The organism is Pseudoalteromonas sp. BZB3 (assembly GCF_040104455.1).
Taxonomy (GTDB): Bacteria; Pseudomonadota; Gammaproteobacteria; order Enterobacterales; family Alteromonadaceae; genus Pseudoalteromonas.
In genome coordinates this window covers 115,344-230,686 of record NZ_JBECOS010000011.1, presented here as the reverse complement: position 1 = coordinate 230,686, position 115,343 = coordinate 115,344, and the positions used below count along the sequence as shown (strand labels likewise).

93 protein-coding genes (2 of these 93 cut by a window edge) are annotated in these 115,343 nt (G+C 39.0%); 34 read left to right on the top strand and 59 right to left on the bottom strand.

Going from position 1 to position 115,343, the window contains the following annotated elements; genetic code table 11:
* Positions 1-461 carry the 3' portion of a glycosyltransferase family A protein gene (locus ABMY35_RS13330; protein ID WP_349286633.1) on the top strand. Its footprint begins 481 nt before the window's first position, so 461 of the gene's 942 nt are visible here — the last part of the coding sequence; the start codon falls outside the window, past its left edge; it ends in the stop codon at positions 459-461.
* A gap of 57 nt (positions 462-518) precedes the next feature.
* Positions 519-935 (top strand): response regulator, encoded by a 417-nt coding sequence (locus tag ABMY35_RS13325; RefSeq protein WP_349286632.1) that lies wholly within the window; start codon positions 519-521, stop codon positions 933-935.
* 72 nt (positions 936-1,007) lie between these two features.
* Here ABMY35_RS13325 and ABMY35_RS13320 read toward each other — a convergent pair whose 3' ends face one another.
* From ABMY35_RS13320 to ABMY35_RS13290, 7 genes are all read right to left on the bottom strand, one after another.
* A complete protein-coding gene (locus ABMY35_RS13320; protein ID WP_349286631.1) occupies positions 1,008-4,094 on the bottom strand; it encodes an efflux RND transporter permease subunit in 3,087 nt (1,028 codons plus the stop codon).
* On the bottom strand, positions 4,091-5,335 hold the full coding sequence (locus ABMY35_RS13315) for an efflux RND transporter periplasmic adaptor subunit (RefSeq protein ID WP_349286630.1): 1,245 nt from the start codon (positions 5,333-5,335) through the stop codon (positions 4,091-4,093). Before ABMY35_RS13315 ends, ABMY35_RS13320 begins: the two co-directional genes overlap by 4 nt.
* Complete coding sequence (locus ABMY35_RS13310) at positions 5,335-6,711, bottom strand: TolC family protein (protein ID WP_349286629.1); 1,377 nt, start codon at positions 6,709-6,711, stop codon at positions 5,335-5,337. Before ABMY35_RS13310 ends, ABMY35_RS13315 begins: the two co-directional genes overlap by 1 nt.
* Positions 6,712-6,908: 197 nt before the next feature.
* Positions 6,909-7,289, bottom strand: a complete 381-nt coding sequence (locus tag ABMY35_RS13305; RefSeq protein WP_349286628.1) for an MAPEG family protein — start codon at positions 7,287-7,289, stop codon at positions 6,909-6,911.
* Positions 7,286-7,480 (bottom strand): DUF1289 domain-containing protein, encoded by a 195-nt coding sequence (locus ABMY35_RS13300; RefSeq protein WP_349286627.1) that lies wholly within the window; start codon positions 7,478-7,480, stop codon positions 7,286-7,288. Before ABMY35_RS13300 ends, ABMY35_RS13305 begins: the two co-directional genes overlap by 4 nt.
* Positions 7,481-7,524: 44 nt before the next feature.
* On the bottom strand, positions 7,525-10,836 hold the full coding sequence (locus ABMY35_RS13295; protein WP_349286626.1) for an efflux RND transporter permease subunit: 3,312 nt from the start codon (positions 10,834-10,836) through the stop codon (positions 7,525-7,527).
* An 11-nt stretch (positions 10,837-10,847) separates the two neighbouring features.
* Complete coding sequence (locus ABMY35_RS13290) at positions 10,848-11,990, bottom strand: efflux RND transporter periplasmic adaptor subunit (RefSeq protein ID WP_349286625.1); 1,143 nt, start codon at positions 11,988-11,990, stop codon at positions 10,848-10,850.
* A gap of 280 nt (positions 11,991-12,270) precedes the next feature.
* On the opposite strand from ABMY35_RS13290, the gene ABMY35_RS13285 reads away from it, so the two are divergent.
* Together ABMY35_RS13285 and ABMY35_RS13280 are read left to right on the top strand one after the other, a co-directional pair.
* A complete protein-coding gene (locus ABMY35_RS13285) occupies positions 12,271-13,041 on the top strand; it encodes a class I SAM-dependent methyltransferase (protein ID WP_349286624.1) in 771 nt (256 codons plus the stop codon).
* 8 nt (positions 13,042-13,049) lie between these two features.
* Entirely contained in the window at positions 13,050-14,270 is a 1,221-nt protein-coding gene (locus tag ABMY35_RS13280; RefSeq protein ID WP_349286623.1) for a divalent metal cation transporter, read from the top strand.
* A 64-nt stretch (positions 14,271-14,334) separates the two neighbouring features.
* On the opposite strand, the gene ABMY35_RS13275 is transcribed toward ABMY35_RS13280, so the two are convergent.
* The 3 genes from ABMY35_RS13275 to ABMY35_RS13265 all read right to left on the bottom strand — a co-directional run bounded on the left by ABMY35_RS13275 (position 14,335) and on the right by ABMY35_RS13265 (position 17,716).
* Complete coding sequence (locus ABMY35_RS13275; RefSeq protein WP_349286622.1) at positions 14,335-14,883, bottom strand: NAD(P)H nitroreductase; 549 nt, start codon at positions 14,881-14,883, stop codon at positions 14,335-14,337.
* Positions 14,884-14,948: 65 nt separating this feature from the next.
* Positions 14,949-15,629, bottom strand: coding sequence for a DoxX family protein (locus ABMY35_RS13270; protein ID WP_349286621.1), 681 nt, complete (start codon positions 15,627-15,629; stop codon positions 14,949-14,951).
* A 59-nt stretch (positions 15,630-15,688) separates the two neighbouring features.
* A complete protein-coding gene (locus tag ABMY35_RS13265; protein ID WP_349286620.1) occupies positions 15,689-17,716 on the bottom strand; it encodes an ATP-binding protein in 2,028 nt (675 codons plus the stop codon).
* A gap of 243 nt (positions 17,717-17,959) precedes the next feature.
* Between ABMY35_RS13265 and yvcK the strand changes: the two genes are divergently transcribed.
* Positions 17,960-18,856 carry a uridine diphosphate-N-acetylglucosamine-binding protein YvcK gene (yvcK, locus tag ABMY35_RS13260; protein WP_349286619.1) on the top strand — a complete coding sequence of 299 codons (897 nt, stop codon included), beginning with the start codon at positions 17,960-17,962 and terminating at the stop codon, positions 18,854-18,856.
* A gap of 25 nt (positions 18,857-18,881) precedes the next feature.
* Here the strand turns inward: yvcK and ABMY35_RS13255 are convergent, their stop codons facing one another.
* On the bottom strand, positions 18,882-19,208 hold the full coding sequence (locus ABMY35_RS13255; protein WP_349286618.1) for an Hpt domain-containing protein: 327 nt from the start codon (positions 19,206-19,208) through the stop codon (positions 18,882-18,884).
* A gap of 24 nt (positions 19,209-19,232) precedes the next feature.
* Here ABMY35_RS13255 and ABMY35_RS13250 point away from each other — a divergent pair, with 24 nt between their 5' ends.
* Entirely contained in the window at positions 19,233-20,246 is a 1,014-nt protein-coding gene (locus ABMY35_RS13250; protein ID WP_349286617.1) for a glycosyltransferase family 4 protein, read from the top strand.
* 27 nt (positions 20,247-20,273) lie between these two features.
* On the opposite strand, the gene ABMY35_RS13245 is transcribed toward ABMY35_RS13250, so the two are convergent.
* From ABMY35_RS13245 to ABMY35_RS13195, 11 genes are all read right to left on the bottom strand, one after another.
* Complete coding sequence (locus ABMY35_RS13245; RefSeq protein WP_349286616.1) at positions 20,274-21,089, bottom strand: hypothetical protein; 816 nt, start codon at positions 21,087-21,089, stop codon at positions 20,274-20,276.
* Positions 21,086-22,123 carry an MlaD family protein gene (locus ABMY35_RS13240; protein WP_349286615.1) on the bottom strand — a complete coding sequence of 346 codons (1,038 nt, stop codon included), beginning with the start codon at positions 22,121-22,123 and terminating at the stop codon, positions 21,086-21,088. Before ABMY35_RS13240 ends, ABMY35_RS13245 begins: the two co-directional genes overlap by 4 nt.
* Complete coding sequence (locus ABMY35_RS13235) at positions 22,113-22,772, bottom strand: ATP-binding cassette domain-containing protein (protein WP_349286614.1); 660 nt, start codon at positions 22,770-22,772, stop codon at positions 22,113-22,115. Before ABMY35_RS13235 ends, ABMY35_RS13240 begins: the two co-directional genes overlap by 11 nt.
* Positions 22,769-23,521 (bottom strand): ABC transporter permease, encoded by a 753-nt coding sequence (locus tag ABMY35_RS13230; RefSeq protein ID WP_349286613.1) that lies wholly within the window; start codon positions 23,519-23,521, stop codon positions 22,769-22,771. The genes ABMY35_RS13235 and ABMY35_RS13230 overlap by 4 nt, the downstream gene beginning before the upstream one ends.
* Before the next feature lie 28 nt (positions 23,522-23,549).
* Positions 23,550-25,187, bottom strand: coding sequence for an HD domain-containing phosphohydrolase (locus ABMY35_RS13225; RefSeq protein ID WP_349286612.1), 1,638 nt, complete (start codon positions 25,185-25,187; stop codon positions 23,550-23,552).
* 9 nt (positions 25,188-25,196) lie between these two features.
* On the bottom strand, positions 25,197-27,419 hold the full coding sequence (locus ABMY35_RS13220) for an adenylate/guanylate cyclase domain-containing protein (RefSeq protein ID WP_349286611.1): 2,223 nt from the start codon (positions 27,417-27,419) through the stop codon (positions 25,197-25,199).
* Positions 27,416-28,234 (bottom strand): MBL fold metallo-hydrolase, encoded by an 819-nt coding sequence (locus ABMY35_RS13215; protein ID WP_349286610.1) that lies wholly within the window; start codon positions 28,232-28,234, stop codon positions 27,416-27,418. The genes ABMY35_RS13220 and ABMY35_RS13215 overlap by 4 nt, the downstream gene beginning before the upstream one ends.
* Positions 28,235-28,246: 12 nt before the next feature.
* On the bottom strand, positions 28,247-33,916 hold the full coding sequence (locus ABMY35_RS13210) for an Ig-like domain-containing protein (RefSeq protein WP_349286609.1): 5,670 nt from the start codon (positions 33,914-33,916) through the stop codon (positions 28,247-28,249).
* Between the two features lie 7 nt (positions 33,917-33,923).
* A complete protein-coding gene (locus tag ABMY35_RS13205) occupies positions 33,924-35,123 on the bottom strand; it encodes a FecR family protein (RefSeq protein ID WP_349286608.1) in 1,200 nt (399 codons plus the stop codon).
* Positions 35,113-36,417: a tetratricopeptide repeat protein gene (locus ABMY35_RS13200; protein ID WP_349286607.1), complete on the bottom strand. Its 1,305-nt coding sequence runs from the start codon at positions 36,415-36,417 to the stop codon at positions 35,113-35,115. The genes ABMY35_RS13205 and ABMY35_RS13200 overlap by 11 nt, the downstream gene beginning before the upstream one ends.
* A 330-nt stretch (positions 36,418-36,747) precedes the next feature.
* Positions 36,748-38,709, bottom strand: a complete 1,962-nt coding sequence (locus tag ABMY35_RS13195) for an NADPH-dependent 2,4-dienoyl-CoA reductase (protein WP_349286606.1) — start codon at positions 38,707-38,709, stop codon at positions 36,748-36,750.
* Positions 38,710-38,924: 215 nt separating this feature from the next.
* Between ABMY35_RS13195 and sppA the strand changes: the two genes are divergently transcribed.
* Both sppA and ansA read left to right on the top strand, forming a co-directional pair.
* Positions 38,925-40,799: a signal peptide peptidase SppA gene (gene sppA, locus ABMY35_RS13190; RefSeq protein ID WP_349286605.1), complete on the top strand. Its 1,875-nt coding sequence runs from the start codon at positions 38,925-38,927 to the stop codon at positions 40,797-40,799.
* Between the two features lie 64 nt (positions 40,800-40,863).
* Positions 40,864-41,874, top strand: coding sequence for an asparaginase (ansA, locus tag ABMY35_RS13185; protein ID WP_349286604.1), 1,011 nt, complete (start codon positions 40,864-40,866; stop codon positions 41,872-41,874).
* A 70-nt stretch (positions 41,875-41,944) separates the two neighbouring features.
* Here the strand turns inward: ansA and gndA are convergent, their stop codons facing one another.
* Positions 41,945-43,318, bottom strand: a complete 1,374-nt coding sequence (gndA, locus tag ABMY35_RS13180) for an NADP-dependent phosphogluconate dehydrogenase (protein ID WP_349286603.1) — start codon at positions 43,316-43,318, stop codon at positions 41,945-41,947.
* A gap of 412 nt (positions 43,319-43,730) precedes the next feature.
* On the opposite strand from gndA, the gene pyk reads away from it, so the two are divergent.
* Positions 43,731-45,164, top strand: coding sequence for a pyruvate kinase (gene pyk, locus ABMY35_RS13175; RefSeq protein WP_349286602.1), 1,434 nt, complete (start codon positions 43,731-43,733; stop codon positions 45,162-45,164).
* Between the two features lie 68 nt (positions 45,165-45,232).
* Here pyk and ABMY35_RS13170 read toward each other — a convergent pair whose 3' ends face one another.
* The 6 genes from ABMY35_RS13170 to ABMY35_RS13145 form a co-directional block, all read right to left on the bottom strand.
* Positions 45,233-46,057 (bottom strand): LytTR family DNA-binding domain-containing protein, encoded by an 825-nt coding sequence (locus ABMY35_RS13170; RefSeq protein WP_349286601.1) that lies wholly within the window; start codon positions 46,055-46,057, stop codon positions 45,233-45,235.
* Complete coding sequence (locus ABMY35_RS13165) at positions 46,050-47,126, bottom strand: histidine kinase (RefSeq protein ID WP_138478749.1); 1,077 nt, start codon at positions 47,124-47,126, stop codon at positions 46,050-46,052. Before ABMY35_RS13165 ends, ABMY35_RS13170 begins: the two co-directional genes overlap by 8 nt.
* Positions 47,127-47,269: 143 nt before the next feature.
* Positions 47,270-48,826 (bottom strand): SulP family inorganic anion transporter, encoded by a 1,557-nt coding sequence (locus ABMY35_RS13160; RefSeq protein WP_349286600.1) that lies wholly within the window; start codon positions 48,824-48,826, stop codon positions 47,270-47,272.
* Positions 48,827-48,958: 132 nt separating this feature from the next.
* Positions 48,959-49,417 (bottom strand): Lrp/AsnC family transcriptional regulator, encoded by a 459-nt coding sequence (locus ABMY35_RS13155; protein WP_058029847.1) that lies wholly within the window; start codon positions 49,415-49,417, stop codon positions 48,959-48,961.
* 66 nt (positions 49,418-49,483) lie between these two features.
* The gene (locus tag ABMY35_RS13150) at positions 49,484-50,125 is read right to left on the bottom strand and encodes an MBL fold metallo-hydrolase (protein ID WP_349286599.1); all 642 of its coding nucleotides are present in this window, start codon (positions 50,123-50,125) and stop codon (positions 49,484-49,486) included.
* Positions 50,126-50,128: 3 nt separating this feature from the next.
* On the bottom strand, positions 50,129-51,931 hold the full coding sequence (locus tag ABMY35_RS13145) for a M14 family metallopeptidase (protein WP_349286598.1): 1,803 nt from the start codon (positions 51,929-51,931) through the stop codon (positions 50,129-50,131).
* Positions 51,932-52,078: 147 nt separating this feature from the next.
* Here ABMY35_RS13145 and ABMY35_RS13140 point away from each other — a divergent pair, with 147 nt between their 5' ends.
* Positions 52,079-52,903 (top strand): SDR family oxidoreductase, encoded by an 825-nt coding sequence (locus ABMY35_RS13140; protein ID WP_349286597.1) that lies wholly within the window; start codon positions 52,079-52,081, stop codon positions 52,901-52,903.
* A gap of 51 nt (positions 52,904-52,954) precedes the next feature.
* Here the strand turns inward: ABMY35_RS13140 and rplT are convergent, their stop codons facing one another.
* The 4 genes from rplT to thrS all read right to left on the bottom strand — a co-directional run bounded on the left by rplT (position 52,955) and on the right by thrS (position 56,243).
* Positions 52,955-53,314, bottom strand: coding sequence for a 50S ribosomal protein L20 (gene rplT, locus ABMY35_RS13135; protein ID WP_058029851.1), 360 nt, complete (start codon positions 53,312-53,314; stop codon positions 52,955-52,957).
* A 15-nt stretch (positions 53,315-53,329) separates the two neighbouring features.
* On the bottom strand, positions 53,330-53,530 hold the full coding sequence (gene rpmI / locus ABMY35_RS13130) for a 50S ribosomal protein L35 (RefSeq protein ID WP_023398350.1): 201 nt from the start codon (positions 53,528-53,530) through the stop codon (positions 53,330-53,332).
* A gap of 177 nt (positions 53,531-53,707) precedes the next feature.
* A complete protein-coding gene (gene infC / locus ABMY35_RS13125) occupies positions 53,708-54,274 on the bottom strand; it encodes a translation initiation factor IF-3 (protein ID WP_083496549.1) in 567 nt (188 codons plus the stop codon).
* Positions 54,275-54,332: 58 nt separating this feature from the next.
* On the bottom strand, positions 54,333-56,243 hold the full coding sequence (thrS, locus tag ABMY35_RS13120; protein WP_058029852.1) for a threonine--tRNA ligase: 1,911 nt from the start codon (positions 56,241-56,243) through the stop codon (positions 54,333-54,335).
* 222 nt (positions 56,244-56,465) lie between these two features.
* Here thrS and ABMY35_RS13115 point away from each other — a divergent pair, with 222 nt between their 5' ends.
* Complete coding sequence (locus tag ABMY35_RS13115) at positions 56,466-57,458, top strand: endonuclease/exonuclease/phosphatase family protein (protein WP_349286596.1); 993 nt, start codon at positions 56,466-56,468, stop codon at positions 57,456-57,458.
* Positions 57,459-57,520: 62 nt separating this feature from the next.
* Entirely contained in the window at positions 57,521-57,970 is a 450-nt protein-coding gene (locus tag ABMY35_RS13110) for a DUF3010 family protein (RefSeq protein ID WP_058029854.1), read from the top strand.
* 62 nt (positions 57,971-58,032) lie between these two features.
* Here ABMY35_RS13110 and ABMY35_RS13105 read toward each other — a convergent pair whose 3' ends face one another.
* The 3 genes from ABMY35_RS13105 to glnS all read right to left on the bottom strand — a co-directional run bounded on the left by ABMY35_RS13105 (position 58,033) and on the right by glnS (position 62,003).
* Complete coding sequence (locus ABMY35_RS13105) at positions 58,033-58,329, bottom strand: hypothetical protein (protein WP_349286595.1); 297 nt, start codon at positions 58,327-58,329, stop codon at positions 58,033-58,035.
* A gap of 127 nt (positions 58,330-58,456) precedes the next feature.
* Positions 58,457-60,283 (bottom strand): serine/threonine protein kinase, encoded by a 1,827-nt coding sequence (locus tag ABMY35_RS13100; RefSeq protein WP_349286594.1) that lies wholly within the window; start codon positions 60,281-60,283, stop codon positions 58,457-58,459.
* 55 nt (positions 60,284-60,338) lie between these two features.
* Positions 60,339-62,003, bottom strand: coding sequence for a glutamine--tRNA ligase (gene glnS / locus ABMY35_RS13095; protein WP_349286593.1), 1,665 nt, complete (start codon positions 62,001-62,003; stop codon positions 60,339-60,341).
* 223 nt (positions 62,004-62,226) lie between these two features.
* Between glnS and ABMY35_RS13090 the strand changes: the two genes are divergently transcribed.
* Positions 62,227-63,294 (top strand): DUF3083 family protein, encoded by a 1,068-nt coding sequence (locus ABMY35_RS13090; RefSeq protein ID WP_349286592.1) that lies wholly within the window; start codon positions 62,227-62,229, stop codon positions 63,292-63,294.
* A 46-nt stretch (positions 63,295-63,340) separates the two neighbouring features.
* On the opposite strand, the gene ABMY35_RS13085 is transcribed toward ABMY35_RS13090, so the two are convergent.
* The 10 genes from ABMY35_RS13085 to ABMY35_RS13040 form a co-directional block, all read right to left on the bottom strand.
* Positions 63,341-64,060 (bottom strand): ABC transporter substrate-binding protein, encoded by a 720-nt coding sequence (locus ABMY35_RS13085; RefSeq protein WP_349286591.1) that lies wholly within the window; start codon positions 64,058-64,060, stop codon positions 63,341-63,343.
* Positions 64,061-64,072: 12 nt separating this feature from the next.
* Entirely contained in the window at positions 64,073-64,540 is a 468-nt protein-coding gene (locus ABMY35_RS13080) for a methyl-accepting chemotaxis protein (protein ID WP_349286590.1), read from the bottom strand.
* Positions 64,541-64,549: 9 nt separating this feature from the next.
* Positions 64,550-67,069 carry a methyl-accepting chemotaxis protein gene (locus ABMY35_RS13075; RefSeq protein ID WP_349286589.1) on the bottom strand — a complete coding sequence of 840 codons (2,520 nt, stop codon included), beginning with the start codon at positions 67,067-67,069 and terminating at the stop codon, positions 64,550-64,552.
* A 121-nt stretch (positions 67,070-67,190) separates the two neighbouring features.
* Positions 67,191-67,952, bottom strand: a complete 762-nt coding sequence (locus ABMY35_RS13070) for an SDR family oxidoreductase (RefSeq protein WP_349286588.1) — start codon at positions 67,950-67,952, stop codon at positions 67,191-67,193.
* An 8-nt stretch (positions 67,953-67,960) separates the two neighbouring features.
* Positions 67,961-68,848 carry a 3-hydroxyisobutyrate dehydrogenase gene (mmsB, locus tag ABMY35_RS13065; protein WP_349286587.1) on the bottom strand — a complete coding sequence of 296 codons (888 nt, stop codon included), beginning with the start codon at positions 68,846-68,848 and terminating at the stop codon, positions 67,961-67,963.
* An 11-nt stretch (positions 68,849-68,859) separates the two neighbouring features.
* Positions 68,860-69,993 (bottom strand): enoyl-CoA hydratase/isomerase family protein, encoded by a 1,134-nt coding sequence (locus tag ABMY35_RS13060; RefSeq protein ID WP_349286586.1) that lies wholly within the window; start codon positions 69,991-69,993, stop codon positions 68,860-68,862.
* On the bottom strand, positions 69,993-70,769 hold the full coding sequence (locus tag ABMY35_RS13055; protein WP_349286585.1) for an enoyl-CoA hydratase: 777 nt from the start codon (positions 70,767-70,769) through the stop codon (positions 69,993-69,995). The genes ABMY35_RS13060 and ABMY35_RS13055 overlap by 1 nt, the downstream gene beginning before the upstream one ends.
* Before the next feature lie 13 nt (positions 70,770-70,782).
* Positions 70,783-71,940 (bottom strand): acyl-CoA dehydrogenase family protein, encoded by a 1,158-nt coding sequence (locus tag ABMY35_RS13050; protein ID WP_349286584.1) that lies wholly within the window; start codon positions 71,938-71,940, stop codon positions 70,783-70,785.
* Between the two features lie 75 nt (positions 71,941-72,015).
* Positions 72,016-73,506, bottom strand: a complete 1,491-nt coding sequence (locus tag ABMY35_RS13045; protein ID WP_349286583.1) for a CoA-acylating methylmalonate-semialdehyde dehydrogenase — start codon at positions 73,504-73,506, stop codon at positions 72,016-72,018.
* A gap of 76 nt (positions 73,507-73,582) precedes the next feature.
* Positions 73,583-74,761 carry an acetyl-CoA C-acyltransferase gene (locus tag ABMY35_RS13040; RefSeq protein ID WP_058029867.1) on the bottom strand — a complete coding sequence of 393 codons (1,179 nt, stop codon included), beginning with the start codon at positions 74,759-74,761 and terminating at the stop codon, positions 73,583-73,585.
* A gap of 316 nt (positions 74,762-75,077) precedes the next feature.
* Between ABMY35_RS13040 and ABMY35_RS13035 the strand changes: the two genes are divergently transcribed.
* The 17 genes from ABMY35_RS13035 (at position 75,078) to ABMY35_RS12955 (ending at position 96,130) form a co-directional block, all read left to right on the top strand.
* On the top strand, positions 75,078-75,482 hold the full coding sequence (locus ABMY35_RS13035) for a MerR family DNA-binding transcriptional regulator (protein WP_058029868.1): 405 nt from the start codon (positions 75,078-75,080) through the stop codon (positions 75,480-75,482).
* Between the two features lie 36 nt (positions 75,483-75,518).
* Positions 75,519-76,694, top strand: a complete 1,176-nt coding sequence (locus ABMY35_RS13030; RefSeq protein ID WP_349286582.1) for an isovaleryl-CoA dehydrogenase — start codon at positions 75,519-75,521, stop codon at positions 76,692-76,694.
* Positions 76,695-76,703: 9 nt separating this feature from the next.
* A complete protein-coding gene (locus tag ABMY35_RS13025) occupies positions 76,704-78,311 on the top strand; it encodes a carboxyl transferase domain-containing protein (protein ID WP_349286581.1) in 1,608 nt (535 codons plus the stop codon).
* A gap of 10 nt (positions 78,312-78,321) precedes the next feature.
* Positions 78,322-79,104 carry an enoyl-CoA hydratase-related protein gene (locus ABMY35_RS13020; RefSeq protein WP_349286580.1) on the top strand — a complete coding sequence of 261 codons (783 nt, stop codon included), beginning with the start codon at positions 78,322-78,324 and terminating at the stop codon, positions 79,102-79,104.
* Positions 79,105-79,114: 10 nt separating this feature from the next.
* Positions 79,115-81,079 (top strand): acetyl/propionyl/methylcrotonyl-CoA carboxylase subunit alpha, encoded by a 1,965-nt coding sequence (locus ABMY35_RS13015; RefSeq protein ID WP_349286689.1) that lies wholly within the window; start codon positions 79,115-79,117, stop codon positions 81,077-81,079.
* Position 81,080: 1 nt separating this feature from the next.
* Complete coding sequence (locus ABMY35_RS13010; RefSeq protein WP_349286579.1) at positions 81,081-81,986, top strand: hydroxymethylglutaryl-CoA lyase; 906 nt, start codon at positions 81,081-81,083, stop codon at positions 81,984-81,986.
* A 64-nt stretch (positions 81,987-82,050) separates the two neighbouring features.
* Positions 82,051-82,749, top strand: a complete 699-nt coding sequence (locus ABMY35_RS13005; protein ID WP_349286578.1) for a CoA transferase subunit A — start codon at positions 82,051-82,053, stop codon at positions 82,747-82,749.
* 11 nt (positions 82,750-82,760) lie between these two features.
* Entirely contained in the window at positions 82,761-83,417 is a 657-nt protein-coding gene (locus ABMY35_RS13000; protein WP_349286577.1) for a CoA transferase subunit B, read from the top strand.
* Positions 83,418-83,614: 197 nt separating this feature from the next.
* A complete protein-coding gene (locus ABMY35_RS12995; protein WP_349286576.1) occupies positions 83,615-86,389 on the top strand; it encodes a pitrilysin family protein in 2,775 nt (924 codons plus the stop codon).
* A gap of 142 nt (positions 86,390-86,531) precedes the next feature.
* Positions 86,532-86,732, top strand: a complete 201-nt coding sequence (locus tag ABMY35_RS12990; RefSeq protein ID WP_349286575.1) for a hypothetical protein — start codon at positions 86,532-86,534, stop codon at positions 86,730-86,732.
* 163 nt (positions 86,733-86,895) lie between these two features.
* Positions 86,896-88,404, top strand: coding sequence for a Calx-beta domain-containing protein (locus ABMY35_RS12985; RefSeq protein ID WP_349286574.1), 1,509 nt, complete (start codon positions 86,896-86,898; stop codon positions 88,402-88,404).
* Positions 88,405-88,540: 136 nt separating this feature from the next.
* Positions 88,541-88,879 (top strand): hypothetical protein, encoded by a 339-nt coding sequence (locus ABMY35_RS12980; RefSeq protein ID WP_349286573.1) that lies wholly within the window; start codon positions 88,541-88,543, stop codon positions 88,877-88,879.
* A 27-nt stretch (positions 88,880-88,906) separates the two neighbouring features.
* Positions 88,907-89,431, top strand: a complete 525-nt coding sequence (locus ABMY35_RS12975; protein WP_349286572.1) for a hypothetical protein — start codon at positions 88,907-88,909, stop codon at positions 89,429-89,431.
* Positions 89,432-89,440: 9 nt separating this feature from the next.
* Positions 89,441-89,767: a hypothetical protein gene (locus ABMY35_RS12970; protein WP_349286571.1), complete on the top strand. Its 327-nt coding sequence runs from the start codon at positions 89,441-89,443 to the stop codon at positions 89,765-89,767.
* A 111-nt stretch (positions 89,768-89,878) separates the two neighbouring features.
* Positions 89,879-90,838, top strand: coding sequence for an acetoacetate decarboxylase (locus tag ABMY35_RS12965; protein ID WP_349286570.1), 960 nt, complete (start codon positions 89,879-89,881; stop codon positions 90,836-90,838).
* An 11-nt stretch (positions 90,839-90,849) separates the two neighbouring features.
* Complete coding sequence (locus tag ABMY35_RS12960) at positions 90,850-93,099, top strand: NAD(P)-binding protein (RefSeq protein ID WP_349286569.1); 2,250 nt, start codon at positions 90,850-90,852, stop codon at positions 93,097-93,099.
* 214 nt (positions 93,100-93,313) lie between these two features.
* Positions 93,314-96,130: a bifunctional aconitate hydratase 2/2-methylisocitrate dehydratase gene (locus ABMY35_RS12955; protein ID WP_349286568.1), complete on the top strand. Its 2,817-nt coding sequence runs from the start codon at positions 93,314-93,316 to the stop codon at positions 96,128-96,130.
* Between the two features lie 57 nt (positions 96,131-96,187).
* Here the strand turns inward: ABMY35_RS12955 and ABMY35_RS12950 are convergent, their stop codons facing one another.
* Both ABMY35_RS12950 and ABMY35_RS12945 read right to left on the bottom strand, forming a co-directional pair.
* A complete protein-coding gene (locus ABMY35_RS12950; protein WP_349286567.1) occupies positions 96,188-98,212 on the bottom strand; it encodes an EAL domain-containing protein in 2,025 nt (674 codons plus the stop codon).
* A 71-nt stretch (positions 98,213-98,283) separates the two neighbouring features.
* A complete protein-coding gene (locus ABMY35_RS12945; protein WP_349286566.1) occupies positions 98,284-99,180 on the bottom strand; it encodes a LysR family transcriptional regulator in 897 nt (298 codons plus the stop codon).
* A gap of 126 nt (positions 99,181-99,306) precedes the next feature.
* On the opposite strand from ABMY35_RS12945, the gene hutH reads away from it, so the two are divergent.
* A complete protein-coding gene (gene hutH / locus ABMY35_RS12940) occupies positions 99,307-100,806 on the top strand; it encodes a histidine ammonia-lyase (RefSeq protein WP_349286565.1) in 1,500 nt (499 codons plus the stop codon).
* A gap of 11 nt (positions 100,807-100,817) precedes the next feature.
* Entirely contained in the window at positions 100,818-102,818 is a 2,001-nt protein-coding gene (locus ABMY35_RS12935; RefSeq protein ID WP_349286564.1) for a urocanate hydratase, read from the top strand.
* 163 nt (positions 102,819-102,981) lie between these two features.
* Here ABMY35_RS12935 and ABMY35_RS12930 read toward each other — a convergent pair whose 3' ends face one another.
* The 10 genes from ABMY35_RS12930 to ABMY35_RS12885 form a co-directional block, all read right to left on the bottom strand.
* Positions 102,982-103,233 carry a hypothetical protein gene (locus tag ABMY35_RS12930; protein WP_138478675.1) on the bottom strand — a complete coding sequence of 84 codons (252 nt, stop codon included), beginning with the start codon at positions 103,231-103,233 and terminating at the stop codon, positions 102,982-102,984.
* A gap of 5 nt (positions 103,234-103,238) precedes the next feature.
* Entirely contained in the window at positions 103,239-103,556 is a 318-nt protein-coding gene (locus tag ABMY35_RS12925) for a cupin domain-containing protein (RefSeq protein ID WP_349286563.1), read from the bottom strand.
* A 4-nt stretch (positions 103,557-103,560) separates the two neighbouring features.
* Entirely contained in the window at positions 103,561-104,541 is a 981-nt protein-coding gene (locus tag ABMY35_RS12920) for an alpha/beta fold hydrolase (protein WP_349286562.1), read from the bottom strand.
* A gap of 28 nt (positions 104,542-104,569) precedes the next feature.
* Positions 104,570-104,767, bottom strand: coding sequence for an Arc family DNA-binding protein (locus ABMY35_RS12915; protein WP_058029893.1), 198 nt, complete (start codon positions 104,765-104,767; stop codon positions 104,570-104,572).
* A gap of 62 nt (positions 104,768-104,829) precedes the next feature.
* The gene (locus ABMY35_RS12910; RefSeq protein WP_349286561.1) at positions 104,830-105,678 is read right to left on the bottom strand and encodes an SPFH domain-containing protein; all 849 of its coding nucleotides are present in this window, start codon (positions 105,676-105,678) and stop codon (positions 104,830-104,832) included.
* A 90-nt stretch (positions 105,679-105,768) separates the two neighbouring features.
* Positions 105,769-106,866: a type 1 glutamine amidotransferase domain-containing protein gene (locus tag ABMY35_RS12905; RefSeq protein ID WP_349286560.1), complete on the bottom strand. Its 1,098-nt coding sequence runs from the start codon at positions 106,864-106,866 to the stop codon at positions 105,769-105,771.
* 85 nt (positions 106,867-106,951) lie between these two features.
* Complete coding sequence (locus ABMY35_RS12900) at positions 106,952-108,199, bottom strand: HAMP domain-containing sensor histidine kinase (protein WP_349286559.1); 1,248 nt, start codon at positions 108,197-108,199, stop codon at positions 106,952-106,954.
* 57 nt (positions 108,200-108,256) lie between these two features.
* Positions 108,257-108,946 carry a response regulator transcription factor gene (locus ABMY35_RS12895; protein WP_349286558.1) on the bottom strand — a complete coding sequence of 230 codons (690 nt, stop codon included), beginning with the start codon at positions 108,944-108,946 and terminating at the stop codon, positions 108,257-108,259.
* Positions 108,943-110,373: a S41 family peptidase gene (locus ABMY35_RS12890; protein ID WP_349286557.1), complete on the bottom strand. Its 1,431-nt coding sequence runs from the start codon at positions 110,371-110,373 to the stop codon at positions 108,943-108,945. Before ABMY35_RS12890 ends, ABMY35_RS12895 begins: the two co-directional genes overlap by 4 nt.
* Positions 110,374-110,619: 246 nt before the next feature.
* Positions 110,620-112,206: a winged helix-turn-helix domain-containing protein gene (locus ABMY35_RS12885; protein ID WP_349286556.1), complete on the bottom strand. Its 1,587-nt coding sequence runs from the start codon at positions 112,204-112,206 to the stop codon at positions 110,620-110,622.
* A 141-nt stretch (positions 112,207-112,347) separates the two neighbouring features.
* Here ABMY35_RS12885 and ABMY35_RS12880 point away from each other — a divergent pair, with 141 nt between their 5' ends.
* Both ABMY35_RS12880 and ABMY35_RS12875 read left to right on the top strand, forming a co-directional pair.
* Positions 112,348-113,682 (top strand): serine hydrolase domain-containing protein, encoded by a 1,335-nt coding sequence (locus ABMY35_RS12880; RefSeq protein ID WP_349286555.1) that lies wholly within the window; start codon positions 112,348-112,350, stop codon positions 113,680-113,682.
* Between the two features lie 102 nt (positions 113,683-113,784).
* Positions 113,785-114,435, top strand: a complete 651-nt coding sequence (locus ABMY35_RS12875; RefSeq protein WP_349286554.1) for a porin family protein — start codon at positions 113,785-113,787, stop codon at positions 114,433-114,435.
* A gap of 28 nt (positions 114,436-114,463) precedes the next feature.
* On the opposite strand, the gene ABMY35_RS12870 is transcribed toward ABMY35_RS12875, so the two are convergent.
* A protein-coding gene (locus ABMY35_RS12870; protein ID WP_349286553.1) for a LysR family transcriptional regulator crosses the window boundary here: on the bottom strand, positions 114,464-115,343 show its 3' portion. Its footprint extends 11 nt past the window's final position; the window shows 880 of its 891 coding nt (coding positions 12-891); its start codon lies beyond the right edge, outside the window; its stop codon occupies positions 114,464-114,466.

The following is a 115,343-nucleotide window of genomic DNA, read 5'->3' as shown; positions in this document are numbered from 1 at the left end:
TACTCACAACTAATGTCATCGGTACGTCGTGCGTTGTAGTTAGAAAATCAACTATTTTACAAGCTGGTGGTTTTGATCCAAGCCTCAGAAGTGCCAGCGATTGGGATTGCTGGTTAAGAATTGCACTCATCAGCGACATTGCATATACCGCTGACAACACCATGGGCTATTTAATGAGACCGAATTCAATAACATCAAATAGGCAAAAACGTTTAGATGCCATTGAAGACATCATCAACCGAATAGGTCAACACGAAACAGTCTCTAAAAAAACCAAAGAGCACGCTCATGCTTGGCTATTAGAGTCATATGGGGAAATGTATCGTGAAAATCAAAACTACTTAAATTCAATGAAGTTTTCGCTTAAAGCATGGCGTCTATACCCTCACATGAGACATATAAAACAATGTGCCCATGATTTAAAAGCGTTATTTAAGCATAGTCTAAGTTTGTCTGTTTAGGTTTTTTATTCTAGCATTTATGAAGATACTCAGGTATCTGAACACTAAGGAGTTATTATGGCGCACATATTACTAGTAGATGATGAGCCTGAAGTACTAAACGCCATTAGTCGAGTACTAAGAAAAGATTATAAAATCAGTAAGGCAAATGGTTCACATGAAGCACTCAAGCTCATAGCTGATAATGAATTCGATATTATTTTGTCAGATATCAGAATGCCTAATATGGACGGCATTGAGTTACTGACTCAAATAAAGCGAACAAACCCAGAAATTGCCAGAGTTTTACTATCTGGTTATTCTGATATGGATGCATGTCAAAAAGCCATAGAAGATGAAGTGGCAAGTATCATTTTGACTAAACCTTGGGATAACTTTGAGTTAAAAAACATCCTAAGGATCACGCTTAAAGCTCAACAACTTGAAATTGAAAATAATCAGTTAAAAGCCCAGCTCAGAGCCCAAATTGCTTAATATTCATAAGCCCCTATAAAAGGGGCTTATTACTTTCGCTTTCAATTTTATCTAGATTTAAATAGTAGCCGTTTATTTGCTATTGTTGCCCATAACCCTTTCAACAAGCATGTAATTCACTGGTACTAACACCAAAGTGATCAAAGTGGCAAATACAATCCCGAAGCCTAGTGAAACTGCCATAGGGATCAAAAACTGTGCTTGAGTTTGTTGCTCAAATAACAAAGGCATTAAACCGAAAAATGTTGTGATACTGGTTAACATTACAGGTCTAAAACGCGCAACGCCTGCATGTAAAACCGCAGTGGCGACGTGTTTCCCCTGCAGCTTTTGCTTGTTGATATAATCCACAAGCACCAATGAGTCATTTACTACCACACCGATAAGCGCCAACATACCCAATAAGCTCATAATGGTTAAATCCATGCCCATGATCCAATGACCTATCACCGCGCCTATCATGCCAAATGGGATAACGCTCATTACAATGAGTGGCTGTATGTAAGATTTAAAAGGAATAGCTAATAGCGCATAGATAATGAAGAACACAAATATTAACGCCCAACCAAGTGAACCAAAAGATTCTCTTTGCTCTTTCGCTTCACCTTCTAATGAGTGATTAAGACCTGGGTATTGCGCTACCAGATTATCTAAATAGACCTTTAATTCTTGCTGTAACACCGTCATATTGGTGTTATTCTTTTCGACATCTGCCACAACATTCACTGTACGGTATCTATCAATACGGTAAATTGTTGAAGGGCTTTGACCTGGTATAAGCTCTGCGACATGATTTAGTGGTACAACACCACCATTAGGCACTTTTATCAGTAACTCATTTAACGTTGTCAGCTTGCTTCTTTCTTCAAGCGGCAAGCGCACCATGACTCTAACATCATCCCTACCACGCTGAATGCGCTGCACTTGCGCACCAAAAAAAGCACTTCTAATTTGCCTTGAGATTTCGGTGCGTGTTAAGCCTAAAGCTTCACCTTGCTCCGTTAATTCAACTCTTAATTCATCTTTACCATCACTGAGACTATCTGAAATATCGAATATGGTTGGGTAAGTTGCTAGATGTGTTTTGATCTTTTCAGCAGCTTCTTTTAACTGAGTTAAAGACGTACCTGTTAATTGCACATCAATCGGATCGCTAGAACGGCCGATTTCTGCTCTGAAGGTGAAAGATTCAGCTCCCGGCATCAGACCAATCAGTTGACGCCACTCTCTAACAAGCTGACGTGAATCTATATCTAGATTTCTAGACTCAGGTGGCGTAATTTCAAAGCGCACACCACCAACATTACTTGCGCCGCCTCTACCACCTGTTGTCGCTAGTATATGGATGACGATACTTTCACCTGTTTCTGGATCTATATATTTTTCTTTTAGAACTTGCGCTTTATCAGCCATTAAATCGATGTATTTTGCCGTCACATCAAATGGGGTACCAGCAGGCATGGTTAAATTTGCTCTGACTGTCTCGCTAGGAATACGAGGAAAGAATATGAACTTAGTCCAACCAGTCATAATGAGCGTAAGTATCACGAAAAACACACCAATAAAACCTGCCAGTGTCGCTAACTTGTATTTCAATGCTTTTTTGAGCACAGGCTGGTAGTACTTTAAAATAAACAGCTCAAAACCATCGGCAAACCTTTGCTGAAATAAGCTGAACTTACTGACGCTTTGTTTCTCATTTCTTAGTTTTAAATATTTAAGGTGCGCAGGTAAGACGAACTTGGACTCAACAAGTGACATTAATAAAACAGGGATAACAACCACGGGGATTTGAGCAAATAACGCTCCTCTATTTCCCTCTATGAAGGCCAAAGGTAAAAAAGCTGCAACGGTAGTCAGCACACCAAATGTAACTGGTGTAGCCACTTCTTGTGTACCACGAATTGCTGCCATTTCTCCGCTTTCTGAGGTTTTCAGATGGGTGTAGACATTTTCACCTGTCACAATGGCATCATCAACAACAATCCCGAGTACAAGGATAAAACCAAATAAACTCATTATATTAAGGCTAATGCCAAATATCGGCATAGCGATAAACGCGCCCATAAATGAAATCGGAATGCCTATAAATACCCAAAATGCAATTGAAGGTCGCAAAAATAATGTAAGAATCGCGAGGACTAAGATCCCCCCTTGAATGGCATTAGACGTTAAGGTTGCAATTCGATTTTTGACTATCACAGAATCATCATCCCAATAACTCATTTCGAAGCCTACCGGAAGATTTGCCTGAGCATCGCTAATGTAGTTTTTGACTTTATCAGAGACATCAATGGCACTTTGATCGCCAATACGGTAAACCTCGATAAATGCGGCTTGTTTACCATCGAAACGTGTTCTAACCGGTGTCTCTTCAAAGCCATCAAGAATGATTGCAATGTCTTTTAAACGAATTATGGAACCATCACTGTTGGTTTTGATTGCGATGTTTTCAAATTCGTTTTTTCTATAAGCTTGTCCTTTAGAGCGAAGTAATATGTCACCACCTGATGATTTAAGATTACCTGCCGAAATATCCGTACTTGAACTGGCAATAAAATTAGAGATCTGCGCGATAGTTAAGTTGTACTGTCTAAGTTTATCTTGACTGATTTCGATGGCAATTTCGTAATTACGCACCCCATCTAACTCGACTTGTGTCACACCAGGTATACGTAATATGTCATCTCTCACTTGCTCAGCAAATTCTCTGGTTTCAAGCTCACTATAATCAGATGAAATCGTGACATTTATTACATCTCTTCTTCGCTGGGCAAGTGATACAATCGGTTTTTCTGCATCAGCAGGAAAGGTATTAATTGCATCTACACGGCTTTTTATGTCTGCCAACATTTCTCGTGGGTCATAGCCAGAATCGACTTCAACGGTCACACTCGCTGAATTCTCAGAGGAGCGAGACGTTATACGTTTGATCCCTTCTAAATCTTGAACCGACTCTTCAATGCGAATGGCAATGCCCTGCTCGACATCTTCAGGGGATGCACCACGTAAGCTCATTGAAATGCTGATGCGATCTGTTTCAAATGATGGAAAGATCTCTAATGGAATTTTATTTGATAGTGAAAACAAACCTGCAAATAAAATTGCAATCATTAATAGGTTTGCCGCCACATGATTTCGCGTAAACCAAGCTATCATGTGTTTTCTCCATTATCAGCATCACTCTCCTTCTTTCTTCTTTCTCGTTTTCTTTCCCCCTTAGTCTGACCCTTATTTTCTCCGATTAGAGTAACAGGTGTGCCTGAGCTAATCTGACCAAGCGGGGTTGTGATCAAGGTATCTCCAAGTTTAAGACCATTTTGCACTAAAGTGACAGATTCGTTTTGCCAGTCGTAGTCAATATTAACGCGTTTTAATAAATTGCCTTTTTGCAGCACATAAACATAAGTACCTTGATAAATGGCTTCGTTAGGTATTAAAACCGCATTGTTAATCGTTTTACCTTTAATCGTCGCATTGACGTACTGGCCGATTTTGATGGCATTTTTGGTTGAATCGAATGGCGATAAGATTTGAGCCACAACATAGAGCTGCTGAGAATTATTATCTATGGCGCTTTCTGTTCTTACTAACTTACCTCGCCACTTTTGCTGACCAATTAAGTTAGAAGTAAATAGCACTTCTGTGGCTACAGCATTACTTTGCCCAAATCGATTTTGCTCAGGTAAATCTATATAAGCGAGATCACGGTTATTGATTGGTAGGCGCACTTCAACGTAATCTGTCGCATAGATATCAGCAAGTTGAGTATTACCATTGACGACCTGACCAACGTCGACTTTCTTAGCCAAAATTCGACCTGCATAAGGTGCAATGATTTTTGTACGTTCGAGTGAGAGTTTTGCTTTCTCTAATTTTGCTCTGGCCGATAAAACATTAGCTTGCTGAGCGGCTAGTTGAGGTTTTCTTAAAACTAGATCGTTTGCTTCTGATCCATCACCGAGTCTTTTCCAATCAGCTAGGGCTTGTTTACTTCTGGCCTGCTCTTCTAGTAAAGATTGTTCTGCATTGAGTAATGCGGCTTTGGCGATATCGACTTCAGCTTGGTAATCCCTTTCATCAATTTTTACTAGCATCTCACCTTTTTCGAAAAAACCGCCATCACGGAAACTGTCACTGATATAACTGACTTGCCCAGAGGCTTGAGAAACAAGCACACTTTGAGTACGTGGTTTCACAACACCAAAACTGGCAATAGATACTTGAAAGTCTTGGCTTACAATTTTTTTTCCTTCAACAAGAATTTTTGCACTTGCTTGAGGACGGCCTCTTTCATTACTTGGTTTATTATTAACGATAAACAGTATGATCATGGCACTAATAACAACCACCATTATCGGTAGTACAGCCTTTTTTAAATTGGTTTTACGATCATTCATTATTGTACTTCCTGAGAATCGATTAGGTATTTACCACCAATTGCTTGGTAAAGAGAAAAACGATTTTGTAATAATTGGTTATTAAGAGAAATGAAATTACTTTGCGCATCAAAACTACGTTTCTGCGCATCTAATACTGTTGTATAACTGACGAGCCCTTTTTGGTATTGCTCAAAAGATAATATTGCGGCAAGTTTGGCGTTTTCAGATGAGTGTTTTACTTTCTCAAGTCTGGCAATAAGCGCTTGCTCGTTAGCCAAACTGTTTTCAATGTCTTTAAAGGTCGAATTAACATCCTCTAAATAACTCAGCTCAAGGCTCTTTAAGGTTAGCCTTTGTTTTTCTTCATTGGCCTCAAGTTTACCTGCATTAAATATTGGCGCTGTAATACCAGCTAAGAAATTCCAACCGATTTGATCGAACCGGATTGCATCAGACAATTTTTCTTCCGTAGAATCTATACTCAAAGACAAATTGAAACTTGGGAAGCGCTGTTTGTGCGCATAAGCCAATGCTGCATCTTGGGCTAATAATTTGAACCAAGCAGATTGAATGGCCGGCTTTTGTTTTATCACCTCACTTGGCAGACCAAGCGAATTAAGCGAGCTCAATTCTGGAAAAACAGTGTCAGTAATTACATTTGCATCCGGATACTCAGCCAATAAAGTTTTGAGGTCACGTTGCAAACCCTTATTACTGTTTAGCAATTCAATTAATTTAGCTTGCTCGTTATTTAATTCCGTTCTTGCCAAATACACGTCAAGTGCACTGTTTAAGCCTTGTCTGTAACCCTTCTCTATAATATCAACGCTTTGTTTTGTGAGTTCTGCTCGTTCTTTTTGTAATTTTATTTGTTGTTCTGACTCAACCAAAGAGAACCAAGATTTAGATACGTTTGTGACTAAATTGATTAGCTGTTGTTCATAGCTAGCAAGTGCTGATAGATAATTAAGATTCGCCTGACGACTATTGGCACTGAGCTTTCCCCAAACATCAAGTTCATACTTCAAATCAAAGCCAATACCATAACTTGATGATGCACTATCTTGGCTTGCTTGTTTCCTTTTGTTGTAATCGAAATTAGATGAAAGACTTGGTAAAAAGTCTGCATCTGCAATAATGAGTTGTTGCTTTGCAATGTCTAATTCTAATCGGGCTTTACGAATTGAACGATTATTGGAAGTTGATTGCACTATCAACGTGTGTAAGTGCATATCTTTATTTATTTCTTGCCAGCTGTCAGAGACTTTCCCACCAGACTCATATACCAACCAATTATTCGGCACGTTGTCTTGAGGTAATTTATTTGATTCGAATGTCGAATTACATCCAGTTAAAGCTGCACATACTATCAACACAAGGCATTTCTTTTGCATCGTTGAACCTATTAATTCATGTCCATTATCAGTTTATAGATGAGAAAAATTGTCAACAATCATCTTTACAAAGACTTACATTGAACTCATTAACGCTGAATACGTAATAAACGACAAGATAGTTTTGATGCTTTTATCATAGAAATAGTAGAGTAAATTTTGAGAAAAGAGTAAGAAAAGCGCGACGCGCTTTTCTGTTAAAAAATTGAAAGGTAAATAATTGAAACTATCGAGACCAGCATAGTTGAGAATGTGAGTAACATACCGGATACACGAAACTTTAAATTTTCTTTGGTTTGAGAAACACCGTAATCATGGAGTACTCGTCCAATTAACAATGCTGCACCGAGACCATGGATAAGAGTAAAGTGCCCTTTTAGTAATTCTACTGACAAAATCAATATCAAAGTGATTGGCACGTATTCAGAGAAATTAGCATGCACACGCATGGCTCTTAGCAATTCTGGGTTATCACCTGTACCAACACCGATTTGTAATCTTTTTCTAACTTTGATCGTTTTAAAACTTAAGAGTAAAAATAATATCGCCAATAAGGCAACGTAAATTGGGGTGATCACCTTGATTCCTTTTTTTGTTTTTTTCTTTCAATGCAAGTATTCATAATTACTTGTTTTTCGTAATCTGACAATGAGTTCCACTTTAAAATTTCATCTAAGGTTCTAAAGCAACCAACACAGACATCATTCTCATCCAAGCAGCATTGCCGGATACAAGGTGATTCTATATTTGAAGGTGTTTCACTATTCATGTTTAAAAGCCTATAAAAAAAGGCCCCGCACGGAGCCTTAATAATTAAGCTAAATTGTTTTCTGTATGCTTCACTTCATCTTTCATTAAAAAGCTCAACAAAACAGGAACAAGGATTAGTGTAAAAATCGTAGAAACAACAAGTCCACCCACAACAACCGCACCAAGCCCACGATATAATTCACTCCCTGCCCCTGGCATTAATACCAGTGGTAACATACCACCGACAGAGGTAAGCGTTGACATCATAATTGGCCTGACTCGGCTTTCAACTGAAGATCGGATAGCAAGCTGCCCGTTCATTCCGCGCTCTTTTTGGTTATTCAATGCTTGATGCACAATTAGAATCGCATTGTTTACCACCACACCTGCCAAAATCACAAAGCCAAGTAATGTAAGTACATCAAGGTTTTGTATTGGTGTATATCGGTCAAATACGCTGGCCCAATGCACAGCACTCAAGCCCATAAATCCACCTAATGTTGCCAGCGGTACCGTAACCAAAATAACCAGTGGATACTTCCAGTTTTGAAACAAGATGACCATCACCAAATAAACCACGAACATAGCTAAAAACATGCTCGAACTTAACGTACCAAATAAACTGCCATCACCTAACAGTGCATTTTTTAGATCTGCTAATTTACCTGCACTACCCGCCATATTTACATCGACATACTGAGACATCGCACCTTGGCTTTTTAATTCACTTACCATAGCGTTAACCGAGTTAATAGCTTGTTCAAGTGGCATACCTGCTGGTGGTGTAAATTGCAAAGTAATCGCCCTTTGTCTAGCAACGTGTTTTATTTGTTCTGCTGTCTGAGTTCGTTCTACAAGTGCAATAGACTGAAGATCAATTACAGCGGAACCAGGTGTGGCAATAGGTAATTGCATTAAAGATTCAATTGGATAATCCGATTGTTGAGCTTGCGTTACCACTTTGAGATCTTTTAGCTCTCCACCTATGGCAAAACTGTTCATTAGTATCACACCATCACCATTTGTTTGCACTGCTAAACCCAGCTCTCTTCGGGTCATATTAAGTTCAGCTAAACGCTCATCTAATGGCTTAATACTTAATTCAGGCGTCGGTAGAATAAAATTAGCAGGCTCAGGAATGGTTGCATAAGGACCATAAGTACCAATCAATTTAAATAGCAACGCAGTTGCGCTTTGTGTTATTTGCTCTAAGTCATCTCCTACCAAATCAATCTGGATGGCTGAACCCGTTGTGCCACCAGTGCTGAACAGAGGAAACTGAAAAGCAAAGCCGATAACATCAGGTGCGTTTACTCCCATTAAAGTTTGATTAAGGAAATCAACTGAATCTACAGTTTTAATAGGGTCTTGTGGAATAAGGCCATGCAATACTTGCCCACCCATTGCAACTAAGAAGTAATGATCAACTTTTGGCGCATCTATCATAGATCCATCCATTAATTGAATACTCGGCCTATCAGCTTCGGTTGCACGTTCACCTTGTCTAAAATATTGCTCAGCTTGATATTTATCTTCTGTTAGCTCCCAAGCAGGGCGTAGCTTTTGCTCAATCCGATCGCCAATTTCTGATATTTGATCTAAGTTGTAGCCCGGTGGTGGCACCATAAAGCCAAATGCAAAGTTACGGTTACCTTTAGGCAAGTAATCTAATGGCGGAATTAAAATTGCGATACCAGCAAGAGTAATAAAGGCAAAGCTTGAAATTACAATTAACTTACGTTTTGTTGTTTCTGTCAGAAAAGTAAATATTGCCCCAATTGTTTCAGGGAGCTTTGACGCTTTTGTCTCAACCGCTTTAAACCATTTAAAGTTGATTTCTACTTGTTTAGACTCAGTGCGCATTCTCAAAAAATAGCTTCCTGCGACAGGAATAACTAAGATTGAAACAATGAAACTGATAAAAACCGCAGCCATAATAGCAAGAGAAATATCTCTGAATAACTGACCTGCACTGTCACTGATAGTTAAGATAGGAATAAACACAACGAGCGTTGTCATTGTTGAGGCGAATACCGCCCCTGCTACTTCCTGGGTACCATCAACACTGGCCTTGAGTGGCCTTTTACCCATTTCTAGATGTCTGAATATGTTTTCTATAACAACGATGGCGTTATCAACCACCATGCCTACCGCGAAAGCCATGCCAGCCAAAGAGACAATATTTATAGATCGGCCAAGTGCAACTAAAACCACAACAGATGCAATAACAGAAATAGGAATCGCAATGGCGATTACACCTATGGTTCTGAGTGAGCGTAAAAATAACAATAAAGTGAATACCGCTAACATGCCTCCAACGACAATATTGCTTTGTACAAGCTCGATGGCATTTTCTACGTAGGTTGATGAATCCCAAGTTAGAACCAGTTCAAATGTACCGTTAATGCCAAGTTTTCTAGCATGTTGCTCAAGCATCCCCCCCGGTTTATTAAGTTCGGCCATTTCTGCTTTTAAGGCGTTCATGGCTTCCAGTAAGTTAGCACCGCGATTTAACTGAAAATTAAAAAATGGCATTTTTACGCCACGGGCTCTCACCCAATCAGTCATGTCTTTATAATCAATGACTACCTCAGCCACATCACTGATATACACAGGGCCATTGTTATCTCTGCGCAATACGATATTTTTAACTTCTGACACATCACTGAAACGACCATGGGCTTTGACACGAATATCATTTTTACCATCAGGAAGTCTGCCTCCTGAATAGCTTGAGTTGCTAAGCTGTATCGCATCAACAAGCTGACTATAAGTCACACCAAAGTTTGCCAATTTTACAGGGTCTACTCTAATTTGAAGTTCTTGTTCGCGCGCGCCCATCATGCCGACTTTTGATATACCTTTGATGTTCTCAAGACGTGGCCTTAATCGCCTTTCCATAAAGTCATACAAAGTCGTATTATCAAAGTTAGGATCTGTTGCGGCCAAGCCTACCCATGCGATGTAATCGACTGACATGGGATCGACACCTTCAACAGTTGGTTGAGAGACACCCATCGGGTAAGCAGGTACCTCATTGAGTTTTTGTACCACTTCAGCCTGCGCTTTATTAATGTCAGTGCCAGTTTCAAATTCTAATCTAAGTTGAGCCGCTGAGTTTTGACTAATACTGGTTAACGAAACTAAACCCGTGACATCAGAGAGCACTTTCTCTTGTTCAATAACAACATCAGATTCAATTTCTTCCGGACTGGCGTTTTCCCAAAATGTACGCACACTGACGACAACCGAGTCGACAGTTGGGGTCATTTGCACAGGGACTTTTGTGAATGCCAATATGCCTGCAAGCACTGACAGAATAACGGCAACAACCACTGATATTGGTTGTTTAACCGCAGCTTTAACTACATTCATAAATATCCCTTTTAGTTCACATTCTCTGAAACAGACTGTGAACTGATTTGCGTATCTGGTACAGCCACAACAGGGCCAGGCATTAGCCGCTCATTCCCTTCAGTCACCACTTTATCGCCATTGGCTAAGACGACACTATCAATAGCAACCCAACCAGATCTATGAAAATTTACTTTTACAGGTACGGATTGCGCAGACTGTTTGTCTCCGACGGTATTCACCTTATAAACAAAATAACTACCACCACGTTGGATCAAGGCATCTTTCGGCACCATTAATGTTGATGATTTTGCGTTTGTAGCAAGCCAAGCGCTGACTGACATACCAGGCATAAATCCAGGATGGCTAATTTCAGCAATGACTTTGAAGGTACGCGCTCTAGGGTCAATTTGATTAATTACTTTCACTTTATGAGATGTCGCTAACGCACTGGCACTTTGCAATGGAATTGATAACTCCTCACTATATTTAATGTGAGAAAGTCGTTCAGGTATATCAAGCCATGCCTCTAGTTTATCGAAAGAAGTGACTTTAAAAGCAGTATCGCCAGCAGATAACCATTGCCCTAGTTCAGCGTGACGTTCTACGACTTGCCCACTAAATGGTGCAACTAACTGCGTATCAGAAAGCTTTACTTCGGCAAGTGAGAGACTTGCCATCACTGCATCCACGTTCTGTTTCGCTGCGAACATATTCGCTTTAGCAGAAGTAGCTTCTGCACGGCTTCTTTCAAGCTGCTGTTTAGACACCGCATTATTTTTTTGTGAAGTTAAATATGCTTGATAGTCACTTTGTGCTCGTTCAAATTCGGCTTCAGCAGCTTTTAAGTTTTGTTTTGCTGCAGCATGCTCTGCACGTAATTGGTCAACTTGCGCTTTAAGGCGTCTATCATCAATTTTTAGAAGCTGATCACCTTTTTTAACGTAATCACCGTCATTGACCAACACTTGTGACACCAGACCTGATTCACTGATGGCAATATTAGCTGTTTGGTAGGCTTTTAGCGTTCCGACTACTCGGATCTGCTCTTGCTCTTCTTTTTCTACTACTTCGCTATATCGTACCACTTGAGCATGAGCGTTTGAGATAAACATTAATGATAAAAATAATAGCGACTTAGTCAGTCGTTTTTTTCTAATTAATAAGTTTGCCATTAGGGTTCCTTGTAAATACACCAGTTTTGGCAACTGAACTCAGTACTGCTATGCAGCATTACATAGCTATAAATAAAAGTAGCAAAAATCTGATCTGTACATTTGTACTAAGTATAGAATGAAATAAATTATTGATTTATTTGGTGGGTTAGTTTGATAACTGATTATCAAGCTTTTTTATTATTCTAATGAATGGTTAAAAAATCAACCTATTTTTAACTTGTAACCTTATAAAGTAGTGGTGTTAGAATATTAAAAACAAAAAAGTTAAGTATCTGATATGGACTATTTAAATATCAACAAAGCAACATGGGATAAAAGAACGGATATTCATCTGGAGTCTTCATTCTATGATGTGCAATCTTTTATTGATGGTAAATGTAGCCTGAACCCGCTTGAGAAAGATTTACTTGGTTCAGTCGAATCTCTGGATTTACTTCACTTACAATGTCACTTTGGCCAAGACACGCTTTCACTTACTCGACTTGGAGCAAAAACAACCGGTGTTGATTTATCAACTAAAGCAATTGATGCTGCAAAGCGGCTTTCCTCTGAGCTTTGCCTCGATGCCAACTTTATTTGTGATGACATAGTTCAATTTGGCGAAAAAAACGACAAGCAATTTGACGTAGTTTATACATCTTACGGCGTCTTGTGTTGGTTACCTGACTTGAGTCAATGGGCAAAGACCATTTCAAATGCATTAAAAACTGGTGGTAAATTTGTATTGGTTGAGTTTCACCCATTGAATGACCTGCTTGCAGGCTATGATTATTTTGAAAAATCGTCTGCTGATGTTGAAAAAGAAGGTACTTATACTGAGAATTGCGATGGTAAAGAATCTACCATTGTAACTTGGTCACACTCTGTTAGTGATGTGATCCAAGCTCTGATTAACGCTGGACTTGAAATCAAGCAATATATTGAATCACCTTACTCCCCTTATGATTGTGAGCAAAATTTGCAGCATATCGATGGAAAAGGGTTTATCAAAAACCATAAAGGGAAGTTGATCCCGCAAATTTATGCCATACAGGCTATCAAAAAATAAGAATAAAAATGAAATCTGATTTAAAAAACACAATCCAGAATTTTGGCCCTGGCATTTTAATGGCAACGGCTGCCGTTGGTGGTTCACACTTAGTTGCTTCAACCCAAGCAGGCGCATTATTTGGCTGGCAGCTTTTCGCGTTTATTATCATAGTGAATTTATTGAAATATCCATTTTTCAAGTTTGCTGTTGTATATACGGCCAAGACTAATAAAAGTTTAGTTGAAGGCTATAAAGAACATAACACAACATTATTTTACTTGTTCACTTTGTTAAATGTCATCTCGGCGGTCGTTAACACTGCCGGGGTTTTATTGCTTACAGCACTTCTTTTGCAATACGTTATGCCTCTCCAAGTCAGTTTGACAATTTTATCCATAGGTATTTTATTTTCGTGCTTATTGATTTTACTACTTGGGCACTACAAGGCACTTGATAAAGCAAGTAAAGTCATTATGGGGTTTCTGACCTTATCAACATTTGTCGCCTTCATTGTTGCTCTATCAAATGGCCAAGTACATCCTGAACCTGCTACGCAGATTTCTCCTTTTTCAATGGCAATGCTTGGTTTTATGGTGGCACTAATGGGTTGGATGCCTGCACCAATTGAAATTTCTGCTATAAATTCTCTTTGGATAAAAGCGAAAAACCGACACAAACACATAGATTTCAAACAAACACTTTTTGATTTCAAATTAGGTTATGGGCTTACTTTGCTACTTGCCTTACTGTTTTTCTCTCTTGGAGTGCTGCTTCAATATGGTCAGGATAAACCGATTGAACTAGCTGGCGTTGCTTTTTCTAAACAACTCATTGATATGTATGCGTTCACGATTGGTGAATGGTCTCGTTGGTTAATTGCAACAGTGGCATTCTTATGTATGTTTGGTACCACCATAACTGTTTTAGATGGATATAGTAGAACTCTAAACGAATCATCCACCTTAGTTGTCAAGTCACCTAAGAACCTAATGTGGATGATTTTGATTGCTCAAGCTGTTTTGGGTTTAATTGTTATTTTATTTTTCAAAGCGAATATCAAAGATATGCTGATGCTTGGGATGACTCTGTCTTTTTTAACGACACCTTTTTTTGCATGGTTAAATTATCAATTGGTAAAGGGTGAAGTATTTCAGTCAGAATCAAAGCTCATAAAGATATTGACTGGTTTAGGCTTTGTGTTTTTAGTTGGTATTTCAGCTCTTTTTATGTTTTGGAAGGTGTTTTAAATATGTGAGGGTGTAATACCCTCACATATTTAAACAAAAAAATTAGCTTCAAATAAATGAACTTCTATAAGCTTGAGAAAAAATTTTCTGGTTGATGACGCACTGGTTTAGTACACATCACAGTAGGTGTACCCAAATATAAATACCCCACTATTTCATCTTTGCTATCGAGTCCTAGTAACTCTTTTACCTTTTCACTTTGGGCAAAATAACCGGTTCTCCAAACGCCTGAAAGACCTTGTGCAAAAGCGGCTTGTTGCATTGCAAACACACTACAAGCAGTGCATTCAATTTGCTCTATTCTTGGCACTTTAGGATGCTCCATGTAAGGGCTAACAGCAATGATAAGCATCGGTGCTCTTTGCGGCAGTTCTTTCGCCCTACTTATTGTTCTTTCGTCTTGTTGTTCTGCAACAGCAGCTTGATAATAAATTTCACCCAATTTATCGCGACCATCTTCTTCGACTACAATAAATTTCCATGGCGCTAAACCACCATGGTCTGGCACTTTTAAAGCGGCTTTTTTTATTATTTCAAGTTGCTCTAAGTTTGGTCCAGGAAAAGACAAATTACTGTCTGATTGCCTTGTTGTAAGAAGCTCTAATGCATCCATTATAATTCTCTTTAGTAAACATACTACTAGAATAACAAGAAATCAGACGTATTCGCATCCCCAGATTAATTAAATCGTTTAAATATCCAATAATCTAAACTGACAAACCGGCCTGCACCTGTGAATAACAGGCTTAATAACATAGCTAAATATATGGCTGCGAATTCAATACCGTTATTCAATATCGCAACAGAGCCTTTTTCGAGCAGGTAACCAGGAAAACCATGAGTCTCAATTATTTCATTTATTTTAGAGAGCCTTTGCGATACTTCATTTGAGTTTTCTAGACTTTGCTGTGCAGATTCAATGTTGAACCAACTTAATACTGTTGCTGGGCTAGAGTCAACAGAACTTGGGGCAATTGCAAACCAACCGTTATCCCAATGAACACTGGTTATGGCAACTAGCATCGTGAAGATCAATGGGATTGAGACTAAACGCGTGAGCAAACCAAGTAATAATAGCCAGCCACCTAAAAACTCGGTCCAACCAGCCAAAAAAGCAAGTAGATCTGGAAAAGGTAATCCTAAGCCCCACTCGGTATTACCAAACCAAGACACCACATTTTCATCAGCAAGCAATCGAGAAAACAAAGATAAATCTGTATTACCCAGGTTTAATTTATTGAAGCCCGCAATAATCATTGTAGGTGCAAGGATCAGCCTAAACAGTAAGGGTGATATAAAGTCAATTGACACGAGCTTTGACTTGATGATTTTTACATAATTAGGATCTTTAAATTGCATATAAGTTCTCTCTGCTTTTTTCTATAAGACCCAAGTAACAAACATTTAATTTCTCATTCTTAAAATAAAAACTGCTTAATTTTATCGTCAAGTAATTTACTATCTAGAGGTTTTGTCAGAACATCGTTCATACCCGCTTCTAAACATTTTTCTTTATCTTGTAATCCAGCATTGGCGGTCAAGGCAATAATAGGAATTTCATTTAAATACAACTCTTGCCTGATTGCCTTTGCAGCTGTAACACCATCCATCACTGGCATCATCATATCCATCAAGACTAAATCAAATTTATTATTTGTAAGTAAACTTAGGGCTTCTTGTCCATCGTTGACTATGGTGACTTGATAATCTCTCTTTTCGAGAATCGCTTTGATCACAAACTGGTTTGCAATATTATCTTCCGCGACGAGCACTTTTAGTGACATTTTATGTATGGTTGGGTACTCATCAGATTCATTTTTATCATCGACTAATTCAATTGAAGTGTATGGCACTCTGATAATAAACTCTGTACCTTCTCCTACCGTTGAATAACAAGTTATACTTCCTCCCATTAGGTTCAATAATCTGCGTGTTATACTTAAACCCAGTCCAACGCCCTGCTGCCGGCCTTTTTGTCTAGAGTGAAATTGCGTAAAAGGTTCGAACAGTTTTGAGATATCTTCTTCGCTTATTCCTATACCTGTATCAATAACTCGGAAGATTATTTGATTGTCACTTTTGTTAAGATAGAGTTTTACACTGCCTTCATGAGTAAACTTAAATGCATTGCTCAGTAGATTAAGGAGAATTTGCGATAACCTCACACCATCGCAATTTATTCGCTCTGGTACACTCTGATCGATTGTGCACTCAAACTCTATACCATGTTTGATAGCCTGAGTTTCAAATTGCTTAACCAGATTCTTGGTTAAATTTATAAGATTAGTGTCTGTTAGCTCGAGTTTTAGGGTGTCTGATTCTATTTTGGCAAAATCTAACGTGTCTGAGATCACCCCTTGCAATAACCGTGTACTACTGCGCATGTAATCAATTAACTCATGTTGTTTTGAACTCGGGTTTGTATCTTCAAGAAGCTCAAGCATGCCTAAAATAGCATTCATAGGTGTCCTAATCTCATGAGACATAACAGCCAAAAAATCTGATTTTGCGGCATTGGCTTTTTCTGCCCGCTCTTTTTCTTTTTGTAAATCAATTTCACGCTGTTTGGCATAACTGATGTCTCTACCTATGCCCATATAGCCAAGATACTTACCTTCTTTATCAAATTGTGCTTTACCACTAATACTTATCCAAAAAGTTTTGCCTTCAGGCGCTTTTGCTTCATATTCAAAATTGTGTATTTCTTGGTGATTATTGATGAAATTAAGAAACATACCCCATTTTTTTTGCTGTTGTTGTTCATCGTATGAGCGAATTTCAATGGGGGTTTTTCCTATAAAGTGTTGATATGTATGAGCTTGAAACTCATCTTCAGCACTTGATATATATTCGTACCTAAGTTGGTTATCAGTTTCCCAAAACCAATCAGACGCGAGCTCTGCAAATGCTTGGAATCGTGCCTGACTCACTGTTAATGCAGCAGTTTTTTCGTTGAGTAATCGTGTTGTGTGCTCTATGTAATCCAATTTTAAAAATGTATGACGAAATATAGGTAAAAGTGAATGGATAAGCGTCATTTCTTTCGGTGTCAATAAAGCCCCATTTTTGTAATAACAAATAATAAAGCCATTTGCGTCATTTACTTTTGTGTAAACAAGAAATGCTTTTAAATCTTGTTGATTTGGTTTTGAGAAAGTGACATTCGAAAGTGAAACAGGAAGAGCATCAACCTTTTTATCAATTAAAGACTGACTTTGTAAGTCATGCCATAATTCATCAAGATCATTGAAATCAACAACTCTTAATTCACTAGTCGATGCTAACTCATAGAACCCTTGAGCCTCATTTATAAAAGCTGAAATGTGATAGACATTAAGATAATCGCTCATTCCAATTTTAAGACGTAAGAGAGCTTCACTATGATTTTTTGAGTTATTTATACTATCAATGAACTCAAGCGCTTTTGACGATAAGACTCTCTCCATGTATTTTCCTTGATACTTTTACTTGATACTTCTAATTTAGACTAATTACCACAATAACTCAGCTTTTTTAATCTCTCATACTTCAATGGTTTCTAGCACTAAACTAGTAATCTTCATAATTAATAACTTATTTGCAATGCAAAATGCGAAAGTTACAGAAATTCAACTATAGTTTAACCTGATTCACACAATTATGTTGGCCTAGTTATTGATTGGTATAACTGGTGTTAGAAGGAGGCAGTTATGAGAATCGTATGTATTGGTGGTGGTCATGGTTTATCAACCGTGTTAGAAGCATTGAATTCTGGGAATCATCATTTAAGTGCAATTATTGCGACCACTGATAATGGTGGCAGTACTGGACGGCTAAGAGCTGATAAAAGACTGGTTGCGCTAGGCGACATAAGGCGTTGCATTGACTCTCTTGCCAATAAGAACCACCTCATGTCTGTGCTATCACAACATCGTTTTGGCTTCGAACATGATGTTAAGGGACATAGCGTTGGTAATTTAATACTAAGTGCCTTGTGTGAACTTACTCAAAGCCCGAACAAAGCAATACAAGAATACGCAAGATTATTAAACGTAGACCATGATATTTATCCAATGAGCGAATCTCCAGTCGATTTAATCGCAACCGCAAGAAATGGCACTGTTATCGAAGGTGAATGTGAAGTTGATGCATTAAGTGATTTGCCTCAAGCACTTTACCTAAGTGATAAAACTATTTCTGCAGTCCCCGAAGCTGTCCGTGATATCTACAATGCTGACATGATTTTAATTGGTCCAGGCAGTGCCTTAACAAGTGTTACCCCCCCTTTGCTGGTCAATGATATTAAAAACGCATTGTTGAACACCTCTGCATGCCGTGTTTTTATCGAAAATGTTTGTAAAGAAAACAGTGTAATGTCGAGTATTTCCCCGTGCGAACATGCCGCTTGGCTCGCTGACTTAATTGGTTATAAGTTTTTTGATTTATGCTTAAGTGTCGATGCTCTCGGCGCGATGGACACCAGAGTTGATTTTAATAACTTAAATAAAAAATCAATAAGTACTCATAATAAACAGCAACTTAAGTTTGTGATCGAGAGCATGATTGCGCATCCTAAAAAAGAGAAGTTGCCCTCTCTAATACATTAGTCATTGCGAAGCAAAGTGTGTTTAGTTAATTCAGTTTAGGTAACGATGTTAGAGTTTTTTTATGAACTTCACCGAGTAGTGAAATTTTAGACTCTATATTTGCAAATTCTGGACTGCTTTTTGCTGCCGCCTCTATATCAGCAGCAATGTCCGCTAATTGGTCTGCGCCATAAGAGCGAGCACAGCTTTTTAAACTATGTGCAAGTCGCTCAATTTCGTTTTGTTGGATTGAATTTGCAGTAAGTTGCTCAACCAATTTCGTACTTTCTGTAAGGAAAACTTGCATCAACTGAGCTAAAACGTCTACACCTACATCATCTTTTAATTGTTGTATGGTAATTGGGTTAAACATATATACGCTCCAAGTGAGGTGACTATGAAATCAGTAAAGACCATTCTTTTCTTAGATTCAAGCCTTTATGGAGGTATTGAAACACATATAGTGCAATTAGTAAGGCTGTTAAAAAACCACAACCTTGTTGTTGAAGTCTTGTTTTATCAAGACCATGGCAATATACAACTCTATCGCAATCTAGATGATGCCCGGTGCGATTATACATTTCTAGACGGTAAAGTTGCCTCATTATATAAACTTTTAAAAAAACAAGAAGCACCTGTCAATCTTCATACCCACGGTTATAAAGCCGGTATTATCGGGCGTTTAACCTGCAAGTTGTTAAATGCTCGTTGCATCTCAACATACCATGCAGGTGAAGCAGGTACTGGCTTAGTCTATTTTTATAATTGTATAGATAAACTCACCAGTTTCTTGTCTAAAAACTTTGTTGTGTCTGATAGGTTATTGTCACAAGTGCACAATGCTGAAGTGCTAGACAATTTTGTTGATATAACAATCTCAATGTCGTCCGAAGATAGTGACAAATTAAGAGTCGGTTTTGTTGGCAGGCTTTCTCACGAAAAAGGTCCTGACAATTTTGTGGAGCTTGCTCGAAGACTAGATAAAAACCCATGCATAAGTTTTAATGTGTTTGGTGATGGCCCTATGGCACCTGATTTACAATCATCTAAGCCCGCCAATATTCAATTTCATGGCCACCAAGCTAGCTCTGATTTTTGGGAGAAAATCGATGTACTTGTTATCAGCTCCCGAGCAGAAGGTTTACCTATGGTACTATTAGAAGCGATGGCTAGATCTAAATGTGTGATTAGTTTCGATGTCGGTGCTGTAGCCAAAGTCATTTCTCACAATACCAATGGGTTTATATGCACTAGCAATTGTATAGATGAATTAAGCGATACCCTTGTTAGTTGGTCTAATTCAGACAAAGATATGAAGAAAAAAATCACTCAAAATGCATTTCATACTATTCAGCAAAATTTCAGCGGGTCAAAACAGTTTGAACAATTAACGCGCGTATACTTTGGTTAGTTTATATTTGCTTATTCGATTTAAAACCTAGTTTAGTAGATAAGCTTCAATTTTCTTTGCTTTTTCTGAAAAGTAATTGGCTTTCTCGCTTGCACCAACTGAGCCGTAATAATTCGCTGCAATTTTATAACACTGCGCTGTTTTAGCCCCATTTTCTTGTTCAGAAAAGAAACGTAACATTTCCCTTAACACTGTTTGTAGTTTAGGGTGTTTATTATCAGAAAGTAATTTCAGATATCGTAAGCCTACGTAAGTTAATATTTCTATATTTACGAGTTTATTCTCTTCGTATTGCATGTAAAGAAAAGTGAAATCGTTATCTAAATTGTTTGGTGAATCACTATTTGAAGTTTGATTATCTAGCTCAAGTTCTTGTTGCAACCAATTTGCATATATCTTTTGTTCTTCTGTTTTAAAATATCCCTTATTTGATTTTAATAATTCTAGCGCTTGTTCATATTGTCCAAGGTGTTTTAGTACTGTTATTTGCAAAATATTGAATTCTTCAGTTAACTCTGGAATTTCGTGTACTAGAAGCTTTTTTGCTGAACTTAACTTTACTAAAGAATGCGATTTCTTACCTTGTTGACTGAATACTAACGCCTGCCTTGTCAGAATAAACAATTGCAACTTTAAATTGTTTCTTTTTAATGCAAATTCATACGACAACTTATAGTGTTTTAATGCTTTTGATAACTCATGATTAACTCGGTTTTTTTCTGCAAGTTGATACCAAGTTAATGCTAGTTTATTCACTTCATTATTTACTTTTTTTTCGTTAGTCACTTGAGAACATGCAGCTAGGGAAATTAGTAATATAGTAATTACTATTTTATGTCTCATTGCACTTCTACCGTAAGCGCATTATCAACCTCTTTAATCCCACCTTTTAAAATTGGATTGTTATTTAATGCTTGTAATGTTTTTTCAAGCTCAGACAGCACTTGTTGGCTTTGATAAATTGTCATCATCAATTGCGCTCTTTCTGTATGTACCTCAGATAGCATACCTTTGACCAAGTCTAAGTTTTGATTAATGTTACCCAAAACCAATGGCAACTGATTATTTGTTACTCTCCTGACCAGTTCATCTGGCGATTTATAGTTGCTAATAACTGACTCAGAAGTGATCAATAATTTATCGACTCTAACTAGAGATTCATTTAATTTCTCAGCAATAATAGGGAGTGTTTTTAACCACGTTTCTGTTTGCTCAATGGTTTGATCTGCATTAGTTACGATGCCGCTTTTTTCAATCGAGTCTGTTATCCGTAATAACTGCTCACTTATTTTTGCTACTCGGTCAAGTGCTCTAAATAAAGACCCTGCGTTTGGGTTATCTTCTTTTTGAAGATTGGTAAGCAGCGAATTTATATTTTCAAGAATAGAATCAAGGTCGTCTTTGGGTAATATCGCCCCATGTGAAGCTTCAAGGGCTTTTGCGGCATCACTGCTTGCATGAAGTATTAGCGACCCTTCTTTTATTTCTTGCACATCTTCCTTATTGTAAGAGAACTCAGGCGTGTAAAGTGTGAACGAGTAAACCTCGTCAAATATCGGGTGCTGCTCGCTTTTTAAAATAGAATGCTTTGTTAATAGTGGAAAGTATTTTGATAAGATCCAAAACTCAGCTCTGATCTTTTTTGTTTCGAAATTAAAGTCGTATGATTCAACCCGGCCTATTTCTATACCCTTAAAATAAATTAGAGGCATAGACTTTAAACCGAGCGCATCATCAAGCTCAGTATAAAATTGTTTTTTATCTGCAAAAGTATAATTTGAACTCAATACAGAAATAATCGTAATAGCTAGAAACAAAACACCTATTGATACAAACACAAACACTGATTTATGCTCTTTCGCTAAGTTATGCTGCATAACAAGAACCCGATTTAAGCTGATAAACTGAGTCAGCAAGAGTTGAAATAACCCGTCTATTAGAAAATAGGATCTGAGTTACTCCTGAACTATTTAAGTTTTTTATCAGATTTATTTCATAGTCCGCCCAATGACTGTCGACTTCACAGATTGGTGAATCCCATACAATAACTTTAGGTTGAAGTATGGTTGCCCTAATTACACCTACCAGTGATGCCATTCCAATCGATAAATGATCGGTTCTCAGCTCTAATTGATTTTGTAGCCCTATTTCTTCACATTTAGATTCAATGATTTTAAGTTTATCTTGGTAGCTTAAATCGTTACAAAATTGATTAAGTGGTAAAAGTAAATTCTCTTTTAAAGTCAGGTTTGAGATTAGTGCTGGCAGTTGAAAAATAGCACCGGTTTCTTTTTTATAGCTGTAATACTGCGATTTATCCATATCTGGTAAACACACATTGTTATATACAACACAGCCATTCTGGGGTCTAACAATGTCACATATCATACTAAATAGTAGCGACTTACCAGAGCCCGATACACCTTTGATTACACAACATCCTCCAGATTGAACTTCTAAATTCAAGTCATTAAAAATATCTCGTCCTTGCAGTTTATGATGTATTTTTCGTAATGAAAGGTTCATGACACACCTAAGTCAATTAATAGGGTCGAACTCAAAACTAAATGGACTATACAAATTATAGTTAAACTTTGACCAACTGCTTTTATATTCCTTTGCGGCACTTCTGTTATTGCCTTATTGACTTTTAAACCGTGAAAACATGAAATGAGTGCAACTAACAACCCACATAAAACAACCTTAGCAATCATTATGATCAAATCTACAAGCGTTAGTTGATTTAAAAGTTCACTTATAAAACGTACCAAAGGCATATGATTAAACAGTGACACAGTAAGAAAACTACTCAAGGTGCCAGCTAACACAAAATAGCTCATCAATAAAATAACTGAAAAAAACATACCCAAGACTCTGGGTACAACAAGATATGAAATGAGTGAAATCCCCATTGCATTGAGTGCATCCATTTCTTTTGCCACAACCATATTGCCAAGCTCCGTAGTGATTGCGGTGCCTGAGCGTGCCAAAACAATAAAGCAAACAATAAATGGGCCGCCATCACGGACAATACTGACTATCAGTATGTCGTATATCAATGCTTGTTGGCCTATAGAGGTGAGGATTGGGTACCCTTGCGCTATGATTAAAACGCTCAATACAAAAGAGATCGTAAAAATGAGAGACAAGGCTTCAAGGCCTGTAAATCTGATCTGTTTAAATAACACTTCTGCGCTGATTGATTTATGACTGTGAAAATCAAAGCAATCAGCAATGACATAATAGGAAAATGGAATAAACCCTAATCTGAGCATCCCCCCTCCTCTTTTTGTCTTAAGTGAACTAGTTTGTTGTGAATAGACTTAAATCAACATGGTCGATTTGCTCTGGTTTTAAATACTGCTTTGCATAATTAAGGTAGACACCAGACTTTAAAAATATCTCGAACAAATCTGGATCTAAGTGATGATGCTTCGTCATTTGAGACATAATCATTAAACACTCACTTAAAGGTTTTGCATCTTTATAAGGCCTGTCAGCAGCAGTTAGCGCTTCAAAAATATCTGCAATCGCCATCATTCTTGCGGGTACCGACATTTGCTCTCTCGTTAAACCCTTTGGATAACCTGTACCATCCATTTTTTCATGATGCCCACCAGCAAATTCTGGGACTCGTTTTAGGTGTTTTGGAAATGGCATAGCTTCAAGCATAGATATCGTAATATCCATATGCTTATTGATGATTTCTCTTTCTTCGTTTGTTAACGTACCTTTAGTGATATTTAAATTTTGGACTTCATTGTCTGACAAAATTGTCTGAACTTCGCCATCAATTTTTATTTTATATTTATCAGCAAGGTCTATTACACGTTGTTTGAATGAATCAGACATAAACTCGCCACCTAAATTTATTTGCTTTAAAAATGACAATTCAGATTCTAGATAGTCAACTTCTTTCTTATAAGCATTTTCCGACTGTTCAAATGCTTCTATACAACCGTCTTCTGAACTAATTTTATTTTTTAAATAAGTAATCTCTAAATCTCTTTTAGCTATCTCAATTTTACATTTGATCAACTCAATTCTATCGAAAATGCATTCAAGCTTTGTTGATTTGTCCATTACAGAGTCAGGAATAGCAATTTTTCCGCAATCATGTAACCAGCCTGCAACAGATAATTCATGTTTATCTGCGTCTGTCATTTTAAAATCTTTAAGAGGGCCAGTGGGATATTGATGAACAGCTTCAGCAATCATCATGGTCAATACAGGTACCCTTCTACAGTGACCTCCAGTGTATGGAGACTTTTCATCAATGGCTTTTGCAATTAAGCGTGTAAAAGACTGAAACAGCTCTTCCATATTATCAATGAGCTGTCTGTTGGTTAGCGCCACAGCAGCCAAAGCTCCAATTGAACATATTAAATTTACTTGCGTTTTTGTAAAAGGCACAACTTGTCCATTTACTCTAGGATTAATAAGCTGCAAAACCCCGTTAAGTTCATCTTCGTGGTTTTCAAGTGGGATAGTTAAAACGGATTGCGTGTGATAACCCGTTTTTTCATCCATTTGTCTAGCCGCGGTTAAATCATATTCAACACAAGCATACACATCTTCAATACAAATGGGCTTTCTTGTCGCTGCCGATATTGCCACGATAGCTTTTTCATTCGTTTTATTATTAATAAATATAGGAATGGGAGAATACAGAATGTCTTTGCCTGAAGTACCACCTAAATGAAGCTCTAGCGGCTTGTTAATCAATGTCGCAAATCCCAAGTACTCATGCTCTATTACTGAATATATGGTCCCTCCATCACACCCTGTAAGGGCCATGGCACTTAATAATATATTTTCTAGTAAACGTTCAGTACAACGCTCAGAAGCGAGATCTGTTGCTAATTTTAACAAGTGCTCTAATGCAAGTTGACTGTCATTTGTATCAATCGTATTTGGACTTTCAGAAATCGCTTGGATCATTTTTAAACCTTATTTAGTAACATGTTTATAGCTACCATCCCAATCCTCATCCAGATCCGTCACTCTAAGATTTTTGATTCGTTCACAAAAAATCTCATAAAGTTTTTCTTCTGGATGATTATTCATAAGTGTAGTAAATCCTTGTAATGATTCATCCCAATTTTGTTTTAAATATGAAGACCATGCTTTTTTATGTAAATTAACTTTTTTAATTCTTTCAGAATCTAATTCCGCTGTTAATCCCACAGGCTCATAGATAGAAACCGCCGTTTCTTTTCCTTTAACTTTAACTCTGTCTATAGGTCTAAATGTGATGTCCTTACAGCTTGAGTAGGTTAATTCGCTAACGAGTATTTTTGCGCCATAATATTTAGTTATACCCTCTAATCTTGATCCTAAATTCACTGCATCGCCTATTACTGTGTATGATCTACGATAAACTGAACCCATATCCCCGACATTCATATCCCCAGAATTAATGCCAATGCCAATTTCTAGTTTTGGCATATTCTGTTTTGCAAGTTCGCTTTCTAATTCTTGAACTTGACGCTGCATTTTAAGTGCACATAACACTGCGTGTTGTTCATGCTTATTCACTTTTAGAGGTGCATTCCAAAAAGCCATAACCATATCACCAACATATTTATCAATCGTGCCCTCATGCTTAAATATGATTTGCGTTATAGGAGTAAAATAAAGATTAAGTAACGCTTTCAGTTCTGATGCATTTAACTGTTCCGATATAGCTGTAAAGTTGCGAATATCTGCAAATAAAACCGTCATATATCTTTTTTCTCCAGACATAGACAGCGATTTGGGGTTATCTAACATCGATTGAATATGGGCAGGTGGAACATATTGATCAAAAATACTCTTGATTTGGACCTTTTGATTATGTTCGTTTAGAAAGCTCAAACTACCTAGTACGACTACTTGAAGGGTCAACATTGCTAAAATTGAGACTTGAGGGAAATCTAAATAATGCTGACTCCAACCATAAATATTTAATGATAAAAACGAACTGATAGAAACAAACGAATATACAACAATGCCTGTCAGTTCGAGTGTGGGTAAAACAAAAACACCGACTAGCCCAACAACGAGAAGTACTAAAACTACTGCGCCGTCTATCCAATCAGGTCTACTAGGTAATAACTCTGGAAAGATTAATCCTTCTAATAGATTTGCATGAATCTCAACACCTGGATATTGAACTCCGACAGGGGTTGTTCTTAAATCAGCATGACCGACTGCGGATGTACCAATAAACACAATAGATTGATCAAATAAAGTTGCATCAAATTTACTATCTAATACATCACTTGCAGAAACATATGGAAAACTAAATGCAGGACCTCTATAGGGAATCGCCACTCTACCATAGTCATCGGTTGGAATTGTTTCCATACCAAGTTTTAGCCCAGTTATCGTATAGTCATCACCAAACTCTGTCGACTCAACTTTTATATTATCCGATAAGGTATAAAGTCTTGCGACTTCGAGTGATAAAGAAGGGTAAAGCTTCCCATTGTGCTTTGCCAACAACATAGCGTATCTTACGAATCCATCTTCATCAGGCGCACTATTTATAAAACCATTTCCAAGTACACTTTGTTGTAAAAGTTCAAGACCGGCTACGTAACCAGAGAATTCAGGGGCTGGTAATGCTTCAATTGAAACATCGCTTTGAAAAACAGATTCTGGCAGCGTGCCAACTTGCAAAGTTTGATTGTGCTCTAGCAATAAACCTATTACAGAGTCACTTTCTGTTAAAGCAGTAGAAAATGTTTTATCTGCGTCATAGTTATCTCTAATCTCGCTAAGCGCGTTATTAAGTATCTCATTTTTACTTTTATTGATTACCCTATCAATCGGGTTTATTTCAGGCTCAGAAAACAAAACATCATAAGCAATGACGGATACACCGGCATCTACCAGTTTTTTATGTAACTGCGCAACGACAGAGCGACTCCATGGGAATCTACCAAGGTTTTTAATACTCTCTTCATCGATATCAACAATAATGATCGGTAAGAACGCACGTTTGGGGTGCATTGTTAAAGTTGCCTGAAGTCTTAAGTCATAAGCTAAGCCCTCCAAGCGCTTAAAGAAATCGCCCTGTTTACTGCCAGGTACTAAAAAAGAAAGATGTATAAAGATGCAAAGTATGATTATGAGAAAGCCGCTTAGCCATTGATACTTAAAATGTGACCAATTTGCTCTCACACTCATATGAGCGTTAAACCTTCATAGGCAAAAATAATATTAAACGGGAATTCACCTTTGTTTAAGTCAGATTGTAACTTGTCAATTTGCTCATCCGTTCTATCTGGATCATGACTTACAAGGACTAAATTTTTCACATGAGCTTGCAGAGCAAGATCTAAAGCATGCTGAATTTGGCTATGCCCCCACCCTCTTTTAAATGGATAGTCTTCAGGTAGATATTGACCATCATGAATTAGATAGTCTGCTTTGATGCAAAACTGAACCCATTGTTCAAAAGTGGTAGCAACCGGGTAAGGAGGAAACAACTCATTGTCGGTTGCATAAACTATCGTTCTTTCATCTGTGATAATTTTATACGCACTTCCCCCACCTGGGTGATTCATTCTAGTACGAGATATTTGAAACGTTTTATATTTCCAAGAATGGCTTTTTATGGGAGTGATTAAAATTTTCGCTGAAAGATCTTTTGAGTTTATTGGAAAAAAACTGCCTTTCATTTGCTTAAGAATTGCTTTTGGCTCATATTCTTCCGTTAAGCCCGGTATTATGTTTATTTTTTTTTCTGGTATGTAAGCAGGTATAAAGTATGGAAAGCCTTGAATATGATCCCAATGATTATGACTTAACAGAATATAGATATCATTTGCATACTTTTGAATGTCCTTACCTAAATTTCTGATGCCAGTTCCCGCATCTAAAATCAAAAATTCAGATGCTTTATTCTCAAGTAGTATGCTTGTTGTATTACCACCATACCTAACTGTGTCTTGTCCAGGAGTCGGCACAGAGCCCCTTACACCATAAAAGGTTAATTTCATCAAAAACTCCAGTTACTGTTCTGTTATCTCAATAGCAGCCACACTTATTCTTTTTCTAAGAGTATCTTGTAATATAAGTAAGAAGCTGTCGTTATTATTGTGGTGTTGAACATCAATAAGTTCGTATGCAATACCAATATCTAATAGTTGGAAACCTGATTCATTTAACTGCTGGTCTATTAGATCTTCCGGATCATCTAGCAATAATCTTGATATATAAATTGCCTGGCTTATTTGAGACTGGGAGAAAAGCACCATCCTATTTTGCGAGTCAAAAGCAATATTTTTAATTGTAACCGGATCGCCTTTATAATTGCTGAGATTAAAGATGCCACTTGTAGCATAAGCTGTTTCGAGCTCTCCTAAACTATTTACCTTAACAATAAAGTTACTTGATGCTATTTCACCGAATATATAAAAGCTGCCCAACGGATCTAGTAAATATCCATTTAATGATAAGCTTTGATTAAGTGATGCACCTACATCAATAACAGCAATACCCGCTTCTCCAAATTCAGAAACTAAATTACCCCCACTATCTACCTTAACTATTACAACACGTGGCGTAGGATAAGATTGACTATCTATGCCCATACCAAATATTTCTGTGTCAGTGACTTTTATTTGTTCTAATTTAAAAGCTGTATTCTCACATTCATACCCTGATGGTGGCTCAAACGTAAAGTCAGATAATTTATCTCCAATAGGTGATAAATAAACCCCTATTGACTTAGTAATGCACCCATCGTATATATCATTCAATACAAATTGCTCTTGGCTTGGAAGTGTGTGTATGTAAAAAGGTTTAATTGAATCAGCTGCAAAGTCATAAGCCGATAAGTAACTAACATCATAACCGTGGGCATAAAAACCGTCAGGTATTCCAGATGAAGTTAATTTCGAAATGAATGCCAAACTATCACCTTCATTACCGACTAGAAACAGTGAATCATCATCGTTAACAGATAAAGACGTCGGATTGGCATCTGAGTAGAAATTAAGTCGACTTAAACCTTGTTCGCCAAATGATTGATTGACGTTTCCGGAAAAGTCTAAACTGTAAATATAAGGTACTCGTTCATTTCGCCAATTAAGTGCATATGCGGCAAGAAGTAAGTCCCCGTTGCTTTGTTTTGCACTTACAATGACGACTTCATCAGAAGATGAAGAGCTTAACGTTGTTTGACCCTGAAAGCCGAACTCATCGCTTAACTCGCCATTTAAGTTCACTTTTGCAAGCCATTGACTAGCGTAGTAATCATACCCAGCGTACCTCAACTTATAGCCATATAAAACAAGCGATGAATTGGTCAATAATGTTCCATGACTGCGAACACCATCTATGTCATAAGTTGTAACACCTTTATTAGGAGAAGACCACCCTGAATCAATTACGCCATCAAAGCCAATCTTCATTAACTGTACTGCTTTATTGTTACTATAAATCTCTCGATTAATGGTGACATATAGAGAGTTAGATACAACTTGTAAGTCAATTCCTTGGGCACTTAAATTCAATAAGTCTTCTCCCCCAGCATGAGTTGGTAATTCTTCTTCAATATAAATGCGATAACCAACGTCATTAAAGGTTGTATCAAGATTGCCATTTTGATCCATTTTTAACAAAAAGAGGCTATATTTATTGGGTGTTGGGTAGTTACCAGCAACGGTTAAATGGTCACCAGTCAAAATCAGTTGATCATCAGGTAAAACTATAAGGGCTTTGACACGGTTATCAACATTTTGGCTGCCTATGTCTAACTGAAGATAACCTGTGTTTTTAAAACTGCTGTCTAATGTAAGGTCTGTTATATTATATTTTGCTAAATAAATATCTGAACTGTTACTCGAATTTTTAGTATTGCCAAAGACCATTAATTTATTTTCAGATAACAGGGCCATTCCGCTCGCTTCACTGCCTAAATCCGCAACGAGTACTTCACTATGAGATACTGAAAAGCTAACTAAATCAAAGCGAATGAGCCTCGCTTCAATAAGCTCTACATTATTGGTCATGGTGTCATTAATTAAAGCTATGAGTACATTCGAATCAAGCTTCAAGCTTACTGAAGAAGCTTTTTTCCCCGTATCAGAGGGTATAACAAAATAGCCAGTGTTCGCAAAACTTGTGTCGAGTTCCCCTTGTTCAGTCAATCTCATTATGAAAAAATCTTGAGTACTAACTTGGTCAATGTAACCAGAAACATACAAAAGCTTATTTGCATCATCAAACACTAAATTTTGTGCAACAACATTTTGAGGTAAGCCTCCAACTTGAATGCCTAAATCAGTTTCAAATACCCCTTCATGAGCAAAGGTATTATCAATGCCACCCAATGGAGTCACTTTTGTAACAACGGCTCTGTGAATATGACGACCTTGAGACTCGTCGTAGTGGCCAATGCCTGAAGCTATAAATATACTACCGTCAGAAATTGTAATGGCTTTTCCCACTTCATGGTGCTCAAGTGATGCACGTAAATTAATTGAAGCAATTCCTGAATCTGCAAATTCGCTATTCAGAGCAGCTATTTCAATGGGTTTAATTTCATCAACATTAACCGTTAATGTTGATTCAGCACACAGGGGAGGATTTATCACATCACAAACCTTAGACACTACAACATATTGTGCATCTCCATTGGCAATAATTGTCTGAATATCACTAATAACAACCTGCCCCATATTATTTACAGTAAAAAGCGATGCGAAACCTCCTGAAAGCTCATAAGTAATGTCATCATCGTCGGGATCAGATGCCACAATCGTTGCAATAATATCTCCATTATTAAATTCAGTTGTGATATTGGCTTCTACAGGTTCAATTGTTGGGGTGTAGTTTTTATCCTTAACCAAAATAGAAACAGATGTTGGTAGCGAGCTTTCACCTTTACTATTTATTGCCTTGTATGTCAGTGAATCGTTGCCGACGAAGTTGAAATTAGGTGTGTAGCTTATTTCGCCAGTTTGATTCACAATTGAAACCTCACCATGACTTGGCTGAGTTTCAATGACTAAAGGTGATTCTGAGATGGCTATACCTTTGAAATCGTCGTTATTTAAGATATTGAAGCTTGTCGGTTGATTTTTGAATGTTTCAATATTATCACTCTGTGTAATTGGAGAAGTGTCTAATTTGACAATGTTTATCCTCACTGTAGCACTATTAGAAAAAGCGTCTTCATTATCTTTAAAACGATATTTAAAACTGTCTAATGGAGTGCTTCTGTCAGTATTTGTGTATAAAACATTACCATTAGATAAAATTTCAACATCCCCAGATTGTGCTGGGTTTATTATTTCTAGTGTTGAACTATTGATAGCGCCATCTGTATCTGAATCATTTTGCAGTATATTTAACTCACGTGATGTCCCCTCATCAACATCAAAGTTATCGTCGGTGGCTACAGGTGCAGTGTTAACTCTTATTACTTTAATTTCTACTGTAGCTGTATTTGAAGAAGCGCCTTCATTATCTTTAAAACTGTAAGTTAAAAAATCTGTGCCATAAAAGCCCGCATTAGGTGTATAAAAGATTTTACTCGATTCAATGGAGAAAACAGCACCTCCATTTTGTGGCACAGACACAAGCTTGACGGTATTCAAATCGATAGTGCCATCAACATCAGTATCATTACCTAAAATACTAATTTCTATAGAAGTGTCTTGTTGAGTCTCTGCAATGTCGTTCATTGCTATGGGTGGTTTGTTTGGACCAGTTACTTCAATGTAAACTGACGATGGATTTGACTCTAACCCTTCTGTATCAGAAACAATGTAACTAAAACTGTCTTGACCTCTGAAATCTGTGGCACTTGTATATTCAATCGTGCCTGTGTCTAAGTTCAATTGCAAATCGCCATGCAACGTATTCTTTATAACTTGCAAGCTTGATCTGTCTATTTCACTGTCTACGTCATAGTCGTTTTCTAAAACCCCTATAAAGATAGACTGATTTTCACTGGTTGAAACATTATCATCTTGTGTAATTGGAGCGTCGTTGACAGCAGTGATGTTAAGTAATACGAATGCAGATGTTTTTAATCCTTCAGAACTCTCAACATTATATATAAAATAATCAGAACCATAAAAATTCTCATCAGGAAAATACCTAAATGAACCGGAAGCTGATAACTCTAAAATTCCGTTCATAGTAGTTTGATATATTGTTATGTCATACGATTCAGAGCTTTCAACGCGATCATTTTTTAATATACCAGGCGCGTCAACAACCAGTACCTCGTCTTCATTTAACAAGTAATCATCATTAACACTCACGTGGGCGGGCGTATTTACATCTTCCAGAACAGTCAGCTTTACCTCAGCAGTGTCTTCCCCACCTTGACCATCTTGAAGTTTATATACAAAAGAATCTTCACCAACGAACCCTTGATCGGGTGTGTAGCTAAATGACCCTGAACTCTCTAAAGTTAGAGTGCCATGTTCAACATTTCTAACTGGTAAAGTATTGATAGATAATTGATCACCATCAAAGTCAATATCATTGAGAATAAGTACGCTTGTATTGTCGCGAAATTCACTATTTGCTGAAACAAGAAACTCATTGAACAATGCAACAGGAGCGTTGTTTATTTGCTTTATTGATATCGTTACTATGGCTTCTGATGTTAGACCTTGTGGGTTTATAACCCTATATTTAAAACTATCCATGCCAGAAAAGTTATTTTTAGGCAAATAGATAAAATCGCCATTTTTAAATAAGGTCAATTCACCATGTTCAGGAGCAACTAAAGGCTCAAGCTCTAGTACAATTGGGGCTAAGCCATTATCTTTATCGTTTACCAGTAAGTTACCACTTAAAGACTCAAACTGTTCAATTTCAAATTCATCATTTACAGCCACTGGAAAAATAACTTCTTTTGCTGGGATCAATAAGCTCTCACTGAAGGCGCTTTCACCACTACCATCAATACCTGTCACTCGTGCATAATAGTTTTTTTTAGTTGAGAGTTTTTCAAAGACATGAGAGTTGTTGGTAATGGAAATCGCGCGCTGATTTGTTTCAGATAATGTGAAATTAGTCAGTACATCTAAGGGGGACTCAGCTAAGTAAACGTTGTATCTAAGGAAACTCGATGATTCTAACCAATTTAATGTAACTGACTCACCCTCCCTTATACTTTCACGCATTATAATTTTTTGCGGTAACCAGTTGAACTGTTGGATTTGTGCTAAAGATACGTTCTCTTGTGAATCTTCAACCCAAATTTGTAGCTGTATTGAACCTGGTGATTGATTAAAATTATATGGATTAATGCCAGTTTCAAAAAGTTGGTAAGGCGAAGTACAATTTTCGCTGCATACAATAAATGCTTTATCACTTTGTGCAAAACCCAACCAAATTCTTTTGATCCCTTCTTCATCTTCAATTCGATCAGCTGCAACAGTGATATTTCCTCTTATAGTGATACCACTTTGTGGAGTATTAATTATTGCTTTAGAATTCATAAAATCTTCAGGCACGAGCCGTGACTTTCTAAAGGGATTTCCTTTCACTATTCTTTTATAAGCAAAAGGTTGTGTCTGTTCGCCGGATGAAATGGTCTGAACTACAATAGAATTACTTGAATTAGGAGCAGGTTGTTCTGAAGCCTTTTCATTTCCACAACCGAAAAGTAAATTTATAAATAACATACAAAAAAAGTGAGTTATTTTATTCATCTTAAACCTACTTCTCTTTAATTACGAATAACCCACCGGCATTGGTGGTTATATTCTCAATTTCAAATAAGGTAAAACTCCCTCTTATTTTACTTAGTTCGTCACTGAATTGTGCCTTGATATCTCCATAAGCCAAGTTTTGCCCATGACTCGCGTAATTAATACCCAGTTGCATACCACTCGTGTTGATTAAACCATTAAAAGTTGCAAACCATTCGCCTTCACTGTCTAAGAATGACAATGCTCCAAGAGGAACAGTACCGTTGTCAAAATCAACATCTATGCGCATCGAAAAGGCGCTTACTTCACCGACACTTGATATTACTGAAAATTCTTCAACATCCGAATATTCAATAACACCACTGCGCTGAGCCAACAAAGCTCCAATATCGTCTGTTTGAAAAGTATCTAGGATTTCTTCAGTTAAAAAACTACTATCTTCAATGGCATTTTTTAAAGCTTCGATGTCCAATGATTCAACGATATTTTGTGTTGTAACCAGTAAATTCGGGTTTTCTGATGTAATCGAGGTAACTATTTCTGTTAATTGCTCTTCAGAATATTGCTCATCGTCAAGTAATTTACCAAATAATGACGATAGCTCTTTTGGTGGTTTTAATAGGGCTTTTACTTCACCAAAACTTGAGATTTTGGCGAATGCATGTGTACCATCTGAACCCAAAACAAGGGGTTCTGTGAGAATATCACTTGATATTTCAATTGAACCGTCCCAAACAGCCAGAAATAGATCGCCTTTAACTATTTCTACTTCGTAATGAGTGCCCCTGATACCAATACTCCCTACAGGTGTTTTTAACTTATAGTTATCTGAGTTTCCTTTTATTTTTCCTGTAATAGTTCTCAATCCTCCGGATACTAATTCAATAACGATCGAACTTTGCTCATCATTTTCACTTAATAAATACTCTTCTATGTTTAACGCTGTATTTTCTTTGAGTGCCAATAAAGCCCCATCAATCATCTTCAATTGAGCTTTACTGTGTTGATAAGTAGAAACTCTATCAACCTTGTAGATTGGTGTTCTTCTTTTTAAACTTCTTACCTCAGATGTTTGTAAAGAAATAGCCTCAACAGTCCCTTTAGCCAGCAAAGTTTTTCCTGCTTGTTGTTGTGCATCTGCATTTTTGACGAGAAACATTAAAGTAATCGCATAAATAAAAATAAGTTTTTGTTGTTTAGAATTCATAACTAGCTCCTAAGTACAATTCATTCCTATCAAATTCATAAATAGCTAAATTGCTCGACTTATTGTAATGACTGAAGCGTGTATGCAAGTACCACTGTTTCGATAAACTGTAACGCCATTCGAAAGCAGCATTGCGTATATTTTCTTCTCGCAAGACCATAAAAAAAGGATGAATGTCATGATGCTCGACTGTTTTGTATTGACTACTGATTACAAATGCATGAAGAGTAGATATGTTATAAGACAAGTAAAAAGACGCTGCTTTGTAATCACGGCCATAATGCCTCGCAGACTGTAAATCTGCATTTTGCTTACCATTTAAAAAAGCGATTTTTGCTAAAAATCTATTTTGGAAGTATAAGAAGCCTAAATCTAATTCGAAGATATCACTGTCAAGGTCTTCATTTTGAACATTATTTACTGATGATGCTTTAGCATTTAACTCCAGCACCCAGTTTTTCAAAAGCTGATATTGTATACTGGTTAACACACCAACTTGTTGTTGATAAGTCGCCTCATCTAGTGACATAACAGATGCAACTCCTTTAAGGTTTAAACGTGATGATGAATTAGCATACTCATATCCAAACCCAATATTTCCTTGGTTTCTATTAAACTGAGTGAGATTGTTATGTATTAGTTGAGAAAGATTTAAATTTAGTCGCCAAGCCTCATACTGGGTACTTTGCCACTTACCATTAAACTGGTAGTCAAATCGAGCAAATCTGTCTGCAGATTTTTGACTTGCTTCATCTAATAAAATTTCTACACCAGAAACTACTACTCTATCGTCCAATGAACCACTATTTACATTTGAATCATGCCCAAAGTTAAGCGAAAGTCGTTGTATAGTATTTGAATCTAAATTCTCTCTTTTCGTTTTTACAAATTGTAAATTCTCTTGAATATTTATTCTTAGATCATTCGGTATCGGAAGTAGAAGTAGGGTATTAAGTGTTTGCTCTGATTGATTGAGGTTATTTTGTTTGGCATAACTTAAAGCTAATAAGTAAAAAGATATATAGTCATTGGGATTCTCAGATATGGCTCTTTCGAAGGCAAAGACTGCCTCATCTATTTTATTTAGCTTAAGACAAATTTGACCGTACAAGGCATCAAACTCAGCAGTACCAGCTAAGTCATCAAAATACATTTCAGCAAGTTTAAATGCTTCTTGTGTTTTTTGATTATTATACGCTTCCGAGATCTTCAAAAGAGGTTGTTCAGATGAAACAGCTGAAAAGTTACACCCAATAAATAAGTAAAAACAAAAATAAAAACTGTAACGCCACATAATTGATCCTAACTATTTAAAAGTTTATGAATCAAAGTAAGCTGGTTTGAAACGGCAACTATACAAACAAGTTCACTTTCAGAATATTTTCACTCCTTAAAACATTTCAGAGTAAAAATAGTCAATTAAGAAAATGATGTGCACCAAATATGAAATTTTATACAAAATTCAATTAAGTTCTTTTAGCTTCATGTTGCTATGGAAGAAACAAGACAAATGGTGCCGTCTACATTTTGAGTATAATCAAGATTGTGTGTTCGTCAGTAAAGATAATAGGTACAAGCCCATCTTTTCACAAGACGGGCTTTACTTGTTGGAATTATGAAAGGGCTAAATTTTACGTGCAACTTGAAGCGCTTCAAGAATTGCTCGTTTAGCATCGATTGCGGCTGCTAGTTTTGCACCACCAATTACATGATGATTATCTGGTAACGCGTCTTTATTAAAGATTTCGTCGTTAGAAACCTGGCCAATACAAGCAATCACGGTATCAACATCTAGGTATTGCTCTTCGCCTTTATGTTTAATCTTCAAACCTTGTGAATCAAAACCCAGATATTCACACTCTGATAATTGTTTGACATTATGCTGCTTCGCAACCTGTCTATGAATCCAGCCTGTAGTTTTGCCCAGTTCTGAACCGAAACGACCTTCACTTCGCTTTAACATATACAGCTGCCTTTGAGGGCCGGTATGCTGCTGCTCAGTTTCTATGCCCCATTGTGCTTTAAACTCTTCTATCGATTGTTCAGGCTTTTCTTGCAAAAATGCAACCATATCAAAACCAATACCACCAGCACCTAAGATGGCAACCTTATCACCAATTTCAACTTCACCGCGAATAACTTCATCATAGTGATAGACCCGTTTACCATCTTTGCATGGAAATCTTGCTACGCGAGGTTTAACACCAGATGCAAACACAATATCGTCAAAATTATTGTCCATATCTGGTGTATATTCACAGTTTAACTCTAGTTCAATGTTTAATCGTTCAACCTCTTGTAAAAAGTATTTCAATGTCTTTTTAAAATCTTCTTTACCGGGAACTTGCATAGCTAAATTAAACTGACCACCAGCATGATTATTTCGCTCTATAATTTTTACTGCGTGACCTTTCTTTGCTAGGTATATCGCTGCTGATAAACCTGCAGGACCTGCACCTACAACTAATACATTTTTTTCCTTAGAAGCTTTTTGTAATGGGTAGTCAAGCTCATAACAAGCTTGGGGGTTAACCAAACATGTAGCTCGTTGGCCTTTGAATACATGGTCTAAACATCCCTGATTACAGCCGATACAAACGTTAATTTGTTCTGACTTATTCTGTTGGTACTTGTTAAAAAACTCGGGGTCTGCCAATAATGGACGTGCCATAGAGATTAGATCGGACTGATTTGCACTTAAAATGTCATTTGCTATTTCAGGTGTATTTATGCGATTCACTGCAATGACTGGCACATCTACCCATTCTTTTAATCTTTGTGATGCTTCTCTAAAAGCGCCTGCGGGTACCATGCTTGCTATTGTAGGTACACGCGCTTCATGCCAGCCAATACCAGTGTTGATAATATCAACACCAGATTTAACGAGCTCTTTAGCCTGATATTCTACTTCTTTTGTAGTTGAACCATCAGGAATCAAATCCATTACAGAAAGTCTGAAAATGACCATGAATTTATCAGATACTTGGCTTCTAACGGCTTCTACAATTTCTTTGGCAAGCCTTACTCTATTCTCTAAGCTACCACCATAACTGTCTTTTCGTTTGTTAGTATGTGGTGCCATAAATTCATTAATTAAATAACCCTCAGAACCCATAATTTCAACGCCATCATAACCTGCTTTCTCAGCAAGTTTTGCTGATTTTGCGAAACTTTTAATCGTGGCTTTGATTTTGCCTATAGACATAGCTTTAGGCTTAAATGGGGTAATGGGTGCCTTTAATGCACTTGGCGCTACGCTAAACGGATGATATGCATATCTACCAGCATGAAGCAGTTGTAGACAAATCTTACCGTCATGCTTATGAACTGCGTCTGTGTAGGCTTTATGCTTTACTACATCAAACGTTGTATTAAATGAGGATGCAAAAGGCGTCAATTTACCGCGAATATTCGGGCTGTAACCGCCTGTTATTATCAAGCCTGTGCCGCCTTTGGCTCGCTCTTCATAAAAAGCAGCCAATTTCTTTCTATTTGACCACCCTTCTTCTAAGCCCGTATGCATCGAGCCCATAACGAGTCTATTTCGCAACCTTGTATTTTTTAATTCTAATGGTGCTTCTAACATTGATTAATTTCTCAAAACTGGTCGTACCTCCTGTGACCTTAGCAATTTTTAACAAATTATCAAAGTTTATCTTTTAAAAAAGCTTAATTTTAATCTAACTGTACGTTCTATAAGCTTATAAATACTTAGTTACGTTTTAGGTATAACACTCTTAAATTAACTCAGTTATTATAAAAGTAGTGAAAAAGATTAGATTTAGACAATAAAGGTGAGCTTTGATTTATATAGGTAAATTCTTTAAAGGCCTGTGGGCCGCAATAAATTTTTCGAGAAAACTCGTATTAAACCTAGTTTTCTTCGGCCTTCTTGCTGTGATTATTTTATCGATCTCGCAACAAGAGACACAGATAAACGTACCTGATGGCGCTGTTTTAAACTTAAACCTTAACGGTTCGCTAGTCGAAGAGCTAACATACGTCGACCCTGTCGATGCCGCCTTTGGAGAAGTATTCTCAAGCAATGACCAACCAAAAGAGATTTTGGTCGATGATGTCGTCAATGTCATCAACTCTGCAACTCAAGATTCGCGAATCCAAGTTTTGCTACTAAATCTGAAATCTTTACATGGAGCTCATTTAAATAAGCTTGATGCTATTGCGCAGGCAATCGTTGACTTCAAAAAATCAGGTAAAAAAGTCATCGCACATGGCGCATATTACTCGCAAAGCCAGTATTTTGTAGCTTCATATGCTGACGAAATCTCTCTTCACCCATATGGTGGCGTTGAATTGAGAGGCTTTGCAAACTACCCGCTTTACTTTAAAGATGCGCTCGATAAGCTGAAAGTAACTCAACACATATTTAGAGTGGGTACTTATAAGTCTGCAGTAGAGCCCTTTATCCGTAATGATATGTCTCCTGCTGCAAAAGAAGCCAACCAGCTATGGTTAGATGAATTATGGTCTCAATACAAGTCAGATATTGCCTCAGCGCGTAAGTTTGAAGTCGCTAATTTCGATGAAAAAGCAGATCAATATTTAGCTAAAATCCAAGCTGTAAATGGTGATTATGCGCAATATGCATTACAAAATAACTGGGTAGATACATTACAAACTGATCAACAGCTTCAGGCAAAACTAATAGAACAAGTAGGTACAAATGCTTCAGGCAAAACATTTAAGAACATCAGTTTTAACAAATATCTTGAATCGTTAAATAACCAACCTAGTTTTGAAATGCCTTCAGATAATAAAGTCGCCGTAATTGTAGCAAGAGGCAATATTGTAGATGGTAAACACAAAGCAGGACGTATTGGTGGAGATTCTACAGCTGCGCTTCTAAAAAAGGCTCGTTTGAACGAAAAGGTTAAAGCGGTAGTACTTAGGATTGACTCTGGTGGTGGCAGTATGTTCGCTTCAGAAATTATTCGAAACGAAGTCCTCGCCATAAAAGAAGCTGGTAAACCAATTATTGCATCTATGGGCTCTGTTGCAGCTTCTGGCGGTTATTGGATTGCAATGTCTGCAGATGAAATATGGGCAGCACCAAGTACTATTACTGGCTCAATAGGTGTATTTGGCACTATTTTAACATTTGAAAATTCGTTAAATTCAATGGGTATCTACTCTGACGGTGTTGCAACAACTGAGTTAAATAATATCTCTTTATCTAGAGGTATTTCAGACAAGCTCTCTCAGGTATTCCAGTTGGGCGTTGAAAATGCGTATGACAAATTTATTTCCTTAGTTGCTCAAGAGCGTGGATTAGAAAAATCTGCAGTTGATGAAGTTGCACAAGGTCGAGTTTGGACTGCTACTCAAGCACAAAGCTTTGGGTTAGTTGATAAATTAGGTGACAAGCAAGATGCTATTAACGCAGCGGCATCTCTTGCACAACTTGAAGAATTTGATGTTATTACAATAGAGCAAACGCTATCAGAGAAAGACCAGCTACTAAGAGACTTATTAGGCTCTGCAATGATTAGTTCTTTGATTGAAACAGATGGCTCGTCTGACAACATTATGGCTAAGCTATCAAAGTTATTTGGTGGTCTTGATGAGCAAGTAGTTGAGCAACTGAATATTATTAATGAGTTTAATGACCCAAATCACATCTACACACGCTGTTTAACATGTGAAGTGAATTACTAATCCTCTGTCATAAATTCAAGCTTACGAATATAATAAGCCCAGATTGATATCTGGGCTTATTTTTATGAAAAGAAAAAAAATCTACATCGCTTATACTGGCGGTACAATCGGTATGAAACAGTCGTCTCGTGGTTATGTGCCCGTTGCTGGTTATTTAACAGAAACCGTTAAAAACAATGCCGAATTTACCCGAGAAGAAATGCCCCTGTTTGATATTCATGAATATTGTCCGTTAATAGACTCTTCTGATATGTCCCCTCATCATTGGCAATTAATCGCTGATGATATCAAGGCTAAATATGATCAATACGATGGTTTTGTTGTTCTTCATGGTACAGATACCATGGCTTATACGGCTTCAGCTTTATCATTCATGTTTGAAAACTTGACTAAACCTGTCATCGTCACAGGTTCACAAATTCCGCTTTCACAATTACGCTCTGACGGCCAAGTTAATTTGCTTAACGCAATGTACTTAGCAGCAAACTACCCGATTGCAGAAGTAAGCTTATTCTTTAATAATCAGCTTTTCAGAGGAAATAGAGCAACTAAAGCTCATGCTGACGGTTTCAATGCTTTTGCTTCTCCCAACCTTTCTCCGCTTGCACAATCGGGTATAAATATTCAGTTGATTGAGGGCAAGTTAAGTCCATATGTTGAGCAAGCACTGCAAGTCACTTCGGTCAAGTCTCAAAAAATAGCAATTCTATATTTGTATCCAGGCATTTCGGCAGAAATAGTCAAAAGTGTTATCACCGAAGATGTAAAAGGCTTAATCTTACTTAGTTTCGGTGTTGGTAATGCCCCACAGCAACCTGAGTTTCTTGAGATCCTTAAAAATGCCACAGACAATGGCACAGTGATTGTAAACCTTACACAATGTATTCAAGGCCAAGTGAATATGGGTGGGTATGCTACAGGCAATGCGCTGTTAAATTGTGGAGTGTTGAGCGGTTATGATATGACGTTAGAAGCGTGCCTAACTAAGCTACATTATTTGTTTAGTCAGAATTTAGAACTAGAAACTGTCAGACACCTTATGCAAGATAATTTACGTGGTGAATTAACTCGATAATAATTGAGTCTCGATCTATTGGATACAAAAAAGGTCAGCAACGCTGACCTTTTTTAATTTAACTAGTACTTTATCTGACTTTTGCGTCAATCTCGACTAAATCTGTTAGGTGACACGTTTCACCCGAATGGGTTTTAATACCATGCTCACCAAAGTAATCACGTTGCGCTTGAACAAGATGACCGTTACTTGGTGTGCTTAGTGTCGCAATATAAGTTTGTGTAGAACTCAATACAGGGAACGCAAGGCCAGATGACACTGCAAGACCTGATACTTTGCGAAGTGCTAGCGATTCTGCTTGTAACGTATCGATAAACTCCACACCTTCAGCAATATCATCCAGATAATCGGCTCTAATGATACAACCTGCACGCCATGTTTGTAGCGTTTTACCAAGGTCGACCTTCCACTGGTGTGCACGTGAAGCTCCTTTAATTAACGCTAAACCTTGGCGGTAACATAGCAAGCTTGCAAGATAGAAAGCTGATTTAAGCTCATCTAAATCAATATCGATTTTCGCCGTTTGTTGCGATGCATAAGTCATTTCTTTCGCAGCATGTGTATCGATGGTATTGGTTAAGTGACGCGCTTGAACTGCAGCAACTAACGAAGGTACTGCAATACCTAACTCTAATGCATTTTGTGCAGTCCAAAGACCTGTGCCTTTTGCACCAACTTTGTTATCAATAAGGTCCACTAATGATTCTTTATTATCAGTTTCAAGCTCTAGGATATGACTTGAAATCGATAATAAGTAGCTATTTAAATGACCTTCTGACCAAGATTTGAATACTTCTGAGACTTCTTTTGGTGTTCTACCTGTGCCATGTCGAAGCAGTTGGTACATTTCAGCAATCAGTTGCATTAATGCATACTCAATACCATTGTGTACCATTTTTACAAAGTGACCAGAAGCAGACTGACCAACACGAGCGAAACAAGAATCCCCGTTATAGCTTGCTGCTACTTTTTCGAACCAAGGAATAATTCGTTCCCAGCCGCCTTCTGAACCACTAGCCATCATCGCAGGTCCGTGACGTGCACCCTCTGCACCACCTGAGATCCCCATGGTCGCGAACTCAAATTTATTTTGATATTTAAGTTTTCGTGCAATACCGTCTTTATAATTACTGTTACCGCAATCAATGATGATATCGTCTTTATCTACACCCGCTTCTACTAGATCAGAACACACTCTGTCTACTAACTCACCGGCAGGAACAAGTAGTAAAATTGAACGAGGTGTTTCTAAGCGGCGGATCATATCACCAAGGTCAGAAACAATGTGCAAGCGTTCAGCTAAGCCAAGTGACTGAGCACAGCTTAAAAGTTCAGCACCTGCGTCCGGGTTTCTGTCGTAGGCAACTAACGTTAAACCCTGTTCAATGAGATTTAGTGCAAGGTTTTTACCCATTACACCTAAACCAACTAATGCAACTTGCATTAAGTTCCTCCTCGGTAACAACTAATTTGAGCAATACTTGAGTAGCTTATTATATGTCTTAGCTTTGTAAGATACCAATTACTACTATTTAAATCTTTTATACAAACAAACTTTATATGGGGTTAAAGAATCTCCAAGAAACATGGTTTAGCACCATACCCTCTTGGTTTCTTTTGATTCATTTGTATATAAAGACACCAGAATCTTGTGATTGACGCATCCTGACACCGGTGTCATAATGATGTCATATAGATCATATAACTTAATTACGGTGTTAAAAAGAGTTAATGCAAATTCTTTCAACACCTAATGCGTTTTTAATCAAATATTGAGCTATCTTTGCTTAAATTTGTTGGTTTTATTTCGCATTCATTAATATCTACCTATCTAAATAGGCCTACAGGAGAACCTGATGCTTAGACGCACAAAAATTGTAGCAACCCTTGGACCTGCAACTGACCGCGATAACAACTTAGAAAAAATCATAAAAGCGGGTGCAAACGTAGTTCGCCTAAACTTTTCTCACGGCGTTGCTCAAGATCATAAAGACAGAGCACAAGCTGTAAGAGATATAGCAACCAAACTTAACAAACATGTTGCAATCCTAGCTGACCTTCAAGGCCCTAAGATCCGTGTGTCTACTTTTAAAGATGGTAAAGTAAACCTTGAAGTTGGCGCTAAATTTATTCTTGATGCTGAAATGGCTAAAGGTGAAGGTACTGTTGAGGCTGTTGGTATCGATTATAAAGAACTACCTCAAGACGTAAAACCAGACGACCTACTTCTTTTAAATGACGGCTTAATTCAGCTTGTTGTTGACTCGGTAGACGGTGCACTTGTTCATACCACAGTTAAAGTCGGTGGTGTGTTATCAAATAACAAAGGTATTAACCGTTTAGGGGGTGGTTTAACTGCACCAGCATTCACTGAAAAAGACGAAGAAGACTTAATTACTGCAGCCGAAATTGGTGTTGACTATATTGCTGTTTCATTCCCGCGCAGTGGCGACGATATGCGTTATGTGCGTTCACTTGCTGAAAAAGCCGGTTCTAACGCTCAACTTCTTGCAAAAATCGAGCGTGCTGAAGCCGTAGAAACCGTTGAAGCTATTGATGATATCGTTCTTGCTTCTGACGCAGTGATGGTTGCACGTGGTGATTTAGGAGTTGAGATTGGTGATGCAGCTTTAGTTGGCAAGCAAAAGTTAATTATCAGTCGTGCTCGTTCTTTAAACCGTACTGTTGTAACCGCGACCCAAATGATGGAATCAATGATTGATAATCCAATGCCAACACGTGCAGAAGTCATGGACGTGGCGAACGCAGTATTAGATGGCACAGATGCAGTTATGCTTTCTGCAGAAACTGCTGCAGGTGATTACCCTGAAGAAACGGTAGCGACGATGGCGCGTGTATGTTTAGGCGCTGAATCACAACCTGAAGCTCATATTTCAAAACATCGTTTAGACAGCATGTTCTCAGACACCTCAGAGACACTCGCATTATCTGCTATGTATGCGGCAAACCATCTAGACAGCGTGAAAGCAATCGTAACGCTAACTGAGTCAGGTAAAACAGCAAAGCTAATGTCACGTATTAGCTCTGGTCACCCTATTTACTCATTGTCTCGTCATGCTTCTACTCTAGGTCAAACAGCGTTATACCGTGGTGTATACCCAGTATACTTTGATTCAACTAAACATGATCAAGAATGTATGATCAAAGACGCACTAGATACACTCGTTGAACGTGGCTCACTTGAAAAAGGTGATACCGTTATTCTTACACACGGTGACAAGATGGAAACCGTGGGTGCAACTAATACAATGAAGATAATTACTGTATAAACTCGGTATTAATTTGAAAAAATGAGCAGCCTAAAAGCTGCTCTTTTTCTTAGTGCAAAGAATAAAAATTAACTCGCCAGTGCTGCTTTTACTTTATCTCTATAACTGCGACTCACTTTTAACTCTTGCCCGTTGTCTAGTACTAATAAATACTCGCCACTTGTCTGTGTAACTAATTTGCTAATCTGTTTAGTATTCACAATTGCTGAACGGTGAACACGCACAAATAACGCAGGGTCCAGTTCTTGTTCAAGCTCTTTCATTGTTTTACGAAGAATATGCGTTTTTCCATCATTGCAGTGCAGACACATATAATCACCAGCAGCATCAACCCACTGAATTGAAGAGGTAGTGACACGAATTATTTCACCCTGCTCTTTCACAGCCAAAGATTCAGGGTATTTTTTGTCTTCTAACGAATCACCTGTTGCTAATTTTTTCAAGATTTCTTCACAGTTATTACCTGTAATACCAGCAACGAAACTAGCTAGTTTCTTTTTATGAGCGTTATCTTGTTGTGTTTTTAAATAGCTTTGCACTTTATCCACCGCCTGTTCTAATCGGTTGTCATCAACGGGTTTTAAAATATAATCGAGGGCATGGATCTCAAATGCTTGCACCGCATATTGATCGAACGCCGTTACAAACACAACAGCAGGCATCGGACCTGGCTTTTCACTGAGCGTTTTGGCAACTTCAAAACCATTCATTCCAGGCATTTGAATATCTAAAAATAGCAAATCAATGTCGTTTTCATTGCAAGCTTGAATGGCTTGTTCGCCTGTAGGGCATAAATCTACTACTTCTAATTGTTCAAATTCTTTTAAACGTACAGCAAGGCCTTTTCTTGCTAATGGTTCGTCATCAACGATTAATGTTTTAATTCTACTCATTACTTTCTGCCTTCTCGTATGGAACGCGAATATTTACTTTTAGCCCGTTTGGTGTGTTATGTGATAGAGCAAACGAGTAATTATTTTCGTATAAAGTTTTAAGCCTATCTTGAGTGTTGGCAATACCCACTCCTGACGCATTCAATAATTTGCCATTTTCTATTTCAGCGCCGGGTCCATTGTCCCCTACTTCTAATAATAATTCATTGGCAAAGACTTGCGCCTTTATCTCTAACTTACCGCCTTCGGTCATATGAGCGATGGCATATTTGATTGAGTTTTCGATTAATGGTTGTAACAATAGGCTTGGTACTAGCGCATGTTTCGCTTCTTCTGTCATGCTAACATCAATTGATAGTCGTTCATCAAAACGTACTTTTTCGATTTCTAGATATAAGTTTAAAGCATGAATTTCTTGTTCTAATGGTACTTTCTTTATGGGATCAGTATTGAGTGTATAACGAAGGAAGTCACTGAGCCTAGATACCATCTGATTGGCATCTTTATTTTCTTCAACAAGTATCAGTGTAGAAATGGCGTTAAGTGTGTTAAACAAAAAGTGAGGATTTAGCTGATACCTTAGCATTTTTAATTGCGCTTCGTGCGCCATAGTGTTTGCTTTCAGTGCTTTTTGACGCTCACTTTGCAATAACTGATAGTATTTAATACCAAAGTACAGGCCGCTCCAACAGAGAATGATATATACAGAATCTAAGCCTTGCTGGAAATAATAAAACCATTCAGTGGGTCTGTAACCATGACGGTATATCTCCCACAAGTTGAATTTTTGAATGACTGACCAAAGGGTACCGGTAATGTATGAAGCACTAAAAACAACAACGATCAAAACCCAAGGTTTAGAGTTCCATATAATTCTATAGAGGTAACGTAACGGCACTGTCATTAAACACCCAGCATAGGCATTTAATACAATGACGAATACATATATATCTCTCATTTCGAAAACTTTTGAGCCAATATAATTGACCAATGCATAGCCAATCCAGCCTGCAATTTGAAGCACCCAAAAGAATCGTTGTCGATTATCGACTAAAGCTTGCCATTTCAACGGATTATATAACTCCTAATTAATGCCTAAATTATACGTAATGCATCATTGTGTCGCACTGCTACCAATCTCATAATTTCATCGGCTTACCGCAAAGAAAAAGGGCACAAAAAAGTGCCCCTTTATCTATTATCTTTAGATTTTTATGCAAGCTTGTCCGAAGCAACCTTATAATTTGGGTCTTCGATAACATTAACTTCAACTAAATCTTTAGCCTTATTAAGTAATTGAATACAGTCAGGACTTAAATGACGCAAATGTACTTTCTTACCTGCTTTTTTATAACGTTCTGCCAAGCTATCAATGGCTTCGATTGCACTATGGTCTGCGACACGACTATATTTAAATTCAATGATTACATCATCTGGATCGTTATTAATGTCGAACAGCTCAGCAAAGTTTTTAACCGAACCAAAGAATAACGGTCCATGAAGTTCGTATACCTTTGAACCCTCTTCATCAATATAATTATTGGTGTAAATATGTTTTGCATGCTCCCAAGCAAATACAAGCGCAGAGACAATCACACCAACACAAACAGCAACCGCAAGGTCAGTAATAACGGTAACACCAGACACAAGCACTATCACAAATGCATCTGTCTTTGGAATTCTTTTCATTAATCTAAAGCTAGACCATTCAAAAGTTCCTAAAACAACCATAAACATCACACCGACTAGTGCAGCTAATGGGATCATTTCAATTAGGCTTGCAGCGAATAGAATAAAGCAAAGTAACAATATAGCCGCTGTTATCCCTGATAAACGGCTTCGCCCACCAGAATTAATATTTATCATTGATTGACCAATCATTGCACAACCACCCATTGCACCAAATACACCACATGTAACGTTTGCGGCACCTTGGCCGATACATTCTTTATTTGAGTTACCGCGTGTTTCAGTGATTTCATCAATTAATGTTAAAGTTAGAAGCGATTCAATCAGACCAATCGCAGCTAACACTAATGCATAAGGGAAGATAATTTTGAAAGTTTCAAAATTAAACGGTACAGCCGGGATATGGAACTCAGGGAATCCGCCTGCAATTGTTGCATTCAAATCACCTGACATGTCTTTTAAGTAATCAAGTACAGTGCGAGATTCTAGTTCTAAACCAATAACTAGTCCTGTCACTACCAAAATAGCCGCAAGTGATGAAGGAATCGCTGTTGTAAGTTTAGGTAAGAAATGAATGATAGCCATCGTTAAAGCAACAAGACCACCCATCACATATAGCTCTGAACCTTGCATCCATTGAAGTTGACCATTGCCGTCCATTACTTTGAACTGCCCTAATTGGGCTAAGAAGATAACAATTGCCAAACCATTTACGAAACCCAACATCACTGGGTGTGGAACCATTCTAATAAATTTGCCGAGCTTAAATATGCCCGCCAATATTTGCAGCACACCCATTAATAAGACAGTAGCAAATAAGTATTCGACACCGTGCTCAATGACCAAGCTCACCATAACAACAGCTAACGCACCCGTTGCACCAGAGATCATGCCTGGACGACCACCAAAAATAGAGGTAATTAAGCCGACGATAAAGGCCGCATACAGGCCAACTAAGGGATCAACATGCGCAACAAATGCGAATGCAACAGCTTCAGGTACCAGTGCTAATGCAACGGTTAAGCCGGAAAGGATATCGTTTTTAGCAGAGCTTGGTGCTTTGCCTATCAGATTAAACATTCATTTCCTCGATGTGTTAGATGTGTATTTATAATAATTATGAACAGAAAAGCGCTGGATTATAGCGAAATCCAGCGCTTTTAACAAACTGACTACATCAGATAAGTATAGTCGAAATACGTTACAGAGGTTTTAAAGTGGTAAAGCAGTTGTTCTCTTTACACACGTCATAGTTACATTTGAATGTACTTCTTGAACATATTCCAAATTCAATAAATTATCACGAACAAATCGCTCGTAGCCATCGATGCCTTTTGAAATGATTCTAAGCATGAAGTCCATAGTGCCGGCCATGGTGTAACATTCTGTCACTTCGTCATAGCTTAAAATTAGCTCTTCAAACTCCGCAAGATTATTGCGCCCATGGTTAGACAACCTAACGTTAGCGTAAACCAACATATCGAAGCCCAGCTTTTTGTCATCTAACAATGCGACTTTACCTTTGATATAGCCATCTTGCTCTAGCTTTGCAATTCTGCGCCAACATGGTGATTGTGAAAGACCTACTTTATCTGCAATCTCTGCTGTTGATAAACTTGCATCCTGTTGGATTAAAGCCAATATTTGTCTGTCAACTTGATTTAAAGACATATTTAATACGTTCTCTTAAAATTTTGAGAATTCTATTCTCTTTATTAGATTAAATTTTAGTTCGTTTTAACCGAATCGGCCACTCATAAAAGGATTATGCGCCTTCTCATAACCAATTGAAGTATTTGGTCCATGCCCAGAAAAAACTTCAACGTCATCTGGTAAAGTAAAAAGCTGTGTTTTGATTGACGTTTTTAATTGTTCACTGTTTCCTTTCGGAAAGTCAGTTCTGCCAACTGAGCCTTTAAATAAAACATCACCTACAAATAAAGCTTGTTTACTGGCCTCATAAAAAACAATGTGGCCAGGGGTATGCCCTGGGCAATGTCTGACTTCAAAGTTTAAATTTCCTAAATTAAAGACTTCACCATGTTCTAACCAACGATCAGGGTAAAACACTTCGTGAGGGTCAAATCCAAACATTTGCGATTGCATCGGCAAAGCATCAAACCAAAAACGTTCATCTTCGGTTGGACCAATAATTTGAATATCAAGTTTGCTTGCTATTTCTACACTTGCACCAACATGATCTAGATGACCATGAGTTAACAAAATACACTTAACTGTGAGATTATTACTAGCTATGTGCTCTAATAATAAATGTGCATCTCCACCGGGGTCGAGTATTGCTGTATCGCCAGTTTCTTCACAAGTAATGAAACGCGTATTTTGCATAAATGCAGTGACAGGCTTGGTAACGACTTTCACTGATTACTTCTCTACTTCTTTTTGCTCTGGTTTATATTGTATTAAAATTGGGTATTTTAAGTAGCCTTGATCAAAATATGGCGTTTTTGAATACAACCAATTTAAACGTGCTTTATGATCTGATTCAAACTTTTTGTCTTCTCTTAACTTCTTATCAAATTCTAGCGCAAGTTTAGGGTTATCTTTTAACATTGAACGGGCATAAGGTACTAATGCATAATTTTCAACATATTCTGTTCGTTGGAATATTGTATGAAAACTTCCCCATGAGAAAAAAGAGTCTGGGGCTTCAGGGTGCAGTAAATGAGTTGCCAACTTGCCCCTTGCTTGTTGAGTCGTTACTTTATACCACCCTTCTAAATTTTTTTGTTCAATGTCGCTATAAGCGAACTGAGCTGTCACTCTAAAATGCCCCTCAAAAGGTGTTTTATCAAAAGAATACTCATTTACTGTTGCAAGTTTTAAGTTAGAAATTAAATCAGAAGAAGTGACTGTTTCAACATTGATACCGTGTATTGATAATTTATCTGCTATGAAGCTATATGACTGAGGTATATAAAATGCATCAGGAACATCAACTTCAGAAACAACCTCTTTTTTCCAATAGATTGGTAGCTTCTCGTAGTGCTCTGGCTCTCCAAGATACTTAACCTCTTGTTGCCCAGAAAGCGCACTGTTAAATCGCTTATATTTAATCCCTTTGAAGCTGATAAAGTCAGGATCTGTTGCATATTTTCTATTAAGCACCAGACGTTCTGGCGTTTCCTGCTCTTTTTTAACTGCACTTTCAAGAGCTTGAAAATGAATTGACAAAGCATCTATTGCGCCATCTAAAAATACATAGGTACCAAGTACACGTTGCTTATAGGGTTTAAGTGAGTGATTTTCTACTAAAATCGTTGGCACATTAGCAAGGTCTCCCCAGCCATTTGAAAAACGCGGTCCCGCAATCCAACCTGCTAAGCCACTCTTAAATTCTCTTTTATCCATTACAAATACAAGTGGACCAGGAATATGGTCGTATTTTGCTAATGTTTTATCAATATGAGGCTGAAACTTTTCAGCTAACACAGTTGCAATTTGTGGTGATTCACTTGCGAATGCAGGTGTGTAGCCATAAGTAACATCGTATTGGTAATCTGCACCATCTGTGACATGAACGTCTACATACAAATCTGGTTCAAATTCATTAATTACCTTCAATACAGCCTTAACCTCTGGTGTATCTAACTTAGTGTAATCACGATTGAGATTTAAGTTGTTGCCATTCGTTCTGAAACCCATCTTAATTGGGCCACGCTGGTTAATTCGATTAAACTCGCTTCGACGCTCATGGCCATCAACATTTAAGATTGGTATAAAAAGTATATTTACTTTCGTTAGCAGATCTCTTCTTTTGCCCGTTGCGATATCTCTTAGCAACATAAAGCCAGCATCTTTACCATCAATTTCACCAGAATGAATACCAGCTTGAATTAAGATTGTCGGCTTGCCATTGCTTTTGATCATGTTTGAAGAAAATTGACCATTTTCACTAGCAACAATCATTTTGATTTCACGCTGACCAAAACTTTCACCAATTGATATGCTGCTGAACTGGGTTTGGTTTGCCGCAATCAATCTATCAACGAATTTCATTGTCTCTTCATAAGTTGGCGATACTTCACCACCACTTAGTTCAAAGTCAGTTGTTAAAGGACCAGAACTTTGAATTAGCTGCAAACTTTTCCCTTGCCAAGGTATTAATGGTGGTAAATGACCATTCATACTCAACACAGTGGATAACATTATAACGTTTGCAAACATGTAAAAGACTCATTAATAATTTATAAGTTAGATGAATTATATCAATCTTTTACAAACCAATTTAGAATGTGCGGTGATTCAACAAAAAAATGCAGCAAATGACATATTTGGCATTTTTTATCTACTTTAATACAGCGAAATAACAAAATGAAATCAATCTTGATCACGGGCTGCTCTACCGGCATCGGTTATCACTGCGCAAAAGAGCTACATAAATCCGGTTTTAAAGTCATAGCCAGTTGCCGTAAAAATGAAGATGTTGCCCGACTATCAGAAGAAGGTTTAACCTGTATTAAATTAGATCTAGCTGATCAGAAGAGTATAGAGGAAGGCTTTAAAACAGCACTCGATATATGTGATGGGCATTTAGAGGTATTGTTTAACAATGGCGCTTATGGACAACCCGGCGCAGTAGAAGATTTACAAACAGATACATTACGCGCACAATTTGAAGTCAACTTTTTTTCTTGGCATCATCTCACAAATTTGGCAATTAAACATATGCGATCAACAGGACATGGTCGAATTATTCACAATTCATCCGTGTTAGGTTTTGTAGCTCTGCCTTATCGAGGTGCTTACAATGCTAGTAAGTTTGCGTTAGAAGGGTTGACTGATACATTACGAATGGAATTAGCAGATACAAATATTCACATTAGCTTAATTGAACCAGGACCGATCGCTTCTAAATTTAGAGATAATGCAAAACAAGCGTTTATAAAAAATATCAGTATTGAAGAAAGTGCACATAATGATAATTATCGCGCACAGCTAAACCGTCTAGAAAGCCAAACTGCACCACAAAAATTTACCCTAGGCCCTGAAGCTGTTCTTGAAAAACTTTTACATGCTATGAATGCAGAAAAACCTAAGCCGCGCTACTACGTGACATTCCCAACCTATTTCATGGGCGTGATGAGAAGAATATTAAGTACTAGATTGCTTGATAAAATTTTAATAAAGAATCGTTAAAACTAAAAAAGGAGCCATTGGCTCCTTTTAAATAAATAAGTTCAAGACTTATTAAGCAGCTAGACCTTCTTTTGCTTTAGCAACTAATGCTGCGAAAGCTACTTGGTCGTATACTGCGATATCAGCTAGGATCTTACGATCGATCTCAACAGATGACTTTTTAAGGCCATTGATGAAACGGCTGTAAGAAAGGCCATTCTGACGTGAAGCTGCGTTGATACGTGCAATCCATAATTGACGGAAAGTACGTTTCTTAGCACGACGGTCACGGTAAGCGTATTGACCTGCTTTAGTTACAGCTTGGAACGCTACGCGGTAAACACGTGAACGTGCTCCGTAGTAACCTTTAGCTTGCTTTAATACTTTTTTGTGACGTGCACGTGCGATAACACCGCGTTTAACTCTTGCCATTTCTGATATCCTCTATTAAGCGAATGGTAACATACGATCGATTAGGCCTAGGTCATTCTTATGAACCATAGACTTAGCACGAAGGTGTAGTTTACGCTTTGAAGATTTCTTAGTCAGAATGTGACGAAGATGCGATTGTTTACGCTTGTAACCGCCTGAAGCAGTCTTTTTGAAACGCTTAGCTGCGCCTCTGTGTGTTTTTAGCTTGTAAGCCATTGCAATAACTCCAAATGTATTGCGCTAATCAATGTAACAAGGCGGGATAGACCACTTGTAGAGCCTTATTACAACCTATGTTCTGGCGAGAAATTAATCTACTTTTTACAGACCAGTTGAACTAGGTAGCCGAAGCATTTGTGACCTAGTCCAAAATCGGAGCGTATTATGCCGTGTTTATGCTTTTTTAGCAATAGGCGCCAACATCATAATCATTTGACGACCTTCTACACGATTTGGGAAAGATTCTACTGTTGCGATGTCTTCCAAATCAGCTTTAACACGATTTAATAAATCTAGACCAATGTCTTGGTGAGCCATTTCACGGCCGCGGAAGCGAATAGTAACTTTTGCTTTGTCTCCACCCTCTAAGAATTTTCTTAGGTTGCGTAGTTTAACGTTGTAGTCACCAGAATCAGTACCAGGACGGAACTTGATCTCTTTAATTTGGATCTGCTTCTGCTTTTTCTTTTGTTCTTTTTGTACTTTTGCTTTTTCGAAAAGGAACTTACCGTAATCCATCACCTTACAAACAGGCGGTTCAGCATTTGGACTAATTTCTACTAAATCTACACCTAGTTCATCAGCAATAGCTTGAGCTTCTCTTAACGAAACAATGCTTGGTTCCTGGCCTTCAACGCCTGTTAAGCGAACTTCTCTCGCTGTGATTTCTTCGTTAATACGATGTTGTTTTTGAGCTGTTGGTTGCCCTTTTTTGCCGCCTCTAATGGTACGATCCTCCAAAAAATCAAAAGATAAAGCGTGTAGCTTAATATATTTTTGTTAGCCACACGCCATAATTTTATTTACGGTCTTTAATCTCTTCGCTTACCTTTGCGATAAAGTCATCAACCGAGAACTTGCCAAGATCTTCACCTTTGCGTGTTCTAACCGCAACTTCTTGCTGTTCAACTTCTTTGTCGCCAACAACAAGTAAGTACGGGATACGTTTTAAAGTATGCTCGCGAATTTTAAAGCCAATCTTCTCATTTCTCAAGTCAGCACAGGCTCTAATTCCAAGTTTATTTAATTTTTGCACAATTTCTTGTACATAATCAGCTTGTTTATCGGTGATATTCATAATCACCACTTGCTTTGGTGCTAACCAAGTTGGGAAAAGACCTGCATATTCTTCAGTTAGGATGCCGATGAAGCGTTCTAATGAACCTAAAATTGCACGGTGGATCATGACTGGTGTTTTTCTTTCGCCATCTTCGCCAACATAGGTTGCACCAAGACGTCCCGGCATAGAGAAATCAAGCTGAATTGTACCACATTGCCACGCACGACCTAAGCAGTCATGAAGAGTAAACTCAATCTTTGGACCATAGAATGCGCCTTCACCAGGTTGAAGTTCGAATTTAAGATTATTAGCTTCAAGTGCTTCTTCAAGTGCTTTTTCAGCTTTATCCCAAATTTCGTCAGAACCTACACGTTGTTCAGGTCTTGTTGAAAGTTTGATATCAATCTCGTCGAAACCAAATGTCTTGTATGTGTCAAATACCATTTCGATACATGCTGACACTTCTTGCAGAATTTGTTCTTCAGTACAGAATACGTGTGCATCATCCTGTGTAAACGAACGAACACGCATCAAACCATGCAATGAACCTGATGGCTCATTTCGGTGAACTAAACCAAACTCAGCCATTCTATATGGAAGATCACGATAAGATTTAAGACCTTGATTAAAGATTTGTAAGTGACCTGGACAGTTCATTGGTTTTACTGCGTAAGTACGTTTTTCTGATTCAGTTGAGAAAATCATATCTCCGTATTTGTCCCAGTGACCAGATTTTTCCCACATACTTACGTCAAGAATTAAAGGTGCTCGCACTTCTTCGTAACCAAACTTAACCAATTGATCACGCATATAGTCTTCTACAGTCTTATAAACTGTCCAACCATCATTGTGCCAGAATACCATGCCCGGCGCTTCTTCTTGCCAGTGCCATAAGTCTAACGCTTTACCAATTTTACGGTGATCACGTTTTTCAGCTTCTTCAAGACGCTTCAAATAAGCTTTAAGTTGTTTCTTATCAGCCCAAGCTGTGCCGTAAATACGCTGTAGCATCTTGTTATCAGAGTTACCACGCCAATACGCGCCAGCTACTTTCATGATCTTGAAGTGTTGGCAGAACTTCATATTTGGCACGTGAGGACCACGACACATGTCTACGTATTCTTCGTGATGATATAGACCTGGTTTGTCATCCTTCGAAATATTTTCGTCTAGGATTTCAATTTTGTAAGTTTCACCGCGTGCTTCAAAGGTGTCTCTTGCTTCTTGCCAAGTGACTGTTTTCTTGACAACGTCATAATTAGTTTTAGCAAGCTCAAGCATGCGTTTTTCAATTGCATCTAGATCTTCTTGTGTTAATGAACGATCTAAATCGATGTCGTAGTAAAAGCCATTGTCGATAGTTGGACCAATCGCCATTTTTACATCGGGGAAAAGCTGTTTAATTGCATGACCAATTAAGTGCGCGCATGAGTGACGGATAATTTCTAAGCCGTCTTCATCTTTTGCTGTGATGATTTGTAAGTTTGAATCTTCAGTGATTAAATCACATGCATCAACTCTTTCACCATTCACTCGGCCAGCGATGGTTGCCTTTGCAAGACCAGGACCGATATCTTGAGCTACTTCTAATGTTGTTACTGGATTTTCGAAAGCACGCTGACTGCCGTCAGGAAGCGTAATTACAGGCATGATAATTCCTATTTACAGTGGTGACACCTACCAAGTATCACGTGTATTAAAATTTAAAAAGTGAGTACCTTTTACAACGCTTTTACGAATAAGCATTGATGAACTTATTGACTAAGTTAACTAAGGATTTTAAGCGAATGCTTATTTTGGCCTCCACAGTGACTAAATTCAAGGGAAAGACTAAAATTAAACCTGCAAATTGATGAATAAATGAAATTTTAAATGTCAGAACAAAAATCTATAAAAATTGCTACGTTAAACTTGCTTAATTTTGCAGCGCCGCCTTATCGTTTTTATTCCGAATTCGAAGGCTACACACACAGCCAGTGGCAATCTAAAACTTTATTTATTTCTGAATTGTTGGCTCATATGTCACCAACAGTAATTGCCTTTCAAGAAGTATTTTCAGTTAAAGATCTAGAAGAGATTTGCAAAGAGCAAGGCCTTCCCTATTTCTCTGCCGTTTCGGCTGTAAAACATGAAGCGTTAAAACCCGATGTACTGTATTCACCGGTTGTTGCAATCGCTTCTAAATATCCAATTGAATCTTTAAATTGTCTGCTGCCAAATAAGGACTTACTGGATTACTTTGGTCATCAAACACCTTTTGGTTTTAATCGGACACCAATCAAGTGCAATATAAACCTGCCAGATGTAGGCTTTGTCAGTTTTTATGTGGTCCATTTAAAATCACAGCGTCTTATCACTGATGGCAGCCTATTCGAGCAAATCAATGCAGAGCCAAACCTTCGTCACTACTACGAACAATCTTTTGCATTACTTAGAAACAGTCAAGATCGCTCTTTAGAGGCCTCAATAATCATGCATGATGTGATGACCAATAATCAAAATATGCCTGTTGTTGTTTTGGGTGACTTTAATCATAACCTTGAACATGCCAGCTTGTTACCTTTTAATATTGCTAATGATCATTCGTTCAAAGACGTTCCGTCAGAAAGTGGCTTAATTGATAGTTACACTCTTTCACAACAAGCAATGGAAGGAAAACAGAAACCAGCAACACACTTTTATCGTGGTAAAGGTAATGTATTAGATTATATTTTACTGTCTCAACACTTCGATCCTGTTCATGATAACTGTGTAATTAAAAAATTAAACTATGCTACTTTTGATGGACACTTAACTACACAAAGAGACGGAGAAGATATTCGTTATTCAGATCATGCGGCCATCATGATTGATTTATCAGTTTAAGCTTTAGGTTTATTCGTCTCACCGTTATAATTACTAACTAGTTTCAATATATTGGAAAGATTATGAGAACATGTGGTGTTGAAATCACAGGCAGTGAAGTACTTTTATGCTTGCTGACAAAAGAAGAAGACGTTTTTGATATTCGTGATGTACGACAAACACGCTTTACCCTTGGTCAAGTTGGCCAAGACACTGAAGATATGCGCAAATTCCAATTTGATTTTGCAAAATTATTAGAAGATTACCAAATTGACTCTGTTGCAATAAAGCAACGTGCACCAAAAGGTAAGTTTGCAGGTAGTGCGACAGGTTTTAAAATCGAAGCTGCCATTCAATTAATAAAAGATGTGGATGTTAAAATTTTATCTGCAACTGAAATCAAAGAACAATTGAAGCGTAACCCTTTACCAATCGACTTTGAAGAAACTGGGCTTAAGAAATATCAAGAAACTGCATTTATTAATGCTTATGTTTACATCATGATGAAAACATACCGCCCAGAAGAGCTATAAAGAATAAACTCAATAAATATCCGGCGATATCAGGCCGGATATTTATCTTACTGAAGACAGGTTTATTTATGTGTTTCATATAAAGAGTCCGACACCTTTCTTAAATCCACATTTTCTATATAGTCATCGCTCAACGTCAGAATTGCATTTAAATTATTTACTAACTTTTCTTTTTGCAACTCACCCGGCTTTAATGCAGTTTGCAATAAATGTAATGCCATATCAGCCATAAGCAAACGTTGCTTTTCTTGCCAATTATCATCTGCACGACTTGCAGGGTGTATCCTGATAGCTTCTTCAACTTGGTCATGAATCGACCAGCTTAAGGTTAAAATATCTTGTCGTTGTTGCTTTTCCATAGCGCACCTCTGGGATTGAAATAAGACCTGTATACCTTTTAAAGATATTATTTATTTAACACAAAGCTCAACAAGTCTTTAGCTTTGATCAATATGCTTTAATCTTCAATACGCCTTTCGTAATATCTTATAGTGAATTATTTAGTGCTTTAGGGTTTCTTGGATAGAAGTTTGTTGGCTGGCTCTGGCATAAATCAAATTCACGGGTATTCTTGTAAGGTAACTTCATAAATCCTGCAACACCAAAGTTGTCTATACATAAGGCGTACTGCATAATCTCTTCTAAAAGTGCCTTAAATTTTATTTCTTTTGATGCGTCTAAAAGTCTATAGTAATGGTGAATTTTAAGGCGATTTTCTAAAGACTCGAAAATGATACACCCTGTATGGTGAATTTTATTAAGTTCGAAAACACATTGAATAATGCTTTTCGGGAGTTGAAGTTGTTCATCTGGATCTTTACCATCTTCGAAGTAACTATGAGGACGGGTAATTTCTTGGCTACTGGTATCAACAACCGAGTAATGTAACTGAGGTAATACTTCGAAAATAAACGCCCCCGTGCTGTCTCTTTCTAACTGAATTGTTTGCCTTGCATCGAATAAGCAACATTTGAACAAACCTTTTTGGGTAATGCCTTGTGCTAACATTACGGTTGAGTTAATAGAATCAGTAAATGCTTTATGTAAAGATTCATCGTGCAATATTAGACTAGATTCGATATGTAAATTTTCTTCTCGCCAATGAAAACTTAAACCACCAACAACAGGGAATTTTGCAAGACGACTGATTGACGCTAAAAAGGCTTTTTCAGTATCTCCGGTATCGAACAAAAATTCTTTATAATATCTATCTAGTTGCGCATCGTTAACATCAAGCAGTTGTTGATTATGGTCTGCTCTTCGTAAGAACTCTTTGCGAGAACTGTAAACAACTGTGTCTGGTTCAAATTCAAATTCATTAACCCAAAATGGAATGTTCGCTTTGACTGTTTTGTTATCTAGTTTAGGCAAGTAAACTTTGGCCATACTTGGCATATTGCGGATAAAGTATTCTCCTGCCGCATCTCTTAACTTTTTGTCCTTTGACAGCATATTGTCTATGACTGTCGCAAACTCCTGAGGTAACCCTAGGCTTGCAGCTGGAATAACACCCACGCCAAAACGGCAAGATTGTGCACTGGCCAATGCATAGAGTGTTGATGCAACACCTTGTTCATCGAATCGCGGCGATGACTGCATACCTGACATTTGTTCATCACCAATAAAATACACATCGCCCATGCGGGCATTGGTACTCGATAAATCTGCTGACATTAAGTCCATGATGTTGCTGGCAACAACTTCTCCGTATTCGTCAATCTGCGCATAGACAGAGCTGCCCCAATCAACTAGAGAGAACTCATCAGTATCAACATCCCAAACAATATTAGAGGGTTTGATATCACCGTGGACAATAGGTTGAGGGCTTAAACCATTTTTATGTCTGCGCAAGTCAAGTAATACATTTCTGAGTTTTAACGCTAAGCTCATGATGTCTTGAACTGAGAAACGGCCTCGTTTAAGTGAGATTTTTTCTAAATCTTCTCCTTTTGCTCGAGCCATCATCAAAATACCTTGTTTTTTTACCCGTTCAAAAGCAAAAAATTTAGGTACCATGGGGTTGTTTATTTGCGATAGCATATAGGCTTCGTCTTCAAGCCTATCTCTGACACTTTGAGCAAGGGTAATTCGAGAAAACTTAAACACCCATTCCTGCTCGTCTTCACCAATACCTGCGAAAACAAATCCAAAAGCACCTGAGCCAATTTCTTCAACATTGCTATAACCCAGTAACTGCAATTGCTTCTTACATATATTTAGCCACTGCCTATGCTTTTTTGCGTCGTGGTGAGAGAGCAGATAAATAGATTGCTGCTCGTTTATATAGAAATTATTGATTGATTTGGCAGTCATAAATATTGTTATTTTGATCAAAAAAGGCCGATAAATCGGCCTTTTAAATTGAAGATTAAGCTTGTTCTATTTTAGCCCAAGAATCTCTTAAACCAACCGTTTGGTTGAATACAAGACCCTCTTCTTTATTGTCGCGGCAATAATACCCTAAACGCTCAAATTGGAAGCCTTGCTCAACGGCTGCTTGAGCTAAAGACGGCTCAAGTTTAGCTGACTTAATCACAGTGAGTGAGTCAGGGTTAAGGGTTTCAACAAACGACTCAGCTGCAGCTGGGTTTGGTACATTGAACAATCTGTCATACTGACGTACTTCAGCTTCAACACAATGAGTTGCTGATACCCAGTGAATAACACCTTTTACTTTACGGCCATCAGCTGGGTTTTTGCCCAGTGTATCTGGATCATAACTACAGAAAATAGTTGTGATATTACCCTCAGCATCTTCTTCAATACGTTCAGCTTTAATAACATAAGCATTGCGTAAGCGTACTTCCTTGCCAAGTACTAGACGCTTGAACTTCTTATTCGCTTCAATGCGGAAGTCTTCACGCTCAATGAATAACTCTTTAGTAAATGGTAATTCACGGGTGCCCATAGATTCTTCTGAAGGATGGTTTGGTGCAACTAACTGCTCAACTTTACCTTCTTCGAAATTTTCTATCACAATACGTACAGGGTCGATAACTGCCATCGCACGTGGTGCGTTATTGTTTAGGTCATCACGAATACAGGCTTCTAACATGCCCATTTCAACCATGTTATCTTGCTTAGTGATACCGATACGCTTACAGAACTCACGAATAGAAGCAGGTGTGTAACCCCGACGACGAAGACCTGCAATAGTAGGCATGCGTGGGTCGTCCCAACCATCAACATGATTCTCAACAACTAAATCATTTAGCTTACGCTTTGACATAACCGTGTATTCAAGGTTTAAGCGAGAAAATTCGATCTGTTGTGGATGACACTCTAGAGAGATGTTATCTAAAACCCAGTCATAAAGACGGCGATTATCTTGGAACTCAAGCGTACATAGTGAATGTGTAATGCCTTCTAACGCATCAGAAATACAATGAGTGAAGTCATACATAGGGTAAATGCACCACTTATCACCTGTTTGATGGTGATGTGCAAAGCGGATTCGGTAGATGATAGGGTCACGTAGCACCATGAATGAGCTAGCCATATCAATCTTAGCTCTAAGAACACATTCGCCCTCTTTGAACTCACCTTTACGCATTTTTTCGAATAAAGCTAAGTTTTCTTCAACTGATGTGTCTCTGTACGGACTATTTTTACCTGGCTCAGTTAATGTGCCGCGATATTCACGTGCTTCATCAGGCGATAAGAAACATACATACGCCAAACCTTTTTCAATAAGTTCCACTGCATAGCCATGAAGCTTATCGAAGTAATTAGATGAATAGCAAATTTCACCATCCCAGTTAAAACCTAACCAAGATACGTCTTCTTGAATCGACTTAACGTAGTTGATATCTTCTTTTTCTGGGTTTGTGTCATCAAAACGTAAGTTACATAAACCTTGGTAATCTTGAGCAATGCCGAAGTTTAAACAAATAGATTTCGCATGGCCAATGTGTAGAAAACCATTTGGCTCAGGTGGAAAACGTGTATGCGTAGATTGATGCTTGCCACTTGCTAAATCAGCATCAATGATATTTCGAATAAAGTTAGTTGGGCGATTTTCTGTTTCCGCCATAGATATGCATTCCTCTGAATCAAGCATTCTTATACATGCCGCATTATTACAAAAACAATTAAGAACTAACAGATGCTAGAGCTTATTATTTGTATAAACTCGGCTAGATTTATCTTTCCGTTCAAAATTGTGACAATTGTCGCAAATATTGTCCTAACGCAATAAATCTTTCATGAAAACTCGTTAATGTTCGCCACAGATTGATTACCAAGGATTTAAGATAATGGCATCTAGCAGTTCTAACCGAGTTTATATTCCAACAAACGCAAGAAATAACCAGTACATTTTAGCTGAGTTCAAACCAAGCGATGAGTTTGTATCAAGCTTTGACAACATTGATAGTTGTTATGAGCGCATTGCGCGAAAGTTATTTTTAGCCTGTGAAGAAAATGGCTTGTACAACGTTCATATGATTGCCAACGATAAGTTGCCTATTACACGTTTTCATGAAGAGTCATATTGCCTACAAACAGAGAAGCAAATGTTGTTTTTCTACAACCCCAAATACCATGAAGCACATAAGTCTTATTGGCAACAAGGTGTTAGAGCAAAAAAAGTACGCCTTCTGTTTTTAGCAACAGGTGACGAGCTTAGAGCAAATGCTGCAAATTTTCATAATAAAGTTCAAAAGACACTACATGATTTAAAAGTAAACTTGGGCGTCGAAGATGCTTTTAAGATAAGAGACCACCAGCATTTAACTTACGATTTATTTGCTCGCATTAAAGGGCATAAAGAAACATATGGTTATAAATTAAGAAGTTTATATCCACGTTATGAAGCTAGAAAATGTGAAATTCCAGCCGAACACACTGAAATGACCTATGTCACTTTTAACATTCCAGTGACGCGTGCTTTAAAAACACAATTTCAACATTTGCTCGAAGACGAACATTACACTCAATTTTATTCATTTATTGAAGATAAGTTTTTCAGTGCATGTGGCTATAAGCAGATCAGCCAGGCCGCTTTCATCGCAGATGGTCGGTTACCACTGGTCAGAAATAGTAAAATTGATAAGTCTGCACAAAATAGTGAACTGCAAAAGTTAAGCTTTGATATTTGCTCTGAAGAAACACAATACAAAGCCCATTGGGATAAAGACCAGTTGGTAGATACGTTACATTTTGTTGTGGTTGCCAAAGCCAGTGATAATAAAGATGTCGGATATGGCAAGTTTATGAATAATGTCGAATCTATGATCAGAGGTTTATCACAGACATTAGAATTGTCGGCTCAAAGACAAGCACTCAATGTGCGCTTTTTCCAACACATAAGCTATAACGCTTAATCTTGTGTTTAGTGTAGGTGTTGTTTAATTAAACTAAACAACACCTTTATTTTTGGCTGACCGTGTATTTGCTTACTACTTTGTTAATTTTCCCTGATTGTTGAAGCTCTGAAATGGCTTTATTTAATAATGGCAATAAGTGAATCTTTGACTTGTTCAACCTGATTTTAAGCTCACCTTTGGTATGAAGCTGATCAAGGCGAATTGATACACTCAATTTGTTTGCCCAGTATTTCGCAGGTAAATCACCAATTAAAATACGTTCCACCCTATTCTTATGTAATGCTAGAACAAGCTCTTTTTCTGAAGCGAAGTCGATACGTGTGAAAGTATTATCATCGAAATAGTAATATCCTAATATGGTTCCAACTTCTTCTTTATAAACCATTGGTCCAAGTTGAGTTCCATCTAGGCTCGCGTAATACTCTTCAATACCAAACAACTTGTGTGAAAATACAAACTGTTCACCAGCATCACCGCCTGGAAACCAAACAGGTGAAACAACGTCAAAATCAAGTAGGCCATTATCCATTGCATAGATGGTTCTCTTCGGCGGAAACCGTAACTCAATACCATGAATGTTTGCTTTATCTAAAATAAGTGGAATTAATTCACCTAAAATACCGGGTTTGTCTTTATCTGGTATGTAGTATGGATACCAAGACTCAGAAGCTGCTAGGTTATATCTTAATGACTCTTTTGCATAAGCCTGAACAGAACTCAGCAAGTATATGAATAATACATTGGGTAATAATGCAACTCTCAAGCAATCACCTTCTTATTGCTCTTGTTTTAATTTGAAAAAACTTAATCGGTTGCTGACTTCTTTTGTTGACCCTTCAAGCTTCGACATATCTTGAGACATTTGTTCAAGCATAGAGGTATTTTGTTGCGTAGACCTATCAAGGTTACTAACCGCCGAATTAACCTCACTAATACTGGTGCTTTGCTGTCTAGTGGCGTCATTTAAATTATGCATCATGCTATTTACTTCAGAAATATTATATTGAATATTTTCTAGACGCTGATGTGAGTCTTGTGAGCTATTAAAACTAATTTCAACTTTATCAATATTCTCAGAGACTAACTCTTTGATTTTTTTTGCTGCGTCAGCAGAGCGCTGAGCAAGTTCTCGCACTTCGCTTGCCACCACAGAAAAACCTTTCCCCTGCTCGCCAGCTCTTGCAGCCTCAACGGAAGCATTCAGGGCAAGCAGATTTGTTTGAAATGCAATCTCATCAATCATAACCGTAATTTAAGCAATCTCTCGGCTAGAATCTCGCATACTTTGTGTTACATCCAAAGATCCTTTCATCACCTCCATGGCATCTTCAGCAATTTGCTTCGAGTCTTGCATTCGTTTTGTAACAACCAGGCTTTGATCTGCTGTTTCATTTACGCTTGACGCCATTTGTTCCATAGAAGCGGCAATTTGCTCAAGGGCGACTGCTTGTTCAGTGCTTCTTTTCGAAATATCCACTGCAAATTGTTTTTGGTCGGTACATAATGCAAGGGTATGATTTGCTGATTTAATCACATCAGTGAAAACACTTTTAAGCTCACTTGATGATGCATTAATTGCAGTACAAATTTTGTTTAAGTCTCCAGGAAAGGATTTATCTATTTGGTGATATAAGGCACCTTTTTGTTGTAACTCTGATGATGTTTGAATTTCTTCCATCGCACTATTTAATAATTGGAGCATTTCATTCATATCAGCTTTTAAAGTGGCGTATTGTCCATGCATGTCACCTCGAATTTGTTTATCAAAATTCCCAGATTTTATACTTTCGACAACCCCTGATAACTCATTTAATACCTCCTCAACCCTTTCACTTGAAAGGTTCATCGCGCGTTGTAATTTTTCTAAATGTCCTGAGTACTCTCCAACAACACGGGAGCTTAAAACCCCTTCACTTTGATGTACTGAAACTTGAACGATGTTTAGAATGGCATTTTCTAAATTTTCTAATGATGAATTTACATTTTTCTGAAGTGAAGCCAATCGGCCTGAATACTCATTTGTTATTCGAGATGAATATTCTCCCACTTGTAAGTGACCAAATAGGCCTTCAATATCGGAAACAAATAGTTGTAAGTTCTCTGATGATTCGTTAAATGTATTTTTAAGTTGTAACAAGCGACCACTGTAATTACCTTCAAGTCTCTTATTAAATTCACCATTTTTTTGAGACACTAACGAGTCTGAAATTTCATTCATTGCACTTTCAAGCGATGACATGCTTACATTAAATGACTCTTTTAAATCATTCAAAGCGCCCTGTTGTTCAGATAAAATACGACCCGAAAAATTACCGTTTTGCAGTTGTTCCATACTTTTGCCGATTTCTTTAATGGCACTATCTATCGTTTCAATTGAACTATCGACTTTAGCCCTTAGTGGCCCTTTTACACTTGGTGACATTCGAACTGTAAAATCTCCTTCAGCAAGCCCATTCATAACTGCATCTAGCGCATTCATGGTAAAATCAAGCGTATTACTACTGTTATTAACGCCTTCTTTTAGAACAGACATGTCGCCTTTACACGGGTAAGTTACTCTATGACTAAAATCACCATTTGAAACTCGGCTCATTACAGACTGAATTTCGCTATTTACCGCATTTAACTCTTGTAAAAAACTATTAAATGACCGTGTCGCTTGACCAACCTCATCGTTAAGGTCAGAACAAATAGATTTGGAAAAATCAAAATCTTGGTTTACTCGATTAATAAACCCACTGAGGTTTTGCAAGCCATCATTTAAACTTTTCGCGACTCTCGATGCAAAACTGACAATTAAATAAATAATAATCAAACAGCTAACTAAAGAAATAATTAGAAATGACATGGCTTTTGTTTTGGTAGATTGCGCATATTGACTGATTAAATGCGATTTTTTATCCGCAATGCCTTTAATCGACTTTATTCTGCTTGTTGCATCAGCAAACCAGTTTGAATTATCGCGCCCTGAAAAAACTAAATTACCGCTACTGAGTTGTTCTGAGATAAATGTACGGTATGGCAGTATTTGTTCATCAAGGTTGTTTAGCTCTGAAAATTCTGACTGAAATAATTTAGGATCAAGTAATTGCTTAATAAAATCTACTTGTTGAAGTTGGTCACCTTGAAATAAAGATAAACTAGCAAGTTGAGGTAACAAAATCTTACCGCGATTAAAAACGCCATTTAAAAGTCCACGCTCTTGACCTGCGCGCTCTTTCATCCAAAGAATGGCTATTAAGCTCTTCATACTTTTGGTCGCATGTGCGTCGTCTGTATAATTTGCAAAAGTACTTGCTGCATCAAGCGCAAACTTATTAGCTTTAGAATAAAATCCAAAAGCACCTGACTGTTTATCTAGTTGGTCGACCTTAGTTCGAACTATATCTAATGCTTCAAACTGCTTGAGTAAATCGTTAATAATAAGTTGAGTAGATTTAGGGAAGTCATCAAGCTGAGCTTCTGCAAGTTTGAAAAGTTGGTTTTTAGCAATATCCGCTTTTTTTCTCTGTGCAAGGACCTTTTCTTTTCCGTTACCGCCCGAGGCAAGAAAACCAGCTGTTAGACCGCGCTCTACGGCAAAATTATGTGCAGTATTATCTAATACGCGAACTGCATTAACATAAGATTCTAATCGAGATGCTTCTTTATAATTTATAAATTGAGAAAAAACCAAATAAATAAAGCTAATTAAAACAAAAAAAGTTGGGATAACACTGAGGAGTGTGATTTTGGTTTTAATTTTTAAGTTATTAATTAAGTCATCAAACATGACTATCAGTCCATGGAGCGGAAGTATGTACTTAAAAGATAGTAAACAGCTGAGAAAATTGGAAAAAATTTGAGTAAAAAAAAAGACTTTGCATGGTGCAAAGCCTTGATAAAGTCAATCTTTAAAGTCGAATACCGCCATCAACTTCAACGACACGACCTGTGAAAAAGTCATTTTCAATGATGTATTTTGCTGTATGGGCAATTTCTTCTGCTTCGCCCAAGCGACCGACTGGTTTCATCTTAACCAAACGCTCTTTCGCTTCAGGTTTCATCGCATCAGTCATTTTAGTACTAATAACACCCGGTGCAATTGCACCAACACGGATACCAAAACGACCCAGTTCTTTTGCCCATGTTGTTGTCATGGCAACTACACCTGCTTTAGCAGCTGCGTAGTTGGTTTGACCCATATTACCCGCACGTGCAACGCTCGACATATTAACAATGACACCACCTTCACCGCTTTCAACCATTTTTGCAGCTGCTTCTCGGCCGCACAGGAAAACACCAGTGAGATTAACATCAATAACAGATTGGAATTGTGATAATTCCATTTTCGCAGTCACTACGCCATCTTTTGCTTTTAACAGCAGACCATCGCGGAGTATGCCAGCGTTATTAATGAGTACGTGTACGGCACCGAAATCACCGACGATGTTGTTGAAAACCGTTTCAACGTCAGCCTCGACACTCACGTTAGCCACATACGTTTCAACTTTAACATCGAGCTTAACCAATTCAGCTTTTGCTTCTGCCAATACTTCGTCTTGCATATCGATTAAAGCTAGGTTAGCGCCTAATTCAGCCATTTGCGTCGCCATCGCAAAACCTAAGCCTTGCGCGCCACCAGTAATGACAACTGTTTTATTCTTAATGTCCATAATGCAGTCTATTTTTCACTATAAAGTTTGAAGATTGCGCTAAAGTCTTCGGCACCTTTGCCTTGATTTTGCATCAAGTTGTAAAGGTTTTTCGCCAATGCGCCCATAGGTGTTGCCGAGTTAGTTTGTTGCGCAGCTTGCTGAGCTAAACCTAAATCTTTGGCCATTAAGTCCACCATAAAGCCCGGCTTGTAGCCATTTGAACTCGGAACATTCTCAAGTACATCTGGACAAGGATTATAAAGCTCTAACGTCCAGTTACGACCTGAGCTGTTAAGCATAATCTCACTCAGTACTTTTGGATCTAGACCATGGTCTATACCCATCTGTAGCGCTTCACTGGTCCCTGCCATGAGTATACTTAACAGCATATTGTTACAGATCTTCGCAACTTGCCCTGCACCAATGTCACCTGCATGATAAATATTTTTACCCATGGTAGGAAGTATCGTATTTGCCAATTCAAAACAAGCCGTTGAACCACCCACAATGAAGGTTAGCGTACCAGCAGCTGCACCAGCAACACCACCAGAGACCGGCGCATCTACAAATTTAATACCTGCTTCGCCTAGTGCTTTACCAACGAATTGTGCTGATTCGGCATCAATTGTTGAACAATCAATGACTAAGGTGTTTTTGTTCAAATGGTTAACTAGGCCATTTTCGCCAGTGTAAATCGCTTTTACATGCTTGCCTGCAGGTAACATACTGACAACAAAATCAGCATTCTCACAGACTTCTTCTACCGCGTTTACAGCTGTTGCACCGGCTTCTACAAGGGTTGCGATTGCGTCTGGGCTTAAATCAAAAACGCGTACTTCGTGACCAGCTTTAACTAAGTTTATGGCCATTGGGCCACCCATATTTCCTAAACCAATAAATCCAATTTTTGCCATTGTTACATTCCTTACAAACCTTGAAGAGGGTGTTCTGACCAACGCGCTTCGAAGAAAACGTTAATCGCGTCATCTGTTACACTCTGGGTATTTTCAAACTGCCAGTTAGGTGCGCCATCTTTATCGATTAATAATGCACGAACACCTTCTTTAAATTCACCGAATTCACCCGAAGCCACTGACATACCAAGCTCTAGTCTAAAGCAATCTGCTAAACTCAAATCTTTTGCGCGCTTCAACTGTTCGCTGACGAGTTTTGCACTTAAAGGTGAACCATGCTGAAGCGATTTTTGTGCGCGAGATAGCCATTTGTTATCCGTCGCATCAAGAGACAAGATGACATCAATTTGCGACTCTAAGGTATCTTTATTCTCAAGCTCTGCTATCACAGATTGTAGTGGTTCAATTTCACTTGCAGGCTCGTTAATCGATAGGTTTTGTAGTGAATGCAACACATCAGAAAGTAAGCCATGATTATGTTCAGCGCTGTTTTTCCAATCTGTACCTAGTAAGCTTGCTAACACTTCACCGTAGAGCTCGGCATTCACAAAATGATCTGCCAGACCAACAAATTGAGCGTCTTTGGCATTGATTGACGCGCCTGTCAGGCCTAAGAATAAACCCACACCCGCTGGCATCTTATTCAAGAAATAGCTACCACCGACATCTGGGTATAAACCAATTGTTATCTCAGGCATGGCAATACGGGCTGTTTCTGTCACAACTCGGTGACTTGCGCCTGCCATTAGACCTAAGCCGCCCCCCATGATGATACCGTTACCCCAAAGTAAGATTGGCTTTTCATAAGTGTGGATTTGGTAATCAAGTGTATATTCTTCGCTGAAGAAGGTTTCGATGTGGTTATTGCCATCATTTGCAGCCATTGCTTTGTATAAGCTGACTACATCGCCACCGGCGCAAAACGCTTTTTCACCATGCCCCTTTAAAACCACCAAGGCGATGGCATCGTCATTTGCCCATTCGGTTAGCTGAGGCACTAACAAACGGATCATATCCAAGTTGAGTGCATTCAGTGCTTTTGGCACGTTTAAGGTGGCAAACGCCACCTTTTTGCCATTATCACAGTCAGCCAACTCAAATACGACTGGCGCATCTGCTTGGTTTAATAACTGTAATTTTGCCATTAGCCGTTCACCCAGTTTGGTTTACGTTTTTCTAAGAACGCATTAACGCCTTCTTTTTGGTCTTGCGTATCAAACAAGGTAACAAATAGTTCACGCTCTAGCGGAAGTGCACTGTTGATTGTGCCTGTACGACCTTTTTGGATAAGCGCTTTACATGCCGTCACTGCTACTGGACTTTGGTCTGCTACTTTCTCTGCTAGAGCAAGTGCCGCATTCAATGCTTCACCAGTTTCAACTACTTCTTCAACTAAGCCAATTTGTTGTGCTTTGTCAGCTTTTAGACGTTCACCACATAAGATCATACGCTTAGCCCAACCTTCACCAACAAGCCACGATAGGTTTTGCGTACCACCAGCACAAGGTAATAAACCAACTTTAGCTTCTGGTAACGCCATTTGCGCTTGGTTTTCAGCAATACGAATATCACAAGCCAATGCCACTTCAAGGCCGCCGCCCATTGCAAAGCCATTGATAGCCGCAATCGAAACACCTCTAAAATCGCTCAAGGTTTCGAACGCTTCACCGAATACACGAGACATGTCAGCAGCCACTCCTTTGTCGCCGTCTGCAAAAACGTTTAAGTCGGCACCAGCTGAGAAGAATTTCTCACCCTCACCTGTGATCACTAAAGCGTAAATTTCTTTATCTTGATTTAACTCGATTACAAGATTCTTTAAACCGACCAAGGTATCGCGTGTCCATGTATTCGCAGGCGGGTTGCTCATTGTTACTACCGCGATGTTACCCTGCTTTTCTAATTTAAGTTGTGCAGTCATTTTGGTTTCCTTATTACAATACGCTTGGCGCGCCTTCAGCTAAAATACGACGGCCGATGATCACGCGCATGATCTCATTGGTGCCTTCAAGAATTTGGTGAACTCGTACATCACGAACATGACGCTCTAATGGATATTCTTTGATGTAACCGTAACCACCATGAATTTGTAATGCGTCGTCACATACTTTAAAACCAACATCAGTAGCAAATCGTTTTGCCATTGCACAGTAAGTGGTTTTTTCGCTGTCGTTGGTATCTAGTTTAAATGCCGCAAGGCGTACCATTTGACGCGCAGCAACAAGTTCAGTATTCATGTCAGCAATCTTGAACTGTAGTGCTTGGAATGCCGCAAGGGGTTTACCGAACTGTTCACGCTCAGTCATATATTGCTTAGCTGTGTTAAGCGCTTGCTGCGCAGTACCGATTGAACATGTTGCGATGTTAATACGACCACCGTCCAGACCTTGCATCGCAAACTTAAAGCCTTCGCCCTCTGCACCCATTAGGTTTGCAGCAGGAATACGCACGTTTTCAAGGGTTACAAGACGTGTAGGTTGTGCATTCCAACCCATTTTTTCTTCGGCTTTACCGTACGAAACACCTTCAGCATCAGCTGGTACAACAAACGCAGAAATGCCTTTCGGCCCCGCTTCGCCAGTACGCGCCATTACCACAAGTACGTCAGTTTCACCGGCACCTGAGATAAACATTTTCGAGCCGTTCAGTACATAGCTGTCGCCATCTTTATCAGCTTTGGTTTTAAGCGATGCGGCATCAGAGCCTGAACCTGGCTCAGTTAAACAGTATGATGCTAACAATTCACCCATCACTAGTTGGTCGATATATTGTTCTTTAACTGCATCTGTACCAAAGCTTGCGATCATCCAAGTTGCCATGTTGTGGATTGTTAGCATGGCGGTTGTTGCTGTACAGCCCATAGCAAGCTGTTCAAAAATAATGCTTGAATCTAAACGTGATAAACCAAGGCCACCTGCCTCTTCTGGCGTGTATAAACCACAAAAGCCTAGTTCACCGGCTTTTTTAATCACGTCTTTAGGGAAAATATGTTCGCGGTCCCACAGCGCAGCGTTTGGCGCTAGTTCACTCATTGCGAATTGATATGCTGTTTCGGCAAATGCCTGTTGATCTTCATTTAGATTAAAGTCCATAAAAGACCTCTTGTTGTCAAAGGTGAGCCGATCATGTCGGCTCACATTGTTATTATAAAAATTGAATAGAAAGGATTAACGTAGGTTGATGCTCATATTCGGGCCAGTCACGACCTCATCATCAAACCAACGTGAAGTCACCGTTTTCGTTTCTGTGTAGAAACGCACACCTTGCTTACCGTAGGTATGCTGGTCACCGTAGAAAGAGTTTTTCCAACCTGTGAATGAGAAGAAAGGCAGTGGCACAGGAATTGGAATATTAATACCTACTTGACCTACTTCGATTTGCTGTTGGAATTTACGCGCGGCTGCACCACTTGCTGTAAATAAAGATGTACCGTTACCATATGGGTTACGGTTAATTAGTGCGATTGCTTCGTCTAGCGTGTCAACGAATACACAGCTTAAAACTGGGCCAAAGATTTCTTCTTTGTAAATTTCCATCTCTTCAGTCACATCTGTAAATAGCGTCGGGCCAACCCAGTTACCAGCTTCATAGCCTTCAACAGTATAGTCTGAACCATCAACTAAACAGGTTGCACCTTGATCTTTACCGCTTTGAATAAGTGAAAGAATACGTTGCTTAGCTTGTGGTGTTGTTTGCGGGCCATAAGCCGCTTCAGGGTCGTTCCAAAGACCTGGACGTACGCCTTCAAAACCTTTTTTGATGTCTTCTACCCACTCTTTTGATGAGCCAACAAAAACAGCCACTGAAATACCCATACAACGCTGGCCACCAGCACCTACTGATGCACCAACTAGGTTATTCACTGTTTGCGCTTTTGACGCATCTGGCATGATCACCATGTGGTTTTTAGCGCCAACGCACGCTTGAACACGTTTTTTGTGCTGTGTGCCTTTGCTGTAAATGTAATGGCCAACATTACAAGAACCAACAAAAGAAACCGCTTTGATTTCTGGTGCTTCTAGAATTTGGTCAACTTGGTCTTTTGTACCGTGTACAACTTGTAGTACGCCTTTTGGTGCACCCGCTTCTTCGAATAGCTCAACTAAACGCATTGGTGTTAGCGGATCTTGCTCTGAAGGCTTAAGAACAAAAGTGTTACCGCATACAATCGCCATTGGGAACATCCAAAGTGGGATCATAGCAGGGAAGTTAAATGGGGTAATACCTGCACACACACCTAGAGGCTGTGTGTAAGAATACGTATCAATGTTTCGGGCAACGTTTTCAACAGTTTCGCCCATCATCATTGCAGGGGCATTTGCAGCTTGCTCGACCACTTCAATACCACGCCATACATCGCCTTTTGCGTCTTCGAACGTCTTACCTAATTCATGACAAATAATGGTCGCGATTTCTTCTTGGTGCTCTTTTAAAAGTGCAGCGTATTTCATCATAATACGAGCACGCTCTGGTACTGGCACGTTGCGCCAAGTTTTAAATGCTTCTTGTGCAGAATCAATCGCTGCTTTTACTTCTTGCTCTGTCGCACAAGGTACTTTTGCAAGTACTTCTTGGTTTGCTGGATTAACAACATCAATCCATTGCTCTGATGATGATTGAGTGAACTCGCCGTTGATGTATAAAGGTACTTGGTGCATTTGCACTCCTCCCCTGGTAAATAGAAAAAAGGCACCGCTGTTATATTATTTATACGGTGCCTACAACTTGGTGTGATTAAACTTCGACAGCCAGTGCAACCGCTTCACCACCACCGATACACAGTGATGCAACACCTTTTGAAAGGCCGCGATTACGTAGGGCATGAATTAGAGTAACTAGGATACGCGCACCACTTGCACCGATTGGGTGACCAAGGGCACATGCACCACCATTAACGTTAACTTTGCTTTGCTCAAGACCTAGCTCTTTGATTGCTAGCATAGTCACCATGGCAAATGCTTCGTTGATTTCCCATAAATCTACGTCAGCTTTGTCCCAGCCCGCTTTTTCAAGTAGCGTGTTCATTGCACCAACTGGCGCAACCGTAAATTCTGCTGGCGCTTGCGAGTGTGTCGCGTGAGCAACCACTTTACAAAGCGGTGTTAAACCTTGCTTCTTCGCTTCTGATTCGCTCATCAGAATCAATGCTGCTGCACCATCTGAGATTGAAGAAGAGTTAGCCGCAGTAATTGTGCCGTCTTTTTTGAACGCAGGGCGAAGACCTGGAATTTTATCAGGACGCGCATTACCTGGTTGCTCGTCAATGGCTACTTCAACGTCGCCTTTACGCGTTTTTAAAACATGAGGGACTACTTCGTTGTTGAAGCTGCCGTTTTCAATCGCTTCATTTGCTTTACTTAGAGAGCTAAGCGCAAACTCATCCATTTCTTCACGCGTGATGCCATAATCATCCGCGGTTGCTTGTGCAAAACAACCCATCGCTTTGTTGTCGTAAGCATCTTCAAGACCATCAGCCATCATGTGATCTTTAATCTCACCATGACCCATACGCATACCGCCACGCGCTTTTGGAATGAAATACGGTGAGTTAGTCATGCTTTCCATGCCGCCTGCGACTGCAGATGAAATGCTGCCCGCTTTAATTAGGTCATGAGCAAGCATAGCTGCTTTTAAACCTGAACCACATACTTTGTTAATAGTTGTTGCGCCAGTTGAACGTGCTAGACCTGCATGTAACATAGCTTGACGTGCTGGTGCTTGACCAAGACCTGCCGGTAATACACAACCCATGATCACTTCATCAATTGATGCGTCCGTAAGCCCTGTTTCGCTCATAACGCTTTTGATTGCAGTTGCGCCAAGCTCTGTTGCGCTTGCGCCTGAAAGTGCACCCATAAAGCCACCCATAGGGGTACGTTTTGCTGCTACGATTACAACTGCTTCGTTACTCATGTTAAACTCCTGTTCACAAGCTTCTTGCTTGTTTGTTTCAAAATGATGATTTGAGCATACCTAATATTTACGTTTACGCCAACGTAAATCTAAAATCAAGTTAATTGCGTTGACTTAAACTGTAAACTTAAGTTGCACGTTTTCCTTGCCAATACTGCTAGAAACTGCGAAAAGGCGGTTTATTTATTTAGAACTGCATTAGATATTCACACTTTTTGTTAACACTCACTATTACATTCCCCAAAACGCAACTTTACCTTTACGTAAACTTCACTTATATTGGTCTAATCTGTTTTGAAGTAAGTGTTAAACAATTATGCAAGATAACCTTAACGAACCTACATTCTCTATTAGCGAATTGGCTAAGGAATTTGACATTACCACCCGTTCTATTCGTTTTTATGAAGATCAGGGATTAATTTCGCCTGAGCGAAATGGTCAAACCCGCATTTATTCAAAACGAGACAAAGTACGTCTAAAACTTATCTTACGCGGCAAGCGTTTAGGCTTCACTCTGGCTGAAACTGGCAGATTGTTTGAACTTTACGATGCCGATAAATCAAGTGCGAAACAGCTCACCACTATGTTGGCGCTAATAGAAGAAAAGAAAGCTGATTTAAGTCAACAAATGGATGACATTAAGGTGGTTCTGATGGAACTTGTTACCGCAGAACGTCGTTGTCGCGACACCCTTAAAGAACTTGATGAGCACGAAGACTAATTAAATTTATAATAACTCTCACACAGGATAACCAAGATGAGCACTGTATCTTTATATAAAGAATTAAACTTTGGATTAGGTGAAACAGCTGACATGATCCGTGATCATGTTAATAGCTTTGCAAGTGCTGAAATTGCACCACTTGCTGAGAAAACTGATTTAGACAATGCATTCCCAAATCAACTTTGGCCACAATTCGGGGAGATGGGCTTATTAGGTATTACCGTACCTGAAGAGTTTGGTGGTGCAAATATGGGCTACCTAGAGCACGTTATTGCGATTGAAGAAATCAGCCGTGCAAGTGCCTCTATCGGTTTAAGCTATGGCGCTCACTCTAACCTGTGTGTGAACCAAATTAACCGCAACGGTAACGACGCGCAAAAACAAAAGTATCTACCTAAGCTAATCAGCGGCGAACACATTGGCGCTCTAGCTATGAGTGAACCAAATGCGGGTTCTGATGTTGTTTCTATGAAACTAAAAGCTGAAAAGAAAGGTGACAAGTACATTCTTAACGGCAATAAAATGTGGATCACTAACGGTCCTGATGCAGATGTTTTAGTTGTTTATGCAAAGACGGATTTAGAAGCTGGTTCTAGAGGGATCACAGCCTTCATCATTGAAAAAGACTTCCCTGGTTTTTCAACCGCACAAAAGCTTGATAAATTAGGTATGCGTGGTTCAAACACCTGTGAGCTGGTTTTTGAAGACTGTGAAGTACCAGAAGAAAACATTCTAGGCACTCTAAACGAAGGCGTTAAGGTGCTCATGAGTGGTCTTGATTATGAGCGTGTTGTGCTTGCCGGTGGCCCACTAGGTATCATGCAAGCGTGTATGGACATTGTCGTACCTTATATTCACGAGCGTAAACAGTTCAACAAATCAATCGGTGAGTTCCAATTAATTCAAGGTAAAGTTGCTGACATGTATACGCAAATGAATGCCGCGCGTTCATACGTATACACGGTAGCTAAAGCTTGTGACCGTGGTGAAACAACCCGTAAAGATGCCGCGGGTGCCATTTTATATGCTGCAGAGCTAGCAACAAAGCTTGCACTAGATGCTATTCAAATTCTAGGTGGTAACGGTTACATCAACGAATATGCCACTGGCCGTTTATTACGTGATGCCAAACTCTATGAAATTGGTGCAGGTACGTCTGAAATTCGCCGTATGCTAATTGGTCGTGAACTATTCACAGAAAGCCGCTAAGGACACACCATGACTGTTTTAAACTCATCTATTAATGTGCATGACAGTCAGTTTAAAGCAAACAGTGAAGCTATGGCTTCACTGGTTGCAGATTTAAACGACAAAGTTGCTCAACTTGCACAAGGCGGTGGTGAAGCTCTTATCGCTCGTCATGAAAGTCGCGGAAAAATGTTTGTTCGTGACCGTATCAATACCCTTCTTGATGAAGGCTCTCCTTTTCTAGAAATCTCTCAATTTGCTGCGTTTGGCGTTTACGAACAAGATATACCTTGTGCAGGTGTGGTTGCTGGTATCGGCCGAGTTCAAGGCGTTGAATGTATGATTGTCGGTAACGATGCAACCGTAAAAGGCGGCACTTACTTCCCACTGACTGTTAAAAAACATTTACGCGCGCAAGAAATCGCAGAGCGTTGTCATCTACCTTGTATTTATTTGGTTGATTCGGGCGGCGCAAACTTACCTGAACAAGACGAAGTATTTCCAGACAAACTGCATTTCGGTCGAATCTTCTATAATCAGGCGCGCATGTCCGCTAAAGGCATTCCACAAATTGCTGTGGTAATGGGATTATGTACCGCAGGTGGTGCATATGTACCAGCAATGGCAGATGAAAGCATTATCGTAAAAGAGCAAGGCACAATTTTCTTAGCTGGTCCACCATTGGTAAAAGCTGCAACAGGTGAAGAAGTATCAGCCGAAGATTTAGGCGGTGCAGATGTGCATTGTAAAACGTCAGGTGTTGCCGATCACTATGCAGAAAACGACGAACATGCCCTATCGATTGCTCGTCAGTGTGTTGCCCGTTTAAACCATCAACGCCCTACTGCGCCCATCCTAAAAGACATTAAACCACCACGTTATGATATTCGTGAAGTTTATGGCATTGTCGGTACGGATCTTAAAAAACCATTCGATGTACGTGAAGTAATTGCACGTATTGTTGATGATTCACAATTTGACGAATTCAAGCGCTACTTTGGTGAAACCCTTGTTACTGGCTTTGCTGAAATCTACGGTCACCCAGTAGGGATTGTTGCCAACAACGGTATCTTATTCTCTGAGTCGGCACAAAAAGGTGCACACTTTATTCAATTATGTGCACAGCGCGATATTCCTTTGCTGTTTTTACAAAACATCACTGGCTTTATGGTGGGTCAAAAATACGAAGCCGAAGGTATCGCCAAACACGGTGCCAAAATGGTAACCGCTGTATCTTGTGCTGACGTGCCTAAATTTACAGTATTAATTGGCGGCTCATACGGCGCAGGTAACTATGGCATGTGTGGTCGAGCTTATGAGCCTACCATGATGTGGATGTGGCCAAACGCGCGTATTTCAGTGATGGGCGGTGAACAAGCAGCAGGTGTGCTTACGCAAGTACGTCAAGATGGTCTTGCACGTAAAGGTTTAAGCATGACTGACGAAGAAGTTGCTGAGTTCAAAAAGCCAATTGTTGCGCAATATGAAGAGCAAGGTCACCCTTATTATGCAAGCGCCCGTTTATGGGACGACGGCATCATTGACCCAGCTGATACTCGTACTGTTTTAGGTCTTGCCCTTGAGGCCGCAGCAAATGCGCCTAAGCAAGAATCTAAGTTTGGCATTTTCAGAATGTAAGGAGCGCACTATGTCGGTCACTTTAAATATAACAAAAACAAAAGTGGCGATTTTAGAACTAAGTCGCCCTGAAAAACATAACGCCTTTGACTCGCATGTGATCAACGAGCTGATCCAATGTATTGAGCATGCAAATAGCCTTGATATCCGTGCTTTGGTTTTAAAAACCGAAGGTAAACACTTTTCTGCAGGTGCCGACCTTGGTTGGATGAAATCAATGGCGGGGAATAATTACGATGAAAACGTCGCAGATTCCGAGCAACTTGCAAAGTTAATGCATGTGCTGGCTAGCAGCCCTCACCCGACTCTGTGTTTAGTGCAAGGAGCTGCATTTGGTGGTGCACTGGGTTTAATCGCCTGTTGCGACATCGCAGTTGCGACTTGCAACGCTAAATTCTGTTTAAGTGAAGCTAAGCTTGGTCTTATTCCTGCGGTTATTAGCCCGTATGTCATTAAAGCTATCGGTGAGCGCCAAGCCCGTCGCTACTTTTTAACGGCCGAAATGTTTATGGCTGAAAAAGCGCTGGATATGGGCTTAATTCATGAAATTAATGATGACCTAACTGCTGCACAAGACCAGTTTGTTGAACTATTACTGAACAACGGCCCTGCTGCTGTTAAATCAGCAAAGTCATTAATTAATGAAGTGGCTAATCAAGACATTGATGCAGACCTGATCCTTCATACGGCAAAACGCATTGCTGAAATCAGAGTAAGTGAAGAAGGCCAAGAAGGCTTAAATGCATTTTTCGATAAACGTGCGCCAAATTGGCAAACCGCCGCAAAGCAATAAGGCCATTACTATGTTAAAGAAAATTCTAATTGCGAACCGTGGTGAAATTGCCTGCCGCGTTATGAAAACAGCTAAACGCTTAGGTTTGCGCACCGTTGCCGTTTATTCCGATGCAGATGCCAATGCCCTGCATGTTAAACAGGCTGATGAAGCCTACCATATTGGCCCTGCGCCGAGTAAAGATTCTTACTTGGTTGCTGATAGAGTTCTAGAAGTCGCCAAGCTTGCTGGTGCTGATTGTATTCACCCGGGCTACGGTTTTTTATCTGAGAACGATATTTTTGCGCAAAAGTGTGAAGAATCAGGTATTGCTTTCTTAGGGCCACTGGCAAGCTCTATTGAAGCGATGGGTTCAAAAACTCGTGCTAAAGAAATCATGGCTGAAGCCAATGTACCGCTTGTGCCTGGTTACTATGGTCAAAACCAAGATGTCGACTTTTTAACCGCTGAAGCAGAGAAAATAGGTTATCCGGTTCTTATCAAAGCTGCATTTGGCGGTGGTGGTAAAGGCATGCGTGTTGTACGTGAAGCTTCAGAGTTTGTGAGCGCGTTAGAAGGCGCAAAACGTGAAGCACTTGCAGGATTCGGTAACGACTTAGTATTACTTGAACGCTATGTCGATACGCCGCGTCACGTTGAAGTACAAGTCTTTGCAGATAAACATGGTAATTGTGTTTATTTAGGCGATCGCGATTGCTCTTTACAACGCCGTCACCAAAAAGTAATCGAAGAAGCCCCTGCCCCAGGTTTATCTGACGACCTTCGCCGTGAAATGGGTGAAGCTGCTGTACGTTGTGCTAAAGCGATTAACTATCGCGGTGCCGGTACAGTTGAGTTTTTACTGTGCGGTGATGAGTTCTTCTTCATGGAAATGAACACGCGTCTGCAAGTAGAACACCCAGTTACAGAAATGGTCACAGGCCTTGATCTTGTTGAATGGCAAATCCGTGTCGCAAGTGGTGAAGTGCTACCTCTTAAACAAGCGCAAGTGACTTTATCAGGCCATAGCTTCGAAGCACGTATTTACGCCGAAGATCCAACCGAAAACTTTATGCCATACTCAGGCACTTTAACACACTTATCATTCCCAGCTGAAAACCAAGGCGTACGTGTTGATACGGGTGTGCAATCAGGTGCTGAGATCAGTCCGTTCTACGACCCTATGATCGCCAAGTTAATTGTGCATGGCGCGGATCGAAAAACTGCATTGTTAAAGCTTCACCACGCACTAGAAGAAGTGCATTTATCGGGTGTTAAATCGAACATTGCTTTCTTACATCACCTATCGGGACACGATACTTTTGTCACAGGCGCGCCAGATACTCACTTTATTGATACACAAACTGATGTATTAACTGTTGAGCATGCGCCTGAAGAAATGATATCAGTGATTGCAGCTGCGGCTTATTTAGCAAATAAGCAAAACCAAGTGAACTTTGCTGCGGCTAAATCACCTTGGCAAAGTGCCCTTGGCTTTAAGTTAAACCAAGTTGCTTCTGTGGTTGTACCTTTTGACGGCTTAAACATTAAAGCACTTGTTCAAGACAAAAGCTTTAAATTAACGGTGGATGGAAACGAACATGCAGTTTCAGCATCTCTTATCGGTGAATCGTTAATCATCAACCTGGATGGCCGCATCTATAAAGCCAGCGCACTAGTCAACGACGAGCAAGTGACGGTGATGTTCAGCGCATTTGTGCGTACCTTTGATTTACGCTCTAAACACTATATTAGCCAACATGAGCATGAAGAAGCACCATTAGCAGCGCCGCTAAACGGTACGGTTGTCAAACACCTAGTTGAAGTGGGTGCTGATGTCGCTAAAGGTGATGCAGTCGTTGTTATTGAAGCCATGAAGATGGAGTATACGCTTAACGCTCCATTTGCAGGCACACTTACCAGCTATTGCTTTGCTGAAGGCGAATTAGTAAGTCACGGTGCCCTACTTGCCATTGTTGAAGCTGCGGAGGCATAACATGGCGTATCCAACTCAGGTCAAAATCGTTGAAGTGGGTGCCCGTGATGGCTTACAAAATGAAAGTAAAGTCACCACAGAACAAAAGATAGCCCTGCTAAATGGGCTATCTGATGCAGGCGTTATTCATCTTGAGGCTGGTGCGTTTGTATCGCCTAAATGGGTGCCACAAATGGCGGACTCGGCTGAAGTAATAAAAAGCTTGTCTGTTGCCGAAAACGCGCAGCTTTCAGCGCTCACGCCTAACTTAAAAGGCGCAGAAGCCGCCCTTGAATGCGGCATTAAAGAGTTCGCTATTTTTACCGCTGCCAGTGAAGCATTCACTCAAAAGAACATTAATTGCTCTATTGAAGAAAGTATTGAACGCTTTAAACCTGTGGTTGAATTAGCTCAGCAGCATAACGTTAAAGTGCGTGGTTATGTCAGTTGTGTGGTTGGCTGTCCTTATCAAGGCGATGTGCATCCCGAAGCCGTGCTTGATGTGTGTAAACAATTATTGGCTCTTGGCTGTTACGAGATAAGCTTAGGCGACACCATAGGCGTTGGTACACCAGGTAAAGTGAAAAAGCTACTTGATTTGCTTACTAAAGAACTGCCTTTAGACAAGCTGGCTGTGCACTTTCACGATACCTACGGCCAAGCTATCGCCAATATCCACACGGCACTAGAAATGGGCATTAGTACCATAGACAGTGCCGTTGCAGGCCTGGGTGGTTGCCCTTATGCACAAGGTGCGTCAGGAAATGTTGCCACTGAAGATGTAATTTACTTACTTGAAGGGCTTGGCATAAGTACCCAAATTGATTTAGAAATGCTTGCCAAAGCAGGTTGGGCTATCTGTGATGCCTTAAATAAGCCCCCTGCCAGCAAAGTTTCTTTAGCATTACGTGCGAAGTGCGAACAATAACAATGATAGTGGCGTGAGCATAATGCTTACGCTCTTTTGACAAACAAAAGTTAGGAGTGGTCTTATGGCCGGTTTTGATAAAGTAGTGAATAGCTACGCCGAAGCAATGGCGGGTTTAAAAGATGGTGATACCATCATCGCCGGTGGTTTTGGTTTATGTGGGATCCCTGAAGGTTTAATTGCTGAAATTAAACGTCAACAAACCAAAGAACTGACTGTTGTCTCTAACAACTGTGGTGTTGATGACTTTGGTTTAGGTATTTTATTACAAGACCGTCAGATCAAAAAAATCATCGCCTCTTATGTAGGTGAAAACGCCCTTTTCGAACAGCAATTACTAGACGGCATCATCGACGTTGAGTTAACACCACAAGGTACATTGGCTGAGAAAATGCGTGCCGGTGGTGCAGGTATTCCAGGTTTCTATACTGCAACAGGTTACGGTACACCGATTGCTGAAGGTAAAGAAGTTAAAGAGTTCAACGGCCGTCCTTATATTCTTGAAGAATCAATCACTGGTGAATTTGCCATCGTAAAAGCATGGAAAGCAGACCGTTACGGCAATCTTGTGTTCCGCCATACGGCAATGAACTTCAACCCTATGGCTGCAACGGCGGGCAAAATTACCGTTGCTGAAGTTGAAGAAATCGTTGAGCCGGGTGAACTTGAACCAAGTCAAATTCATACTCCAGGCATTTATGTAAACCGTGTTATCAAAGGCGACTTTGAAAAACGCATCGAACGCATTACAACCAGTAAGTAAGGAGAATATCAATGGCTTTATCTCGTGAACAAGTTGCAATGCGTGTTGCGCAAGAACTTCAAGACGGTTATTACGTTAATTTAGGTATTGGTATTCCTACCCTAGTAGCTAACTATGTACCTGATGGCATTGAAGTTATGCTGCAGTCAGAAAATGGCTTATTAGGTATGGGTCCATACCCGACTGAAGAGCAAGTTGATGCAGATATGATCAACGCGGGTAAAGAAACCGTGACAGCTGCGACAGGTGCCGCCATTTTTAATAGTGCCGAAAGCTTTGCCATGATCCGTGGTGGTCATGTAGACTTAACGGTTCTAGGTGCATTTGAAGTAGACCAAGAAGGTAATATTGCTTCTTGGATGATCCCGAAAAAATTAATCAAAGGCATGGGTGGCGCGATGGATTTAGTTGCCGGCGCACAAAACATCATCGTTACTATGACCCATGCTAGTAAACATGGCGACTCTAAATTACTAGAGAAATGCTCGCTACCTTTAACTGGTGTTAATTGCGTTAAAAAAATCGTAACTGACCTTGCCGTATTAGAAGTTAAAGATGGCGCATTTTATTTGCTAGAACGCGCGCCGGGTGTTACTGTTGATGAAATTATAAGCAAAACAGCGGGTAAGCTAATCGTAGATGGCGATATCCCTGAAATGCAGTTCTAATTCAGTGTCGACAATAACAACACTAATGTACCGACCTCATTCCCAGTGCTAATGCACTGAGTTACCCAAAACCCCTCATACGAGGGGTTTTTTTTCATCTATAACTTGCTACATTTAGTTACAAACTTAAATTATTTGTTTCAATTAAAGTGTTAAACTATGTACCGATAATATACAAACATTATGGACGTATAAAAATGAAAAAAACTGCGTTATCGGCGTTGGCTTTAGCTGTAAGCCTTGCCTTGACAGGTTGTAACTCAACAACCAACTCTTCTTCTCAAAATTCAGTCGTCGCAAGTTCAACACAAGCCTTACCAAGTATCGATATTGCTTACGATACTTTTACTTTAGACAATGGTTTAAAAGTTGTTGTTCATACAGATCGTAAAGCCCCTATCGTTGCTGTTAACGTGTGGTATAACGTTGGCTCAAAGCATGAGCCAGAAGGCAAGTCTGGTTTTGCTCACTTATTTGAACACTTAATGTTCAATGGTTCAGAAAACTATGATGATGAATATTTTGGTCCGTTTGAAAGAGCTGGCGCGACTGAGATGAACGGCACAACAAATAGTGACCGTACTAACTATTTCCAAAACGTACCAACTACCGCACTAGATATGGCGCTGTGGATGGAGTCTGACCGTATGGGTCACCTACTAGGCGCAATCACGCAAGAAAAGTTAGACGAACAACGTGGCGTTGTACAAAACGAAAAGCGTCAAAGTGAAGGTCAACCTTACGGTAAAATGTGGGAAGCGATTACAGTTAATACTTTCCCTAAAGGTCACCCTTATTCGTGGACAGTAATTGGTTCAATGGATGATCTTAATGCTGCATCATTAGATGACGTACACCAATGGTTTAAAGACTACTATGGCCCTAATAATGCTGTTTTAGTGCTTGCAGGTGACATTGACGTTGAAACGGCAAAAGAAAAAGCAAACAAGTACTTTGGTGACATTAAACCAGGTAAACCTGTTGCACAGATGGAAGCATGGGTTGCTAAGCGTAGCGGCGAAAAGCGTATGGTGATGCAAGATCGCGTTCCTGCGTCACGTGTTCTAAAAGTATGGAACACGGCTGAGCTTGGTACTGCCGATTCTGAATACCTTTCTCTTTTTGCTGACGTACTTGCTTCTGGTAAAAACAGTCGTCTTTACCAACGCTTAGTTTATCAAGAGCAACTTGCATCTAGTGTATTTGCATTTAACTTCCAGCGCGTACTAGCCGGTCAGATTATTCTAGGTGCTGACGCGTTAGATAAGAGCAAACTACCAGAGATTGAAGCCATCATTGATGAAGAACTAAATCGTTTAATCACTGAAGGTCCAACCGCTGAAGAGCTAAACCGCATTAAGTTTGCAAATGCTTCTGGTTGGATCAAGCGAGTTGAAGGTGTAGGCGGTTTTGGTGGTAAGTCTGATGTTTTAGCATCAGGTTCTATCTATCATAATGACCCTGGCTTTTATAAAAAATCACAAGAAATTCAGGCTAACGCTACTGTTTCAGATGTACAACAAGCAGCTGAAAAATGGCTTACTGATGGTGAGTTTATCTTAACAATTAATCCTTTTGAAAAGTATTCAGCTAACGAAAAAGGCGCTGATCGTTCAAAGGTACCAAGTGTTGATTCACTACCAAAACTAGATTTACCAGAAGTGCAAACTACAACGCTGAGTAATGGCCTTGAAGTTGTCTTAGCAAAGCGTTCAGATACACCGACTGTTGAACTTAGTTTACAATTTGATTCTGGTTTCGCGACTGATATTGAAGCTAAATCTGGTTTAGCTAACTTCTCTATGTCAATGCTAGATGAAGGTACGACGAATTTAGATGCATTGCAATTAGCCGCTGAGCTAGAAAAGATTGGCGCGTCAGTAGGTGCATGGGCAAGCTTAGATACTTCATCTATGACCTTAAGCACACTTTCTGTTAACTGGGAAAAGAGTATTTCACTGTTCGCAGATATCTTACAAAACCCTGCATTAAAAGACGCTGATATTGAGCGTGTAAGAAAATTAGTACTTGATGGCATTAAGCAAGAACAAGCTCGTCCGCAAACAAATGCTTACCGCATTCTTCCACCACTCCTTTATGGTGAAAGCCACCCATACGCACAACCATTAACAGGTTCAGGTACTGAAGAAGATGTTAAAGCAATCACTAAAGCCGATATTGAAGCACATTTAAGAAAATGGCTACGTCCTGATAACGCACGTATGGTTGTAGTTGGTGATATTGACCTAGATACTTTAACTGCTTCTCTTGAATCGCAACTTGGCCAATGGAAAGCACCTAATTCGGCAAAACCTGTAAAGCAATTCAAACAAGTTGCAGCGCCTGAACAAGCCCAAATCTTTGTACTTGATAAGCCTGAGGCACCGCAATCATTGATTATTGCCGGCCTACTTGGCGAGTCGCGCGACAACCTAAAACCAGGTCAGGACATTAAACTTGATGTTATGAACGCAATTTTAGGTGGTACATTTACATCACGTATCAATATGAACCTACGTGAAGATAAAGGTTGGTCATACGGTGCTCGTAGTATGCTTATGAATGCACAAGCTCAATCTCCATTTATCGTGTATGCCCCTGTTCAGACTGATAAAACAAAAGATTCTATCCAAGAAATCTTGAAAGAACTGAACGGTTACATTAAGTCTGATTTAGCAAAAGAAGCTGAGCTAAACAAAGTTGTGTCTAACAAGGTTGCTAAGATCCCTGGCAGTTACGAGAAAAAACGCAGTCTTCGTAATGCATTGGCAGATGCTTACAGCAAAGGTCGTACAATTGAATATCTTGAGCAATACGGCGAAAAAGTAAAATCGCTTGAACTTAAAGATATCCACAACGAAGCGAAAGGCTTAATTAACCCGAGTCAACTAACTTGGGTTATTGTTGGCGATGTAGCTAAAATTAAGTCTCAGCTAGAAAGCTTAAATATTGGTGATATCACTTACCTTTAACCTAAGCTGATTATTTAAAGTTAACAAAGCAGTGTGGTTTTCCATGCTGCTTTTTTTTTGTAAATATTCTAGTTTTTTTAATATGCCAATTTTGCATTTGTGATAGTTACTATAAAATAGGCTTTTTACTTTGGAGAGTTGTATGAGCCAAACATTTAAAGTTATCCCCCCTACCACTAAAGTTTTCTGTCATGAACGCGGTGAAGGTTGGACCTTAACAGGGATCACTGATATCAACGAGCATACTTCAGTTATGTTTAACGGCACACGTTTCACCATTCCTGCAAAAAAGATTGTTGAAGAGCTTTTACCAAACTTTGAAAAACAAATAGAAAAGAATTAATTTTTATTTGAAAAACGTAAAATAAAAGACAATAATACTTGCATCTGCAAAGATAATAATGGATGCGCCTTCCCTTTATGGACTAAGACCCACATCAGTTTGGATTTGATGTGTCATTACTTTGTGTTTTCTATAGTTACGGAACTGTATTTAGGATTGCACTATGTATAAGTCTTTCATGTTATCGTCTTTGGCGATTGCTATTTCTGCTGCTTCATTCTCATTATTAGCGAATGAATGTAAAGGTGAGCTATACGGTATCAACGCTGGTCGCGGTGAAACCGGTATCTTATTTAAACTTGATGATCAACTTCAAAGCGTAAAGGCTGACTCTGTCGCTGAGTTTAGCTCTGCTGCTTTAGCATACGATGCTCAACAAAATAGAATTTACTATGTCTCTGCTCCAAGAGCATTAGCATATAAAGTCGACATTAGTCATTTAAATCTATCAAGCGCTGACAAAAAGCACTTACCTATTGCAGGTGATCGTTTTAAATATACCAAACTCGCCTACTTTGATGTCGTAACTCAAACTCACACAGAGGTCGGTCGAACAAAAGGCGTTATATCTCTTGCCTTTGACGAAGCGAATAACCGTCTTATCGGCAGTAGTTTTTCTGCACTATATGAAATCAACCCACAAACAGGTGAGTACACCAAGCTTGCAGATTTAGGTGTACTTAGTGGTAAGTACCGTGGTGATTTAGCATTTTATAATAATGAATTGATACTAGTAACAAGTACTACGTCTTATAAGATCAACCAATCAGACTATTCTGTTCAAAAATTAGCAAAACATAACTTAACAGCTGTTACGGGGGCGACTATAGACCATGCAGGAAACTTAATAATTAGTCGTACTAAAATAAATGACTTAGGTCACACCAACAAATCTGATATTTATAAACTTAATCCTCATTCAGGTAATACATGCTTTATTTCTGAAGTCCCTGTGAGGCTTAACGACCTCACTACTAATACATCTGAAACCACAACATGTTATACAACCCCATTATGTGAAACAGATCCCCTACCAGTTATTTCATTATCAGCAATTGAAGATACTGTCACTGAAGGCCAAACCTTATCTTTCACTGTTAGTCTTTCTAACAGCTATTATCAAGACGTTGAAGTTGAGGTTTCGGCAATTGAAGGCTCAGCCACTAGCGCTGATTATACTTTCCCAACACAGATAATCACATTTGCTGCTGGTGATACAAATACAACTATTGAAATACCAACGATTGATAATGATGAATATAGTGAGACTAAAGCTTTTTCTTTACAAGCTACAGCAAGCCTGAATAGTACTGGCAGTGCAAATCTACCTGCAATGATCTTAAACGATGATGCTCAATGCGTTCCGGTTCCACATACCAAAATAAACTATCAATTTGTCAGTGAAAGCGCGGGCTACAACAATGATTGGGGCATAAAAGTTAATAATCAATTTATCAAACTACTCGATGAATATGGTGGCTCTGGCAGTTACCAGCTACCTTCATCAGCACATTTTGACTATGCGCTAGCACTCAACGGCAATGCTTCAAAACTTACCAACAACTTTAGATGGCACGGTCAAAAACAGTACTGGGAAGATCAAAATGATGGCGATTATAATGACTTCGTAGTACGAGTTTGGACAGAACAAATTCAAGTAGGCTGTAATTAAGCCGTTCTCAAGGGAGCATTATGCTCCCTTTTTTATTGCTTCTTTTATGCTCAATTAGACATAGATCAATACACTGCTTGAAGCGCGCTTTATAGTAAGGTGTTATCGGTTTAATTTTTTGGATAAGGAAGCGCCCTTGCAATCAAATAATATAGAGCAATTTCCAACCCCACCGTCTGATCATGTTAAAGACTCAAATAGCGAGTTGGTATTTGACCTGAATGTAAAAAACCCACCAATGAAGTGGAACGCTGATGGTAAGTACCCCTATTCATCGAAGATGGATGTCGTTGATTACGAAAGGCATAAACACGAATTACAAATTGAACTTTTAAAAATGCAAGGTTGGGTAAAACAAACTAATCAACGTATTGTTGTGCTTTTCGAGGACCGAGATGCAGCAGGCAAAGGTGGTACAATTAAACGCTTCATGGAACACCTAAACCCCCCGTGGCGCACATGTTATCGCACTTGAAAAGCCCAATGCCAGAGAGCGTAATCTGTGGTATTTTCAACGTTATATATTCAGCACTTACCTACAAAAGGAGAAATCATTCTATTCGACCGCTCTTGGTATAACCGTGCTGGTGTAGAAAAAGTCATGGGCTTTTGTGACGATAATGAATATCTCGAATTTATGCGCCAAACACCCGATCTCGAACGCATACTGGTCAATAGCGGTATTAAATTATTTAAATATTGGTTCTCTGTTAGCCGTGAAGAACAATTTAGACGCTTTAAGTCTCGCCAAAATGACCCTCTGAAACAATGGAAGCTCAGTCCGGTTGATATGGCCTCTCTTTCAAAATGGCATGACTACAGCGAAGCGAAAGATGCCATGATGTTTCATACGCATACCAAAGATGCACCATGGACCCAGATCTGCTCTGACGACAAAAAGCGTGGTCGTATTAACTGTATCAGACACTTCTTAAGCTGCTTAGATTACCCAGGCAAAGATGAAGACGTCGTTAATCAAGTTGACCCTCTGATTGTCGGCGAGCCGAGCTCTTTCGAACGTAAATAAGGAGTCACAATGGAAGATTTAACATTAGATGCCGATCTTGTTTTTGAAGACAGACTGACGAAACTGGAAAAAATAATACAATTGAGCCAGCAAGAAGTTGAGCGCACATCGTCAATTGCAAAAGACGCTTCAGATAAAGCGCAACTTGCCGTTGATCAAGCTAAAGAAGCAGAGAATGCCGCTGAAAAAGCCATTAAGAAACTAAAATATGCAACTAAGCAACTTAAAGATGCTAAATTAATGAAAATTGCCCAAAAGAAAGCATCTAAAAAGTCTGCCATCAAGTGCGCTAAGAAAATGGCTAAAAACAAAAAAGCTGATATCTCAGCAGCCTAATTTATAAATAGCAGAGTTAAAGCTCTGCTATTTCTTATCACTTACTCGATAATTCAAATTTCCTCTGCTAAAACAGATATAACAATCATGCTATCAAAGAAGGAAATTGCTATGTCAGAGAATAACTCTGGAAGTTACCAGCACTTTTTAGGAAACCCTATTGCAAAGCCACCCTGTCGTATGCTCAATGCAAGAATGTACGGTTTTTTTATTGAAGGCAAATACGACACGATCACCAATTTTGTCGATTCAACGTTAAATACAGTATCAACCAATGATGTGTATTTTAAACCGCTATCTCAATATTGTTTACTTACTTTTACTGATATTGAAAACATCGCTTCAAAAGTTGAACCTTTTAGTCAATACGGTTGGATGCAAGAAACAGATATTATTGTTTGGTTGCCTATTGCAAAGGTAGATAAGAGCACAAAGAAAGCTTTACATATTTATTGGTATCCGGCGTTTATTACCGTAAATAATATTAACGCCTTAGTGAATGGTCGCGAAACTTGGGGCTACAACAAGTATTTGTGCCGCTACTCTATGCCTAGTGACTATAAACAAGCTGACAACTTTACGTTAAGCCTAGAAACATTTCAGCCGTTTAACCCAACTACCAAAATGGACTGGCACGAATTGCTCACCATTAAACGTTTCTCTGACGGTGATTCGCTATTTGAAGAGATCATAGAAGTTGGTCAAGAAGTGGCAGAGCTTATTCATGCGAGCATAGAAGAAATCCAGATAAGCGCTGAACTTATAAAGCAATTTATGAGTGGGATTAAAAACCCGCAAATGGATCAAATTCTGTTTAAGCAAATTCCTGACGGGTTTGCCTACAATTCGGTATACAGTGCCGTGGTTCACTCACCTTCAACTGTGAGAAAAGTCCATAAGATAGCGATGCTCAAAGACGAGTATCACGTCAACATCAATAAACTCGATGCTTTCCCGTTTGATCAGATGTTTGGCATTAAAATTGGGCAGCAAAAAGCCCTACTCCCCTATTATGTTTGCATGGATTTTGACCAGGATGGTGCTTATGAAATAGTTTCAAATAACAGCTAAAGGAGCTGACTATGGCTAAGGAAAAAATCGTTATTTTAGGTGGCGGCGTTGCCGCAATGACATCAGCTGTTTACTTGACAGAAGATGAAAACTGGCAAGATAAATATGACATTACAGTTTACCAGCTAGGTTGGCGTTTAGGTGGTAAAGGCGCCAGTGGTAGAAATCCCTATTTAGGACAAAGAATCGAAGAGCATGGTCTACATGTATGGTTTGGCGCTTATGTTAATTCATTTCGCGCTATTGAAACTGTATATAATAAATTAAACAGGCCAGACAACATGCCCTTGAGTACCTGGCAAGAAGCATTTAAGCCACATAGTTTTGTGGTGTTACAAGAGTTCATTGAAAATGAATGGGAAACTTGGCCAGTAGACTTTCCAACAATTGAGGGGAACCCAGCTGATGGCACTCTCGATCTGCATTTTTGGCAATTACTCGAAGTACTTATTGCATGGCTTCATAAATTCATAGACTCATTAGAAGACGAAATAGAACAGGCAAACAAGGTAACTAAGTTACAAACAAAAAAGCCTAGAGATAGAAACTTATTAAGACACTTGGCTACTGAAATAACTGATGCCTTCGATGACATTGAAGACGAGGTGAGTGATTTTTTTGACTCCGCGCATGATGAACTGAAAGAAATTTGGTCTTCGCCTAAGATCCTTGCCACCCAGCTCAAACACCTTTTATCCCTCAGATCGAATGATAAAAATCTACAAAACCCAAAAGACAGACTTGTTGTTTGGTACATAGTTCGTAAATTGAAACGCTGGTTAAATAGTGAGGCCATTGAATTACTCGATGATAATCCAACGATTAGACGCGCTTATATCTGTGCTGATTTAGCCATCGCAATGGCGACAGGACTAATAAAAGATAAAGTTTTCTCTAAAGGCTTTGGTGCAATCAACAATATCGATTTTAAAGATTGGCTTAAAAAGAATGGCGCTAACGAAAAGTACAGTGTTGAATCAGCGCCTGTAATCGGTTTTTACGATTTAGTATTCGGTTACGTCGATGGTGATTTTAACAAAGGAGATGTTGAAGCTGGCGTTGCTAGTTTAGCAATGCTAAGACTTATGCTCTGTTACCACGGTGGCGTTATGTGGAAAATGCAAGCAGGCATGGGTGATGTAATATTTTCACCTATTTACGAATTACTAAAACACCGCGGTGTAAAATTTCAATTTTTCCACCAGGTTGAAGCTTTAAAGCCCGCAACCAATAGCCAAACTGATAATCTCATTAGTGAGATTGTGATGACTGAACAAGTCTCATTGAAGTCAAATAGCTATGATCCACTTGTAGATGTCAAAGGCTTACCTTGCTGGCCCTCCTACCCGCTTTATGATCAAATTGAAGATGCGCAAGCTGATTTATTACAAGACAAAAATATTAATTTGGAATCATTCTGGAGTGATTGGCCTCAAGTCTATGAAGCGAAATTTGGACACACTTTACCTACCAAGACACTAAAGCAAGGGCAAGATTTCGACAAAGTTATTTTTGGTATTTCAGTCGCTTCTATTGCGCACTTATGTCCTGAATTAATCGCACTAGACGATAAATTTAAGCAACAAGCAACTGAAGTTAAGGCTGTCGCTACTCAAGCATTTCAATTGTGGTTGAACAAAACGGATGAGCAGCTTGGTTTTAAATACATTCCTGATAGCCAAGAGCGTCCTATTCTAAGTAGTTTTTCTCAGCCTTTTGATACCTGGGCTGCAATGTCTAACTTATTAGATAAAGAAGATTGGCCACTAAACAATCATCCCAAAAATATCGCTTATTTTTGTAGTGCCTTTACGTGTGATGATTACCCAAGTAAAGATACACATGACTTCCCTGCTCGGCAAAAAGCCATTGTAAAACAGAACGCGTTAGAAAAATTGAATAAAGAAATGCAACCATTATGGCCTGAAGCCTATCACGGTGATGAATTTAATTGGGACGTTCTTTACTCTGGAAATAACCTACAGGGAGAATCGCGTTTTGATGAACAATATTGGCGCGTAAACGTCGATCCTTCTGAGCGCTATGTGCTATCAGTCACAAATAGTAGCCAATATCGATTGCCAACTAATGGCACTATTTTCAGCAATTTATTCATCACGGGGGACTGGATCAAAACTGGCGTTAATGCTGGATGTGTTGAAGCCGCTGTAATGGCTGGTATGCAAACATCAAGAGCCATTTGCGGTAAACCTGAGCAGATCAGTGGTGAAGATGGTTTTGAGCCTGATGGCGCGCTTTGATATCAATTATATTTATAGCAACTATTTTTGGTATTGATGTAAATTATTATGTATTTGCGATAGAATCGCAGTGCAAGTAATTGATAGATTCAAAATATCATACATAAAGTCGGCTATAATATGAGTCGGCTTTAATGAGCATTTTCGTTGGGCAATTTAATTTAGCACTAAGTTGCTCACTTCGTATCAAGTAAAAAAACACCGAGAGTTTTCTATGAGTTTGTATACAGAATACATGGAAGAGATCCAAACGCGTAAAGCGGAACTTGGACTTAGCCCAAAACCAATCGACAACGCAGAGCTTCTGTCTGAAATCATTGCTCAAATTAAAGATACAACAAATGAGCACCGTGAAGATTCTTTAAACTTCTTCATCTACAACACATTGCCAGGTACTACATCTGCGGCAGGTGTTAAGGCACAATTTTTAAAAGAGATCATTCTTGGTGAAGAGTCTGTAGCTGAAATCACAGCTGATTTTGCATTTGAACTACTTTCACACATGAAAGGTGGTCCATCAATCGCTGCTCTACTAGACCTTGCTCTAGGTGAAGATGCTGCAAACGCTTCAAAAGCTGCTGACGTACTTAAAACACAAGTTTTCTTATACGATGCAGATACAACTCGTCTACAAGACGCATTCAAAGCTGGCAATGCCGTTGCTAAAGACATCTTAGAAAGCTACGCAAAAGCGGAGTTCTTCACAAAGTTGCCTGACGTTGCAGAAAAAATTGAAGTAGTAACTTACATTGCGGGTGAAGGTGACATCTCAACTGACTTACTTTCTCCTGGTCACCAAGCACACTCACGTGCTGACCGTGAACTTCACGGCCAGTGCATGATCACGCCTGAAGCACAACAAGAAATCGTTGCACTTAAAGAAAAGCACCCTAATGCGAAAGTAATGCTTATCGCAGAGAAAGGTACTATGGGTGTAGGTTCTTCACGTATGTCTGGTGTGAACAACGTAGCACTTTGGGCAGGTGAGCAAGCAAGCCCATATGTTCCATTCATCAACATTGCACCTGTTGTTGCGGGTACTAACGGTATTGCACCTATCTTCCTTACTACGGTTGATGTAACCGGTGGTATCGGTCTTGACCTTAAAAACTGGGTTAAGAAAGTAGACGCTGACGGTAACACAGTGACTGATGAAAACGGCGACCCAGTATTAGAAGAAGCATACTCAGTAGCAACGGGTACTTTGCTTACTATCGATACTAAAGCTAAAAAGCTATTCAACGGCGAAGAAGAGCTAGCAGACATCTCATCTGCGTTCACACCACAAAAAGTTGAATTCATGAAAGCTGGCGGTTCTTACGCTGTTGTATTCGGTAAGAAACTTCAAACACTAGCAGCTGAAACACTGGGTGTTGCAGCACCAACAGTATACGCACCATCTAAAGAAATCTCGCACGAAGGCCAAGGTCTAACAGCTGTAGAGAAAATCTTTAACCGTAACGCGGTAGGTGTTCAGTCTGAAACGCCACTTCACGCAGGTTCAAACGTACGTGTTAAAGTAAACATCGTTGGTTCTCAAGATACTACGGGCCCAATGACGTCACAGGAACTAGAAGCAATGGCAGCTTCTACGATTTCTCCTCTTGTTGACGGTGCTTACCAATCAGGTTGTCACACTGCTTCTGTATGGGATAAAAAAGCGCAAGCAAACATTCCTAAGCTAATGGCATTCATGAACAAGTTTGGTCTTATCACTGCACGTGACCCTAAGGGTGTATATCACTCAATGACTGACGTAATCCACAAAGTACTTAACGATATTACAGTGGATGACCGCGCAATCATCATCGGTGGTGACTCGCACACGCGTATGTCTAAAGGCGTAGCGTTCGGTGCTGACTCAGGTACTGTTGCACTAGCACTAGCAACGGGTGAGTCTGCAATGCCAATTCCTGAGTCTGTGAAAGTAACTTTCAAAGGCAACATGGCTAAGCACATGGACTTCCGTGACGTTGTTCACGCAACTCAAGCGCAAATGCTTAAGCAATTTGGCGGTGAGAACGTGTTCCAAGGTCGTATCATCGAAGTTCACATTGGTACACTAATGGCTGACCAAGCGTTCACATTCACTGACTGGACTGCAGAAATGAAAGCGAAAGCGTCTATCTGTATTTCAAACAATGAAACACTTGTTAAGTCTATCGAGCTAGCTAAGAGCCGTATCCAGATTATGATCAATAAGGGTATGGAAAACGAAGCTAAGACGCTACAAGGCCTTATCGACCTAGCTGACGAGCGTATTGCAGGTGTTCAATCTGGCGAGCAACCGGCTCTAGCACCAGACGACAACGCTAAGTACTACGCTGAAGTTGTTGTTGACCTTGACGAAATCGTTGAGCCAATGATTGCTGATCCAGATGTAAACAACGAAGACGTATCTAAGCGTTATACGCACGACGTTATTCGCCCTGTTTCATTCTACAATGATAAGCCTGTAGACCTAGGTTTCGTTGGTTCTTGTATGGTTCACAAAGGTGACATGCAAATCATCGCTCAGATGCTACGTAACCTTGAAAAACTAAATGGTTCTATTGAATTCAAAGCACCGCTAGTTGTTGCGCCACCAACGTACAACATCGTTGATGAGCTTAAAGCTGAAGGCGATTGGGATATCCTAGCTAAGTACGCTGGCTTCCAGTTTGACGATGAGCAACCTAAAACGGCTGCACGTACTAAGTACGACAACATCCTATACCTAGAACGCCCTGGTTGTAACCTTTGTATGGGTAACCAAGAAAAAGCTGAACCTGGTGACACTGTGATCGCAACATCAACGCGTCTTTTCCAAGGTCGTGTTGTAGCTGATACAGCTGAGAAGAAAGGTGAATCTCTACTTGGTTCAACACCACTAGTAGTGCTTTCAACCGTACTTGGTCGCTTCCCAACTATCGAAGAGTATACTGCGGCAGTTGAGGGCATCGACCTAACAGCATTTACTCCTGCTGAAGAAGAACTAACAACTAAGTTTGGTTCTGAGCAAGCTGTGCCAGTAAAAGTTGTTGATGCTTAATATTGTTAAGCTTCTTTAATTTTAAAACGCGGTAAGTATTTCTACTTACCGCGTTTTTTATTTTTCAAAACGCTTTTCGAAATTAATAACATCCTTTTTTGCAAGTGCTTTCTGATATACCCAACCTTGAACTACCTCAATTTTTAAACCATTAATAAACGCCAACTGCTCGTGTGTTTCTACACCTTCAGCAACAATCGATTTATCCATCTTATGAAGTAATTCAACAACATGTTGATAGAATTCTTTTCCCTTTACTGTGCCAGTATCGTCTAGTAATGATTTATCAAGCTTAATGTATTTTATTGGTAACTCTGACAACATGGCCAAACTAGAATAGCCTGTTCCAAAATCATCAATAACTGTATGTATTTTTGCATTCTGTAAGCTTTTTATATTCTTAAGCACCGTTTTCTTATCTGTTAGATAACTTGACTCAACTATTTCAATTTTTAGCTGACTTGGAAAATCTTTGAACACTTCACAGATATATTCTACTAACAAACTGTTTGTCATCACTTTTGGATTAACATTTATGCTTATGACTGGTTTAAACCCTTTACTATTAAAATACAATAAATCTCTGTGTGCTTGTTCAATCACCCACATATCGATAATTTCTGTTTCATCATGTTTGATTAAGGTTTCTAAGAAATAAGGACCAACAATATCACCTGATTGTTTTTCTAATCTTAACAATGCTTCGAAACCAGAAACGGTTTTTGAAAATTGGCAAATTTGCGGTTGGTAATAAAGTAGAAGCCTACCCTTGCTGATCTCTGATAGAACTTCTTTCAGTGCTTTATTTGCTTTTTCTAGATCTATTTGGTGCGCAATAAAATCTGACTCACCTTTATTACGAAGCTGCTCAGAGATGTTGAGTTGATCACTCAATTTACTGATGGCCTTATCAAAATTGATTTGTTCACTGTGCCATTTCAAAAATGGGTAATAAACTAATGTGTTCAAGCATAATAAAAATAATTGCAATAACACCCCTGATAAGCCTTGAGACACAATGAACCCATTTACCAGTGTAGGTGTCATCCAACTAATCGTTTCATTACTCACGTTAACCAACCCATAATCTATAACTGTATAAGAAATCACAAAGTTAATTGTTGGTGCCATTACAAAAGGAATTAGCATAATCGGGTTTAAAAATATGGGTAATGCAAAAAGAATGATTTCGCAAAAGTTGAAAGCCGTAAATGGCATTGAAAGTTTAGCGATGTTCTTTTCATGTGAGCCAGACTTCAAGAATAATGCCGCAATAATTAACCCTGCGAAACAGCCTGTCCCACCTATTAAAACAAATGTATCGTAAAATGTTTTCGCAGGTAAGTTTCCTATAATTGGTTGCATTAAATAATTTGCGTCAAATACCATATTAAAAGTATTGTCGCCATGAATGCCTAAAAACCAAAGGCCGTGTGTAAACAGCATTCTTTCAAACGTTAATTCTGCTATTGTTGATTGGCTAATATCTGGCGTTATCCAAGAAGCAATCAGATCACCGGCAAAATTAATTACCGGCATAAATGTATAAAAGCTAAAGAATGTCAGCGTAAAAGGTAGGATAATCAGTAATTTTTCGCTCAAAAAACGACTTATATGATGAAAGTGTTTATCTAAATTAGGGTGAAGGTTTACCACCAACTTTAAGATCAGGCTACTTAAACAAGGAATAATGACTGCATAGGGTGTGCCGCCAGTAGGATCTAGTCGAAATGACTCGCCATCAAAGTTGATATATTGCCCATGTAGTGAAAAACAGAGCAGCGCAAGCATGGCCCCCACCACACCACTTTGTCCAAAGTTCTTGCTAATAAAAAAACCGATGGAAATAGCAACAATAACTGGAAATAATGAAAGCACTAGAGAGGCACTTGCCAGTATAACTGAATAAGCATGATCGCTTGGTGCCACAATATTGAATTTTACAGCACTATTTAACAGCAAAATAGCGATAGCACTGCTCACAAAGTATGGGATCAAAGCAATGAAGGCTTCACGCAAAGACAGAAGAAATCGACTGTGTAATACCGTCTTTATCGAACGTTTCGCTGTTTCTAATGACAAAAAAGCGCCCCAAACATTGTTGTTAAATTAAGTATAAACTCCTTATAAATATCTGCGAGTTAATATTAAAATTAGTTAGCATGCGAGCATAAAAGCGTTTCAACGATGGCATTTGACAATGGGTTAGCTTGGTTATTTTTCGAAATGATTAAACTTACTGGGATCTGATAGGCGAAATTTTCTGGCTCAATTACCTTCATGAGTCCTTTATCAACCCAGAAACTCGCGTAATGTTCCGGTAGATAACCTATAAACTCACCAGACAAAATTAAATGCGCTATGCCTTCATCATGATATGCTGTTGCACTGTTTTGATAATTCAAACTATCATTTCTGACTTCTTTGTCTCTCATATAATTTGAAGTAATCACTTCAGCATCCGATAAATGCTCTGACAATAGCTGCCCTTCTAATGAAAACAGTTCATGCCCTTTTCCACAGTATAAATAGTTGTTTTCGTTATGTAGCGGAATGTATTCAAGCCCTCTTATATGATGACGACTGACACCTAAACCTACGAGTGAACGACCGTTTATCACTGAGGTTTCAACTTCTCTAGCCTCACAAACATTAATATCAAATTGAATGTTTTTACTAAGCTGGCGAAGTGACGCTATTGCTTGGGCAACGCCACAGCGGGGATCACTCACCATAGTATCAATAACAGAGATACTCACTCGACCCGACAACTCATTTTTAGAACTGGCAACAGTATTGGCAAAGGCTTCACATTGACGTAAGAGCTCTAAAGAGGCTTGATAGGTTACCCTACCCGGCTCTGTTAATTCAAAACCACTGCGACCCCGTTTACAAAGTTTTATACCTAAGCGAACTTCTAAGTCCGATAAATGCGAACTAATAGTCGAGCGACCAATATTTAATCTAGATTCTGCAGCAGATAAACCACCACATTCCACGATTGCAACAAAAACTCTTAATAATTTGAGATCTACGTCATGTATTTGCATTAATGTGCCAAATATTTAGTTTGATAAACCCGGAATGAATGTTGATTATATGCAATTTATAAAACTTCATCCACTCGTTAATATTTGCGCCATAAATATAAGAACTCAATGAATTTGGAGAACAAGATGACGTTTAGATATGGTGTTGATCGTCTAGATCTTGATACTGTAAATGGTATTGCAAATGGTTCAGTCGATGCTGTTTTAACAAGTGAAGCTATAAGCAAGATTAACACAAGCCGTCAACGCGTTGACAAAATGGCGGCATCAGACAAAGCGGTTTATGGTATTAACACCGGCTTTGGTCCTTTATGTGATACCCAAATCACACCTGAAGAAACTCACCTTTTACAAAAAAACCTTCTTATCACACACGCTGTGGGTGTAGGTAACCCGATTACAAAATCAATCTCAAAGCTAATGCTTATCACCAAAGTACATGCTTTAAGCCAAGGCTTCTCTGGTATTCGTTTAGCTGTAGTTGAGCGTATGCTTAAGTTCATCGAACTTGATATTATCCCAGTTGTACCTGAGCAAGGCTCTGTTGGTGCATCAGGCGACCTTGCGCCACTTTCTCATTTATTTTTACCACTACTAGGTGAAGGTGAATTTTGGGTAGGTGAAGAGATCCAACCTGCAGCAAAAGTATTGGCAGATAACAACCTTGAAGCGATGGACTTACATGCCAAAGAAGGTCTAGCACTTATCAATGGTACTCAGTTTATTCTGTCACATGCCATCACTGGCCTAACTAAAATGCGTTACTTACTCGACCTTGCAGACATTGCAGGCGCAATGAGTATAGAAGGCATGCAAGGTAGTGAGTCGCCATTCAGAGAAGAACTACACGCAATTCGAGCGTTTGAAGGCAACATTGAAGTGGCTAAGCGTATGCGCCGGTTATTTAAAGACTCACAAAACATGGCTGATCATGAAGAGTGTGACCGCGTACAAGATCCCTACTCATTACGTTGTATTCCACAGGTGCACGGCGCATCTCGTAACGCGTACAACCATTTAAAAGCATTAGCAGAGACTGAAATGAACTCTGTTACTGATAACCCAATCGTTATCAGCGAAGAAGAAGCCATTTCAGGTGGTAGCTTCCATGGTCAGCCTTTAGCTATGGTACTTGACTATGCGTCAATTGCAGCTGCAGAACTGGGGAATATTTCTGACCGTCGTTGTTACTTATTGCTTGAAGGTCTACATGGTCTACCACGTCTATTAACAACATCTGGAGGCTTAAACTCTGGTATGATGATCCCGCAGTACACCACAGCGGCATTGGTAACTGAAAACAAATCACTGTGCTTCCCACCATCAGCTGACAGCGTGCCAACGTCAATGGGTCAAGAAGATCATGTGTCTATGGGTAGTATTTCTGGCCGTAAATTCAACCAAATTCTTGGTAACCTAGAAAAAATCTTTGCAATCGAATTAATGTACGCCGCACAAGCCGTTGATTTCAGACGCCCAAATACGTGTTCAGATATTATTGAACAAAACCACGCGTTGATCCGTACTAAGGTCGCCAAGCTTGAAGAAGACAGGCTACTTAAACCAGACATCGATGCCATGGTTGAATTTGTTAAATCTCAAGCTTTCACAGTTTCAGTAAACTAAGGAAAACCGACATGAATTTCCAAGATATCATCAAACAAGGTATTCCAAGCGTTTTGCCAGAGCCAAAAGCGTATCCGGCTGGTGCCAACCGCGCACCAAAACGTAAAGATATTTTAAGTGCAGAAGAAAAACAGCTTGCCGTTCGCAATGCCCTCCGCTATTTCCCAAAAGAGTGGCACGCTGAACTCGCCGTTGAATTTGCTCAAGAATTAAAAGATTTTGGCCGTATTTATATGTACCGCTTTAAGCCTAACTATGAGCTAAAAGCACGTTCAATCTCTGATTATCCGGCAAAATGTGAGCAAGCAGCTGCGATCATGCTGATGATCGACAACAACCTTGATCCGGCTGTAGCACAGCACCCAGAAGAGCTTATCACTTATGGTGGTAACGGTGCGGTATTCCAAAACTGGGCACAATACTTACTGGCTATGAAATACCTAAGCGAGATGGAAGAAGACCAAACGCTTCATATGTACTCTGGCCATCCTATGGGTTTATTCCCATCTTCAAAAGACGCACCGCGCGTTGTAGTTACAAACGGTATGATGATCCCGAATTATTCTCAGCCAGATGACTGGGAAAAATTCAATGCATTAGGTGTCACTCAGTATGGTCAAATGACAGCGGGGTCATTTATGTACATTGGCCCACAAGGTATCGTTCACGGTACAACTATTACGGTGATGAACGCATTCCGTAAGGTGCTTAACAAAGGCGAAAGTCCGAAAGGCAAGATCTTCTTAACCGCGGGTCTTGGCGGTATGAGCGGTGCTCAACCAAAAGCGGGGAATATAGCTAACTGTATTACAGTATGTGCCGAAGTTAATCCAAAAGCCGCGATTAAACGTCATGAGCAAGGTTGGGTAGATGAACTCGTTGATAACATCGATGACTTAGTTGCACGCGTGCGTAAAGCACAAGAAAACGAAGAAGTAGTGTCTATTGCGTTCATTGGTAACATTGTAAATGTGTGGGAAAGCTTCTTAGAAGAAGACATCTTTATTCACCTAGGTTCAGACCAAACGTCTCTTCATAACCCTTGGTCAGGCGGCTACTACCCAGCTGATATTAGCTACGAAGAATCAAACCGTTTAATCCGTGAAGAGCCGGAAGTATTCAAAGAAAAAGTGCAATCAACCCTTAAGCGCCACGCTGAAGCGGTAAACAAGCACACAGCGAAAGGCACATATTTCTTCGATTACGGTAATGCGTTCTTACTAGAATCATCGCGTGCGGGCGGTGATGTTATGGCTGAAAACGGCATCGACTTTAAATATCCGTCATACGTGCAAGATATTCTAGGTCCTATGTGTTTTGACTATGGCTTTGGTCCATTTCGTTGGGTATGTACTTCTGGTAACCCTGCAGATTTAGACAAAACAGATGAAATTGCCGCTCAAGTGCTTGAAGAAATCATGGCAAACTCGCCTGAAGAAATTCAACAGCAGATGCAAGACAACATCACTTGGATCAAAGACGCGAAAGAAAATAAGCTTGTTGTTGGTTCACAAGCGCGCATTCTTTACGCTGATTCTGAAGGCCGCATTAAAATAGCGAAAGCCTTTAATGATGCCATTGAGCGCGGTGAGATTGGACCCGTGGTACTTGGTCGTGACCACCACGATGTATCTGGTACAGATTCTCCATTCCGCGAAACATCTAACATCTATGATGGCAGCCGCTTCACGGCGGACATGGCTATTCACAATGTGATCGGTGATGGTTTCCGTGGTGCAACATGGGTGTCAATCCACAATGGCGGTGGCGTTGGTTGGGGTGAAGTAATGAATGGTGGTTTCGGTATGCTACTCGACGGTAGTGATGATGCTATGCGTCGCCTTAAATCTATGCTGTTGTTCGACGTAAACAATGGTATTGCGCGTCGCAGCTGGGCACGTAACGAAGAAGCCAATTTTGCAATCAAACGTGAAATGGCACGTACACCTAAGCTTAAAGTCACACTTTCACAAAATGTCGAAGACGATATTTTAAATAAGTTGGATTTTTAATAACACAAGCTGTTTTTCTGAGAAAGCCGTTTCAATACATGAAACGGCTTTTTTTTGATACGACTTTATATTTATTGTGCAAGCTAGGTGCAAGATTATCTTAACTAAGATTGTTTCTCACTATAAATTCGACACACTCAAACAAAAATCATTTGATAGGGGTTTATTTAAAAGTAACCTTACCACCAACAATTTTTAGTGCGGGCGTGCCTCTGATCAGTGTTTTTCTTGCAAATTCAATATTACACTGAGGACAATGTATTTTATCGTTTGTGTAATCTTCAACAATTCGCTCTTCAAAACATTTAACTAGCGCACCTTTACCGCCCTTTCGGTATTTAAAGAGTTGAGTTCTACATTTTGCGCAAAAAATATCAACCGTTCTTACGGGCCCTTTTTTATTCGGTTTTGCCATTGCGATTATTTATAAAAAATAGCTAACCAAATCGTTGGCTGTTGTTCTGAAGTTTGTTTCACTTTGTGCTTTGTATGAGCTGATATATTTAAATAATCTCCTTTTTCTAGCCTCACACACTTGCCATTTTCAAATTCAAGTACACCAAACCCTTCTAAGACCATAACCCATTCATGCTCGTCTTGGTCATACCACCCCGTTACAGGTGAGCTATGTCCTTGAGAAATTATTCGTTCGACCCGAACAGAGTCAGTATTGATTAGATCTTCAAAGACTTCGTCTGATAAGTCAGTAGGAATATTATTAAGTAAGTTAACTGTCATTCGCTTAAGTTATGGCTGTTGGTTTTGGTTTCTCATCAGTTGCATGTGTTTCAGCTAAACTCATTTGCTCTGATAGCCAATTTCTTAACTGAATTGCGACCTCAGGCATTATGTCATTTTTACAAGCGTGTTTGTAGCTGGCTAGTGAAGGCAAACCTGTTTGCAACCGCAAAGTATGGTCCATATTTTCGATGATATGTGTACTTGTTGATGCTTTTGTAACCTTGTCGATAAGCTTAGTATCATCAGGGTGACATTGAAAGTCCTTTTCACCTCCAATCGCTAATATTGGTTTTATCGTGTTAGCCAAATGCGACTTCACATCATAATTAAATGTTTCTCTGTAGAACTTGGTGCTTATTTTTTGAAAGCCAACTATTACTGTTGGTTTATCGGTACTTTCAACTTTTTGCCGCAAATCTCGCATAGTTTTAGCAGGGTCTTTGGTGTACAAAAAAAGCCTTAAGATCTTGCCTTTTAAGCCCTTTAGAGCATCGAGATCTCTATTCATTACTTCCGCATTTTTAATGCCATCTTCTTCAAAGCTACGAAGGCTAACGCAAAGCATAATTAACCCAGAAATAAGTTTATTCTCGTTTGCTATTTCTGGCGCTAAACAAGCCCCTTCACTATGCCCTAATACATAAATGGCATTTGTATTTACTTGTTTATGAGTAGAAATATGGTTAATCGCTTGGTGAGCATCTAAAACAACTTCTTCTAAACCCGCTGTTTTAAAATCGCCTTCACTTTTACCTGCACCACGCTTGTCATAACAAAAAGTGGCGTAACCAGCTTCAATTAACTGCTCTGAAAGTTGTTTAAAAATATTGGTATCAAAGCCATTGATATTACCATCTCTGTCTTGCTGACCACTACCGTGAACCATAACAACACAAGGAAATGTGCCCTTACTTTCTGGTAATGACAATGTACCTTTTAAGTTTAGCATTTGTGACTTAAATACAATCTCTTCCTGAACCATTTTTACTCCTTGAAGCTTCAAATAAGCTTTATTCTTCTGGGTCTTGTGGATGTACTTCGGTTACCACTTTTTGCACAATCTTCACCCTACCCGATTTTACCAATGCATCTCGCAAAATATACTCTATTTGCGCGTTTACACTGCGTAAGTCATCGTCGGCCCAGCGCTGTACTGCCGCTAATACATCAGGGTTTATTCTAAGTGGGTAACTTTTCTTACTGGCCAAAATAAGCCTCTTTAAATTGCTGAGTTGAAGCTTACACTTCAACTCAATTTGAAAATCTAATATCAGTAAAGGCTACCTGCATTGACCACAGGTTGCGTATTTTGCTCGGCACATAATACCACCAGCAAATTGCTAACCATAGCTGCTTTGCGCTCTTCGTCTAGCTCTACGATTTCTCGTTCAGACAATCTGCTTAATGCAAGCTCCACCATACCAACCGCACCATCTACGATTTTTTGTCTTGCAGCAATAATGGCTGAAGCTTGTTGACGTTGTAACATGGCACTGGCAATTTCTGATGCATAGGCAAGGTGAGAAATTCTAGCTTCATGTACTTTTACACCTGCTTTTGCCAATCTGTCTTGAATTTCTGTTTTTAGTGCTTCAGAGACTTGAATTGGGTGACTGCGCAATGCAATTTGATCACCGTCATGTTGATCGTAGGGATAAGCGCTCGACATATTTCTTAGCGCTGCTTCACTTTGAATATTTACAAAGCTTTCGTAGTCATCTACTTCAAATACCGCCTCTGCTGTGTCATTCACTGACCACACAACCACGGTGGCAATCTCAATCGGGTTACCGTGCGCATCATTTACTTTGATTTTATTACTTTCAAAATTTCTTAATCTTAAAGAAATATTTCTGCGAATAAAGAAAGGGACAGTCCAACGTAACCCATTTTCTTTTACTGTGCCTACGTAACTGCCAAACAAAGTAAGTACGCGGCCTTGGTTTGGCTGCACCATAAATAAACCAGCTAAACACGCTAAACTAAGAACGGCTATAACGACGAATAAAATGCCATCGCCATTTACGGGGTTAAATTGACTCAAACTAGCTAATGCGATTGCAATAGAAACCACTGTTGCAACATACCCGTTTGTTGAGAATCCTTTTGTTTCTTTCATTGAAAACTCCACCAATGTGATATCAAGTTGATATCACATTAAATCGAGTTTAGATTTTAAGCAAGCGTTTTGTTCCTATAACCATGCTCTCTATTTGTAACTATTTATTTTATTTTCAATAGATGCAATAGACTTATCACTTGGAAAATCTACTTTAAATACTTGATATGCTTGCTCTGCCTCTTCAATAAGTTGCTGCTCTAAATAGGCGTTAATTAATGATTCTGATAACTTTGGGTGTTTAAAGATTTTTGCTATTTCAGCTTTAAGATTTAACTCCTGTCGTTTTTGATCTTGAGTTTGTGCAAGTTTGTACGCGAAAAAAGCATAAAGGCCTAAATAGTTTAAGTCATATCTCGTTTTATCTTTTGCAAGCTCAATAGCAATAACCGCAGCACCGTTTAACTTTGCTTGAGTAATTAACTCGAACGTTGCTTCATCTTTAAAGGGGGCTCTTTGCTTTGGTGAAATACCTAATTTTAGTAACAAGGCTTCAGCAGCTTTGGCAACACTCATTGGGTTTTGAGCTGTTATAAGCGTTCCATCAACAGAAATATAAGGCATCATGGCCGTGTTTTTCACAAATGTCGCACCTCGCTCAATCAATTTTTCTTCAAGTGAAAATGGAAATTTATCAAGTAGTTCTGCATTAAAAGCTTGTTCTTCGATTTGTGTAAAACTATTTACCTTCTTGCCAGCAACGAAATAATCGCCATCAGGACTTTTCAAATTAACCAGCGCTGCAGGACCGTGACATACAGCGGCGATTGGAAAGTGCTTTTCGATAAACTGATTAATGAAAGTTTGAGTATCAGGGTCAAAAGGTAAATCAAACATTGCGCCATCTCCCCCAACAATAAATAAAGCGTCATAGTTTTGCTGAATTGCCTGTTTTGCTGAGTGAGTATTTTGCAATTTATGAAGGGCAAGCCCTTTGAATTTTTGTATGTAAGCTAGATTGTCTTTATTCGTCTTTACAACAACCTCACCGCCTTTAGGTGTGACAATGTCGAGCTCTAGGTTATGGTTATGTAATAGCAAATAAGTTTGTGCAAGCTCCTCAAGGTCGTAACTTATTTTACCTTGGGTCTCATTACCGTAACCCGAAATCAATAGAGCGACTTTTTTGGCAAATACATGGGGGCTGAACAAACCCAGACAAATAATTAATAGCGTTAAATATTTCATTGCTGTTTCTCCTTGTTGAAGTTAACAGCACTTTAACCAATTAGTTGTCGTGACTTTGTCGTGATTAAATTATTTAAGCATTAATTTAATCGTTAAGAGGATTATCAAAGCTTATTTTCACTATAAAGTAACCTTGCGGTTGTTCAATGTGCAATTGCCAATTTGATTGTTCACAAATACGCTGTATCAAGTTTAAACCATGCCCTAAACCTTCACTTTGCTCGCCTTTTACACCGCTTAAAAATGGTGAATTAATGGTATTTTGTTGAGTCTGGTTTTTAAAAATAAGCTGTCGCTCATTTAAGGTAATTTCGGCATTATCACCACTCGCGTGTCGGACCATGTTCGACAATAGATTTAGCATTAGAATAATAACCAGATTTTGGTTACACCTTATTTTCACATCGCCGTCAAAATTAAGGTTTAACTCAAGATGTTTTCCTGCTTCTGCAAGCAAAAAATCAAATTGGTTAATAATCAAAGACTCTAACTCGGCAGTTAAATTAACCGTCTCTGTTTGACTTGACTCCGAACGTGCAAGCGCCAATAAAATTGAGGTGATTTGATTGATATTGGCAACCGCCTCTGCAACTGTATCAAAATTACTTTCTGTGATTGCTTTTTCTGCCTTGCTTGCTGATAGTACGTTTTGAAGAATCGCAACAGGGGTTCTGATTTCATGGCTAATGTCTTTGGTAAATACTCGTTCCCGTTCAAGCGCGGTATTCAACTGATTAAAGGCGTTTTTAGTATTAAGTGCCAATAATCCAATTTCATTTTCAGGAAATGTATCAGGTTTAATATTGCCTGCATTTTTTTTGTTCACGTCAGATGCTAACGCTTTTAAAGGTTCTGTAATCTTCTTGGCAGTCTGTAAGCTCACAACAAGTGCTATGGCAGAAATAAAGCAAGCTATTACTAAAAGCCACACAAGCAGGTTTGGCATATTATCTTTGCTAACTTCAAACTGCTCTACATCAGCGAGTAAAAATAATTGCTGTCCACCTAATTTAATGGTGGTCATATGAAGGGTTTTACCAGAACTTGTTTGATATTCCACTTTGCTGGGGTTTGACGGATACTCTTTTTTTATCTCAATAGGCAGATCGGTAAAGTTTTCAACCAAACGCATGTAATCTGCTTTTGGAGGGAGAACCTCGCCTGAACGTTTAAATTGTTCAGTAATATGAGTCGATTCATCGTTGACTAGACGGTTAAAAATATTATCTTCAATAGTCCAAGCATATAAAACAATCAAGAAGCTATAAATAAGCGAGATAGATAACACAGTCGTTATAATTACGCGACTTATACTACTTGAAAGGCTTGTCATAGTTCTTTCATCTCCATGTGGTGCTTCTTACACTAATTACTCATTGTTTGGTGATTGTTAGTCAGGTGCTACGATTTTAAAACCAATTCCGTGTACTGTTTTGATTAAGGGGTACCCAAATGGTTTATCTACAGCATTTCGAAGTGTATAGATGTGACTACGAACCGCATCGGTGTCAGGCATATCATCTCCCCACACCTTTTCGACTAATTGTCGCTTACTCAGCGCGTTTGGATAAGCTTCTGCAAGTAATTTGAGCAATAAGAAATCTGTTTTTGAAAGCTTTATGCTCTGACCGCCGCGCTGAACCGTTTTTTGATTAAAATCAATTTCCATATCACCAATACATGTTTTTTGAGACTTGTGTAATTGATGCCTTCTAGCGAGTGCTAAGCAACGAACATAAACCTCGTCTAACACATAAGGCTTTGTTAGGTAATCGTCTGTGCCATGTGAGAAGCCTTCAAGCTTTTCTTCAATACTGTCTCTTGCGGTGAGCATCAATACCGGAACATTCATTGTAGGTTCTGATTTGATAAAACGACAGAGATTTAGCCCATCAGTGTCAGGCAAGGTTAAATCTAGAATTACAACATCAAAGTCTTCAGATTTGAGTAGATTAGTTGCTATTTTTCCATTACAGGCATAGTCAACGACCATGCCCTTTTGAGTCAGAAAACCACATAGCTGTTCTGCTAATTGCTGGTTATCTTCAACCAATAAAATGTGGTTTTTTGTTTCGTTCATTTTGCTGTCTTTGTCCGAATTAATTCTAGTGTGGCAGCAATGGTCTTATCATCCATGCTTTGCGTTATGCTATTACCTGATCCAACCTCATAATGGGGCTGAACACCTTGCTGAGTCAACTCACCGCTCGGTCTAACTAATAACCGAGTTGTAATATAAGCCCTTAGCTCTGAGTGAGGTAAGTTAAACAAATTGCCCTGTCCTGATTGATTGGCAAAACCTTGTGTTGGCTGACCGACTAAGGTTGCAAAGCCATTATCTTTTAAGGTCGTTGCGAATACGATGGCAGCTGAATAACTAATAGCGCCTGTCAGTAAATAAACCTTACCTGAAAACCTAATATCGTCATTCATTGGCGTTTCCCAATCATCCCAATCCATATCGACAATTTCCCCTACTTCACCTTTATAATGAAACCAACCACGATTGTCTTTGTTGAGTTTTTCTTGCAGCGCTGAGACCAATCTAAATGGTTTATTTGCAAGGTAGCGGCTTAAATAAGCAACGGTATCCGTATTACCACCGGGGTTGTTTCTAATATCAATAATAAGAGAGTGAATGTTTGACGCATTAATTTTCTTAAAGCTTTCATCAACAAAATCTTCAAACTCACTTGGTTTTATATCAAAGTGATCTAAATATAATAAACCGATACCTTCTTCTAACTCTTTAAAGTAATGATCTTGATTTGTTTTTCCTGAAATAGCGCTCTCTGTCTGTTGCCAATCTTGGGATTGGGTGATCTCTAATGTTTTAGCTCTCCCCTCAGCTTCGATTTCAAGTTTAAATTCATTAATAAAGCCATATACAGCCCACAGGTTAACGGGGAATCTCGCTGCCACGACCTTTTCACGAAGAAGCTCACTCTCACCACCTGTATATTTTTGCATGTTTAATACAAGGTCTTTTGTTGAAATACCATTAATTGATAAAATTTTGCTTTCGCCTATAACCCTTTCACTACCTGATTGATAGTCATGTTGTATATATAGCTCTTGCTGTGAATTGATAAATACTTCAAAAGGAAAAGGTTTCGCACCTTGCTCTTTAAGCAAGTTATATTCTTGATACGGCCAAATCAAAAATGCATGACCATCATTAAACTTATGGCTGAGTTTTCCCACTATTCTATAAAACTCGGTTCGCATTAAAGGCCGAGTAATTTGCGACTTGAGCACTTCAGTGTAGCTTTTTAGCTCAGAGACTTGAGTGTACTTTTCAAGATTTGGGTGACGCTCCAATGAACCTTGTAATAAAGCATCAATATCTTGATGCATTTGCTCAACAGACAAATGTTCTGTCAGCAAGGTTTCATCCGACAAGTCAGGCATTATCTCTAAATGGCTACCTTGGCAGGCAACTAACACGGGTAGTACACACGTCAACATCAGTGATTTATTAAGTGGTTTAAGAATTTGTTTGAACATCGCTTTGCTCCTATGCGGTATCTCATACCAATCCTCAATAATACTCAATCATTTTGAGGGACTAAAACTGTCGCTAGCTTCGTTAAAAATATCTTCTTTAGAACAACTAAATAGCGAAATTTTCGCCTTGCTATCGACAAGTTTTCTTTGCCTCAAAATAGATCACTTAATTAAGAGGATTGGTATCGCAAAGTTAGCAAAGCGTTTGTGAAGGTTTTGTCGTGAAATGCGAATGATTAATTTCAGCTACAAGATAGGCACCCGCTTTACTCGCCGTGTTTGCTTGATATTAAACAAATTTGTTTTAAGGGCTTGGAAGTCTTTGAGTTGCTTATCACTTTGTACTTGTTGCTCTAACGAAGTATAAATAATATTAGAATCTAATAAATACTCTTTAGAAAACCCGTTTTGCACGGCTTTCTCTGCTAGCTGTATAAATTGCTCAGGTTCTTTGTTATTTAACGCAATGAGCGAAGCGATAAATTGATTAGAATATGTATCACCTTCTGAAGTTATACCCTTCACATTTTTATTATTACCGTCAACCAAATTGGCGAGCAACAGCGCTAGCTGCGCATGTTTACTTTGACTATGAGCAACCCGCTCGAAATGAATAAGTGACTTATCTATTTTTCCTTGTAACTCTAAAGCGCTTGCCATAAGTAAATGCGCTTCAATAAAGTTTGGCTTTAAGGCCAGTACTTCAAATAAAGTTTTTTCTGCTTTTTCATATTGTTTAGTCGCCAAGAAATACTCAGCTTGAGCCAGTAAATAAGACGTATCTTGCGGAGAAGACGCTATCAATGACGCTAAATGACGTTCACTCCAACTGAACATGTTTTTATTTAACAGAACCTGAGCGCGTATCTTTTGTACAAGTGGATTGTCTGGTTGTATTTTATGTGCAATTTTAATCGCTTGCCACGCCCCTGAAGTATCACCACGATGATTCAGTGCGCTAGATTTGACGGCATGAGCGTTCACCCATTTAGGCGAAAGTGAAATGGCTTTACTGGAACTTTCAATGGCGTTTTTATATTTTCCCTGTTCAATTTGCACATTCCCAAGTGCAACATAAGGCCAAGGTTGGCTATTCGAAGCGTTAACTGCCTTTAATGCAAATTGATAGGCTTGTATTAAATCGTCTTGATTGGCACCATATAACTTATGCTTAGTTAAATACAATTCGCTTAATATTGAGAAAATAGCGACTTTATTGCTGGCGTGTTTGATTGAGTTTTCTAGCTCGCTAATCGCACTATCTATTTTTGAGCTGTCTTGTAACCCCATAAATCGAGACACATCTAGCTCATTTGATTCATCAGGTGGTGATAGGCTTATATTTGCTTGTACTGGCTGCTGTATCTTACTTGATTCTGTTTGCTTAAAAACACCTAAAGCAATCATCCCAAAGATGACTAATCCACTAAGCATGACACGGTGCCTAATAGAAAAATGAAATTGTGGACTTGCAAGTTTTGGTGGATTCTGTTGTTCTTCTAGTTGGCTAACTGTATGTTCTACAAGCTTAACTGATAAATTTAAACGATATCCTTGCCCTCGTTCTGCAATAATAGGATCTTGTTCTTTTTCGACTGCCAAAACTTCCCTAAGGCGAGATACACGTTTTTTAACGGTGTCTTCTGAGACGATTTTCCCCTGCCATACATAATCCAAGATAATGTTATGTGAAACGACACTCGGTGCGCGTTCAACCAAACACACTAATAATCGATAAGATAACTCAGGCAAAGAAACCTCTGTTGAACCTTTAAATAATTTTCGTTCATCAAGGTTTAAAGTTAGGTTTTCTCCGACTTTATAAACTGACATCTCATTCCTTAAATATACTTAACTTATTCTTATTATTACATAAGTTGTCTTGTCACTGTGCGTCACCCTAACTCACTTTAATTCACTCTTCAATTAGTTTGAATGTCGTTAAATTAAATGCATGTTTAATTTGGGAAAAGCATGATGCGTACTAAGATACTTTTTTTATTTCTATTTTTTACTTCATTTTTTAGCGTTGCTAATCAAATAAAGAGCAAAGAAATTGACAAGCTACTGACTCGATATCACCAATTAGAACAATTTAATGGTGTCGCGTTAATCAGTCATAAAGGGAAAGTGCTCTTTAAGAAAGGTTATGGCAAAGCCAACTTTGAATGGGACATTAATCATACTGTCGAAGGTAAGTTCAAAATTGCTTCGATTACTAAACAATTTACAGCCATGTTGATACTTCAACTTGTTGAGCAAAAAAAGCTAAAGCTGGATGAAAAGTTAATCGAATACTATCCAGGCTACAGAGCAGATACTGGCTCTAAAATTACAATTAGACAGTTACTAAATCACACATCGGGCCTTGGCAACTTCTTTCACCTTGATGGCTACAAAGTCGTTGAAGCTAGAAACCCTTACACACTTGACGAGTTTATCTCAAAATTTTGTAGCGAGGATTTAAACTTCGAGCCTGGCACCCAATTCAGGTATAGCAATGCGGGTTATACCATTTTAGGTAAAGTCATCGAACAAGTAACAGGTAAATCTTATAGCGAAGTTTTAACACAACAGATTTTAAAACCGCTTAATATGAATAATTCTGGGTTTAACCAACAACATTCTATTCTAAACAATCGAGTGACTGGTTATGAACGACTATTTAATCGTTTAGAACATCCCAGCTTTATAGATATGTCAGTACCCTTTTCTGCTGGCAGTATGTATTCAACGGCCATGGATTTGTACCTTTGGGACCGAGGCTTAGCCGAAAACAAAATATTATCAAAACCGTTAACCACAGTTTTGTATCAAGTCTCTGAGCATAGGAACTACGCAGCAGGCTGGTTGGTTGATAACTACCCAGAAGAGCGATTTGGTAAAGCACTCACTCGAGTTCACCACGGCGGTATGATCCCTGGCTTTAATGCCAATATCAGTCGTGTGTTAGAAGACGACATCTTAATTGTATTGCTCGATAATACGGGCGGTGCGCCAATGACACCAATCACCGAAAAGGTGCTGAGTATTATCTATGACAAAGACTATGAAGAGCCTGAATTAAGGCTTTCACAAAAACTCTATAGAATGATCATAGAGCAAGGAAACTCTACATCAATCGCTTGGTATAAGACATTGGTAGCGCAACACGAAGGGTTTAGTGAGCGTCAATTAATCAGATTTGCATATGAGCTGGTTGATGCTAACGAGCAACAAGCTGCTCTAGCATTTTTAAAGCTAAATGCTGATCTCAACCCAGAATCAACTCGTGCTAAGCAAGCATTAAAAAGGGTAAGCTCGCTTTAGTCTCATTATTTTCGGTGTACATTTTATTAATTTTAACTATAATCCCCGCACCTTTATTAGGGCCAACTTTTAACATAAGAATTAAACGTAAAAAGGACAATAATGCGTAAAACAGTTATAGCTCTTACTTCTGCTCTTTTTTTATCACCATCAATTTTTGCAAATAATAACATTTACACAGACATTCTTCTTGGTAAAGCAAAACAAGAATTCGAATCAAGTTTCGAATATTCAAGCCCTTATGATTCTGGTAAAGAGTATTATAAGCAACCGAGTCAAAATACAACCTCTTTTGGCGTAAGACTAGGCTATCAATTTACTAACAACTTTAGTGTTGAAATTGGTCACAATCAATTCGGCGAAACTGATCATACCTATGTTGACGAATTTAATTACACCATTAACGATAAAGTCAAAAGTTCATCAACCACACTGGGTGTTAATGCTCAATGGCCAATCAACGATAAATTTTTTATCAATGGCCGAGTAGGTATTGCTGCATGGGATTTAAAAGCAAAAAGTACAGATAGTTATTTTCCTGGTGTTGTTGAAGAAGATAGCGAAGATGGCAATGACCTTTACTATGGTTTCGGGCTTAAATACTTAGCGTCTGAAAACATCTATCTTGGTTTAGAATACTCTATTACTAATATGGCATCGGACAAAACAGAAAAAGATGGTCAATTTACAGAAAAAGTAAACTTAGACTATGATGTAAGCAACCTTGCAATTTTTGTTGGCGTTAACTTCTAACCTTAGTCTTAAGCAAGTTTCTAAAACATTACTGAAGCTCATTGCTTAACATATCAATAAAGCGCCTGACTTTAGAAGACAGGTGCTTTCTACTTGGGTAAACCGCGTAAACATTCACTGTTGGTTGTTGATATTCTTCGAAAAGGATTTGTAAGTTCCCAGATGCAATACCACCCGATAGATAAAACTCAGGTAATCGAGTGACCCCTATACCTGCCTCAACCAGTGCGGTTTCAGCTTCTCCATTATTACAAAGTGCTTTAAGTTTCACATCGACGGTAAATTGCTCACCTTCAACTGGCATAAATGTCCATTTACCAGGGTTCTTATGGTTACTGTAACCTATACAGTGGTGATTAATTAGCTCTTTTGGATGATAAGGTTGCCCGTATTGTTCGATGTAAGATTTTGATGCGACAACATAAGTTGGACAGGCGTAAATTTTTTTGCAAATGAGGCTAGATTCATCTAATGCAGGCGTTGCTCGGATCACTAAATCAAAACCATCTGCAACCAAATCGACCCGTTTATCACTTAGATCTAAATCAAGCGTTATATTTGGATAAAGCTTTAAAAACTTCACTAATATCGATTGTATATGGGAGCGATATAGTCCAATTGGGCAACTCAATTTTAAATTACCTTTTGGCGTATCGTCTCCCTGCGTGACAAGATTGAAGGCGTCTTGTGCGTCACTTATTAATTGTAAGCATTGCTGATAATAAGCCTCACCTTCAGGTGTTAGTGCCAAAGAACGAGTGGTTCTATTTAACAATCTCACACCTAGCCGTGCTTCTAATTTATTAATCTCCTTAGAAATATGAGAATTAGAATGACCTAATTGCAGAGCGGCACTTGCAAAACTGCCGCGCTTAACCACTTCAACAAAAACTTCTATACCTTCAAAC

Excerpts from the sequence above, each read along its gene's own strand:
- ABMY35_RS13325 (WP_349286632.1), top strand. The coding sequence starts at position 519 with ATGGCGCACATATTACTAGTAGATGATGAGCCTGAAGTACTAAACGCC.
- ABMY35_RS13320 (WP_349286631.1), bottom strand. The coding sequence starts at position 4,094 with ATGATAGCTTGGTTTACGCGAAATCATGTGGCGGCAAACCTATTAATG.
- ABMY35_RS13315 (WP_349286630.1), bottom strand. The coding sequence starts at position 5,335 with ATGAATGATCGTAAAACCAATTTAAAAAAGGCTGTACTACCGATAATG.
- ABMY35_RS13310 (WP_349286629.1), bottom strand. The coding sequence starts at position 6,711 with ATGCAAAAGAAATGCCTTGTGTTGATAGTATGTGCAGCTTTAACTGGA.
- ABMY35_RS13300 (WP_349286627.1), bottom strand. The coding sequence starts at position 7,480 with ATGAATAGTGAAACACCTTCAAATATAGAATCACCTTGTATCCGGCAA.
- ABMY35_RS13295 (WP_349286626.1), bottom strand. The coding sequence starts at position 10,836 with ATGAATGTAGTTAAAGCTGCGGTTAAACAACCAATATCAGTGGTTGTT.
- ABMY35_RS13290 (WP_349286625.1), bottom strand. The coding sequence starts at position 11,990 with ATGGCAAACTTATTAATTAGAAAAAAACGACTGACTAAGTCGCTATTA.
- ABMY35_RS13285 (WP_349286624.1), top strand. The coding sequence starts at position 12,271 with ATGGACTATTTAAATATCAACAAAGCAACATGGGATAAAAGAACGGAT.
- ABMY35_RS13280 (WP_349286623.1), top strand. The coding sequence starts at position 13,050 with ATGAAATCTGATTTAAAAAACACAATCCAGAATTTTGGCCCTGGCATT.
- ABMY35_RS13275 (WP_349286622.1), bottom strand. The coding sequence starts at position 14,883 with ATGGATGCATTAGAGCTTCTTACAACAAGGCAATCAGACAGTAATTTG.
- ABMY35_RS13270 (WP_349286621.1), bottom strand. The coding sequence starts at position 15,629 with ATGCAATTTAAAGATCCTAATTATGTAAAAATCATCAAGTCAAAGCTC.
- ABMY35_RS13265 (WP_349286620.1), bottom strand. The coding sequence starts at position 17,716 with ATGGAGAGAGTCTTATCGTCAAAAGCGCTTGAGTTCATTGATAGTATA.
- yvcK (WP_349286619.1), top strand. The coding sequence starts at position 17,960 with ATGAGAATCGTATGTATTGGTGGTGGTCATGGTTTATCAACCGTGTTA.
- ABMY35_RS13255 (WP_349286618.1), bottom strand. The coding sequence starts at position 19,208 with ATGTTTAACCCAATTACCATACAACAATTAAAAGATGATGTAGGTGTA.
- ABMY35_RS13250 (WP_349286617.1), top strand. The coding sequence starts at position 19,233 with ATGAAATCAGTAAAGACCATTCTTTTCTTAGATTCAAGCCTTTATGGA.
- ABMY35_RS13245 (WP_349286616.1), bottom strand. The coding sequence starts at position 21,089 with ATGAGACATAAAATAGTAATTACTATATTACTAATTTCCCTAGCTGCA.
- ABMY35_RS13240 (WP_349286615.1), bottom strand. The coding sequence starts at position 22,123 with ATGCAGCATAACTTAGCGAAAGAGCATAAATCAGTGTTTGTGTTTGTA.
- ABMY35_RS13235 (WP_349286614.1), bottom strand. The coding sequence starts at position 22,772 with ATGAACCTTTCATTACGAAAAATACATCATAAACTGCAAGGACGAGAT.
- ABMY35_RS13230 (WP_349286613.1), bottom strand. The coding sequence starts at position 23,521 with ATGCTCAGATTAGGGTTTATTCCATTTTCCTATTATGTCATTGCTGAT.
- ABMY35_RS13225 (WP_349286612.1), bottom strand. The coding sequence starts at position 25,187 with ATGATCCAAGCGATTTCTGAAAGTCCAAATACGATTGATACAAATGAC.
- ABMY35_RS13220 (WP_349286611.1), bottom strand. The coding sequence starts at position 27,419 with ATGAGTGTGAGAGCAAATTGGTCACATTTTAAGTATCAATGGCTAAGC.
- ABMY35_RS13215 (WP_349286610.1), bottom strand. The coding sequence starts at position 28,234 with ATGAAATTAACCTTTTATGGTGTAAGGGGCTCTGTGCCGACTCCTGGA.
- ABMY35_RS13210 (WP_349286609.1), bottom strand. The coding sequence starts at position 33,916 with ATGAATAAAATAACTCACTTTTTTTGTATGTTATTTATAAATTTACTT.
- ABMY35_RS13205 (WP_349286608.1), bottom strand. The coding sequence starts at position 35,123 with ATGAATTCTAAACAACAAAAACTTATTTTTATTTATGCGATTACTTTA.
- ABMY35_RS13200 (WP_349286607.1), bottom strand. The coding sequence starts at position 36,417 with ATGTGGCGTTACAGTTTTTATTTTTGTTTTTACTTATTTATTGGGTGT.
- ABMY35_RS13195 (WP_349286606.1), bottom strand. The coding sequence starts at position 38,709 with ATGTTAGAAGCACCATTAGAATTAAAAAATACAAGGTTGCGAAATAGA.
- ansA (WP_349286604.1), top strand. The coding sequence starts at position 40,864 with ATGAAAAGAAAAAAAATCTACATCGCTTATACTGGCGGTACAATCGGT.
- gndA (WP_349286603.1), bottom strand. The coding sequence starts at position 43,318 with ATGCAAGTTGCATTAGTTGGTTTAGGTGTAATGGGTAAAAACCTTGCA.
- pyk (WP_349286602.1), top strand. The coding sequence starts at position 43,731 with ATGCTTAGACGCACAAAAATTGTAGCAACCCTTGGACCTGCAACTGAC.
- ABMY35_RS13170 (WP_349286601.1), bottom strand. The coding sequence starts at position 46,057 with ATGAGTAGAATTAAAACATTAATCGTTGATGACGAACCATTAGCAAGA.
- ABMY35_RS13160 (WP_349286600.1), bottom strand. The coding sequence starts at position 48,826 with ATGTTTAATCTGATAGGCAAAGCACCAAGCTCTGCTAAAAACGATATC.
- ABMY35_RS13155 (WP_058029847.1), bottom strand. The coding sequence starts at position 49,417 with ATGTCTTTAAATCAAGTTGACAGACAAATATTGGCTTTAATCCAACAG.
- ABMY35_RS13145 (WP_349286598.1), bottom strand. The coding sequence starts at position 51,931 with ATGTTTGCAAACGTTATAATGTTATCCACTGTGTTGAGTATGAATGGT.
- ABMY35_RS13140 (WP_349286597.1), top strand. The coding sequence starts at position 52,079 with ATGAAATCAATCTTGATCACGGGCTGCTCTACCGGCATCGGTTATCAC.
- rplT (WP_058029851.1), bottom strand. The coding sequence starts at position 53,314 with ATGGCAAGAGTTAAACGCGGTGTTATCGCACGTGCACGTCACAAAAAA.
- rpmI (WP_023398350.1), bottom strand. The coding sequence starts at position 53,530 with ATGGCTTACAAGCTAAAAACACACAGAGGCGCAGCTAAGCGTTTCAAA.
- thrS (WP_058029852.1), bottom strand. The coding sequence starts at position 56,243 with ATGCCTGTAATTACGCTTCCTGACGGCAGTCAGCGTGCTTTCGAAAAT.
- ABMY35_RS13115 (WP_349286596.1), top strand. The coding sequence starts at position 56,466 with ATGTCAGAACAAAAATCTATAAAAATTGCTACGTTAAACTTGCTTAAT.
- ABMY35_RS13110 (WP_058029854.1), top strand. The coding sequence starts at position 57,521 with ATGAGAACATGTGGTGTTGAAATCACAGGCAGTGAAGTACTTTTATGC.
- ABMY35_RS13105 (WP_349286595.1), bottom strand. The coding sequence starts at position 58,329 with ATGGAAAAGCAACAACGACAAGATATTTTAACCTTAAGCTGGTCGATT.
- ABMY35_RS13100 (WP_349286594.1), bottom strand. The coding sequence starts at position 60,283 with ATGACTGCCAAATCAATCAATAATTTCTATATAAACGAGCAGCAATCT.
- glnS (WP_349286593.1), bottom strand. The coding sequence starts at position 62,003 with ATGGCGGAAACAGAAAATCGCCCAACTAACTTTATTCGAAATATCATT.
- ABMY35_RS13090 (WP_349286592.1), top strand. The coding sequence starts at position 62,227 with ATGGCATCTAGCAGTTCTAACCGAGTTTATATTCCAACAAACGCAAGA.
- ABMY35_RS13080 (WP_349286590.1), bottom strand. The coding sequence starts at position 64,540 with ATGATTGATGAGATTGCATTTCAAACAAATCTGCTTGCCCTGAATGCT.
- ABMY35_RS13075 (WP_349286589.1), bottom strand. The coding sequence starts at position 67,069 with ATGTTTGATGACTTAATTAATAACTTAAAAATTAAAACCAAAATCACA.
- ABMY35_RS13070 (WP_349286588.1), bottom strand. The coding sequence starts at position 67,952 with ATGGACATTAAGAATAAAACAGTTGTCATTACTGGTGGCGCGCAAGGC.
- mmsB (WP_349286587.1), bottom strand. The coding sequence starts at position 68,848 with ATGGCAAAAATTGGATTTATTGGTTTAGGAAATATGGGTGGCCCAATG.
- ABMY35_RS13060 (WP_349286586.1), bottom strand. The coding sequence starts at position 69,993 with ATGGCAAAATTACAGTTATTAAACCAAGCAGATGCGCCAGTCGTATTT.
- ABMY35_RS13055 (WP_349286585.1), bottom strand. The coding sequence starts at position 70,769 with ATGACTGCACAACTTAAATTAGAAAAGCAGGGTAACATCGCGGTAGTA.
- ABMY35_RS13050 (WP_349286584.1), bottom strand. The coding sequence starts at position 71,940 with ATGGACTTTAATCTAAATGAAGATCAACAGGCATTTGCCGAAACAGCA.
- ABMY35_RS13045 (WP_349286583.1), bottom strand. The coding sequence starts at position 73,506 with ATGCACCAAGTACCTTTATACATCAACGGCGAGTTCACTCAATCATCA.
- ABMY35_RS13040 (WP_058029867.1), bottom strand. The coding sequence starts at position 74,761 with ATGAGTAACGAAGCAGTTGTAATCGTAGCAGCAAAACGTACCCCTATG.
- ABMY35_RS13035 (WP_058029868.1), top strand. The coding sequence starts at position 75,078 with ATGCAAGATAACCTTAACGAACCTACATTCTCTATTAGCGAATTGGCT.
- ABMY35_RS13030 (WP_349286582.1), top strand. The coding sequence starts at position 75,519 with ATGAGCACTGTATCTTTATATAAAGAATTAAACTTTGGATTAGGTGAA.
- ABMY35_RS13025 (WP_349286581.1), top strand. The coding sequence starts at position 76,704 with ATGACTGTTTTAAACTCATCTATTAATGTGCATGACAGTCAGTTTAAA.
- ABMY35_RS13020 (WP_349286580.1), top strand. The coding sequence starts at position 78,322 with ATGTCGGTCACTTTAAATATAACAAAAACAAAAGTGGCGATTTTAGAA.
- ABMY35_RS13015 (WP_349286689.1), top strand. The coding sequence starts at position 79,115 with ATGTTAAAGAAAATTCTAATTGCGAACCGTGGTGAAATTGCCTGCCGC.
- ABMY35_RS13010 (WP_349286579.1), top strand. The coding sequence starts at position 81,081 with ATGGCGTATCCAACTCAGGTCAAAATCGTTGAAGTGGGTGCCCGTGAT.
- ABMY35_RS13005 (WP_349286578.1), top strand. The coding sequence starts at position 82,051 with ATGGCCGGTTTTGATAAAGTAGTGAATAGCTACGCCGAAGCAATGGCG.
- ABMY35_RS13000 (WP_349286577.1), top strand. The coding sequence starts at position 82,761 with ATGGCTTTATCTCGTGAACAAGTTGCAATGCGTGTTGCGCAAGAACTT.
- ABMY35_RS12995 (WP_349286576.1), top strand. The coding sequence starts at position 83,615 with ATGAAAAAAACTGCGTTATCGGCGTTGGCTTTAGCTGTAAGCCTTGCC.
- ABMY35_RS12990 (WP_349286575.1), top strand. The coding sequence starts at position 86,532 with ATGAGCCAAACATTTAAAGTTATCCCCCCTACCACTAAAGTTTTCTGT.
- ABMY35_RS12985 (WP_349286574.1), top strand. The coding sequence starts at position 86,896 with ATGTATAAGTCTTTCATGTTATCGTCTTTGGCGATTGCTATTTCTGCT.
- ABMY35_RS12970 (WP_349286571.1), top strand. The coding sequence starts at position 89,441 with ATGGAAGATTTAACATTAGATGCCGATCTTGTTTTTGAAGACAGACTG.
- ABMY35_RS12965 (WP_349286570.1), top strand. The coding sequence starts at position 89,879 with ATGTCAGAGAATAACTCTGGAAGTTACCAGCACTTTTTAGGAAACCCT.
- ABMY35_RS12960 (WP_349286569.1), top strand. The coding sequence starts at position 90,850 with ATGGCTAAGGAAAAAATCGTTATTTTAGGTGGCGGCGTTGCCGCAATG.
- ABMY35_RS12955 (WP_349286568.1), top strand. The coding sequence starts at position 93,314 with ATGAGTTTGTATACAGAATACATGGAAGAGATCCAAACGCGTAAAGCG.
- ABMY35_RS12945 (WP_349286566.1), bottom strand. The coding sequence starts at position 99,180 with ATGCAAATACATGACGTAGATCTCAAATTATTAAGAGTTTTTGTTGCA.
- hutH (WP_349286565.1), top strand. The coding sequence starts at position 99,307 with ATGACGTTTAGATATGGTGTTGATCGTCTAGATCTTGATACTGTAAAT.
- ABMY35_RS12935 (WP_349286564.1), top strand. The coding sequence starts at position 100,818 with ATGAATTTCCAAGATATCATCAAACAAGGTATTCCAAGCGTTTTGCCA.
- ABMY35_RS12930 (WP_138478675.1), bottom strand. The coding sequence starts at position 103,233 with ATGGCAAAACCGAATAAAAAAGGGCCCGTAAGAACGGTTGATATTTTT.
- ABMY35_RS12925 (WP_349286563.1), bottom strand. The coding sequence starts at position 103,556 with ATGACAGTTAACTTACTTAATAATATTCCTACTGACTTATCAGACGAA.
- ABMY35_RS12920 (WP_349286562.1), bottom strand. The coding sequence starts at position 104,541 with ATGGTTCAGGAAGAGATTGTATTTAAGTCACAAATGCTAAACTTAAAA.
- ABMY35_RS12910 (WP_349286561.1), bottom strand. The coding sequence starts at position 105,678 with ATGAAAGAAACAAAAGGATTCTCAACAAACGGGTATGTTGCAACAGTG.
- ABMY35_RS12905 (WP_349286560.1), bottom strand. The coding sequence starts at position 106,866 with ATGAAATATTTAACGCTATTAATTATTTGTCTGGGTTTGTTCAGCCCC.
- ABMY35_RS12900 (WP_349286559.1), bottom strand. The coding sequence starts at position 108,199 with ATGACAAGCCTTTCAAGTAGTATAAGTCGCGTAATTATAACGACTGTG.
- ABMY35_RS12895 (WP_349286558.1), bottom strand. The coding sequence starts at position 108,946 with ATGAACGAAACAAAAAACCACATTTTATTGGTTGAAGATAACCAGCAA.
- ABMY35_RS12890 (WP_349286557.1), bottom strand. The coding sequence starts at position 110,373 with ATGTTCAAACAAATTCTTAAACCACTTAATAAATCACTGATGTTGACG.
- ABMY35_RS12885 (WP_349286556.1), bottom strand. The coding sequence starts at position 112,206 with ATGTCAGTTTATAAAGTCGGAGAAAACCTAACTTTAAACCTTGATGAA.
- ABMY35_RS12880 (WP_349286555.1), top strand. The coding sequence starts at position 112,348 with ATGATGCGTACTAAGATACTTTTTTTATTTCTATTTTTTACTTCATTT.
- ABMY35_RS12875 (WP_349286554.1), top strand. The coding sequence starts at position 113,785 with ATGCGTAAAACAGTTATAGCTCTTACTTCTGCTCTTTTTTTATCACCA.